The organism is Acidovorax sp. GW821-FHT10E04 (genome assembly GCF_059415185.1).
This window is the reverse complement of the sequence record NZ_JBWKMT010000003.1, coordinates 1-110,494: the sequence shown is the minus strand read 5'-3', so window position 1 is coordinate 110,494 and position 110,494 is coordinate 1. Positions and strand designations below refer to the sequence as shown.

General features: G+C 69.0%; 105 protein-coding genes (1 of these 105 cut by a window edge). 71 read left to right on the top strand and 34 right to left on the bottom strand.

Annotated elements, in window-relative coordinates; genetic code table 11:
* The 4 genes from AC07OC_RS09865 to AC07OC_RS09850 all read left to right on the top strand — a co-directional run.
* Positions 1–363: the 3' portion of a DUF1579 domain-containing protein gene (locus AC07OC_RS09865; protein WP_218341742.1), read on the top strand. The gene continues 123 nt to the left of window position 1, outside the view; the window shows 363 of its 486 coding nt (coding positions 124–486); the start codon falls outside the window, past its left edge; the stop codon is at positions 361–363.
* 72 nt (positions 364–435) lie between these two features.
* A complete protein-coding gene (locus AC07OC_RS09860) occupies positions 436–1,875 on the top strand; it encodes an MFS transporter (RefSeq protein ID WP_218341743.1) in 1,440 nt (479 codons plus the stop codon).
* Between the two features lie 234 nt (positions 1,876–2,109).
* Positions 2,110–3,192, top strand: a complete 1,083-nt coding sequence (locus AC07OC_RS09855; protein ID WP_218298066.1) for a pirin family protein — start codon at positions 2,110–2,112, stop codon at positions 3,190–3,192.
* A gap of 161 nt (positions 3,193–3,353) precedes the next feature.
* On the top strand, positions 3,354–3,830 hold the full coding sequence (locus AC07OC_RS09850; RefSeq protein WP_369643676.1) for an FKBP-type peptidyl-prolyl cis-trans isomerase: 477 nt from the start codon (positions 3,354–3,356) through the stop codon (positions 3,828–3,830).
* 81 nt (positions 3,831–3,911) lie between these two features.
* Here AC07OC_RS09850 and AC07OC_RS09845 read toward each other — a convergent pair whose 3' ends face one another.
* Positions 3,912–5,045: a thiolase family protein gene (locus AC07OC_RS09845; RefSeq protein ID WP_494601073.1), complete on the bottom strand. Its 1,134-nt coding sequence runs from the start codon at positions 5,043–5,045 to the stop codon at positions 3,912–3,914.
* Positions 5,046–5,280: 235 nt separating this feature from the next.
* On the opposite strand from AC07OC_RS09845, the gene AC07OC_RS09840 reads away from it, so the two are divergent.
* Positions 5,281–5,874, top strand: coding sequence for a TetR/AcrR family transcriptional regulator (locus AC07OC_RS09840; RefSeq protein ID WP_218341747.1), 594 nt, complete (start codon positions 5,281–5,283; stop codon positions 5,872–5,874).
* Positions 5,875–5,963: 89 nt separating this feature from the next.
* Here the strand turns inward: AC07OC_RS09840 and AC07OC_RS09835 are convergent, their stop codons facing one another.
* Entirely contained in the window at positions 5,964–6,893 is a 930-nt protein-coding gene (locus tag AC07OC_RS09835) for a LysR family transcriptional regulator (protein ID WP_494601071.1), read from the bottom strand.
* Positions 6,894–7,000: 107 nt separating this feature from the next.
* On the opposite strand from AC07OC_RS09835, the gene AC07OC_RS09830 reads away from it, so the two are divergent.
* A complete protein-coding gene (locus AC07OC_RS09830) occupies positions 7,001–7,645 on the top strand; it encodes a glutathione S-transferase family protein (protein WP_218298061.1) in 645 nt (214 codons plus the stop codon).
* Entirely contained in the window at positions 7,642–8,613 is a 972-nt protein-coding gene (locus tag AC07OC_RS09825; protein WP_218341748.1) for a pyridoxamine 5'-phosphate oxidase family protein, read from the top strand. Before AC07OC_RS09830 ends, AC07OC_RS09825 begins: the two co-directional genes overlap by 4 nt.
* Here AC07OC_RS09825 and AC07OC_RS09820 read toward each other — a convergent pair.
* Together AC07OC_RS09820 and AC07OC_RS09815 are read right to left on the bottom strand one after the other, a co-directional pair.
* Complete coding sequence (locus tag AC07OC_RS09820; protein WP_218341749.1) at positions 8,582–9,451, bottom strand: TIGR03915 family putative DNA repair protein; 870 nt, start codon at positions 9,449–9,451, stop codon at positions 8,582–8,584. The genes AC07OC_RS09825 and AC07OC_RS09820 overlap by 32 nt on opposite strands.
* Positions 9,452–9,462: 11 nt before the next feature.
* The gene (locus AC07OC_RS09815; RefSeq protein WP_218341750.1) at positions 9,463–10,749 is read right to left on the bottom strand and encodes a putative DNA modification/repair radical SAM protein; all 1,287 of its coding nucleotides are present in this window, start codon (positions 10,747–10,749) and stop codon (positions 9,463–9,465) included.
* A gap of 254 nt (positions 10,750–11,003) precedes the next feature.
* On the opposite strand from AC07OC_RS09815, the gene AC07OC_RS09810 reads away from it, so the two are divergent.
* Positions 11,004–11,861, top strand: coding sequence for a helix-turn-helix domain-containing protein (locus tag AC07OC_RS09810; protein WP_255591883.1), 858 nt, complete (start codon positions 11,004–11,006; stop codon positions 11,859–11,861).
* A gap of 127 nt (positions 11,862–11,988) precedes the next feature.
* The gene (locus AC07OC_RS09805) at positions 11,989–12,333 is read left to right on the top strand and encodes a VOC family protein (protein ID WP_218298057.1); all 345 of its coding nucleotides are present in this window, start codon (positions 11,989–11,991) and stop codon (positions 12,331–12,333) included.
* A 137-nt stretch (positions 12,334–12,470) separates the two neighbouring features.
* On the opposite strand, the gene AC07OC_RS09800 is transcribed toward AC07OC_RS09805, so the two are convergent.
* Together AC07OC_RS09800 and AC07OC_RS09795 are read right to left on the bottom strand one after the other, a co-directional pair.
* Positions 12,471–13,316, bottom strand: a complete 846-nt coding sequence (locus AC07OC_RS09800; RefSeq protein WP_218341751.1) for a class III extradiol dioxygenase family protein — start codon at positions 13,314–13,316, stop codon at positions 12,471–12,473.
* A gap of 11 nt (positions 13,317–13,327) precedes the next feature.
* A complete protein-coding gene (locus AC07OC_RS09795; protein WP_370628539.1) occupies positions 13,328–13,687 on the bottom strand; it encodes a protocatechuate 4,5-dioxygenase subunit alpha in 360 nt (119 codons plus the stop codon).
* A gap of 72 nt (positions 13,688–13,759) precedes the next feature.
* Here AC07OC_RS09795 and AC07OC_RS09790 point away from each other — a divergent pair, with 72 nt between their 5' ends.
* Positions 13,760–14,728, top strand: a complete 969-nt coding sequence (locus AC07OC_RS09790; RefSeq protein WP_370627886.1) for a LysR family transcriptional regulator — start codon at positions 13,760–13,762, stop codon at positions 14,726–14,728.
* A gap of 27 nt (positions 14,729–14,755) precedes the next feature.
* Here AC07OC_RS09790 and AC07OC_RS09785 read toward each other — a convergent pair whose 3' ends face one another.
* On the bottom strand, positions 14,756–15,628 hold the full coding sequence (locus tag AC07OC_RS09785) for a gamma-glutamyl-gamma-aminobutyrate hydrolase family protein (protein WP_218298053.1): 873 nt from the start codon (positions 15,626–15,628) through the stop codon (positions 14,756–14,758).
* Between the two features lie 297 nt (positions 15,629–15,925).
* Here AC07OC_RS09785 and AC07OC_RS09780 point away from each other — a divergent pair, with 297 nt between their 5' ends.
* The 3 genes from AC07OC_RS09780 (at position 15,926) to AC07OC_RS09770 (ending at position 22,074) form a co-directional block, all read left to right on the top strand.
* The gene (locus tag AC07OC_RS09780; protein ID WP_494601067.1) at positions 15,926–19,498 is read left to right on the top strand and encodes a TonB-dependent receptor domain-containing protein; all 3,573 of its coding nucleotides are present in this window, start codon (positions 15,926–15,928) and stop codon (positions 19,496–19,498) included.
* Positions 19,470–21,479 (top strand): CHASE2 domain-containing protein, encoded by a 2,010-nt coding sequence (locus AC07OC_RS09775; RefSeq protein WP_218341755.1) that lies wholly within the window; start codon positions 19,470–19,472, stop codon positions 21,477–21,479. Before AC07OC_RS09780 ends, AC07OC_RS09775 begins: the two co-directional genes overlap by 29 nt.
* A gap of 244 nt (positions 21,480–21,723) precedes the next feature.
* Positions 21,724–22,074: an HPF/RaiA family ribosome-associated protein gene (locus AC07OC_RS09770; protein WP_218297921.1), complete on the top strand. Its 351-nt coding sequence runs from the start codon at positions 21,724–21,726 to the stop codon at positions 22,072–22,074.
* A 212-nt stretch (positions 22,075–22,286) separates the two neighbouring features.
* Here AC07OC_RS09770 and AC07OC_RS09765 read toward each other — a convergent pair whose 3' ends face one another.
* Positions 22,287–23,252, bottom strand: coding sequence for a PDR/VanB family oxidoreductase (locus AC07OC_RS09765; RefSeq protein ID WP_218341756.1), 966 nt, complete (start codon positions 23,250–23,252; stop codon positions 22,287–22,289).
* Positions 23,249–24,295 carry an aromatic ring-hydroxylating dioxygenase subunit alpha gene (locus tag AC07OC_RS09760; RefSeq protein ID WP_218297919.1) on the bottom strand — a complete coding sequence of 349 codons (1,047 nt, stop codon included), beginning with the start codon at positions 24,293–24,295 and terminating at the stop codon, positions 23,249–23,251. The genes AC07OC_RS09765 and AC07OC_RS09760 overlap by 4 nt, the downstream gene beginning before the upstream one ends.
* 287 nt (positions 24,296–24,582) lie before the next feature.
* Between AC07OC_RS09760 and AC07OC_RS09755 the strand changes: the two genes are divergently transcribed.
* The 8 genes from AC07OC_RS09755 to AC07OC_RS09720 all read left to right on the top strand — a co-directional run bounded on the left by AC07OC_RS09755 (position 24,583) and on the right by AC07OC_RS09720 (position 32,546).
* Positions 24,583–25,362 carry a GntR family transcriptional regulator gene (locus AC07OC_RS09755; RefSeq protein WP_255591887.1) on the top strand — a complete coding sequence of 260 codons (780 nt, stop codon included), beginning with the start codon at positions 24,583–24,585 and terminating at the stop codon, positions 25,360–25,362.
* A 331-nt stretch (positions 25,363–25,693) separates the two neighbouring features.
* Positions 25,694–26,881: an ABC transporter substrate-binding protein gene (locus AC07OC_RS09750; protein WP_218297918.1), complete on the top strand. Its 1,188-nt coding sequence runs from the start codon at positions 25,694–25,696 to the stop codon at positions 26,879–26,881.
* Between the two features lie 334 nt (positions 26,882–27,215).
* The gene (locus AC07OC_RS09745; protein ID WP_218341758.1) at positions 27,216–28,088 is read left to right on the top strand and encodes a branched-chain amino acid ABC transporter permease; all 873 of its coding nucleotides are present in this window, start codon (positions 27,216–27,218) and stop codon (positions 28,086–28,088) included.
* A 1-nt stretch (position 28,089) separates the two neighbouring features.
* Positions 28,090–29,085: a branched-chain amino acid ABC transporter permease gene (locus AC07OC_RS09740; RefSeq protein ID WP_494601064.1), complete on the top strand. Its 996-nt coding sequence runs from the start codon at positions 28,090–28,092 to the stop codon at positions 29,083–29,085.
* 1 nt (position 29,086) lies between these two features.
* Positions 29,087–29,860, top strand: a complete 774-nt coding sequence (locus AC07OC_RS09735) for an ABC transporter ATP-binding protein (RefSeq protein ID WP_218297915.1) — start codon at positions 29,087–29,089, stop codon at positions 29,858–29,860.
* The gene (locus AC07OC_RS09730) at positions 29,853–30,578 is read left to right on the top strand and encodes an ABC transporter ATP-binding protein (RefSeq protein ID WP_218297914.1); all 726 of its coding nucleotides are present in this window, start codon (positions 29,853–29,855) and stop codon (positions 30,576–30,578) included. The genes AC07OC_RS09735 and AC07OC_RS09730 overlap by 8 nt, the downstream gene beginning before the upstream one ends.
* A 7-nt stretch (positions 30,579–30,585) precedes the next feature.
* Entirely contained in the window at positions 30,586–31,566 is a 981-nt protein-coding gene (locus tag AC07OC_RS09725; protein WP_218341760.1) for a Bug family tripartite tricarboxylate transporter substrate binding protein, read from the top strand.
* A 62-nt stretch (positions 31,567–31,628) separates the two neighbouring features.
* Positions 31,629–32,546, top strand: a complete 918-nt coding sequence (locus tag AC07OC_RS09720) for an NAD(P)-dependent oxidoreductase (RefSeq protein WP_218341803.1) — start codon at positions 31,629–31,631, stop codon at positions 32,544–32,546.
* Here AC07OC_RS09720 and AC07OC_RS09715 read toward each other — a convergent pair.
* A complete protein-coding gene (locus AC07OC_RS09715) occupies positions 32,539–33,459 on the bottom strand; it encodes a LysR substrate-binding domain-containing protein (RefSeq protein ID WP_218297912.1) in 921 nt (306 codons plus the stop codon). The two genes, AC07OC_RS09720 and AC07OC_RS09715, sit on opposite strands and share 8 nt — an antisense overlap.
* A 190-nt stretch (positions 33,460–33,649) precedes the next feature.
* On the opposite strand from AC07OC_RS09715, the gene AC07OC_RS09710 reads away from it, so the two are divergent.
* The 8 genes from AC07OC_RS09710 (at position 33,650) to AC07OC_RS09675 (ending at position 40,544) form a co-directional block, all read left to right on the top strand.
* A complete protein-coding gene (locus AC07OC_RS09710) occupies positions 33,650–34,309 on the top strand; it encodes a substrate-binding domain-containing protein (protein ID WP_218341804.1) in 660 nt (219 codons plus the stop codon).
* A 195-nt stretch (positions 34,310–34,504) separates the two neighbouring features.
* Entirely contained in the window at positions 34,505–35,539 is a 1,035-nt protein-coding gene (locus tag AC07OC_RS09705) for an amidohydrolase family protein (protein ID WP_218341761.1), read from the top strand.
* A gap of 1 nt (position 35,540) precedes the next feature.
* Positions 35,541–36,224, top strand: a complete 684-nt coding sequence (gene ligK / locus AC07OC_RS09700) for a 4-carboxy-4-hydroxy-2-oxoadipate aldolase/oxaloacetate decarboxylase (protein ID WP_494601061.1) — start codon at positions 35,541–35,543, stop codon at positions 36,222–36,224.
* A 92-nt stretch (positions 36,225–36,316) separates the two neighbouring features.
* Positions 36,317–37,318, top strand: coding sequence for a Bug family tripartite tricarboxylate transporter substrate binding protein (locus AC07OC_RS09695; protein WP_494601059.1), 1,002 nt, complete (start codon positions 36,317–36,319; stop codon positions 37,316–37,318).
* A gap of 27 nt (positions 37,319–37,345) precedes the next feature.
* On the top strand, positions 37,346–38,269 hold the full coding sequence (locus AC07OC_RS09690; RefSeq protein ID WP_218297907.1) for an amidohydrolase family protein: 924 nt from the start codon (positions 37,346–37,348) through the stop codon (positions 38,267–38,269).
* Positions 38,270–38,273: 4 nt separating this feature from the next.
* Positions 38,274–38,714: a protocatechuate 4,5-dioxygenase subunit alpha gene (gene ligA / locus AC07OC_RS09685; RefSeq protein WP_218297906.1), complete on the top strand. Its 441-nt coding sequence runs from the start codon at positions 38,274–38,276 to the stop codon at positions 38,712–38,714.
* A gap of 2 nt (positions 38,715–38,716) precedes the next feature.
* A complete protein-coding gene (locus AC07OC_RS09680) occupies positions 38,717–39,583 on the top strand; it encodes a class III extradiol dioxygenase subunit beta (RefSeq protein ID WP_369643659.1) in 867 nt (288 codons plus the stop codon).
* Between the two features lies 1 nt (position 39,584).
* On the top strand, positions 39,585–40,544 hold the full coding sequence (locus AC07OC_RS09675; RefSeq protein ID WP_494601056.1) for a Gfo/Idh/MocA family oxidoreductase: 960 nt from the start codon (positions 39,585–39,587) through the stop codon (positions 40,542–40,544).
* A 129-nt stretch (positions 40,545–40,673) separates the two neighbouring features.
* Here the strand turns inward: AC07OC_RS09675 and map are convergent, their stop codons facing one another.
* Complete coding sequence (map, locus tag AC07OC_RS09670) at positions 40,674–41,465, bottom strand: type I methionyl aminopeptidase (RefSeq protein ID WP_494601054.1); 792 nt, start codon at positions 41,463–41,465, stop codon at positions 40,674–40,676.
* Complete coding sequence (locus tag AC07OC_RS09665; RefSeq protein ID WP_218382245.1) at positions 41,465–41,719, bottom strand: ParD-like family protein; 255 nt, start codon at positions 41,717–41,719, stop codon at positions 41,465–41,467. The genes map and AC07OC_RS09665 overlap by 1 nt, the downstream gene beginning before the upstream one ends.
* 143 nt (positions 41,720–41,862) lie before the next feature.
* Here AC07OC_RS09665 and AC07OC_RS09660 point away from each other — a divergent pair, with 143 nt between their 5' ends.
* The gene (locus tag AC07OC_RS09660; protein ID WP_494601051.1) at positions 41,863–42,867 is read left to right on the top strand and encodes a GNAT family N-acetyltransferase; all 1,005 of its coding nucleotides are present in this window, start codon (positions 41,863–41,865) and stop codon (positions 42,865–42,867) included.
* Positions 42,868–42,903: 36 nt separating this feature from the next.
* Here AC07OC_RS09660 and AC07OC_RS09655 read toward each other — a convergent pair whose 3' ends face one another.
* The gene (locus AC07OC_RS09655; protein ID WP_218297901.1) at positions 42,904–43,332 is read right to left on the bottom strand and encodes a hypothetical protein; all 429 of its coding nucleotides are present in this window, start codon (positions 43,330–43,332) and stop codon (positions 42,904–42,906) included.
* A gap of 153 nt (positions 43,333–43,485) precedes the next feature.
* On the opposite strand from AC07OC_RS09655, the gene AC07OC_RS09650 reads away from it, so the two are divergent.
* From AC07OC_RS09650 to AC07OC_RS09635, 4 genes are all read left to right on the top strand, one after another.
* Positions 43,486–44,097 (top strand): YdeI/OmpD-associated family protein, encoded by a 612-nt coding sequence (locus AC07OC_RS09650; protein WP_494601049.1) that lies wholly within the window; start codon positions 43,486–43,488, stop codon positions 44,095–44,097.
* A 16-nt stretch (positions 44,098–44,113) separates the two neighbouring features.
* The gene (locus AC07OC_RS09645) at positions 44,114–44,500 is read left to right on the top strand and encodes an iron chaperone (protein WP_494601047.1); all 387 of its coding nucleotides are present in this window, start codon (positions 44,114–44,116) and stop codon (positions 44,498–44,500) included.
* 56 nt (positions 44,501–44,556) lie between these two features.
* A complete protein-coding gene (locus AC07OC_RS09640; RefSeq protein WP_494601045.1) occupies positions 44,557–45,576 on the top strand; it encodes an aldo/keto reductase in 1,020 nt (339 codons plus the stop codon).
* Positions 45,577–45,727: 151 nt separating this feature from the next.
* Positions 45,728–46,429: an immunity protein Imm33 domain-containing protein gene (locus AC07OC_RS09635; protein WP_370628119.1), complete on the top strand. Its 702-nt coding sequence runs from the start codon at positions 45,728–45,730 to the stop codon at positions 46,427–46,429.
* A 234-nt stretch (positions 46,430–46,663) separates the two neighbouring features.
* Here AC07OC_RS09635 and AC07OC_RS09630 read toward each other — a convergent pair whose 3' ends face one another.
* From AC07OC_RS09630 to AC07OC_RS09620, 3 genes are all read right to left on the bottom strand, one after another.
* Positions 46,664–47,584, bottom strand: a complete 921-nt coding sequence (locus tag AC07OC_RS09630; protein WP_494601043.1) for an OmpA family protein — start codon at positions 47,582–47,584, stop codon at positions 46,664–46,666.
* Positions 47,585–47,652: 68 nt separating this feature from the next.
* Positions 47,653–48,030 (bottom strand): DUF4398 domain-containing protein, encoded by a 378-nt coding sequence (locus AC07OC_RS09625; RefSeq protein ID WP_218341771.1) that lies wholly within the window; start codon positions 48,028–48,030, stop codon positions 47,653–47,655.
* 321 nt (positions 48,031–48,351) lie between these two features.
* Positions 48,352–48,483 (bottom strand): hypothetical protein, encoded by a 132-nt coding sequence (locus tag AC07OC_RS09620; RefSeq protein ID WP_255591892.1) that lies wholly within the window; start codon positions 48,481–48,483, stop codon positions 48,352–48,354.
* On the opposite strand from AC07OC_RS09620, the gene AC07OC_RS09615 reads away from it, so the two are divergent.
* Positions 48,482–49,633 carry a mechanosensitive ion channel family protein gene (locus AC07OC_RS09615; protein WP_494596788.1) on the top strand — a complete coding sequence of 384 codons (1,152 nt, stop codon included), beginning with the start codon at positions 48,482–48,484 and terminating at the stop codon, positions 49,631–49,633. The two genes, AC07OC_RS09620 and AC07OC_RS09615, sit on opposite strands and share 2 nt — an antisense overlap.
* 122 nt (positions 49,634–49,755) lie before the next feature.
* Here AC07OC_RS09615 and gap read toward each other — a convergent pair whose 3' ends face one another.
* From gap to AC07OC_RS09600, 3 genes are all read right to left on the bottom strand, one after another.
* Positions 49,756–50,754, bottom strand: coding sequence for a type I glyceraldehyde-3-phosphate dehydrogenase (gene gap / locus AC07OC_RS09610; RefSeq protein WP_218297892.1), 999 nt, complete (start codon positions 50,752–50,754; stop codon positions 49,756–49,758).
* Between the two features lie 92 nt (positions 50,755–50,846).
* Positions 50,847–52,934, bottom strand: coding sequence for a transketolase (gene tkt, locus AC07OC_RS09605; RefSeq protein WP_218297891.1), 2,088 nt, complete (start codon positions 52,932–52,934; stop codon positions 50,847–50,849).
* 282 nt (positions 52,935–53,216) lie between these two features.
* On the bottom strand, positions 53,217–53,846 hold the full coding sequence (locus tag AC07OC_RS09600) for a response regulator transcription factor (RefSeq protein WP_218341773.1): 630 nt from the start codon (positions 53,844–53,846) through the stop codon (positions 53,217–53,219).
* A gap of 320 nt (positions 53,847–54,166) precedes the next feature.
* Between AC07OC_RS09600 and AC07OC_RS09595 the strand changes: the two genes are divergently transcribed.
* The 4 genes from AC07OC_RS09595 to AC07OC_RS09580 are packed head-to-tail and all read left to right on the top strand — an operon-like array spanning position 54,167 to position 57,558.
* Complete coding sequence (locus AC07OC_RS09595; protein WP_218297889.1) at positions 54,167–54,556, top strand: S-adenosylmethionine decarboxylase family protein; 390 nt, start codon at positions 54,167–54,169, stop codon at positions 54,554–54,556.
* 50 nt (positions 54,557–54,606) lie between these two features.
* Entirely contained in the window at positions 54,607–55,353 is a 747-nt protein-coding gene (locus AC07OC_RS09590) for a nucleotidyltransferase family protein (RefSeq protein WP_218341806.1), read from the top strand.
* Positions 55,350–56,747, top strand: coding sequence for an aminopeptidase P N-terminal domain-containing protein (locus AC07OC_RS09585; RefSeq protein ID WP_218297888.1), 1,398 nt, complete (start codon positions 55,350–55,352; stop codon positions 56,745–56,747). Before AC07OC_RS09590 ends, AC07OC_RS09585 begins: the two co-directional genes overlap by 4 nt.
* Before the next feature lie 22 nt (positions 56,748–56,769).
* Positions 56,770–57,558 (top strand): CPBP family glutamic-type intramembrane protease, encoded by a 789-nt coding sequence (locus tag AC07OC_RS09580; RefSeq protein WP_255591901.1) that lies wholly within the window; start codon positions 56,770–56,772, stop codon positions 57,556–57,558.
* A gap of 30 nt (positions 57,559–57,588) precedes the next feature.
* Here the strand turns inward: AC07OC_RS09580 and AC07OC_RS09575 are convergent, their stop codons facing one another.
* Positions 57,589–58,485 carry a LysR family transcriptional regulator gene (locus AC07OC_RS09575; RefSeq protein ID WP_218341775.1) on the bottom strand — a complete coding sequence of 299 codons (897 nt, stop codon included), beginning with the start codon at positions 58,483–58,485 and terminating at the stop codon, positions 57,589–57,591.
* A 168-nt stretch (positions 58,486–58,653) separates the two neighbouring features.
* On the opposite strand from AC07OC_RS09575, the gene AC07OC_RS09570 reads away from it, so the two are divergent.
* Positions 58,654–60,141 carry an MFS transporter gene (locus tag AC07OC_RS09570; protein WP_494601040.1) on the top strand — a complete coding sequence of 496 codons (1,488 nt, stop codon included), beginning with the start codon at positions 58,654–58,656 and terminating at the stop codon, positions 60,139–60,141.
* A gap of 79 nt (positions 60,142–60,220) precedes the next feature.
* Positions 60,221–61,657, top strand: a complete 1,437-nt coding sequence (pyk, locus tag AC07OC_RS09565; protein WP_218297886.1) for a pyruvate kinase — start codon at positions 60,221–60,223, stop codon at positions 61,655–61,657.
* Between the two features lie 45 nt (positions 61,658–61,702).
* Here pyk and AC07OC_RS09560 read toward each other — a convergent pair whose 3' ends face one another.
* Positions 61,703–62,455 carry a phosphatase PAP2 family protein gene (locus AC07OC_RS09560; RefSeq protein WP_218341776.1) on the bottom strand — a complete coding sequence of 251 codons (753 nt, stop codon included), beginning with the start codon at positions 62,453–62,455 and terminating at the stop codon, positions 61,703–61,705.
* Positions 62,456–62,543: 88 nt separating this feature from the next.
* Between AC07OC_RS09560 and AC07OC_RS09555 the strand changes: the two genes are divergently transcribed.
* The 8 genes from AC07OC_RS09555 to AC07OC_RS09520 all read left to right on the top strand — a co-directional run bounded on the left by AC07OC_RS09555 (position 62,544) and on the right by AC07OC_RS09520 (position 72,608).
* On the top strand, positions 62,544–63,251 hold the full coding sequence (locus tag AC07OC_RS09555) for a response regulator transcription factor (RefSeq protein WP_218297884.1): 708 nt from the start codon (positions 62,544–62,546) through the stop codon (positions 63,249–63,251).
* Positions 63,248–64,639, top strand: a complete 1,392-nt coding sequence (locus AC07OC_RS09550) for a histidine kinase dimerization/phospho-acceptor domain-containing protein (protein WP_494601037.1) — start codon at positions 63,248–63,250, stop codon at positions 64,637–64,639. Before AC07OC_RS09555 ends, AC07OC_RS09550 begins: the two co-directional genes overlap by 4 nt.
* 80 nt (positions 64,640–64,719) lie before the next feature.
* Positions 64,720–65,784, top strand: a complete 1,065-nt coding sequence (gene fba / locus AC07OC_RS09545; RefSeq protein WP_218341778.1) for a class II fructose-bisphosphate aldolase — start codon at positions 64,720–64,722, stop codon at positions 65,782–65,784.
* Positions 65,785–66,275: 491 nt separating this feature from the next.
* Positions 66,276–66,827 carry a hypothetical protein gene (locus AC07OC_RS09540; RefSeq protein ID WP_255591903.1) on the top strand — a complete coding sequence of 184 codons (552 nt, stop codon included), beginning with the start codon at positions 66,276–66,278 and terminating at the stop codon, positions 66,825–66,827.
* 63 nt (positions 66,828–66,890) lie between these two features.
* Entirely contained in the window at positions 66,891–68,492 is a 1,602-nt protein-coding gene (locus AC07OC_RS09535; RefSeq protein ID WP_218341780.1) for a Re/Si-specific NAD(P)(+) transhydrogenase subunit alpha, read from the top strand.
* A gap of 34 nt (positions 68,493–68,526) precedes the next feature.
* Complete coding sequence (gene pntB / locus AC07OC_RS09530; RefSeq protein WP_218297879.1) at positions 68,527–69,939, top strand: Re/Si-specific NAD(P)(+) transhydrogenase subunit beta; 1,413 nt, start codon at positions 68,527–68,529, stop codon at positions 69,937–69,939.
* A 91-nt stretch (positions 69,940–70,030) separates the two neighbouring features.
* Complete coding sequence (locus tag AC07OC_RS09525; protein ID WP_218297878.1) at positions 70,031–71,710, top strand: long-chain-fatty-acid--CoA ligase; 1,680 nt, start codon at positions 70,031–70,033, stop codon at positions 71,708–71,710.
* Between the two features lie 130 nt (positions 71,711–71,840).
* Entirely contained in the window at positions 71,841–72,608 is a 768-nt protein-coding gene (locus AC07OC_RS09520; protein ID WP_218341781.1) for a 5'-methylthioadenosine/adenosylhomocysteine nucleosidase, read from the top strand.
* A 293-nt stretch (positions 72,609–72,901) separates the two neighbouring features.
* On the opposite strand, the gene corA is transcribed toward AC07OC_RS09520, so the two are convergent.
* From corA to AC07OC_RS09495, 5 genes are all read right to left on the bottom strand, one after another.
* Positions 72,902–73,888 (bottom strand): magnesium/cobalt transporter CorA, encoded by a 987-nt coding sequence (corA, locus tag AC07OC_RS09515; protein WP_218297876.1) that lies wholly within the window; start codon positions 73,886–73,888, stop codon positions 72,902–72,904.
* A 198-nt stretch (positions 73,889–74,086) separates the two neighbouring features.
* Positions 74,087–74,893, bottom strand: a complete 807-nt coding sequence (locus tag AC07OC_RS09510; protein ID WP_218341782.1) for a uracil-DNA glycosylase family protein — start codon at positions 74,891–74,893, stop codon at positions 74,087–74,089.
* Between the two features lie 27 nt (positions 74,894–74,920).
* The gene (gene rimI, locus AC07OC_RS09505) at positions 74,921–75,400 is read right to left on the bottom strand and encodes a ribosomal protein S18-alanine N-acetyltransferase (RefSeq protein ID WP_218341783.1); all 480 of its coding nucleotides are present in this window, start codon (positions 75,398–75,400) and stop codon (positions 74,921–74,923) included.
* A gap of 22 nt (positions 75,401–75,422) precedes the next feature.
* Entirely contained in the window at positions 75,423–76,163 is a 741-nt protein-coding gene (gene tsaB, locus AC07OC_RS09500) for a tRNA (adenosine(37)-N6)-threonylcarbamoyltransferase complex dimerization subunit type 1 TsaB (protein ID WP_218297873.1), read from the bottom strand.
* 31 nt (positions 76,164–76,194) lie between these two features.
* A complete protein-coding gene (locus AC07OC_RS09495; protein WP_218297872.1) occupies positions 76,195–77,193 on the bottom strand; it encodes a DMT family transporter in 999 nt (332 codons plus the stop codon).
* A gap of 100 nt (positions 77,194–77,293) precedes the next feature.
* On the opposite strand from AC07OC_RS09495, the gene dacB reads away from it, so the two are divergent.
* The 3 genes from dacB (at position 77,294) to AC07OC_RS09480 (ending at position 80,538) form a co-directional block, all read left to right on the top strand.
* The gene (gene dacB, locus AC07OC_RS09490; RefSeq protein WP_218297871.1) at positions 77,294–78,766 is read left to right on the top strand and encodes a D-alanyl-D-alanine carboxypeptidase/D-alanyl-D-alanine endopeptidase; all 1,473 of its coding nucleotides are present in this window, start codon (positions 77,294–77,296) and stop codon (positions 78,764–78,766) included.
* A 71-nt stretch (positions 78,767–78,837) separates the two neighbouring features.
* Complete coding sequence (locus AC07OC_RS09485) at positions 78,838–79,107, top strand: SemiSWEET transporter (protein WP_218297870.1); 270 nt, start codon at positions 78,838–78,840, stop codon at positions 79,105–79,107.
* Positions 79,108–79,239: 132 nt separating this feature from the next.
* Entirely contained in the window at positions 79,240–80,538 is a 1,299-nt protein-coding gene (locus AC07OC_RS09480) for a lipase family protein (protein WP_218341784.1), read from the top strand.
* 119 nt (positions 80,539–80,657) lie between these two features.
* Here the strand turns inward: AC07OC_RS09480 and AC07OC_RS09475 are convergent, their stop codons facing one another.
* From AC07OC_RS09475 to purE, 4 genes are all read right to left on the bottom strand, one after another.
* The gene (locus tag AC07OC_RS09475; protein ID WP_218297868.1) at positions 80,658–81,611 is read right to left on the bottom strand and encodes an SGNH/GDSL hydrolase family protein; all 954 of its coding nucleotides are present in this window, start codon (positions 81,609–81,611) and stop codon (positions 80,658–80,660) included.
* 76 nt (positions 81,612–81,687) lie between these two features.
* Positions 81,688–82,704, bottom strand: coding sequence for an L-threonylcarbamoyladenylate synthase (locus AC07OC_RS09470; protein ID WP_218341785.1), 1,017 nt, complete (start codon positions 82,702–82,704; stop codon positions 81,688–81,690).
* A 2-nt stretch (positions 82,705–82,706) separates the two neighbouring features.
* A complete protein-coding gene (locus tag AC07OC_RS09465) occupies positions 82,707–83,879 on the bottom strand; it encodes a 5-(carboxyamino)imidazole ribonucleotide synthase (RefSeq protein ID WP_494601030.1) in 1,173 nt (390 codons plus the stop codon).
* Positions 83,880–83,958: 79 nt separating this feature from the next.
* Positions 83,959–84,450, bottom strand: coding sequence for a 5-(carboxyamino)imidazole ribonucleotide mutase (purE, locus tag AC07OC_RS09460; RefSeq protein WP_494601028.1), 492 nt, complete (start codon positions 84,448–84,450; stop codon positions 83,959–83,961).
* 159 nt (positions 84,451–84,609) lie between these two features.
* Here purE and trxA point away from each other — a divergent pair, with 159 nt between their 5' ends.
* On the top strand, positions 84,610–85,518 hold the full coding sequence (gene trxA / locus AC07OC_RS09455) for a thioredoxin (RefSeq protein ID WP_218297865.1): 909 nt from the start codon (positions 84,610–84,612) through the stop codon (positions 85,516–85,518).
* Positions 85,519–85,709: 191 nt separating this feature from the next.
* On the opposite strand, the gene AC07OC_RS09450 is transcribed toward trxA, so the two are convergent.
* On the bottom strand, positions 85,710–86,630 hold the full coding sequence (locus tag AC07OC_RS09450; RefSeq protein ID WP_218297864.1) for a phosphoribosylaminoimidazolesuccinocarboxamide synthase: 921 nt from the start codon (positions 86,628–86,630) through the stop codon (positions 85,710–85,712).
* A 259-nt stretch (positions 86,631–86,889) separates the two neighbouring features.
* Here AC07OC_RS09450 and AC07OC_RS09445 point away from each other — a divergent pair, with 259 nt between their 5' ends.
* From AC07OC_RS09445 to hprK, 4 genes are all read left to right on the top strand, one after another.
* A complete protein-coding gene (locus AC07OC_RS09445; RefSeq protein WP_218297863.1) occupies positions 86,890–88,116 on the top strand; it encodes an MFS transporter in 1,227 nt (408 codons plus the stop codon).
* A 247-nt stretch (positions 88,117–88,363) separates the two neighbouring features.
* Positions 88,364–88,699: a ribosome hibernation-promoting factor, HPF/YfiA family gene (gene hpf / locus AC07OC_RS09440; protein ID WP_218297862.1), complete on the top strand. Its 336-nt coding sequence runs from the start codon at positions 88,364–88,366 to the stop codon at positions 88,697–88,699.
* A 111-nt stretch (positions 88,700–88,810) separates the two neighbouring features.
* Positions 88,811–89,278 (top strand): PTS sugar transporter subunit IIA, encoded by a 468-nt coding sequence (locus tag AC07OC_RS09435; RefSeq protein ID WP_218297861.1) that lies wholly within the window; start codon positions 88,811–88,813, stop codon positions 89,276–89,278.
* A 53-nt stretch (positions 89,279–89,331) separates the two neighbouring features.
* Positions 89,332–90,288, top strand: a complete 957-nt coding sequence (gene hprK / locus AC07OC_RS09430) for an HPr(Ser) kinase/phosphatase (RefSeq protein WP_218297860.1) — start codon at positions 89,332–89,334, stop codon at positions 90,286–90,288.
* A gap of 119 nt (positions 90,289–90,407) precedes the next feature.
* Here the strand turns inward: hprK and fur are convergent, their stop codons facing one another.
* Positions 90,408–90,824: a ferric iron uptake transcriptional regulator gene (gene fur / locus AC07OC_RS09425; RefSeq protein WP_218297859.1), complete on the bottom strand. Its 417-nt coding sequence runs from the start codon at positions 90,822–90,824 to the stop codon at positions 90,408–90,410.
* An 87-nt stretch (positions 90,825–90,911) separates the two neighbouring features.
* Here fur and AC07OC_RS09420 point away from each other — a divergent pair, with 87 nt between their 5' ends.
* From AC07OC_RS09420 to AC07OC_RS09395, 6 genes are all read left to right on the top strand, one after another.
* The gene (locus AC07OC_RS09420; RefSeq protein WP_218341786.1) at positions 90,912–91,472 is read left to right on the top strand and encodes an outer membrane protein assembly factor BamE; all 561 of its coding nucleotides are present in this window, start codon (positions 90,912–90,914) and stop codon (positions 91,470–91,472) included.
* Between the two features lie 66 nt (positions 91,473–91,538).
* Positions 91,539–92,399 (top strand): 4-hydroxy-tetrahydrodipicolinate reductase, encoded by an 861-nt coding sequence (dapB, locus tag AC07OC_RS09415; protein ID WP_218341787.1) that lies wholly within the window; start codon positions 91,539–91,541, stop codon positions 92,397–92,399.
* A gap of 14 nt (positions 92,400–92,413) precedes the next feature.
* On the top strand, positions 92,414–93,097 hold the full coding sequence (locus tag AC07OC_RS09410; protein ID WP_218341788.1) for a MotA/TolQ/ExbB proton channel family protein: 684 nt from the start codon (positions 92,414–92,416) through the stop codon (positions 93,095–93,097).
* 22 nt (positions 93,098–93,119) lie between these two features.
* Positions 93,120–93,569 carry an ExbD/TolR family protein gene (locus AC07OC_RS09405; RefSeq protein WP_218341789.1) on the top strand — a complete coding sequence of 150 codons (450 nt, stop codon included), beginning with the start codon at positions 93,120–93,122 and terminating at the stop codon, positions 93,567–93,569.
* A gap of 135 nt (positions 93,570–93,704) precedes the next feature.
* Positions 93,705–96,398, top strand: a complete 2,694-nt coding sequence (gene leuS / locus AC07OC_RS09400) for a leucine--tRNA ligase (RefSeq protein WP_218341790.1) — start codon at positions 93,705–93,707, stop codon at positions 96,396–96,398.
* Positions 96,399–96,517: 119 nt separating this feature from the next.
* Positions 96,518–97,015 carry an LPS-assembly lipoprotein LptE gene (locus AC07OC_RS09395; protein ID WP_218297853.1) on the top strand — a complete coding sequence of 166 codons (498 nt, stop codon included), beginning with the start codon at positions 96,518–96,520 and terminating at the stop codon, positions 97,013–97,015.
* Between the two features lie 71 nt (positions 97,016–97,086).
* Here the strand turns inward: AC07OC_RS09395 and rocF are convergent, their stop codons facing one another.
* Positions 97,087–98,076 (bottom strand): arginase, encoded by a 990-nt coding sequence (gene rocF, locus AC07OC_RS09390; RefSeq protein ID WP_218341791.1) that lies wholly within the window; start codon positions 98,074–98,076, stop codon positions 97,087–97,089.
* 235 nt (positions 98,077–98,311) lie between these two features.
* On the opposite strand from rocF, the gene holA reads away from it, so the two are divergent.
* Positions 98,312–99,367: a DNA polymerase III subunit delta gene (gene holA, locus AC07OC_RS09385; protein WP_218341792.1), complete on the top strand. Its 1,056-nt coding sequence runs from the start codon at positions 98,312–98,314 to the stop codon at positions 99,365–99,367.
* 84 nt (positions 99,368–99,451) lie between these two features.
* Here the strand turns inward: holA and AC07OC_RS09380 are convergent, their stop codons facing one another.
* The gene (locus AC07OC_RS09380; protein ID WP_218341793.1) at positions 99,452–99,730 is read right to left on the bottom strand and encodes a hypothetical protein; all 279 of its coding nucleotides are present in this window, start codon (positions 99,728–99,730) and stop codon (positions 99,452–99,454) included.
* A 93-nt stretch (positions 99,731–99,823) separates the two neighbouring features.
* Between AC07OC_RS09380 and AC07OC_RS09375 the strand changes: the two genes are divergently transcribed.
* From AC07OC_RS09375 to gshB, 7 genes are all read left to right on the top strand, one after another.
* Entirely contained in the window at positions 99,824–101,104 is a 1,281-nt protein-coding gene (locus AC07OC_RS09375) for a glutamate-5-semialdehyde dehydrogenase (RefSeq protein ID WP_218341794.1), read from the top strand.
* A 60-nt stretch (positions 101,105–101,164) separates the two neighbouring features.
* Positions 101,165–102,619, top strand: a complete 1,455-nt coding sequence (gene trkA / locus AC07OC_RS09370) for a Trk system potassium transporter TrkA (RefSeq protein ID WP_218297848.1) — start codon at positions 101,165–101,167, stop codon at positions 102,617–102,619.
* 274 nt (positions 102,620–102,893) lie between these two features.
* Positions 102,894–104,360, top strand: a complete 1,467-nt coding sequence (locus AC07OC_RS09365; protein WP_494601023.1) for a TrkH family potassium uptake protein — start codon at positions 102,894–102,896, stop codon at positions 104,358–104,360.
* Between the two features lie 98 nt (positions 104,361–104,458).
* Positions 104,459–105,754, top strand: coding sequence for a glutamate--cysteine ligase (gshA, locus tag AC07OC_RS09360; protein WP_218297846.1), 1,296 nt, complete (start codon positions 104,459–104,461; stop codon positions 105,752–105,754).
* Between the two features lie 272 nt (positions 105,755–106,026).
* Positions 106,027–107,895 carry a potassium transporter Kup gene (locus AC07OC_RS09355; protein WP_494601021.1) on the top strand — a complete coding sequence of 623 codons (1,869 nt, stop codon included), beginning with the start codon at positions 106,027–106,029 and terminating at the stop codon, positions 107,893–107,895.
* Between the two features lie 136 nt (positions 107,896–108,031).
* Positions 108,032–109,219, top strand: coding sequence for a benzoate/H(+) symporter BenE family transporter (locus AC07OC_RS09350; RefSeq protein WP_218297844.1), 1,188 nt, complete (start codon positions 108,032–108,034; stop codon positions 109,217–109,219).
* A gap of 135 nt (positions 109,220–109,354) precedes the next feature.
* Positions 109,355–110,311: a glutathione synthase gene (gene gshB, locus AC07OC_RS09345; protein WP_494601019.1), complete on the top strand. Its 957-nt coding sequence runs from the start codon at positions 109,355–109,357 to the stop codon at positions 110,309–110,311.
* Positions 110,312–110,494 lie beyond the last annotated feature (183 nt).

Sequence of the window (110,494 nt, the reverse complement as noted above, 5' to 3'; positions counted from 1 at the left end):
CATGGCCGCGCCCTGGGCGACCTGTGGGTGATCCTCGAAGGCACCGGCACCATGCCCGGTGGCGGCGAGGCGCGCATGCAGATGACGCTGGGCTACGACCCCGAGAAGAACGTGTTCCTGGGCACCTGGGTGGGCTCGATGATGACCCACATGTGGGTCTATCGCGGCACGCTCGATGCCGACCGGAAGGTGCTCACGCTGGAGACCGAAGGCCCCAGCTTCAAGGGCGACGGCAAGACCGCCTGCTACCGTGACGTGATCACGCTGGTGAGCGCCACCGAGCGCACGCTGACGTCGTTCAGCCAGCAGCCGGACGGCAGCTGGAACCAGATCATGCAAGCAAAATACACGAGAACCCCCTGAGCCGCCGCGGTGCGCCCCCCCTGGAGGGGCGCGCGCCGCGCTGCGAATCCTTTTTTTCACTCCCGCCGCTCCATGACCCTCCGCATCGAAGGCCGCGCACGCTGGCCCGCCCTCATCCTGCTGTGCCTGGGCGAGCTCATGATCGTGCTCGACACCACCATCGTGAACGTCGCACTGCCCAGCATCAAGGCCGACCTGGGCTTCACCGAAACGTCCCTGGTGTGGGTGGTCAACGCCTACATGCTCACCTTTGGCGGCTGCCTGCTGCTGGGCGGGCGGCTCGGGGACTTGTATGGCCACCGGCGGCTGTTCCTGGCGGGCATCACGCTGTTCACCCTCGCGTCGCTGGCCTGCGGGCTGGCCCATACGCAGGGGCTGCTGGTGGCGGCGCGCGCGGTGCAGGGCGTGGGCGGGGCCGTGGTGTCGGCCGTGGCGCTGTCGCTCATCATGAACCTGTTCACCGAGCCCGGCGAGCGCGCGCGGGCCATGGGGGTCTATGGCTTTGTCTGCGCGGGAGGCGGCAGCATTGGCGTGCTGCTGGGCGGCGTGCTCACCAGTGCGTTGAGCTGGCACTGGATCTTTCTGGTCAACATCCCCGTGGGCGCGGCCATCTACGCGGCCTGCCTGGTGCTGCTGCCGGGCGGCAAGGGGCATGCCCACGGCCAGCGGCTGGACGTGGCGGGCGCCGTCACCATCACCGCGTCGCTGATGCTGGCGGTGTATGCCATCGTCAACGGCAACGAGGCGGGCTGGGCCTCGCTGCAGTCGGTGGGGCTGCTGGGCACCTCGGCCGCGCTGCTGGCGTTGTTCCTGTACATCGAATCGCACGTGGCCGCGCCCCTGGTGCCGCTGCCCTTGCTGCGCCAGCGCAACCTGGCCATCTCCAACGTGGTGGGCGTGCTGTGGGCCGCCGGGATGTTCGCGTGGTTCTTCTTGTCGGCGCTGTACATGCAGCTGGTGCTGGGCTACGACGCCATGCAGGTGGGCCTGGCCTTCCTGCCGTCCAATCTCATCATGGCGGGCTGTTCGCTTGGGCTGTCGGCCTGGGTGGTGATGCGCTACGGCATCCGCGGCACGCTGGGCTGGGGCCTGCTGCTGGCCGCCGTGGGCCTGGTGCTGTTCGCGCTGGCACCCGTGGACGGCCGCTTCGTGCCGCATGTGTTGCCCGGCATGCTGCTGCTGGGCGTGGGGGCGGGCATCGCGCTCAATCCGCTGCTGCTGGCCGCCATGGGCGACGTGAAGCCCGAGGATTCGGGCCTGGCCTCGGGTGTGGTCAACACCGCGTTCATGATGGGCGGCGCGCTGGGCCTGGCGGTGCTGGCCAGCCTGGCCGATGCGCGCACCGGCGCGCTGCGCGAAGCGGGGGCATCGGCCCCGATGGCCCTGAACGGCGGCTACCAGCTGGCGTTCTGGGTGGCGGCCGCGGGCTCGCTGGCGGCGGCGCTGCTGGGTGGCCTGGTGCTGCGGCCCGCGCGGCCCCCGGCCGTGGGCGCGCAGGTGGCGGCTCACTAGGGGACAAAAAACGAAATGCTATTGAATACATAGCTGTTGGCGCAATATCCATAAGCGCTAGCGCCCCATTTCATTCAAATTGGGAGCAAGGTGGGCCCGCCGGGATGGCCCCCACTGTCCTGCCTGGCGCACCGCACTGTTCCACCGGGCGCACTTCTGCTCAGGCACCATTGGCGCCATATTCCACTGGCATGCCGCCCGATCGTGGTGGTGCACAACACGAGGAGCCTTCGTATGTCGTCGTCCACACCTGCTGCAACCACCGCCCTGGTGCCCATCGTGCGCGCCCAGTTGCTGGGACCGCAGTGGCCCACGCTCGACCCGTTTCTTTTCTGCGCCCACCACGACGATGCCTATCCCGCGGGCAATGCCGCGTTCGGCCCGGCCGTGCCCATCGAAGACCGCCAGATCGGCAGCGACTTCAGCCGCAAGGACGGCTGGAGCATGTACCACGGCGACACCGTGCCCGGCTTTCCGGGCCACCCGCACCGGGGCTTCGAGACCGTGACGCTGGTGCGCAAGGGCCTGATCGACCATTCCGACTCGCTGGGCGCGGCCGCGCGGTTTGGCGGCGGCGACGTGCAGTGGGTCACGGCCGGCAAGGGCATCGTGCATTCCGAGATGTTCCCGCTGCTCAACGCCACCGAGCCCAACCCGCTGGAGCTGTTCCAGATCTGGCTGAACCTGCCGGCGCGCAACAAGATGGTGGAGCCGCACTTCACCATGCTGTGGAACGAGCGCATCCCGCGCCTGGTGCACCACGACGCCGCCGGCCGCGCCACCACGGTGACGGTGGTGGCGGGTGCCCTGCCCGGCGCGCCCGCGCCCCTGCCGCCGCCCCCGGAATCCTGGGCCTCGCAGCCCGAGGGCGACGTGGCCATCTGGACGCTGCGCCTGGAGCCGGGGGCCGAGTGGACCCTGCCTGCCGCCCAGGGCGAAGGCACGCAGCGCATGCTGTACTTCTTCGTGGGCGACAGCCTGCGCGTGGGCCCGCAGGACGTGGACCGCCACGCCGCGCTGCAGGTGCGCCCGCAAGAGGACTGGCTGCTGGCCAACACCGGCGCCACCACCGTGGAATGCCTGGTGCTGCAGGGCCGGCCGATTGGCGAACCCGTGGCGCAGTACGGCCCCTTCGTGATGAACACGCAGGCCGAGATCATGCAGGCCATGAACGACTACCGCCGCACCCAGTTCGGCGGCTGGCCCTGGGCCGAGCAGGACCCGGTGCACGGCACCGAGGCGCGGCGGTTTGCGCGCTACCCCGGCCAGGCCGAGGAAGAGCGCCCCGGCGAGGACGCCGCGGCGGCGCAGGCCTGAACACCTTCGCCCGGTGGGGTCGCGGGCGCGGCCGGGCGGGGTGCCGGGCCGCTCGTGGACAATCCAGGTTTTCGATGCGCGCAGCGCGGCCCGGGCGCCAGCCGGCGGGCAAGGCGCCGCGCCGCACCCCCTGACCCAAAGATGAAAGCGCAAGCCCAGCCATGAGCACCCCCATCACCAAAGACTCCGCCGTCACCCTCACCTACAAGGTCACCACGCCCCAGGGCAAGCCGCTGGATGCCGGCAACCTGTCGTACCTGCACGGCGGCTACGAAAACATCTTCCCCAAGGTCGAGTCCGCCCTCGAAGGCCAGTCCGTGGGCTTTGCCACCACGCTGGACCTCGCCGTGGAAGACGCCTTCGGCGCGCGCGACGAAAGCCTGGTGCGCACCATCCCCAAGACCGAGTTTCCGCCCGGCGTGAAGGTCGGCGGCCAGCTGCAGGGCGTGGGCAGCGACGGCCAGCCCGCCGTGTTCAACGTGGTCAAGATCAAGGGCCCCGAAGTGCACCTGGACGGCAACCACCCGCTGGCGGGCCAGGCCCTGAAGTTCAGCTGCAAGGTGACCGATGTGCGCGCCGCCAGCGCCGAAGAAATTGCGCACCGCCATGTGCATGGCGCGCACGGGCACCAGCACTGACATGGAGGGTGGCGGCCGCCCACGCTGGCTGCGGCCTCGTGGGCCGGCCCCCGGGCAGGCCGAGGCCCGGCGTGGAGAGGGCTACAGCGCCTCCAGCACCGTCGCAATCCCCTGTCCGCCGCCAATGCACTGCGTGGCCAGTGCGTAGCGGCCCTTCTGGCGCTGCAGCAGCGCGGCCGCCTTGCCGGTGATGCGCGCGCCCGTGGCGCCCAGCGGGTGGCCGATGGCCAGGCCGCCGCCGTCGAGGTTGATCGTGTCCTCGCGCAGCCCGAGTTCGCGGATGCAGGCCAGCGCCTGCGAGCCGAAGGCTTCGTTGATCTCCACCACATCCATGTCGCTGGCCGAGAGCCCCGCGCGCGCCAGCGCCTTGCGCGTGGCGGGCACGGGGCCCATGCCCATGTAGGCCGGGTCCACGCCCGCCGTGGCCAGGGCGCGGATGCGCGCCAGGGGTGACAGTCCGTGCCGGGCGGCGTAGGCCTCGGTGGCCACGAGCACGGCCACGGCGCCGTCGGTCAGCGGCGACGAGGTGCCCGCCGTCACCACGCCGTCCTCGCGGAACGCGGGGCGCAGCGCGGCCAGCGCCCCGGGCGTGGTGCCGGGGCGGATGCAGCCGTCCTGCGCCACCACCTCGCCCGCGTCCAGCGCGATGGGCACGATCTCCGCCTGCAGCCGGCCGGCCTCGCGCGCGGCGGCGGCCTTGCGGTGCGATGACACGGCCATCGCCTCCTGGTCGGCGCGGGACACCGCGTACCGGCGCGCCACGTTCTCGGCCGTCTCGCCCATGCTGATGTAGGCGTCGCTGTGCTCATACAGCGCGGGTTGGGCCGAGAAGTTGAAGCCACCCTGCGGCACCATGCTCATCGACTCCACGCCGATGCACAGGTACGCCTCGCCCAGGCCCGCCTCGATCTGCGCGGCGGCGATGTGGATGGCCGACATGGACGAGCCGCAGAAACGGTTCACCGTCATGCCGCCCAGCGCGTGCGGCAGCCCCGCCAGCAGCGACACGATGCGCGCGATGTTGTTGCCTTGCGCGGCCTCGGGGTAGGCGCAGCCGGCGATCACGTCCTCGAGCGTGGCCGGGTCGATGCCGGTGCGCTGCAGCAGGCCCGTGACGACCTGCGCGGCCAGGGTGTCGGGCCGCACCCCCGCCAGCGCGCCCTTGCGCGCGAAGTGAAAGGGGGAACGGGCATAGGCGGAAATCAGTGCTTGCATGGCGGTGCCTTCCCTATTCCTGCGGATGGCGTGGCCGTGGGCGGAATCAGGCCGTGGCGGCGGCGGCGTGGCGCCGCGCCCGGCAAGGGGCGCGGGGAAGGGGACGTGGGGGTGGTCATGGGGGCTCCTGGAAGCGTGTTTTAGATGACGGTCATCACGTTTAAATTATATGACAACCATCATTTAAAATGTCAAGCTGGCGTTTTCGGGGCATCCGGCACAAAGGGGATCGGCGATGAAGGTGAGCAAGGAACAGATGGCGGAAAACCGCGAGCGCATCCTCGATGCGGCGGCGCGGTTGTTCCGCGAACGCGGGTTTGACGGCATCGGCGTGGCGGACCTCATGAAGAGCGCGGGGCTTACGCACGGCGGCTTCTACGGGCACTTCGCGTCCAAGGACGAGCTGATGGCGCAGGCCACGGCACGCGCGCTGGACGGGCTGCAATCGGCGTGGGCCGCGCTCGCGCGCGGCGCCGCGGCGCAGGGGCGGGATCCGCTCGCCGCGATCGAGTCGGCCTACCTGTCGCCGGGCCACCGCGATGCGCCGGGCCAGGGCTGCCTGCTCGCCGCGCTGGGCGGCGATGCGTCGCGCCAGGGGCCGGCCGTGCGCCGGGCCGTGACCGAAGGCATGCAGGCCCAGGTGGCGGGCCTGGCCACGCTGGTGCCCGGGCGCAGCAAGGCCGCCAGGCGCCAGCGCGCGCTGGCCGACTATGCCAGCCTCGTGGGCGCCCTGGTGCTGGCGCGGGCTGCGGACGACCCGCAGTTCTCCGACGAGATCCTGCAGGCCACGGCGGCGGCGCTGCGGCTGCCGGGGCATGCTGCGGACTGAGGGATCGGAATGCTATTTATTTAATAGCTATTTTCGCCGGATGGACGGGCGTTGGCGGCCAAAATCATCGAGGTTGCCATGGTGGCCCGTCACCCCCGCCCGCCGCTGCGCCGCGCCAGGCCCCGCCCCTGCAGCACCGGCTCGGCCGCGAGCCGCCCGCGCGCGAATTCGACAAAGGCCCGCACCTTGGCGGGCGCGCGCCGTCCCGCGGGGTAGACGATGTGCACGGGCACCGGGTCGGGCTCGTGCTCGGCCAGCACCACGCGCAGGCGCCCGGCGCGCAGGCTGGCGGCGGCCTGGTAGGCCAGGCACCGGGTGAGCCCGAGGCCTGCCTCGGCGGCGGCGATGTCCACCTCGTTGCTGTTGCTGATCCAGGCCTGCTGCGGCATGCCCGTGGCGCCCCCCCGGAACTTCCAGGACGCGGGTGCGCGCGCATCGAACGAAAAGGCAATCGCCCGGTGCTGCCCCAGTTCCTGCGGGTGGCGCGGCTCCCCATGCCGCGCGAGGTAGCCGGGCGACGCCACCACCATGCGCCGCAGCGCGCCCACCCGCAGCGCGGTCAGGCCCGAGTCCGGCAGGTGGGCGATGCGCACGGCCACGTCCATGTCCTCCTCCAGCAGGTGCACCAGCCGGTTCACGAACAGCGTGCGCGCCTGCACGCGGGGCTGGGCCTGCAGGAAGTCCAGCACGATGGGCGCCACGTGCTGGATGCCGAACATCTGCGGCGCGGTGATGGACAGCAGACCCTGCGCCTCGGCCTGCGCGCCGCTGGCGGCCTGCTCGGCCTCCTGCAGGTCGTTCAGGATCGGGCGGCAGTCGGCCAGGAAGCGTTCGCCCGCCTCGGTCAGCCGCACCATGCGCGTGCTGCGCTGGAACAGCAGCACCGACAGGCGGGCCTCCAGCGCCGCGATGGCGCGGGTCACGGCCGTGGCCGAGCAGCCCAGGCGCCGCGCTGCCACGGCGAAGCCGCCCGCATCGGCCACGGCCACGAAGCAGCGCAGGGTGTCGAGATGGTCCATTGTTGCGGAAGATGCAATTTTGAAAGGCTAACTATGGCTATTCACGGCGAGATGCGCAATAGCTAACGTGGAGGCTTGTTTGTTGACCCTCTCCAGGACCCACCGCCATGGCACCCACCTCCCCTTTGACGCTGTACCGCATGTCCATCTCGGGCCACTGCCACCGTGCCGAGCTGATGCTCTCGATGCTGGGCCTGCCCCACGCGCTGATCGACGTGAACTTGCTCGCCGGTGAACACCGGCAGGCCGCCCACCTGGCGCGCAACCCGCTGGGCCAGGTGCCCGTGCTGGTGGATGGCGACGTGGTGCTGTCCGACAGCAACGCCATCCTCGTGTACCTGGTGCAGCGTTATGCGCCCGGCAGCCACTGGCTGCCGCAGGACCCGGTGGGCCAGGCCGGCCTGCAGCGCTGGTTCAGCCTGGCGGCCGGCATGCTGGCCCCCGGGGCATCGAGCGCACGTTTTGCCGCCCTCACGGGCCGCGAGCCCAGCGAGGCGGCGCTCGCCATCGGCCGCAGGCTCTTTGACTTCATGGAGCCCGCGCTTGACGGCCGCGACTGGCTGCTGGGCGGTGCCGCCCCCACGCTGGCCGACATCGCCATGGTGAGCTACACCTCGCAGGCGCCGATCGGCGGTTTGTCGCTCGCCACCTATCCGCGCATCGCGGCCTGGGTGGCGCGCATGGAAGCCCTGCCGGGCTATGTGCCGCTGGCGGACCGCCTGCCCGCCCCTGGCGCCATGGTGCCGGCATGAACGCCACGCCCGCAGCCGCCTTCCACGCGGGCGAGCAGGCCCTGCAGGAGCGCGTGGGCGTGCGCGAGCGCATGGCCGCCGTGGGGCCCCTGGTGCTGCGCGACCACATGCCCGACCAGCACCGCGAGCTGTTCGAAAAGCTGCCCACGCTGCTGCTGGGTGCGCTCGACGACCAGGGCCAGCCCTGGGCCACCATGGTGGCCGGGCCGCCGGGCTTCGTGCACACGCCCGATGCCCGTGCCATGCACATGGCGGTGGTGCCCGATGCGGCCGACCCGGTGCTGGCCCAGTTGGTGCCCGGTGCGCCGGTGGGCGTGCTGGGCCTGGAGCCGCACACGCGCCGGCGCAACCGCATGAACGGGCGGGTGGCGTCGTTCGGCGCCCGCGGGCTGGAGGTGGACGTGGTGCAGAGCTTCGGCAACTGTCCCAAGTACATCCAGGCGCGTGCGCCCGGCCTGCGCGCGGAGGTGACGCCGCCGGCACCGGCCCAGGTGCTGGGTGCGGGGCTCGACGCCGCCGCGCGGGGCCTGATCGCGCGCAGCGACACGATGTTCATCGCGAGTGCCTCGGCGGCGCACCCGGGCGCAGGGCGCGATGAAGGCGTGGACGTGTCGCACCGTGGCGGCGAGCCGGGCTTCGTGCATGCCGAGCAAACGGCCGAGGGCCTGGTGCTCAGCCTTCCCGACTACCCTGGCAACCTGTTCTTCAACACCCTGGGCAATCTCGCGCTGCACCCGCAGGCCGGGCTGCTGTGGGTGGACTATGACGGTGGCGGCCTGCTGCACGTGGCCGCCCGCGCCGAGCTGCTCTGGGACGAGGCCCCGCGTGCGCGCTGGCCCGGCGCGCAGCGCGTGCTGCGGCTGCAGGTGCTGGGCGGCGTGTGGCGCGCACATGCGCTGCCCTGGCGCTGGACGGCGGCCGAGCCCGCGCCGCAGTTCAGCGCGATGCGCGCGCGTGCGACGGAATGAGCGGCGCGATGGCCTTGCGCGGCGCGGTGGCCTCGGCCTGCACCATGCGCGCGCTGCGTTCGTGGGCGCCGCGCGCCAGCTCGGTGATCAGGGAGGCCTCGGGCAGGTTGTGCCAGTAGCGCTGCGGCATCTCCTTGCGCATCATGTCGGTCTTCAGGCGCGCGGGGTTGAAGATGTGGCGGTAGTAGGTGAGCCACAGCGCCTCGCCGGCGTCGGGCGGCGGCGCATCGCTGCGCTGGCCGCCCGGGCCGGTGTGCAGCGCCGTGCCGTCCCAGCGCACGCTGGCATCGGGCGTGAGGATGGCCCAGCGCATCTGCGTGAAGCGCCGCACGAAGAAGCCTGCATTGGCCTCGGTGATGAAGTGGTCGGGCTCGAACCAGGCCACCTGCACGGTATGGCCCTCGGTGTCGGTCATGGGGCGAAAGCGCACGAAGGCGTGCATCTTGTGCATGTCGCGCGCCACGGCACGCACCATGTGGTGGGCCTGCAGGCGGTCGGCATCCAAGGGGTCGTGGCGCAGCCCGCGCTCGCGCACCAGGCGCCACAGCAGGCGGTACATGAGCGCGAAGCGCACCGGGTTGCGGTGCAGCACCAGGCGCTCGCACAGGCGCAGGAAATCCTCGGGCACCCGGGGCGCTGCGCCGCCCGCCGGGGACGGCAGCGGATCCACGGAGGAGCCCGGTGGCGCGGGGCTGGCGAACAGGTCCTGCGCGGCCCCTTGCGCGGTGAACCATTGCACCTCCTGCGGCGGCACGCCGGCCTGCACCAGCGCGCGCGCGGCCCGGCGAAAGCCCGGCCAGTCGGTGGCATGTGCGAGGGTGATGGTGTGCAGGGCCATGGTGGCTTGCCTCAATCGAAAAGCTTGCGCTGCGCCGGCGGCGGGGCCATGCGGGCGGCCAGGTCGGTCGCATCCAGCGTGCGGCCGGGCCGGTAGTCGGCGGCTTCCACGAAAGGCAGCACCTTCTGGAGCGGCACGTGCAGCCGCGCCAGGTCGGCGTGGCGCAGGCGGCGCACGCGGCGCGCGGCCAGCAGGCGGTCCACCGTCAACACGCCGAAGCCGGGCACGCGCAGCAGCAGCTCGCGCGGGGCGGTGTTCAGGTTCACGGGAAAACGCTCGCGGTGCGCGATGGCCCAGGCGAGCTTGGGGTCCATGTCCAGCGCCAGCATGCCGCCCTGGCCGGCGGGCACGATCTCGCCGTGCGCGAAGCCATAAAAGCGCATCAGCCAGTCGGCCTGGTACAGGCGGTGCTCGCGCACGGTGGGTGGCGCGACGAGCGGCAGCGCGCGCGCCGCGTCGGGGATGGGGCTGAAGGCCGAGTAGTACACGCGCCGCAGCCGGTGCACGCCGTACAGCCCGGCGCTGGTGGCCAGGATGGTGCGGTCGTCGGTGGCGTCGGCGCCGACGATCATCTGCGTGCTCTGCCCGCCGGGCGCGAAGTGTGGTGCCGCCGCGCGCCGCGTGAGCGTGCGCCGGGTGGCGGGCATCGACACCACCTGGGCGGCGGCCTGCTGTTCCTTGCGCGCCTGCCGCGCGTCCTCGATGTGCACCGCCATGCGCGCCATGGAGCGCGCGATGGCCGCGCCGTCCTTCTGCGGCGCCAGGGCCGTGAGCCCTTCGGGCGTGGGCAGCTCCACGTTGATGCTCAGCCGGTCGGCATGGCGGCCCGCGCGCTCCATCAGCTCGGGCGAGGCATCGGGGATGGTCTTGAGGTGGATGTAGCCGCGAAAGTCGTGCTCCTCGCGCAGCACGCGCGCCACCTCCACCACCTGCTCCATGGTGTAGTCGGGGCTCTGGATGATGCCGCTGGACAGGAACAGCCCCTCGATGCAGTTGCGCCGGTAGAAGTCCAGCGTGAGCTGCACCACCTCCTGCACCGTGAAACGGGCGCGCGGCACGTTGCTGCTGACCCGGTTCACGCAGTACAGGCAGTCGTACTGGCAGAAGTTGGTGAGCAGGATCTTGAGCAGCGAGATGCAGCGGCCGTCCGGCGCGTAGCTGTGGCAGATGCCCATGCCCTCGGTGGAGCCCATGCCGCGCCCGCCCACCGAATCGCGCGGCGCCGCGCCGCTGGATGCGCACGAGGCGTCGTACTTGGCGGCGTCGGCCAGGATGGCGAGTTTGGACTGTATATTCACTGTATGAATTTACAGTATTTTCCAATGCCCGACCAGCCTGCAGGGTGTCTTTGCTATTAAAAAAGTAGCTGTTCGCGCAGATGGATCAAGCGCTGGGCGCCAAAAAGGCTTGAAGCCTGTGGCTGCGCGGCCTCCCGTGCCAGCACCGCCGGGGTTCGCGGGCGGCGCGGGGTCCGCGAACCCCGGCGACCTGGGGAGCCGCTGGGCGGTGTAAGGTGGCCCACCGGCGCACTTCGGCCCGGCAGGAGGAACCCATGCCATCGCTCATCGCCTCAAGCCGGGCCATCCCCGGCCCCGGCTTGCCGGGGCTGCCCGCCGCCGCCTGCGCGATGTGGGGGTTCGAGGAATACCTGCCGCACACGGTGCGCCGCCTGGAGGTCGCGCACGCGGGCATCAAGCTGATCATCGGCTGGCACGCGGCTTACGGCGTCGGGCAGCCCGGCGGCGCCATGCAGCGGTACCAATCCCTGGTGGCGGGGCTCGGTGGCGGGCCGATGGTGACCGAGCACCTGGGAGCGCAGTCCTGCGTGGAAGTGACGCTGGCACCCTGGCTGGGCTTTCAGCTGTTCCATGGCAGTCCGGATGTGCTCTCGTGCCCGGTGGCCGCGCTGGCCGATGTGTGGGGCGGCACGGCCACGCGGCTGTCCGAGCAGTTGCACCACGCGCCGGATTGGCCCGCGCGGTTTGCCCTGGTGCAGCGGTGTCTACAGGGGGTGCTGGGCCGGTCGCGCCACACGGCGCAGGCCCCGGTGCGGCAGGCCTGGGCATTGCTCAGCGCGCAGCGCGGCAACCTGTCCATGTCTGCCCTGTGCCGCGCCGTGGGCTGGAGCGAGCGGCATCTGGCGCTGCAGTCCCGCAACCAGCTGGGGGATACACCCAAGCGCCTGGCGCGGCGGCTGCGCTTTGGCGCGGCCCAGCAGGCCCTGGGAGAGGTCACCGGGCCCGCGGGGATGGCGGACCTGGCGGATCTGGCCGCCCGCTGCGGATATGCCGACCAGAGCCACCTGAGCCGGGAGTTCCGGCACTTTGCCGGTTGCTCGCCAGCGGCCTATCAGCGCGCAGGCTGGGCCGATGTCCCGGGCAAGCCTGCCAGCCTGGTGGAGACGGCGTAGCCGGGGGGAGAGGACGGGGCCGCGGTCCGAGGCACCGGAACCCCCCAGGTCATTTTTCTTCAAGACGGACAGGCGCAAGCAGCCCAGACTGGCGAACCTGACCTGTTTTTTTCAGATGGAGCTTCCGATGCACGCCAACGTCTCATTCCTTGAAATTGGAGCCGAAAACGCCCTGGTTTCGCAGCAGTTTTTCAGCCACCTCTTTCAATGGGCCTTCGAGCCCACGGAGAAGGAGGGCGAGGGCTGGTTTCGCAATGGGAACATGAACGTCGGCCTGCATGGCGCGGACCCTGCGCGGGCCATCACCCCCTTCTTTGAAGTGGCCGATGCGACGCAGGCGGCCCAGCGTGTGCTGGCGCTGGGAGGGACCGTGCAGCCTCCGGGGCCGCAGGAGCCCGGCTTTGGCGTGTTTCTCATGTGCACGGACCCCGGCGGGGTCCGCTTTGGCCTGCACCAGCCGGCAGGGCGTTGAAGGCGGCGGCCGGCGTTCCTTGGAACCCGTTCGAGGCCTTGGTGGCGCCGCGCGCCTTCCTTGCGGTGGCCGGCCGCTAGCCCGCGCATCCAGAACCCCTGGGCAGGTTCTGGGCGCCTGGGCTGCCGTCCACCGTGCTACGCCGCCTCCAGCGCCATGACAGCGGTGGCGGTGTTCGAGATCGGGATGTGGTAGTTGCTGTGCACGCGGCGCACCCCCGGCGCGGCGGCGCTGAGCGCGCCGCGCATCGCCAGCCACATCAGCAGCTCCACGCCCTGGGTGCCCGTCTTCTCCACCAGCTCGTGCACGCTGAACTGCGTGGCCCATTCAGGGTTGGTGGTCAGGCTCTCGATGAACTGCAGGTCGAACGCCTTGTTGATGAAGCCCGCGCGCTCGCCGTCGAGCTGGTGGCTCAGGCCGCCGGAGGCCATCACCGCCACCTTCTTGTCGCTGTCCCAGCTCTGGATGGCCTGGCCCACGGCCTTGCCCAGCGCATAGCAGCGCTTGGCCGACGGCAGCGGGAACTGCACGGTGTTGATGCACACCGGCACCACCGTCACGGGGCAGTCGCCCTCGGGCCAGAAGAGCTTGAGCGGCAGCGTGCAGGCGTGGTCCACCAGCATCTCCTGGCAGGTGGTCACGTCGAACTCCTGGTCGATCAGCGTGTTGATGAGATGCCACGACAGGTCCACCTCGCTCGCGAACGGCGGCAGCGTGGGAATGCCCCAGCCCTCGTCGGCGTTGTGGTATTCGGCGGCGGCGCCCACGGCGAAGGTGGGCATCTTGTCCAGGAAGAAGTTCAGGCCGTGGTCGTTGTAGAACATCACGACCACATCGGGCTTGCGGGCCTGCAGCCACTGGCGGATGGGCGGAAAGCCGTCGAAGAAGGGTTTCCAGTAGGGCTCGTTCTGCAGGCCCTTGTGGATGGCGCCGCCAATGGCGGGGATGTGCGAGGTGCCGAGGCCACCGATGAGTTGTGCCATGTGATGTCTCCTTATTGGCCTGCGGCCACGAGCATGGCCTTGAATTCGTCCTTGGTCATGCCCGTCTGCTGCGCGCCGATGTCCTGCATGTCGAGCTTGAAGATGCCCGCGAACTTGGCCAGGTAGTAGGCGTTGCCGCCCGCCGCGATGAGCTGCAGCACGTTCCTGGCGCGGATGGCTGCGGCCTGCTGCGCGTTCAGGCCGTACTGCTGCATGTAGGCCTCCTCGTCCTCGGCGAAGGCCTTGCGGTTGGCCTCGTCGTTGAACGAGAAGCACATCTTGTTGAGCGCATAGCCCTTGCGGGCCTGGGCGCCGTCGAACGGCGTGGTGCCCGGGATGGGGCGCGGCGGGGTGGGTTTCGTGGTCACGATGTCTCCGTGGCTTGATGTAGGTCAGGCCGCAGTGTCGGGCGTGCATTGCCAAAGATGAAGGGGGCAAAGATCATCGAACGCATGAGCAGAATCGATGATTGGTCGGGCCTGGACGCCCACCTGCTGCAACTGCTGGTGGCGGTGCTGGAAACCGGCAGCATCACCGCCGCCGCCGCCCGTCTGGGCGTCACGCAGTCGGCGGTGAGCCACCTGCTGGGCAAGCTGCGCGCCATCACGGGCGACCCGCTGTTCGTCAAGCGGGGGCGGGGCATCGTACCCACCGCGCGGGCCGAAAGCCTGGCGGCGCCGGCGCGCGAGCTGCTGCGCCAGATGCAGCAGTTCGCGCAGGGCTGCGCGTTCGACCCTGCCCGCTGGCGGGCCGACCTGACCCTGGCCGCCAACGATTTCCAGCGCGACCTGCTGCTGCCGCCCCTGGCCGCCCGCCTGCGCGAGGCCGCGCCCGATGTCACGCTGCGCATCGTGCCCAGCGGCGCGCCCGGCGCGGACCTGCTGCGCTCGGATGCATGCCAGCTGGCCATCACCCCGCGCCCGCCGGACGGCACCGACATCCTGCAAAAGCGCCTGTTCGAGGACCAGTACCGGGTGTTCTACGACCCTGCCGTGCGCGAGGCGCCGCGCGACGCGCAGGACTATCTCGCGGCGGCGCATGTGACGGTGGCCTATGAGGCGCACCGCGGCCTGGCGCTGGACCGCCAGCTCGCGGCCCGGGGCCTGCACCGCCGCTTCGCGGTGCGCGTGCCGGGCTTCGGGGCGCTGCCCGCGTTCGTGCGCGGCACGCCGCTGCTCACCACCGCCCCCTCGCTGCTGGACCGCACGGCGCTCTCGGCGCTGGCCAGCGCGCCCGTGCCGGTGCCTTGCCCGCGCCTGCCGATGTACCTGGTCTGGCACGCGCGCTACCAGCAGGATGCGGCGCACCGCTGGCTGCGGGCGCAGATGGAGGATGTGGTGGGGACGGCCCTGGCCGGCGGCCTGGGCGCCGAGGTCAAGGCCGGGCAAGCCGTGCGGGCGCAGCCCGCCTGAGGCGCCGCGCCCGGGCGCGGCGTGCGCTCACTCCCGGGTCCTGTGCAGCGCCTGCCGCAGCATCCGCGTCGCCCGGTCGCGGATGCGCAGGGGGCCGCGGTGCGGCGGGGGGTTGGCCTTGGCCAGCGCACAGGCGGACAGGAAGTCGTCGAGGATGGCGGTGTCGTCCAAGGTGTCCGCGCCCACCTTGTGAAATTCCGGATGCCACTGCGTGGCGGCGATGTAGCCGCGCCCTGGCGCGGGCTTCAGGCGGATCGCTTCGGGCACGCCGTCGGGTTCGCTCAGGGCCTCGACGACAAAATCCGGCGCCACCCGCTTGATGCCCTGGTGGTGGATGCTGTTGACGCGGGCGCGGGGCGTGTCGGGATACAGCTTGGCCAGGTGCGAGTCCGGCACGATATGGATGTCGTGGAAATGCTGGTCGTACGTGGTCGCGTTGCGGTGCTCCAGCGCCCCGGGGTGCTGGGTCTGCAGGTCCTGGTAGAGCGCACCGCCAAACGCCACGTTGATCAGCTGCAGGCCCCGGCAGACGCCGAAGATGGGCTTGCGCACCTCGGCGAACGCTTTCACCACGGCCAGGTCGTACAGGTCGCGCACCCGGTCGCCCAGCCACTCCTCGCGCAGCGGCTCCTCGCCGTAGTTGCCCGGCCAGACGTCGGCGCCGCCGTGCATGACCACGCCGTCGAGCCAGTCGGCGTAGTGCGCGAGCGTCACGTCGCCGCGCGCCGTCTCGCCCGTGGGACAGGGCACCATCACGACCATCGCGCCGGCGGACATGAGCCAGTGCGCGATGGACTGCTCGACATACTGCAGCGTCTTGCCGGTGAAAAGCGGGCGGGTGGGGTCGGCATGCTGGAAACAGGCGGACAGACCAATCTTGAGGCGGCGGGAAGCGGGCATGGTGGAGGGCTCCGGGCAGTACGCAAATGGTGTGCACCCGGTGCGATGCAAGGGGTATGCCAATTTGTAGCACCGACCCCGCACGGCGTCTGTAGGAAGGGGCCGTGCGGGGTGGTGCGCGATCCCCGGGCCGTGACTTGATGCTGCGAAATGTGGCTTTCTTCATGAAAATGCAAGCGCATGCAGCGTGAAGGCGGGGGGCTGCGGGGCCGGGGCTCGTGATAATTTCTGCACGCCGGGCGCCAGGGAGGTTGCGCCCGGCGGGTGCCATTCCAGCCTTCCCCGAAAGTCCACGACATGCCCCACAAGAAGAATTGCCTGCCCGCCCTCACGGCGCTGGCCGCGTTGACCGCCCTGGCCTGGCCGCTCTCCGGCCACGCCGCCGTGCCCGCGGGCGCGGCCGCGGAGATCGTCAGCCTGCAGGGTACGGGCGACCAGCGCGCCGCGGCCGCCGCCGACTGGCAGCCCGCCCGCCCCGCCCAGGCCCTGGCCACGGGCGACTTCGTGCGCACGCGCCAGGCCGCCAAGATGGCCCTGCTGTTCGCCGACGACACGCAGCTGCGCCTGCACCAGAACACCGTGCTGCAGGTCAAGGGCGTGGCCACGCCGGCCCAGCCCGTGACCACCCTGCTGCTCAACGCCGGGCGCGCGTGGACGCAGACGCGCCGGGCCGATGGCAGCCGGCTGAACCTGGAGACGCCGGCCGCCACTGCCGCGATCCGCGGCACGGACTGGGACCTCGCCGTGGAGGACGATGGCCGCACGCTGCTCACCGTGCTGTCGGGCACGGTGGAGTTCTCCAATGCGCAGGGCCAGGTCTCGGTAGGCGCCAACGAGGCCGCCATCGCCGAGGTGGGCAAGGCCCCCGTCAAGCTCGTGCTGAGCCAGCCGCGCGACCGCATCCAGTGGGTGAACGCCCTGCGCGCCGACCCCGTGCCGCACCTCGCCGCCGAGCCCGTGCCGCCGCCGCTCGCGCCGGTGCGCGCCGCGCTGGCCGCCCGGGATCTGGCCACCGCCCGCGCCGCGCTGGCGCAGGCGCGGGGCCAGGCGCCCGCACCGTGGGCGGCGGTGATGGACGCCGCCATCGCGCTGCAGTCCGGCGAGGTGCTGGCCGCCCGCGAACTGCTGGCGCGCCAGCTCGCCGCCGCCGCGCCGGCCGCCGCCCCGCTGCCCGCGTGGCTGATGCAGTCGGACCTGCAGCTCATGGACGGCGATGGTGCCGCCGCCGCGCAGACCCTGCGCACGGCGTTGCAGCACTGGCCCGCGCACCCCGCGCTGGTGGCCCAGCTGGCCCGGGCGCAGATGCTGAGCGACCGCGTGGAGGACGCCACGGCCACGCTGGCCCCGGCGCAGGGCACCGTGCACGCGGAGATCGCCCTGGTGCGCGCCGAGCTGGCCCGCCGCCGGGGCGATGCGCCCGCCACGCTGGCGGCCTACACCGAGGCCACGCGGCTGGCCGGGGGCGACGCGCGCGGCTGGCAGGGCCTGGGCAGCGCGCACACGGAGCGCGAGGACTCCGGCCCGGCCCGCGCCAGCCTGAAGCAGGCCCTGGCGCTCGCGCCGCAGAGCCCGGGCGCCTGGGGCGAACTGGGCACGCTGGAGACCTTCGCCAACCAGTTCACGGAGGCGGGCCAGGCATTCAACACGGCGCTCGGCGAGAACCCGGCGGACTATGTGGCGCTCACGGGGCAGGGGCTGCTGCACCTCAAGCAGGGCCAGCCGCAGGCCGCGCTCGACGTGTTCCTGCGCGCCGGGGTGATGGAGCCCCGCTACGCGCGCGCCAAGACCTGGACGGCCGTGGCGTACTACCAGCTCGGCCGCCACCAGGATGCCCTGGCCACGCTGCACCAGGCCAGCGCCCTGGACGACAAGGACCCCGTCCCGTACATGCTGCTCGCGCAGATCCACACCGACCTGTTCCAGCCTGGCGAGGCCGTGGAGGCGGCCCGCGCCGCCGTCGAACGCATGCCCTATCTCAAGTCCCTCAAACAGGTGGCCAATGACCAGAAGGGCAGCGCCAACCTGGGCGCCTCGCTCGCGTTCTTCGGCATGGAGGACTGGGCGCTGGAGCTGGCGCAGCAGAGCTTCTACCCGTACTGGGGCGGCAGCCACCTGTTCCTGGCGGACCGCTACCCGGGCGAGTTCAACAAGAACTCGGCGCTGTTCCAGGGCTTCCTCACGGACCCGATGGCGTTTGGCGCGAGCCAGCGGTATTCGTCGCTGCTGCAGCAGCCGGGCGCGCACGGGGCCGTGGGGGTGACGCTGGACAAGGACCTGTACCGCATGCGGGCGCCCGCGGTCACCCTCAACGGCATGGACAACACCCACGTGCCCGTGTCGTGGTTCTTCAAGGCGCAGTCGGCCAATGCCAGCGAGTTTCCGTTCGATCTGCAGGTCAACGATGCCCCGGCCGTGCGGGGCGGCTATGGCGACGTGCGCGCACGCGCGGTCACGGTGGGCGCAGGCATGCAGCCCACCGAGCGCATCAACCTGTTTGCCTATGTGAACCAGTTCGACATGCGCCTGCGCAGCCAGAACCTGTTCGAGACCTCCATGGACAACAAGAGCACCCAGGGCGCCCTGGGCATGTCCTACCGCTGGGGGCCGACCGAGCAGACCTGGATCAAGCTGGGGCGCAGCGTGGAGGACATCCTGCTGCTGCGCTACCCCACGCTGTATCTGCAGCCGCCCTTCGTGAGCCTGATGGGCGTGAGCAGCGAACCCAAGAAACAGTTCACCGACCTGCAACTGCGCCATACGGTGGACACCGCGCCCGGCAGCCGCTGGAGCGTGGCGCTGGAGCATGTGCGCGAACGCCAGAACAACCTGATCGCGGGCGAGGCGGCCGTGGGCGCCAACATCCCGGGCGTGGGCGAGTACCGCGACTACCTGCTGGTGGACGGGTACAACCGCGTGGACCGGCGCTACACCGCCCTGACCCTGGCCACGACCCAGCGCCTGGACCCCGCGCTGAACCTGGATGCGGCGCTGGGCCTGCAGCAGATACGCCACCGCGTCGATGGCCTGACGCAGAGCTACCTGGTGAATCTGGACCACTTCAGCGAGGAGGAGGCGCGCCGCGCCGAGATGGAACGCGTGGTCACGCCGCGCGTCGGCCTCGTCTGGCAGCCAGCGCAGGGCACCACGGTGCGCATGGCCTACCAGGATTGGCTGCGCCCGCTCAGCGTATCGACGCTCACCAGCGTGGAAACGGCGGGAATTCCCGTCGAGGACCGTCTGGTCGAGGCCGGCGGCCGCCACAAGCGCACCGTGGCGCAGGTGGGCCTGGAGCTGGGTGCGAGCACCTTCCTGAGCCTGCGCGCGGACCACCTGCGCGTGCGCAACCCCGGCACCGTGGGCGTGGACCTGCGCACGCCCAGCCTGCCGTTCCTCGAAGAAATGCGCAACGCGCAGCTCGTCAACCTCTCGACCACCGACCTGCTGGAAGACACGCCCAGCTTCGACTCCGGCACGCTCAAGACCCTGGGCGCGGGCCTCAACCACATGTTCAGCCGGCGCTGGTCGGGCTATGCCAAGTACCTCTACCAGGGCAGCGAAAGCCGCAGCTACGACGCGGACGTGCCCGTGGGCCGCATCCCCTACATCCCGCGCCACACGCTGGCGGTGGGCGCCACCTGGGCCAGCCCGCAGCGGCTGTACCTGAGCGGCCGCGCGGTGTACCGGTCGGAGCGCTTCGAGGACAAGGAGAACCTCACGCGCATCGCGCCGGGCTGGGGCGTGGACCTCATGGGATTCTGGGAATCGCAGGACAAGCACTGGGTCGTGGGTGTGGCCGCCATGAACCTGTGGGCGCCGAAGTCGGACCGCAGGAAGACCCGCTATGTCCTGGACGCGCGCTACCGCTTCTGAGCCTGCCGCGTCCACCGCGCGGCGCCGACAGCGGCTGCTGTCGCTGGGGGCCTGCGCGCTGGCGCTGCTGCTGGTGGGCGCCGCCACGCTCAGCCGCCCGTGGCACGCGCTGGAGTTCAAGACCTTCGACGTGCTCACGGCCCTGGCCGCGCCGCAGCGTCCGGGCCTGCCCGTGGTGATCCTGGCGATCGACGAACCCACCTTCCAGGAACTGCAGCAGACCTGGCCGTTCCCGCGCGGCATGCATGCGGCCCTGCTGCGGCGCCTGCACGCGGAGGGCGCCGCCGCCGTGGGCCTGGACATCGTGTTCGCCGACCCGTCCACCGAGGCGCAAGACGCCGCCCTGGCGCGCAGCATCGCCGAGACCGGCCCCGTGGTCCTGGCCGCCACCCGCGAGAAGATCGACAGTGCCAACGCCGCGCTGTGGATGGACGTTCTGCCGCTGCAGCGTTTTCTGGACGCCGGTGCCGATGCGGGCGATGCCGGCGTGGAGCCGGACGACGACTTCGTGGTGCGCCGCGCCCCGGTGGCGCGCGAGAGTTTTGCGCTGCGCCTGGCGCAGCGCGCGGCCGAGGCGCGCGGCCAGATGCCGGTGCTGCGCCACTTCGACTGGATTGGCTACCGGGGTCCGCGTGGCACCTTTGACACGCGCTCGTACTACCAGGCGCTGGAGCCGGGCCTGCTGCCCGCGGGCTTCTTCAAAGGCAAGATCGTGCTGGTGGGGCGCTCGGCGCGCACGGCCACCGAGCTCACGCGCTCGCAGGCCGATCTCTTCAATTCGCCGTTTGGCACGGCGGGGGGCGAGCGGCTGTTCCCGGGGGTGGAGCTGCAGGCCACGCTGGTGGACAACTTCCTGTCCGGCGGCGGGCTGCGCAGCGTTTCGGAGGGCTGGACGCTCGCGCTCACCGCCTTGCTGGTGCCCGTGCTGCTGTGGGGCAGCCGCCGCCTGCACCCGGCGGGCGCGGCGGCGCTCACGGGGGCGCTGGTGGTGGCGATGGGGGCGGCGTCGTGGTGGCTGTTCGCCGGTTTTCGCCTCTGGTGGCCGCCGCTGCTGCCCGCCGCGGCCGCGGTGGCCGTCTACGGCGCGGCCGCGCTCGTGGGCTTTGCCATCGTGCGCCAGCGGGCCCGCCAGACGCGGGCGATGTTCGCGCAGTACGTGCCCCCCGCCGTGGTCTCGCGCCTCATCGCGCAGCCCGGGCTGATGCGCCTGGGCGGCGAGGCGCGCGAGGTGACGCTGATGTTCACCGACCTGGCCAACTTCACCACCTTGTCCGAGCAGCTGAGCGCGGAGCAGACCGTGGAGGTCCTCACCGGCTATTTCAACGCGATGACGCCCATCGTGCATGCCAGCGGCGGCACGGTGGACAAGTTCATCGGCGATGCCGTGATGGCGTTCTGGGGCGCGCCGCTGGACGATCCGCAGCATGCCGCGCATGCGGTGCAGGCGGCCATCGCCATGCAGCAGGCGATGCAGGCGCTGGTGGCCGACCTCGTGGCGCGGGGGCTGCCGCCCATCCACATGCGCATCGGCCTGCACACGGGGCGGGTGGTCGTGGGCAACGTCGGGTCGGAACAGCGCTTTTCGTACACCGCGATCGGCGACGCGGTGAACCTCGCGGCCCGGCTGGAGGGCGCCAACAAGGCGTTTGGCACGGGCATCCTGCTGTCGGCCGCCACGGCCGCGCAGTTGCCCGCCTCGGTGGCGCTGCGCGCGCTGGACGATGTGATCGTCAAGGGCAAGACCGAGCCGGTGCGCGTGTTCACGCCCTGCGACGATGCCGTGGTGCGCGATGCCAGCCTGGCGGCGCTGGACGCCTTCCATGCGCGCGACTGGGAGCGCGCCAATGGCCATCTGGCGCAGGTGCTGGCGCGCGTGCCCGGCGATGCGGCGGCGCTGCGCCTGCAGGAGCGCGTGGCCCTGGCGCGCGCCTTGCCCGCTGGCGGCGACTGGTCGCCCGCCGTGGCGCTGGACAAGTTGTGAGGATGTTTTGACATGTATTCACCGGGGACATGGCCCGCGGTGCCATCATGGGGTCAGGAGCCTGTCTGACCTGGAGCGTCGAAGCGAAGATTGGCCCAGCGAGGATGGTTTTGCTGGATTTGCAGCCCCATGGCCGAGCCATGGGGCCAAAGACGGTAAAAAAATGGACCGCTGCGGCCAATCCGCAGCCGACGACTCCCAGTCAGACAGGTTTCTCAAGCAACGTCATCTGAAAGGAACCCCGATGCAAGTACACGTCAACACAGACGACCACATCCACGGCGGCGAGTCGCTCGCGCAGTGGATCACGGATGAATCCAGAAGCCGCCTGTCGCGCTTTCAGGATCACGTCACGCGGCTGGAGGTGTTTCTGTCGGACCTGGATGCGGGCAAGTCCGGCGCCAACGACAAGCGCTGCCGCATCGAAGCGCGCGTGACGGGTCGCCAGCCCATCACCGTGACCGACGAAGCCGACAAGATGGCCAACGCCTTCATCGGTGCCGCCGACAAGCTGGGCCGCGCCCTCGATACCGACCTGGGCCGGGCCAAGGACCGCCACGGCCGCGACACCATCCGGACGGCGGTGGAAGAGTAGTTTTGAATGAAATTGGCTGCCAGCGCTTGATGGATAAGCGCTGGCAGCTATAAATTCAGGAGCTTTTCCAGGAGCCTGGTGTTTGTCCTGGAGCGGGTGCATGAGCTGGGCGTGCCCCCCGCGAGGCCCGCCAAGCAACAACCGCCCCGCTTCGGGGGCTCCGTCCCCCTTCAGGAGGACGGCGCCACGGGCGACTCAGGGGGAGGTCAATTTCACAGATCCAGCACCAGCAGCTTGCTGCGCGCGCGCGAGCAACAGGGCATGAACTGCTCGTTGCCCGCTTTTTCTTCGTCGGTGAGGTACATGTCCCGGTGGTCCACCTCGCCCTCCAGCACGCGCGTGAGGCAGGTGCCGCACACGCCCTGCTCGCACGAGGTCAGGATGTCGATGCCTTCGCTGCGCAGGGCCTCCACCACCGACACATCGCAGGCAATGCGGTAGACCTTGCCGGTGCTGGCAATGCGCACGTCGAAGTCCTGATCGCCCGAGGTGTCCTGCGCGGGGGCGCCAAAGTATTCGAGGTGGATATGGTCCTGCGGCCAGCCCAGGGCCTTGGCGGTGCTCACCACGTGGTCGATGAAGCCCGGGGGGCCGCACACATACAGGCGCTTGTCGGGCCCGGGTCCGGCCAGCGCCGCGGGCAGGTCGAGCTTCTGGCCGGGAGCGCCCGCATCGAAGTGGAACTGCGTGTGCGGCGCCATGGCCGAGGCGGCGATCTCGCCGGCGAACGCCGTGCGTTCGGCCGAGCGGGTGCAGTAGTGCAGCGTGAAGTCGGCGCCCGTGTGCGCCAGCCGGTCGGCCATGCACAGCAGCGGCGTCACGCCGATGCCGCCCGCCAGGAGCAGCGTGCGCTGCGCCGGGTGCAGCGCGAAGTGGTTGCGCGGCGTGCTGATGGTGATCACGTCGCCCTCGTGCACGCTGTCGTGCATGGCAACCGAGCCGCCGCGCGAAGCGGGGTCGCGCAGCACCGCGATGCGGTAGCGGTGCGATTCGTGCGAGGCGTTGCACAGCGAGTACTGCCGGGTCAGCCCCCCGGGCAGGTGCACGTCGATGTGCGAGCCCGCGCTGAAAGGGGGCAGTGCCGCGCCGTCCACGCGCGCCAGCTCGAAGCTGGCGATGCCTTCGGCCTCGGCCCGCTTGCTGGCCACGCGGACCTGCAGGGTCTCCTGCGCGGTCATGCCGGCTGCTCCGCGGGCGCGCGTTCGGCCGCCAGGGCGCGGTCCAGCACCTTGCGCGATTGCACGCCGCCCGCGTCGATGTTGAGCATGAGCAGCTTGCGCTCGGGGTAGCGCAGCAGGTTCTGCTGCTGCAGCTCCAGCATTTCCTGGTCTTCGGCAAAGATCTTGCCCTGGCCCTCGCGGATCTGCGTGGTGAGCGACGGGTCTTGCGGCTTGAAGTTGCGCGCCATGCCCCAGAAGTAGTGGATGGAGGTCTCGGTCTCGGGCGTGATGAAGTCCACCACGATGCTCGACGCCTTCTTGTCGGCCGGCGCGTCGTAGCCACCGTGGCCTGCCAGCGCCACGCCCACCTCGATCAGCACGTGGCTCGGTGGCGTGAAGTGGCAGATCTGCCAGCGGTCCACGGGCTGGTCGTCGGGCAGGCCGTTCATGCGCAGCGCCATCTTCCAGAACGGCGGGGCTTCGATGCCTTCCATGAAGCGGCTGGTGATGACCTCGTCGCCCTCCACGCGGGTCTTGCAGGGCACCTCGTCGATTTCCTTTTGCCCGATGCTGGTGGCATGCACGTAGGTCTCGTGCGTGAGGTCCATCAGGTTGTCGATCATTAGGCGGTAGTCGCAGGCGATGTGGTACAGCCCGCCGCCATAGGCCCATTCGGGGTTGTCGGCCCAGGGCAGGTGGTGGATGGTGGCCGGGTCCGCCTGGGCCGCGTCGCCGGGCCACACCCAGATGAAGCCGTAGCGCTCCACCACCGGAAAGCTGCGCGCCTTGGGAAACCCCTGCACGCGCTGGCCGGGCATGGACACCGACTTGCCCGTGCATTCCACCCGCAGGCCGTGGTAGCCGCATTGCAGGTGGCCGTCGCACACGGTGCCCAGCGACAGCGGTGCGCCCCGGTGGGGGCAGAAGTCGTCGAGCGCGGCGACCTGGTCGGGCGCGGGGCGGTAGAACACGATCTTCTCGCCGCAGATGGTGCGGCCCAGGGGCTTGTCCGCGATTTCGTCGGGTGTGCAGGCGACGTACCAGGCGTTCTTGGGATACATGGCGGTTTGTCTCTTTCTGTGGGGGTCGTGGGGCCCGGGGCGGCACGGCCGCAAAGCCTGGGCGCTGGTCCGAATTGTGCGAAATGCCGGCGGCGCTGTATACATAAAAATCAGCGAAATCAGCTATCGCACATTGGCATGGCCTATAAGTTGTTGTTTTGATTGATTTTGCTGGGCGTGTTGTGAATCCAGGGGGAAATTTCTGTATACATTGAGGGGCGCCACATGGCGCCTCTGCCTGTGTATTTCTTCGCCGGCCTGCGCAAGGCCGGGCGTGGAGTTCCCCCATGAATCTGAACGACGACCCCTTGACCGCTTCCGGTCCTTCCCCCGTGGCTGACGCGGGCGCCTCCCAGGCCGTGAAGGCGCAGTTGCGGCTGCGCGAGATGATCCTGGCGGGCGAGCTGCCGGGCGGTGCGCGCATCGCCGAACTGACGCTCGTGGAAAAACTGGGGGTGTCGCGCACGCCCATCCGCGCGGCGCTGATGCGGCTGGAGCAGGAAGGGCTTTTGCACCGGCTGCCCGGGGGCGGGTATGCGGTGCGCACCTTCTCCGAGACGGATGTCGCCGATGCCATCGAATTGCGCGGCACCATGGAAGGGCTGGCCGCGCGCCTGGCCGCCGAGCGCGGCGTGGAGGCCGCCGTGCTGGCCCAGGCCCACGCCTGTCTGGACGACATCGATGCCGCCCTGGTTCCGCGCACGCTGGACGACGAGGGCTTCGCGCGCTACGTGGAGCTCAACGCGCGTTTTCACCTGCTGCTCAGCCGCATGGTGGGCAGCGATGTCATTGCGCGCGAGCTGGACCGCGTCAAGGGCCTGCCCTTCGCGTCGCCCTCGGCCTTCGTGGTGGTCCAGACGCATTCGCACGCGGCGCGCGACATGCTGGTGGTGGCGCAGGACCAGCACCGCCAGGCCCTGGATGCCATCGAACGCCGCGAGGGCGCGCGGGCGGAGGCCATCATGCGCGAACACTCGCGCATCACCCGGCGCAACCTGCTGGCGGCCGTGCAGGCGGCGCAGGTGCAGGGGCTGCCGGGTGTGGGGCTCATCCGCGAGCGCGGGTGATTCTTGGGCGGAAAAATGGGGTTTGGGGCATATGTGGAAAGCGCCAGCAGCTATCTTTTTGATACTGCGGCGATGTGGACTTCTGCCGGCACTCCAGGGTGCCGCGCATGAAGCAGGCGGGCGCGGCCCCGGCGAGTCCGGGTGGGCCCAGCCCGTGGCTGCCCTCTGCGCCAGAAGCACAGGGGTGCCGCCCCAGGGCACCTGGCGGAAGGCTTAGTTATCCCATTTGGCGATATCTAAAAGTCGGAAATCCCACTTGTGAAATGACGCCCCACGCTCCAAACTCCGGCCAGCAGTTGCTGTATACAACGACATTCCACAGGAGACAACGATGCAAAAACGCCACCTTCTTCGCGCCTCGGCCGCTGCCGCCCTGGCTTTGTCCGCAGGCCTCCTGGCCGCCGTGCCCGCGTCGGCGCAGGACAACGTCTTCAAGATCGGCCTCATCCTGCCCATGACCGGCCAGCAGGCCACCACGGGGCGCCAGATCGAGGCCGCCGCCAAGCTCTACATGGCGCAGAACGGCGACACCGTGGCCGGCAAGAAGGTGCAGCTCATCATCAAGGACGACACCAGCCTGCCCGACGTGACGCGCCGCCTGGCCCAGGAACTGGTGGTGAACGAGAAGGTGAACGTGCTCGCCGGCATGGGCATCACGCCGTCGGCCATGGCCACGGCGCCGCTGGCCACGCAGTCCAAGACCCCGCTGGTGGTGATGGCGGCCGCCACGTCGAGCATCACCGAGGCATCGCCCTACGTGGTGCGCAGCAGCTTCACGCTGCCCCAGGTGTCGGTGGCCCTGGCCGACTGGGCGCCCAAGAACGGCATCAAGAAGGTGGTGACGCTGGTGAGCGACTACGGCCCCGGCATCGACGCCGAGAAGTACTTCAACCAGCGCCTCACGTTCAACGGCGGCCAGGTGACCGAGGCCCTGCGCGTGCCGCTGCGCAACCCCGACTTCGCGCCCTTCCTGCAAAAGGTGCGCGACGCCAAGCCCGACGCGCTGTTCGTGTTCGTGCCCTCGGGCGCGGGCGCCGCGGTGATGAAGCAGTTCCTGGAACGCGGCATGGACAAGGCCGGCATCAAGCTCATCGCCACTGGCGACGTGACCGATGACGACCAGCTCAACGACATGGGCGACGGCGCCCTGGGCGTGGTCACCTCGCACCACTACTCGGCCGCGCACCCCTCGCCGCTGAACAAGAAGTTCGTGGATGCCTTCGAGAAGGCCAACAAGGGCCTGCGCCCCAACTTCATGGCCGTGGGCGGCTACGACGGCATGCGCGTGATCTACGAAGCGCTGCGCACCACCAAGGGCGCGGGCGGCGGCGACGCGCTGCTGGCCGCGATGAAGGGCCAGGTCTTCGAGAGCCCGCGCGGCCCGGTGTTCATCGACGCGCAGACCCGCGACATCGTGCAGAACGTGTACCTGCGCAAGGTGGAGCGGGTCAACGGCCAGCTCTACAACGTGGAGTTCGATGTGATCAAGGATGTGAAGGACCCCGGAAAAACCAAGTAACCCCGGGATAGGAAGCCCCCCTGAGTCGCTTCGCGCCTTCCCCCGGAGGGGGACGCCACCCTTGGCCTGGCGAAGCCAGTTCCACGGTGGCACTGGCCTGGGGCGCGCCGGTTGTTGCGGGTGGGGGCGGTTTTCCATCCGGTGTGGGGCGTGCCAGTTTTTGGGGTCGGTGGCCCTCTTTCCTCCACCCGTTCGGGCTGAGCATGTCGAAGCCAGGGCGTCACCGTTCAGGCTGAGCTTGTGGAGAGGCGCCACCCGTTCAGGCTGAGCCTGCCGAAGCCAGGGCGCCGTGCACGAGCCCATGACTCTTGTTCGTCTTCATTGAAGTGATTTCATGCTGACCATTCTTTTCGACGGCGTGGCCTACGGGATGCTGCTGTTCATCCTGGCGGTGGGCCTGGCCGTGACCATGGGGTTGATGAACTTCATCAACCTGGCGCACGGGGCCTTTGCCATGGCGGGCGGGTATATCACGGTGCTGCTGATGCAGCGGCTGGGCGTGCCGTTTCTGGTGTGCCTGCCTCTGGCCTTTGTCGGCACGGCGTTGCTGGGGGCGGTGCTGGAGCGCACGCTGTACCGGCCGCTCTACAACAAGGCGCATCTGGACCAGGTGCTGTTCTCCATCGGGCTGGTCTTCATGGCCGTGGCCAGCGTGGACTACTTCGTGGGCTCCACCCAGCAGATCATGCAGCTGCCCGAATGGCTCAAGGGCCGCACCGAGATCGGCAGCGGCGCCTTCATGCTGGGCATGGGGCACTACCGGCTGTTCATCATCGCGGTGTGCGCGGCGCTCACGGTAGGGCTGCAGTACGTGCTGACCAGGACCCGCTTCGGCAGCCGCCTGCGCGCCAGCGTGGACGACCAGCGCGTGGCCGCCGGCATGGGCATCAACGTGAACATCGTGTTTTTGTCCACCTTCGCGTTTGGCTCGGGCCTGGCGGGGCTGGGCGGCGCGCTGGGCGCCGAAGTGCTGGGACTGGACCCGAGCTTCCCGCTCAAGTTCATGATCTATTTCCTGATCGTCGTCGCGGTGGGCGGCACCTCGTCCATCACCGGCCCGCTGCTGGCCGCGCTGCTGCTGGGCATCGCCGACGTGGCGGGCAAGTACTACATCCCCAAGCTGGGTGCCTTCATCGTGTACAGCCTCATGATCGTGATTTTGATCTGGCGGCCCCAGGGCCTGTTTGTCCGCAAGGGAGGGAAATGAGATGAACGCTCAGACCTCCATCCTCTTGAAGGCCCGGCGCTTTCGCTGGTGGGAACCCATCTTCTGGATCCTGGCCTTCGTGGCGCCGCTGGCGCTGCCCAGCCATGCGCTCATCATCAACGAGATCGCCATCGTGGCGCTGTTCGCCCTGTCGCTGGACCTGATCCTGGGCTACACCGGCATCGTGTCGTTGGGCCATGCGGCCTTCTTCGGCCTGGGCGGCTATGCGGCGGCGCTGTTCGCCAAGCACGTGATGCCCGACCCGCTGGTGGGCCTGGCGGTGGGCATGGCGGCGGCCACGGTGCTGGGGGCGGTGGCCTCGCTCACCGTCATGCGCGGCACCGACCTCACGCGGCTCATGGTCACGCTGGGCTTGGGCCTCATCATGCTGGAGCTGGCCAACAAGCTCGACTGGCTGACCGGCGGCGCCGACGGCCTGCAGGGCGTGGTGATGGGCCCGGTGCTGGGCCAGTTCGAGTTCGACCTGTATGGCCGCACGGCGGCGTGGTATTCGCTCACGGTGCTGCTGGTGTTCTTCCTCATAGCGCGGTGCATCGTGCAGTCGCCGTTCGGCGCCACGCTCAAGGCCATCCGCGACAACCGGCTGCGCGCCATGGCCATCGGCATCCCCGTCACGGCCAAGCTGGCGCAGGTGTACACGCTGGCCGCCGCACTGGCGGGCGCCGCGGGCGCGCTGCTCACGCAGACCACGGGCTTTGCGTCGCTGGACCTGTTCGAGTTCCACCGCTCGGCCGACGTGATGCTGATCCTCGTGATCGGCGGCGTGGGCTGGCTCTACGGCGGCATCCTGGGCGCTGTGGGCTTCAAGCTGCTGCAGGACGTGATCTCCTCCGTCACGCCGCAGTACTGGACGTTCTGGATCGGCCTGTTCCTCGTGGTGCTGGTGCTGGTCGGGCGCGACCGCCTGTTCCGCCCCTGGACATGGTTCCGCGCCGGGCGCAAGCCCGGTGCCAGCTCCAGCGCGGGAGGCCATTGATATGAACACGACAACCTCCACCACCGTGCTGTCGGCGCAGGGCCTGGTCAAGCGCTTCGGCGGCATCACGGCCACGAACAACGTCACGCTCGATCTGAAAAAGGGCGCACGCCATGCGCTCATCGGCCCCAACGGCGCGGGCAAGACCACGCTGATCAACCTGCTGACCGGCGTGCTGGAGCCCACCGAAGGCTCCATCGTGCTCGAAGGGCAGGACATCACGCGCCTGGCGCCGCACCAGCGCGTGGCGCGCGGCATGGTGCGCACCTTCCAGATCAACCAGCTGTTCGACAGCCTCACGCCGCTGGAAACCCTGGCGCTCACCGTGTCGCAGCACCAGGGCCTGGGCGGCAAATGGTGGCAGCCGCTGGGCGCGCGCCGTGCGGTCACCGAGCGCTGCGAGCAACTGCTCGAGCAGTTCCACCTGACCTCCGTGATGGCCGAGGAAACGCGCGTGCTGGCCTACGGCAAGCGCCGCCTGCTGGAGATCGCGATCGCCCTGGCCTGCGAACCGCGCGTGCTGCTGCTGGATGAACCCGTGGCCGGCGTGCCTGCGGGCGAACGCGAAGAACTGCTGCAGACCGTGGCGGCACTGCCCGCCGATGTCTCGGTACTGTTGATCGAACACGATATGGACCTGGTTTTCAGCTTTGCCAACCGCATGACGGTGCTGGTCAACGGCACGGTGCTCACCGAGGGCGACCCGGACACGATTGCCAACGACCCGCAGGTGAAGGCCGTGTACCTGGGGCATGGGGAGGATGCGCATGCCTGAGCTGTTGAAGATCGAAGGCCTCAGCGCGGGCTACGGCGAGGCCGTGGTGCTGCAAGGCATCTCCCTCTCGCTGGCCGAGGGCGACACCCTGGCGCTGCTGGGCCGCAACGGCACCGGCAAGACCACGCTCATCAACACCCTGGCGGGGGCCACGCGCCAGCATGGCGGCAGCGTGTCGCTGGGCGGTGCCGTGCTGCACAGGCTGCCCTCGCACGAGCGCGCGGCGGCGGGCATCGGCTGGGTGCCGCAAGAGCGCAACATCTTCAAGTCGCTCACGGTGCACGAGAACCTCACGGCCGTGGCGCGCCCCGGCCGCAAGGGTTCCAGTGCCCGGCCCTGGACCCCAGAGCGCGTGTACGAAATGTTTCCGCGCCTGGCCGAACGCAAGACCAACCTGGGCACGCAACTGTCGGGCGGCGAGCAGCAGATGCTGGCCGTGGGCCGCGCGCTGGTGCTCAACCCGCGCCTGCTGCTGCTCGACGAGCCGCTCGAAGGCCTGGCGCCCATCATCGTGGAAGAGCTGTTGCGCGCCATCCGCCGCATCACGCGCGAAGAAGGCCTGTCGGCCATCATCGTGGAGCAACACCCGCAGGCCATCCTGGCGATCTCCGACCAGGCCGCCGTGCTGGACCGGGGGACCGTGGTGCACACCGGCACGGCCGCCGAGCTGCAGGCGCAGCCCGAGCTGCTCGGCCGCCTGCTGGGCGTGGCGCGGTAGATCCGCCATGGCCTTCCTGCACCGCAGAACCCTGCTGGCGTTGTGCGCCGTGCCTTTCGCGGCCGGGAGCCAGGCGCAGCAGCCGGCGTTCCCTTCGCGCCCCCTCCGCATCGTGGTGCCCAACGCCGCGGGCGGCGCGGCCGACATCACGGCGCGCACGGTGGGCCAGAAAATCGCGGGCCCCCTGGGGCAGAGCGTGGTGATCGAGAACAAGTCCAGCGCCGGCGGCGTGGTGGCGGGCGAACTGGTGGCGCGTGCCGAGCCCGACGGCCACACGCTGCTGCTCATCAGCAGCGGCACGGCGGTGAGCGCCGCGCTGTTCCATTCGCTGCCTTTCGACACCCTCAAGGACTTCGCGCCGGTGTCCCTGCTGGCCACCTTCGACCTCGCGATCGTCGTGCGCGAAGGCGGGCGCTTTTCCACCCTGGCGGACCTGCTGGCCTACGGCCGCGCCCACCCGGGCAAGCTCAACATCGGCACGCCGCAGATCGGCACCACGCAGAACCTGGCGGCCGAACTCTTCAAGGTGACTGCCGGCATCGACGCCCAGGTGGTGCCCTTCAACGGCACGCCGCCGGTCATCACGGCCGTGCGCGGCGGCGAGGTGGACGCCATGGTGGACATCCTCGGCGCTCTGATGCCGCAGGTCGCCGCCAAGGCCCTGCGCCCGCTGGCCGTGCTGGGCGCCCGGCGCGCGCCGCAGCTGCCCGGTGTGCCCACGGTGCGCGAAAGCGGCGGCCCGCTGGAGGGCTTCAACGTCACGTCCTGGAACGGCCTGGCCGTGCCCGCGCGCACACCGCCCGCCGTGGTGGAGCGGCTCTCGCGCGAAGTGCAGGCGGCCCTGGCCCAGCCCGACGTGAAAAAACGCCTGCTGGAGCTGAACCTGCAGGCCCAGGGCAGCACGCCCGCGCAGGCCAGCGAACACCTGGCGGCCGACGCGCGGCGCTGGGCCGATGTGATCGCCCGGGCCAAGATCGCGCGGCAGTAGGGCGCTCCGCAAGGCGCATGGTGCGCCCGGGGGCTGCGTCGACACGGAGGCAAAAGATGAACCTGCAGATTGAACACATCGGCCTCATTGGCTACGGCGAGGTGGGCAAGATTTTCGGCACGGACCTCAAGGGCCGGCCGGGCGTGGCGAGCATCGCTGCCTGGGACCTGACGTTCGGGGACGATTGCACCGCGTCCGCAGAGCGCGCGCACGCAGACCGGGCGGGCGTCGTGGCCACGGCCTCGGTGCGCGAGCTGTGCGGGCGCTCGGACCTTGTCATCTCGGCCGTCACTGCCTCCAGCACGCTGGCCGTGGCCGCAGCGGCCGCACCGCACCTGCGCGCGGGCACGGTGTTCCTCGACCTGAATTCCGCATCGCCCGGCACCAAGCAACAGGCGGCCGCGCTGGTGGATGCGCGCGGCGCGCACTACGTGGAGGCGGGCGTGATGACCTCGGTGCCGCCCTATGGCATCCGCGTTCCCATGCTGCTGGGCGGCGCACAGGCCGCCGCGCTGGCGGAGGTGCTGGGCCGCTGGGGCATGGATGCCAAGCCGGTGAGCGCGCAACTGGGCATCGCCAGCGCCATCAAGATGTGCCGCAGCATCATGATCAAGGGCCTGGAGGCGCTGGTGGCCGAGAGCTACGCCACGGCCCGCCACTACGGTGTGGAAGACCAGGTGCTGCCCACGCTGCAGGAGACCTTTCCCGGCATCGACTGGAGCGCGCAGGGCGCGTACTTCCTGAGCCGCGTGGCGCAGCACGGCCAACGCCGCGCGGAGGAAATGCGCGAGTCCGCCCACACCGTGCGCGAAGCGGGCATGGAGCCCGTGATGGCATCGGCCATTGCCGCCAAGCAGCAGTGGGTGGCCGACCTGGCCGCCACGGGCGCGTTTGCGGACGTGGCCCAAGGCGCGCGCTGGCAGGACTACGCGGATGCCTTGCTTGCGGCCCGAACCCCCTCGGGGGACCGTTCTAGGTAGGCTCGAAAACCAGCGGCACGGTGCGCTGGATCAGGTCCAGCGCCGCCTTTTGCACCTGCGTGGCCGGCCGCTGCAGGCTGGTGGCCAGCGACAGCGCGATGCGCAGCGGTGGCTTGCCGGGCGTGCCGATGACCTGGGCGGTGTAGGCCGAAGGCCGGGGCGAGTTGAGCAGCGCATTGCGCGACAGCACCGCGCAGCCCGCGCCGTCGGCCACCAGGTCCAGGATGGCGGAGACGCCGTCGATCTCCAGCGCCACCTCGGGGCGGCAGCCGATGCTGGCCATTTCCGATTCCACATGCATGCGGATGGCGTTCGGGCGCGATGGGATGATCAGCGGCAGCCGCGCCACCTCGGCCAGCGGGATGGGGCCGGGCGGCGGGTCTTCGGCCAGGCCGGGCGGGCGCACGCGCACCAGCACCAGGTCTTCGTCGATGAGGTGCGACACGTCGATGTCGCGCGAGGGCTGGGCGTTGTAGAGCACCACGATGTCCAGGCGCCCGCTGACCAGCCCCTCCAGGATGGCGCCCGAGAGCCCCTCGCTGATGGACAGGCGCGCCTCGGGCAGCTCCTGGCGGAACGCGCGGGTCAGCGGCACCGTCATCACCCGCGCCACGCTGTTGGGCAGGCCGATGGCCACGCGGCCCGACAGCCCGCCGCGCATGCGGTCCATGTCTTCGCGCGCCCGCGCCATCTGGTGCAGGATGCCGCGCCCGTGCTCCACCAGCAGCTTGCCCGCCTCGGTGGGCGTGGCGCCCCGGCCGTTGCGCACCAGCAGGTTCTGGCGCAGCTCCACCTCCAGCAGGCGGATCTGGCGGCTCAGCGCCGACTGCGCCACGTCCAGCGCGGCGGCCGCGCGGGTGAAGCTGCCCAGCTCGGCCACGCGCACAAAGTATTCCAGCTGCTTGAGGTCCATGGGGGTCGACAGAGGGGAGTGTTTCCTATCGGTAAATGATATACCTGATAGATGGTGTGCCTACTTTTTGTATAGCTTGCCTTCACCCAGAATCGGCCTACACAGCGGCACCGCCGCCTGTGCCGCAGCCTTGTTGTCCCCTTTCCAATCGACGCCCGTCATGCCCCAACACCTTCGCGGAATCTCGTCCATGGCCACCCGCCAGGTGCTGGCCGAGCTGACCTCCGGCTATGAGCAGGCGACCGGTCACCGCGCCAGCATCGAGGCCGTGGGCGGCGTGGACGCCGCCCAGCGCGTGCTGGCCGGCGAGGCCTTCGATGTGGTGGTGCTCGCGGCCGACGCCATCGCCAGGCTGCTGGCGGCCGGCTGCATCGTGCCCGGCAGCGTGGTGGACCTGGTGCAGTCGGGCGTGGCGGTGGCCGTGCCCACCGGCGCGCCGCTGCCGGACATCGGCTCCGAAGACGCCGTGCGCCAGGCCGTGCTGGCGGCGCGCAGCATCAGCTATTCCACCGGCCCGAGCGGCGTGGCGCTGGCAAAACTGTTCAAGCGCTGGGGCATCGCTGATGAGATCGCCGGCCGCATGGTGCAGGCCCCGCCCGGCGTGCCCGTGGGCTCGCTGGTGGCCAAGGGCGAGGTGGAACTCGGTTTTCAGCAATTGAGCGAGCTGCTGCACGTGCAGGGCATCACCATCGTCGGGCCGCTGCCGCCCGCCATCCAGGTCACGACCACGTTTTCCGCCGGGATCGGCGCGAAGTCGCAGCAGGCCGACGCGGCCCGCGAACTGCTGGCCTACATGGCGTCGCCACAGGCTGCAGATGCCAAGCGCAAGCAGGGCATGGAGCCTGTATGAGGAACAACCCCCTGAGGCGCTTCGCGCCTTCCCCCTTCTCTCGCACCGCTGCGCGCTGCGGGAAGGGGGACGACGCCCTCGCTGCGGGGCGGCCCTTGCTTGGCGTCCCTCGCGATGGCGTCGTGCCAGCGGCAAGGCTTGCGGGCTTTGCGGGCCGGTGCGAAGAACTGACATAGACATAAGGAGAACCGAGACATGAGCCTCATCATCGACTGCCACGGCCACTACACCACGGCCCCCAAGGCGCTGGAGAACTGGCGCAATGCGCAGATCGCCGGCATCAAGGACCCCGCCCAGATGCCCAAGGTGGCGGACCTGAAGATCAGCGACGACGAGCTGCGCGAATCCATCGAGACCAACCAGCTCAGGCTGATGAAGGAGCGCGGCAGCGACATCACGCTGTTCAGCCCGCGCGCCAGCTTCATGGCCCACCACATCGGCGACTTCAACGTGTCGAGCACCTGGGCCGCCATCTGCAACGAGCTGTGCTACCGCGTCTCCACGCTGTTCCCCGACCACTTCGTGCCCGTGGCCATGCTGCCGCAAAGCCCCGGTGTCGATCCCGCCACCTGCATCCCCGAGCTGGAAAAGTGCGTCAAGGAATACGGCGCCGTCGGCATCAACCTGAACCCCGACCCCTCGGGCGGCCATTGGACCAGCCCGCCGCTGACCGACAAGCACTGGTACCCCATCTACGAAAAGATGGTGGAGTACGACCTGCCCGCCATGATCCACGTGAGCACCAGCTGCAACGCGTGTTTTCACACCACGGGCGCGCACTACCTGAACGCCGACACCACGGCCTTCATGCAGCTGATCCAGGGCGACCTGTTCAAGGACTTCCCCACGCTCAAGTTCCTGATCCCGCACGGCGGCGGCGCGGTGCCCTACCACTGGGGCCGTTTCCGGGGCCTGGCGCAGGAGATGAAGAAGCCGCTGCTCGACGAGCACCTGATGAACAACGTGTACTTCGACACCTGCGTGTACCACCAGCCCGGCATCGACCTGCTGAACACGGTGATCCCGGTGAAGAACGTGCTGTTTGCCAGCGAAATGATCGGCGCGGTGCGCGGCATCGACCCGACCACCGGCAACTACTACGACGACACCAAGCGCTACATCGAGGCGTCCACGATCCTCAGTGCCGAAGACAAGCACCAGATCTACGAAGCCAACACGCGCCGCGTGTTCTCCCGACTCGATGCACGCCTGAAGGCAAAGGGGCTCTGACATGTACGAACTAGGCGTTGTCTACCGCAACATCACCCGCGCCGACCGCGCGGCCGCCGACGGCCTGGCCGCCCTGGGCTCGGCCACCGTGCACGAGGCCATGGGCCGCGTGGGCCTGCTCAAGCCGTACATGCGGCCCATCTACGGCGGCCAGCAGGTCAGCGGCACGGCCGTGACCGTGCTGCTGCAGCCCGGCGACAACTGGATGATGCATGTGGCGGCCGAGCAGATCCAGCCCGGCGACATCGTGGTGGCGGCCGTCACCTCCGAATGCACCGATGGCTACTTCGGCGACCTGCTGGCCACGTCCTTCCAGGCCCGTGGCGCCCGCGCGCTCATCATCGACGCCGGCGTGCGCGACGTGAAGACGCTGCAGGAGATGAACTTCCCCGTGTGGAGCCGCGCCATCAGCAGCAAGGGCACGATCAAGGCCACGCTGGGCTCGGTGAACATCCCCGTGGTGTGCGCCGGTGCGCTCGTCACGCCGGGCGACGTGATCGTGGCCGATGACGACGGCGTGGTCTGCGTGCCCGCCGCACGTGCCGTCGCCACGCTGGAAGCCGCGCAAAAGCGCGAGAGTTTCGAAGGCGAAAAGCGCGCCAAGCTCGCTTCGGGCGTGCTGGGCCTGGATATGTACAACATGCGCCCCGGCCTGGAGAAGGCGGGCCTCAGGTACATCGACTGACACGCCAGTTTTGAATCTTTCAGGCCTCTAGCGCTTTACTGGAAAGCGCTGGAAGCTATTGAATTTATAGCATTCTATTTTTTCTGCATCCCATGACCTTTCGCACCTTGTCCCCCCTGCGTCGCAGTCTTGCCTTGGCCCTGGGCCTGGCCACCACCCTGGGCCTCGCATCCCACGGCGCACACGCCCAGGCCTTCCCCACCAAGCCCGTGCGCATCATCACGCCCTTCCCCGTGGGCGGTGGTCCCGACGGCGTGGCGCGCATCGTGGCCGAGAAGCTGGGCCGCATCTGGAACCAGCCCGTGGTGGTCGAGAACCGCCCCGGCGGCAACGGCTTCATCGCCATCGATGCCTTCAAGCGCGGCGCCAAGGACGGCCACGACCTGATCGTGCTGGACAACGTGCACCTGGCCGCCTACCCCAGCCTGTTCAAGAAGCTGCCCTACGACGTGGCCAAGGACTTCGACACGCTGCTGCCGCTGTTCAAGACCCATTTCTTCTTCACCGTGGGCACGGGCAGCAAGTACAAGACCGTGGGCGACATCGTGGCCGACGCCAAGGCCCGCCCGGGCAAGCTCAACTACGGCTCCTGGTCGGTGGGCAACCCCGTGCACCTGGGCTCCGAGCTGTTCGAGAGCGCCACCGGCACGCAGATGGAGCACGTGATCTTCAAGGAGACCACGCAGCTGTACACCTCGGTCGCCACCGGCGACATCGACTTCGCCTTGGGCAGCGCCGCCACCGCCGGGCCGCTGTACCGCGCGGGCAAGCTGCGCCTGCTGGCGTTCGCCGGCCCCCAGCGGTCGGCCGAGTTCCCCGACGTGCCCACCGTGGCCGAAGCCGGTGGCCCCAAGGACTTCGCCGTCACCGGCTGGAACGCCATCGCCGTGCCGCCCGGCCTGCCCGCGGCCGTCACCGACAAGATCAAGCGCGACATCGAGCAGGCCCTGACCGGCCCCGATGTGGCCGAGAAGTTCAAGACCTTCGGCTACGAGCAGTTCCCCACCACGCGTGCGCAGTTCGCCCAGTTCGTGAAGGACGAGAGCCAGCGCTTTGGCGATGTGATCAGGAAGGCCAATGTGTCGCTGGATTGATCGGAGCGAAACGCAAGGAGCACGCACATGAGTGAATTCACCAAGACCCCTGGCTGGCTCGACTGGTACGCCGGCCCGAGCAAGCCGCGCTTCCAGGTGCCCGCGGGCGCCGTGGACGCGCACTGCCACGTGTTCGGCCCCGGCGCCGAATTTCCCTACGCGCCCGAGCGCAAGTACACGCCCTGCGACGCCAGCAAGCAGCAGCTCTATGCGCTGCGCGACCATCTGGGCTTCGCGCGCAACGTGGTGGTGCAGGCCACCTGCCATGGCGCGGACAACCGCGCCATGGTCGATGCGCTCGTGCACTCGGGCGGCAAGGCGCGTGGCGTGGCCACGGTGCGCCGCTCGGTGAGCGACGAGGAGCTGCAGGCCATGCACGACGCCGGCGTGCGCGGCGTGCGCTTCAATTTCGTCAAGCGCCTGGTGGACTTCACGCCCAAGGACGAGCTCATGGAGATCGCGGCGCGCATCGCCAAGCTCGGCTGGCACGTGGTGATCTACTTCGAGGCGGTGGACCTGCCCGAGCTGTGGGATTTCTTCACCGCACTGCCCACCACGGTGGTGGTGGACCACATGGGCCGCCCTGACGTGACCAAGCCCGTGGACGGGCCCGAGTTCGAGCTGTTCCTGAAATTCATGCGCCAGCACCCCAATGTGTGGAGCAAGGTCAGCTGCCCCGAGCGCCTGAGCGTGGCCGGGCCCAAGGCGCTCGATGGCGAGCAGGCCGCCTACCGCGACGTGGTGCCATTCGCGCGCCGCGTGGTCGAGGAGTTCCCGGACCGCGTGCTCTGGGGCACCGACTGGCCGCACCCCAACCTCAAGGACCACATGCCCGACGACGGCCTGCTGGTGGACTTCATCCCGCACATCGCCACCACGGCCGGGCTGCAGCAAAAACTGCTGGTGGACAATCCCATGCGGCTGTACTGGCCGGAAGAAGAAAAGGGCTGACGCCATGTCCCTCGACAAACCCTACCTGGACGTGCCCGGCACGACCATCTTCGATGCAGAGCAAAGCCGCAAGGGCTACTGGCTCAACCAGTTCTGCATGAGCCTCATGAAGGCCGACAACCGCGCCCGCTTCAAGGCCGACGAGCGCGCCTACCTCGACGAGTGGGCGATGACCGAGGAACAGAAGCAGGCCGTGCTCGCGCGCGACCTCAACTGGTGCATCCGCCTGGGCGGCAACATCTACTTCCTGGCCAAGATCGGTGCCACCGATGGCAAGAGCTTCCAGCAGATGGCCGGTTCCATGACCGGAATGACCGAGGACGAGTACCGCGCCATGATGGTCGGTGGCGGCCGGTCGGCGCAGGGCAACCGCGTCATCGGCGAAGACGGCGATGCCCAGGCGCACCGCCAGCCGCAGGGTGCTGCGGGAAAGAAAGGAAACTGAACATGGCGCGTATCACCGCCTCCGTCTTCACCTCGCACGTGCCCGCCATCGGCGCCGCGCTCGATCTGGGCAAGACGCAAGAGGACTACTGGAAGCCGCTGTTCGCGGGCTATGACTTCTCCAAGCAGTGGATGAAGGACAACAAGCCCGACGTCATCTTCCTCGTCTACAACGACCATGCCACGGCCTTCAGCCTGGAGATGATCCCCACCTTCGCCATCGGCACCGCCGCCGAGTACCAGCCCGCCGACGAGGGCTGGGGCCCGCGCCCCGTGCCCAAGGTCATCGGCCACCCGGACCTGGCCTCGCACATCGCGCAGTCGGTCATCCAGCAGGATTTCGACCTCACCATCGTCAACCGCATGGACGTGGACCACGGCCTCACGGTGCCGCTGTCGCTCATGTGCGGCCCGCAGGATCCGGTGGAAGGAGCCTGGCCCTGCCCGGTGATCCCGTTCGCGGTCAACGTGGTGCAGTACCCCGTGCCCAGCGGGCGGCGCTGCTACAACCTGGGCCAGGCGATCCGCAAGGCCGTGGAGAGCTACGACGAAGACCTCAACGTGCACATCTGGGGCACGGGCGGCATGAGCCACCAGCTGCAGGGTCCGCGCGCGGGCCTGATCAACAAGGACTTCGACAACGCCTTCCTCGACAAGCTCATCAGCGACCCCGAGGCCGCCGCCAGCATCCCGCACATCGACTACGTGCGCGAGGCGGGCAGCGAGGGCATCGAACTCGTGATGTGGCTCATCGCGCGCGGCGCCATGGCCGACGTGGCCGGCGGCAAGCCCCCGAAGCTGGTGCACCGCTTCTACCATGTGCCCGCATCCAACACGGCCGTGGGCCACCTGATCCTGGAGAACACCTGACATGACCAAGACCATCAAAGTAGCGCTTGCGGGCGCGGGTGCCTTCGGCATCAAGCACCTGGACGGCATTCAGAACATCGACGGCGTGGAAGTCGTTTCGCTGATCAGCCGCGACCTCGACAAGACGAAGGAAGTCGCCGCCAAGTACGGCATCGGCCATGTCACCACCGACCTGGCCGACAGCCTGGCCCTGCCCGAGGTGGACGCGGTGATCCTGTGCACGCCCACGCAGATGCACGCCGAGCAGAGCATCGCATGCCTGAAGGCCGGCAAGCACGTGCAGGTGGAGATCCCGCTGGCCGACAGCCTGAAGGGGGCGCAGCAGGTCGTCGCCGCGCAAAAGGAAAAGGGCCTGGTGGCCATGTGCGGCCACACGCGCCGCTTCAACCCCAGCCACCAGTACGTGCACCGGAAGATCCAGGCCGGCGAGTTCAACATCCAGCAGATGGATGTGCAGACCTACTTCTTTCGCCGCACCAACACCAACGCGCTGGGCCAGGCGCGCAGCTGGACGGACCACCTGCTGTGGCACCACGCCGCCCACACCGTGGACCTGTTCGCGTACCAGGCGGGCAGCCCCATCGTGAAGGCCAACGCCATCCAGGGCCCGATCCACCCGGTGCTGGGCATTGCGATGGACATGAGCATCCAGCTCAAGGCCGAGAACGGCGCCATCTGCACGCTGTCGCTCTCGTTCAACAACGACGGCCCGCTGGGCACGTACTTCCGCTACATCGGCGACACGGCAACGTACCTGGCGCGCTACGACGACCTGTACAACGGCAAGGACGAGAAGATCGACGTGAGCCATGTCGACGTGTCGATGAACGGCATCGAGCTGCAGGACCGCGAGTTCTTCGCCGCCATCCGCGAAGGCCGCGAGCCCAACTCCAGCGTGGGCCGCGTGCTCGCCTGCTACGAGGTGCTGCACGACCTGGAGCAGCAGCTCAACGCGGGCTGAAGTTGGGTTTATGGGGCTGGATAGGCCCCCTGCGCTCATCAGGAGCGCGCGGGCAGCTATCGAATCGATAGCTGCTTTTTTCTTGCCCGGGCGTCCTGCACACGCAGTGCCCCTGGCTGAAGCCGGCGGTCAGATCGGCGCGTAGCTGCCCGTGCCGCCCGGCCAGGCCGTGAGCACCTCGTACCCGTCGGGCGTCACCGCCACCATGTGCTCCCACTGCGCGGACAGCGAGCGGTCCTTGGTCACCACGGTCCATCCGTCCGCCAGCTCCCTGGTCTCGCGGCCGCCCGCGTTGAGCATGGGCTCGATGGTGAAGACCATGCCGGCCTCCAGCGTGAGCCCGGTGCCGCGCTGGCCGTAGTGCAGCACGTTGGGCACGTCGTGGTAGGCCTGCCCGATGCCGTGCCCGCAGTACTCGCGCACCACGCTGAAGCGCTCGCGCTGTGCCACCGTCTGGATCGCGTGGCCGACGTCGCCCAGCGTGGCGCCGGGACGCACCTGCCGGATGCCCGCGCACAGGGCTTCGTACGTCGTCTCCACCAGGCGCCGGGCGAGCAGGCTGGGCGGCCCGACGAAGTACATGCGGCTGGTGTCGCCATACCAGCCGTCCTTGATCACCGCCACGTCGATGTTGACGATGTCGCCCTTCTTCAGGATCTTGTCGTGCGACGGAATGCCGTGGCAGACCACCTGGTTGACCGAGGTGAGGATGGTCTTGGGGTACCCCAGGTAGCCCACGTTGGCCGGCACCGCGCCCTGCACGTTCACGATGTGGTCGTGGCAGATGCGGTCCAGTTCCTCGGTGCTCACGCCGGGCACCACGTGGGGCTCGATCATGTGCAGCACCTCGGCGGCCAGTTGCGCGGCGCGCCGCGACAGGGCCAGCTCGTCCGCCGACTTGATGGGAACGCCGCGCGCCATCAGTGCTTCCCGTTGGCCACGGCGCGGGGTTTGGCCGGCAGGCCGTCCACCGCCATGGCGATGTCCAGGCCGCCCGCCATTTCGGCCCGCACCAGCAGCTGGCAGATCTCGCGGTGGTCGAGCTCGGGGTGCATCTCGGTCAGCATGCCCACCCGCATCCAGTGCTCGGCCTGCGCGTTGATGGAGCGGCTCAGCGCGGTGCCTGCGACACGCAGATTTTCGTGCATCTGGTCTGAAATCTTGACGATACCCATGGATGATCTCTATACAAAACGTATATGAATTATATATAAAACGTGTGGCGGCGTCTTAAGGTGGCGCACAGGGTGCGCTGGCCACAATGCCAGGCTTGCCATGCCCTCACACCCCGGACACACCGCCCCAGGAGCCCATCCCGATGCAACCACCGCAGCACGTGACATTCCGCGCTTTTGCCGGGGCCTCGGATTTTCCGGCCATGGTCGCCTGTGCGAACGCCAGCTTTGCCGCCGACCAGACCCGGTTCTTTCGCACCGTGGAGGACGTGGCGCGGGACTACGCCGCGTTCACCCAGTGCGTGCCGCAGCAGGACGTGTGGATCGCGCAGGCGGGCGATGAGATCGCTGGCTATGTGCGTGCCTGGCATTGGGCACAGGCCGATGGGCTGCAGCTCCACGGGCAGTTTGCGGTCGTTGCGCCGCGGTGGCGCCGGCAGGGCATCGGCGCACGGCTGCACGCGTGGCTGGAGGCGCGCCAGCGCGAGATGGCAGCGGCCCTGGGCCAGGCCGGCCCGCATGCGCACCACGCCTTCGTCACAGAGGGCGAAACCGCACGTGCGGCGCTGCTGGAAAAAGCAGGCTACCGGCCCGAGCGCTATTTCTTCACCATGGGCCGCCCCACGCTGCAGGCCATTGCCGACTTTGCGCTGCCTGCCGGCCTGGAAGTGCGTGCGGTGCAGCCCGGCCACTACCGCGCCATCTGGGATGCGCATGCCCGTGCTTTCCATGCGCACTGGGGCTATGCACCGCCCGACGAGGCGGACTACCAGCGCTGGCTGGCCAGCCCGGTCTTCCAGCCGCACCTGTGGCAGGTGGCCTGGGACGTGCGGATGAACGAGGTGGCGGGCCAGGTGCGCACCTACATCGACACCACATGGAACGCGGGCAATGGCCGCCAGCGCGGATGGACGGAATTCATCAGCGTGGGCGAGCGCTGGCGGCGCCGCGGCCTGGCGCGGGCCCTGATTGCGCGCAGCCTGCGCGCCCAGGCCGATGCAGGCATGCAGGAGTCCGGGCTGGGGGTGGACAGTGAGAATGCGAGCGGCGCGCTGCGCGTCTATACGGACTGCGGCTTCGTTGTGGAACAGCGCAACTGCGTGTTCCGCAAGCCGCTGGTGCTGGGCACCCCCGGCCGCGGGGCCTGACGCCACCGGCACCACGCGGCCGGCAGGCGCGGGCTGTCACAGGGACCGGGACAGCGCGATGAGCCCCCAGACAAGCACCACCAGCTGGGCAAGATTGACGAGCAGCGCGGTGGCATGCACCCGGCGGAACCGCTGCACCGCCCCGCCGTTCCTGGCTTCTATCTGGCTGCCCAGTTGCTGCATGGCGGGCACCAGGCGCTTGCGCAAGGCCGTGGAAACCGCTGCCATGGCCGCCGCGCCAGCGGCATAGGCCCACTGTCCCCACAGCGCGTAGCTGGCCGACGCGCACAGGGCCACCCAAAATGCAGCCTTGTAGTAGACATTGAAGAAACCGCGCACGAACCGGGCGTCGAGCGGCTCGTCGTGCTGGAGGATCAGCAGCGGCAGGCCGCCCAGCAGGAAGTAGGCGGTGGTGACGAGCATGGCGACAGTGAAGAAGAAGGCTGCGTAGATGGCGGAAGGCATGGCGCTTCTCCTGGGCGGGATGGGCCGCTGCGGTGCGCGCGGCTTCGCGTAATGTATCGCGCCGACCCGGCGCAGCAAACCACCGCGGCCTCCGTGGCCGGCGCGCCATGGCCGGCTATCCGTGCGCGCGGATGTTGGCAACAATGGCACCCCATGACCACGCCTGCCTTCTTTGCCACCTCCGCTGCCTTCCGCCAGTGGCTGCAAGCCCATGCGGCACACGCGCCCGAACTGCTCGTGGGCTTCCACAAGGTCGGCTCGGGCCGCCCGTGCATGACCTGGTCCGAGTCGGTGGACGAGGCGCTGTGTTTTGGCTGGATCGACGGCGTGCGCCGGCGCATCGACGAGCACACCTATTCCATCCGCTTCACGCCGCGCAAGCCATCGTCCGTCTGGAGCGCGGTGAACATCGCCAAGATGGAGCAGCTGAAGGCCGCCGGCCGCATGACGCCCGCGGGCCTGGCGGCCTTCAGCCACCGCAAGGCCGACAAGTCCGCGATCTACTCGCACGAACAGGCCGCAGTGGCCGAGCTGCCCGCCGCGCAGTTGCGCGAGTTCAAACGCCACAAGAAGGCATGGCAGTTCTTCGAGGCCGCCCCCGCGGGCTACCGCAAGTCCATGCTGCACTGGGTGACGTCGGCCAAGCGGCCTGAAACCCGCGCGGCGCGGTTTGCGCAGCTGCTGGCGGCCTCGGTGGCCGGCGAGCGGATCGACCTGTGGACCCGGCGCCCCCGCGCGGGCGATGCTGCTACACCTTCGGCCTGAAAGGACCTCGCCCACCATGGCCCCGCCCGCGTCCTCCCAACCCACCACCATCGCGGACTACATCGCGGCCGCCCCCAAGGCGGGCCAGCCGCTGCTGCATGCGCTGTACGCCATCCTGAAGCGCGCCGCGCCGCAGGCCGAGGAAGCCATCAAGTGGAACACGCCGTTCTTCATCGAGCCGCGCTTCGTGTACGCCTTTTCGGCGCACAAGGCGCATGCGAGCTTTGCGCCGCCCGCTGCGGCGCTCGCGCATTTCGGGCAGGCGCTGCAGGCCGTCAGGACGACCAAGGGCACCATCGTGCTGCCCTACGACCAGCCGCTGCCGGCAGAGCTGATCGAACAGATCGCGCGGTACAGCGTGCAGCGCGTGCGCGCGCGCACCACGGACAGCTTCTGGGAGTGAGCACGCCGCGTAGCGGCCGTGCGGCGCGGGGTGCATGCATGCCGTAAGCTTGCGCCATGCAACAAAGAAACCTTGGACCTTTCTCCGTCTCGGCCATCGGCCTGGGCTGCATGAACCTTTCGCACGCCTACGGCGCGCCCGTGTCGGCCGAGCAGGGCGAGCGCGTGCTGCTGGCCGCGCTCGATGCGGGCGTGACGCTGTTCGACACCGCCACGCTGTACGGCTTCGGCGCCAACGAAACGCTGGTGGGCCGCGTGATGAAAAGCCACCGCAGCCGCTTCACCCTGGCCAGCAAATGCGGCATGCAGGGCGTGGACGTGAACGGCGACGGCAAGCTGGTGCGCGTGATCGACGGCCGCCCCGCCACGCTGCGCCAGACCTGCGAGGACAGCCTGCACCGCCTGCAGACCGACGTGATCGACCTGTACTACCTGCACCGCTGGGACAAGAAGGTGCCCATCGAGGACAGCGTGGGCGCATTGGCCGACCTGGTGCGCGCGGGCAAGATCCGCAGCATCGGCCTGTCCGAAGTGTCGGCCGCCACCCTGCGCCGCGCGCACGCGGTGCACCCCGTCGCGGCGGTGCAGACCGAGTATTCGCTGTGGACACGCAACCCCGAGATCGCCGTGCTCGACGCCTGCCGCGACCTGGGCGCGGCCTTCGTGGCCTTCAGCCCCGTGGCGCGGGGCTTTCTGTGCGGCGAACTCAGGGACGTCTCCGCCCTCGACCCCAAGGACATCCGCCGCGCCATGCCCCGCTTCGCCCCCGATGCCTACGCCGCCAACCTGCAGCTGCTGGACGGCTACCAGGCCATCGCGCGCGAAGTGGGCTGCACGCCGGCGCAGCTGGCGCTGGCCTGGCTGCTGCACCAGGGCGGGCACATCATTCCCATCCCCGGGACGACCAGCGTGGAGCACCTGCGGGACGATGTGGGCGCGGCCGGTGTGCGGCTCGATGCCACGGTGCTCGCGCGGCTGGATGCACTGATCAACGAGCGCACCGTGGTGGGCCCGCGCTACAGCGCGCAGAGCGCGAGCGAGGTGGACACCGAGACGTTCGAAAGCCACGCGGTGTAAGTCGTCCTGCGGCCCCGGACTGCCTGGCGGGCGCCACGGACGACGCCCGGCCGCTCTGGGCCGCCCAGCCGCACCTGAAAAAATGTCTCTGCGCTCCATCCTCTCGACATTCGGCCGCAAGCCTGCACCGGCGCGGCCGGACACGCCATCCGTGCACGCCACTTCCCGGTGCAAGCTGTACGGCCACCCCGAGTTCCAGATCCGGGTGTCGAACAGCGCGGTGCCGGTGGAGGACATCTCCTTCCTGCTGCAGTTCTTCGAGCAACGGGTCGCCCGGGGCGAGAAGTTCCGCGGTGGCGAGAGCCTGCAGGTCGGCTGGATGTTCACGATGCTGGAAGAGGGGCCCGCAGGATTCCTGCGGGTGCTGGAGCCCGACATGCAGGTGGTGCCCGTGAGGTTCGTCGATTCGGTCGACAACACGCTCATGCAGCTGCGCAACCAGAAAGACGTTGTGGAGAGCCTCTCCCCGTCCATCGCGCCGGACTTTCCGTCGCTTCGCCAAAGCGCCGTCGTGCACGTGAACTACCAGGAAGCCCGTCGAATCCTGCTGACCCGAAACGACCCCGTCAACGCGGCGGATTCCGGCTGGTGGCTCTCGGACCTGGACGACGAGGCACGCCTTGAGGATCCGGCACGCTTCATGAAGACCTCCCTGTACCAGCTGGGCGTGCACCGCCCGGACCTGATCCAGTTCCTTGCGGTGCCGGCGGGATTGCAGGTGGCCGTGGACGGCGCGCGCATCAGCGTGCTCGGACCCGTGCAGGAGGTGCAGCAGATTCCGGGCTCGTACCTGAGCGAATTGAACAAGGCGCGGCAGAGCGCCGTCTCGGCCGGTCGGTCCTCGGCAGGCTAAGCCAGGCACAGGCACGAGGGCTCTCGCCCATCTCACCAGGCGGGCTGCGGCATTCGGCAGTCACAAACACCTCGCAGACCTCCGCTCGCGCCCACGTTCAAAGGCTGCGCTTTCTGAAAGGAAAAAGCCCTGGAGCATCACTGCTCCAGGGCTTGTTCGTTCGGCACGCTGGCGGGATCTGGTGACCTTGCCGTCCCCCGGCCTGTCCGCCGAGGGATCGGGCGCCCCAGGGGCTCAACGGCCGCGCAGGGTGCCCTTGTCGTCGGCGATCACGATCTCCACGCGGCGGTTCATGGCGCGGCCTTCCGGCGATGCGTTGTTGGCCACGGGGTGGGCCTTGCCGTAGCCGCGCGCGGTGATGCGGCTGCTGTCCACGCCGCGCTGCACCAGTGCGTCGCGCACGGACTGGGCGCGGCGGTCCGACAGGTCCTGGTTGTAGCCGTCGGAGCCCACGCTGTCGGTGTAGCCCTCGATGAGCAGCTTGCGGTCCGGGAACTGCTTGAGGAAGCTGGCCAGCTTGTCCAGGCGGGGGCCGGCCTGGGCCGACAGCTCCGCCTTGTTGAAGGCAAACAGCACGTCGCCCAGCGTCACGAGCAGCCCGCGCTCGGTCTGCTGGGCTTCCATGTCGCGCAGCTGGGCTTCCAGTGCGCGCACGCGGTCCTGTGCGGCGCTGGCCTGGGCCATCGCGACGCTGGCATTGGCCTGCTGCTGGGCGGCGCGCTGCTCGGCGTTCAGGGCCTGGGCCTGGGCCTGCTGGGCGCGCAGGCGGGCCTGGTCGGCCTCCTGGGTGCGCGCCTGCAGGCGGATGCGGTCGGCGTCGCCGCTGGCTTGCTGGATGCTGGCGTCCAGCTGGCGCGAGCGTGCCGCGTTCGTGGCGATCTCGGCGCGCTGGCGTGCGATGTAGGCCAGGTGGTTGGTTTCCGATTCGTCGTGGTCGTCGGCCCATTCGCGGTCGGCGCGGGCCAGAGCGTCGGTCGCTTCCTTCAGTTCCACGGGGGCGTACTGGTTCACGATGGGGTCGCCGGCGACGGCGCTCACGGCGGAGCGGGCCTGCTCCAGGGCCGGGAACGGCGCGGTGCTGGCACAGGCCGCGAGCAGCCCCACGGCGACGAGGCTGGTGCACAGGGCGGTGGTACGTTGGATCAATCGGTGCATGGTGTGGTGTCCTTCAAAGGTCAGGAGCGGCCCGCGGTGCGGGCGGCGTGGTCAGGAGCGTTCGGCCCTCAGCGGGGGGACCGGCGGTTGATTTCTTCCTGCAGCGCGCGGATGCTGTCCTGGACCTGGGCAAGGTTGGTCGCATTGCGTGCCGCGTCGGCACGGGTCTCGGCCACGCGGGCGTCGACCTCGGCCTCGGCCGCCAGGCGCCGGGCGTTCTTGTAGTCCTGCTGGGCCATGGCCTTCTCGGCGAGGATGAGTTTTTCCTGCGCACGCTGCAGGTCCACGGGGGCGCTGGTGGCCGTCGCCGGCGCCGCCGCCACGCGGTTCACCGTGGTGCGGGTGACGGCCATCTGTTCGGTGGGCGGGGGCGTGGACGAGCATGCTGCCAGGGCGCCCAGCGCGAGGGCTGCGGCCGTGAGACGGAGGGGGGTGGATGGGTGCATGGTGTGGAGACCTCCTGAGCGGGTGGATTGTTGGTGGGCATGCCCCGGCGCGTTGCGCGCCTCACTGGGCAGGGGGCGCGGCGCCAGGCAATGCATGCCAGCTTTTTGATGAATGCATTGTTCGCCGCGCGGCCCGCCGCCCGCGTAGGCACTGCCTCTGTATTCCTGTGGGCCATGTCTTACGAACGCTTGCAATTTGCGTGGGGCGTGGCCGGGCCTGTGCCGGGCGTCGTCCACCGCTTCACCCGTCCCTCACTCAGGTGCTGGCGGCCGTGCCGTGCAAGGGTGCGGGAACTCTGCGCGGCGCTGGCTGTCGATCAATCAGTCCACCGCGCGCCACTGCCATCGGCCATCGGCGGCCGCACCCGCGCCCACGCAGGCCTGCAAGCGGGCCACGCGCCGCAGCCCGGCGCGCGTGCTGCGCGCGCCGCCCCACCAAGGAGAAACAACCATGCCGCCATCGACCTTCTCAACCTGGATCCGCGAGACGACCTTCGTGGGCGTTCCGCTGTGGAGCCTGATGGTGGCGCTGGCCGCCGCCGCCACGACCTATGTGGGCATCCTGCTGGTGCTGCATCTGCTCACGGGCCGTGCCAGGGTGTGGGCCACGCAGTCCGGCAGCGCGGCGGCGCACACCGTGGTGGAGGTGCTGGAGGGCACGAGCCGCCTGCTCATGGTGGTCGTGGCCCTGCTGGTGGGCGCGAGCCTGCTGGAGCTGCCGGGCCGCTGGGAAAGCCGGCTCAGCCAACTGTGGTTTGTCGCCCTTGCGCTGCAGATGGGCCTGTGGGGCATGCGGGCCATCGGCATGGGCGTGCGGCGGTATGTGGAACGCCATTCGTCCACGGGCATGACCCAGGTCAGCGCCTCCGCCACGCTGTTGTCCTGGGGGCTGCGCACGCTGCTGTGGAGCGTGGTGCTGCTGGCCATCCTGTCCAACGTGGGCGTTAACATCACGGCCTTCATCGCCAGCCTGGGGGTGGGGGGCATCGCCGTGGCGCTGGCGGTGCAGAACATCCTGGGCGACCTGTTCGCCTCGCTCGCGATCGCGGTGGACAAGCCCTTCGAGGTGGGCGATTTCATCGTGGTCGGCAGCGTCTCGGGCACGGTGCAGGTGATCGGGCTGAAGACCACGCGCATCCGCAGCCTGCAGGGCGAGCAGATCGTGATGTCCAACACCGACCTGCTCAAGCAGACCATCAGCAACTACCGCATGCTGGAGAAGCGGCGCATCGTGTTCGGCTTCGGTGTGTCGTACAACACCACGCCCGAGCAGGCCGAGGCGATCCCGGGCGTGGTGCGCAAGCTCATCGACGCCCATCCGGAGCTGCGCTTCGACCGCGCGCACTTCAAGGCGTTTGGCGCGAGTTCGCTGGACTACGAGGTGGTCTACATCGTCCAGGACCCGGCGTTCAACCTCTACATGGACCTGCAGCAGTCCATCAACCTGGGTCTCATGCGCGAGTTCAAGGCCATGGGGGTGGAGTTTGCCTTTCCCACCAGCACGGTGCACATCGCCAGCGCGCCTGCGCAGTCCCAGGGCCCGGCGCCGCTGGCTGGTGCTGCTGCTGCGGCGGCGGCCGCCGCGTCCGTGGCCGCGCGTTGAGGCGGCGGCCTGCCGCGCACCGCGGGGCGGGCGGGGGGCAAAAAAAAGCCGGCAGCCTTTGCAGGCGGCCGGCTTGAACAGGGTAGTTGCTTCTAATGCTTCTTCATTCTCAAGGGTAACGCTTACTTGGAAACAACGCGCACCATTTCCAGGCACTTGTTCGAGTAGCCCCATTCGTTGTCGTACCAGCTCACGACCTTCACGAAGGTGCCGTCCAGCGCGATGCCGGCGTCGGCGTCGAAGATGGACGTGCGGGTGTCGCCACGGAAGTCGGTGGCCACCACCTTGTCCTCGGTGTAGCCCAGCACGCCCTTGAGCGCGCCTTCGGACTGGGCCTTCATCTCGGCCTTGATTTCCTCATAGGTGGCAGCCTTGTCCAGCTCCACCGTCAGGTCGACCACCGACACGTCGCTGGTGGGCACGCGGAAGGACATGCCGGTCAGCTTCTTGTTCAGCGCCGGGATCACCACGCCCACGGCCTTGGCGGCGCCGGTGCTCGAGGGGATGATGTTTTCCAGGATGCCGCGGCCGCCGCGCCAGTCCTTGTTGGACGGGCCGTCCACGGTCTTTTGCGTGGCGGTGGCGGCGTGCACCGTGGTCATCAGGCCGCGCTTGATGCCCCACTTGTCGTTGAGCACCTTGGCCACGGGGGCCAGGCAGTTGGTGGTGCACGAGGCGTTGGACACGATGGCCTGGCCGGCGTAGGTGTCGTGGTTCACGCCGAACACGAACATGGGCGTGTCGTCCTTGGAGGGGGCCGACAGGATGACCTTCCTGGCGCCCGCATCGATGTGCTTTTGCGCGGTGACCTTGTCCAGGAACAGGCCGGTGGATTCGATCACCACGTCGGCGCCGACTTCGTTCCACTTGAGGTTGGCGGGGTCGCGCTCTTGCGTCAGGCGGATCTTCTTGCCATTGACGACCAGGGTGTTGCCGTCCACCGAGACTTCGCCCTTGAAGCGACCGTGCACCGAGTCGTACTGCAGCATGTACGCGAGGTACTCCGGCTCCAGCAGGTCGTTGATGCCCACGACTTCGATGTCGCTGAAGTTCTGGATGGCCGAGCGCAGCACGTTGCGGCCGATGCGGCCAAAGCCGTTGATACCAATCTTGATCGTCATAGGGTGTCTCTCCAAGGTTGCAAAGTCGAAATCAGGAATCTGCCGGGGCGCGCCCGCTGCAGCAGTGGGCACGCAGCGGGCGGGGAGGCGTCTCAGCGGGCCTTGACCTTCTTGGCGGGCTTGAGCCGTGCGGCGCCGATGGCGACCAGCACCGCGTCGGCCACGTTCTCTTCGGTGAAGCCGAAGTGCTTGAACAGCACGGGCGCCGGGGCCGATTCGCCGTAGGTGTCGATGCCCACCACGGCGGCGCAGCCGTACTTCCACCAGCCGTCGGTCACGCCCATCTCCACGGCCACGCGGGGCACGCCGGCGGGCAGCACGCTGCCCTTGTACTTGGCGTCTTCGCGGTCGAACGTGGTCGTGCTGGGCATGGAGACCACGCGCACGGCGATCTTCTTGTCGGCCAGCAGGCGCTGGGCCTTGAGCGCCAGCTGCACTTCGGAGCCGGTGGCGATGATCACGGCCACTGCCTTCTTCTTGATGCCGACATCCGCGGGTTCGGAGAGCACGTAGGCGCCGCGCGAGATGTCGCCCAGGTCGCGCTTGGGCGCGTAGGGCAGGTTCTGGCGCGACAGCAGCAGGGCGGTGGGCTTGTTGCGGTTGGACAGGGCCACGCTCCAGGCCACGGCGGTTTCGGCCGTGTCACCGGGGCGCCACACATCCAGGTTGGGGATCAAACGCAGGCTGGCGGCGTGCTCGATGGACTGGTGGGTGGGGCCGTCTTCGCCCAGGCCGATGGAGTCGTGCGTGAACACGTGGATCACGCGCTGCTTCATCAGCGCGGCCATGCGGATGGCGTTGCGGCTGTAGTCGCTGAACGTGAGGAAGGTGCCGCCGTACGGGATGAAGCCGCCGTGCAGCGCGATGCCGTTCATGATCGCGGCCATGCCGAACTCGCGCACGCCGTAGTTGATGTGGCGCCCGCCGATCTTCTGGCCGTTTTCCAGCGTGGTCTGTACCACGTGGCCCTGCATGTCAAAACGCAGGTTGGGGGTGCTCTTGGTGTTGGTGAGGTTGGAGCCCGTCAGGTCGGCGCTGCCACCCAGCAGTTCGGGCAGCGCGGCGGTGAAGGCTTCCAGCGCCAGCTGGCTGGCCTTGCGGCTGGCCACGGTCTCGCCCTTGGTGTGGGCCGCCACCACGGCGTCCACGGCCACTTGCGCGAAGTTGGCGGGCAGGTTGCCCTCCATGCGGCGCGTGAGTTCGGCGGCCAGCTCGGGGAAGGCGGCGCTGTAGGCGGCAAAGCGCTCGTTCCACGCGGCCTCTGCAGCCTGGCCGTTGGCCTTGGCATCCCAGCCGGCGTACACGTCGTCCGGGACCACGAAGGGCTCGCTGGTCCAGCCCAGGGCTTCGCGCGTGAGCTTGATTTCTTCCGCGCCCAGCGGCTCGCCGTGGGCCTTGGCGGTGTTGGCGCGGTTCGGGCTGCCCTTGCCGATGTGCGTCTTGCACACGATGAGGGTGGGGCGCTCGGTCTGCTTCTTGGCTTCCACGATGGCGGCGGCCACCTTGTCGGCGTCGTGGCCGTCGATGGGGCCGATCACGTTCCAGCCGCTGGCCACGAAGCGCAGGGGGGTGTTGTCGGCGAACCAGGGGGCGACCTGGCCGTCGATGCTGATGCCGTTGTCGTCATACAGCGCGATCAGCTTGTTGAGCTTCCAGGCGCCAGCCAGCGACACGGCCTCGTGGCTGATGCCTTCCATCAGGCAGCCGTCGCCCAGGAACACGTAGGTGTTGTGGTCCACCACCGCGTGGCCTTCGCGGTTGAACTCGGAGGCCAGCAGCTTTTCGGCCAGCGCGAAGCCCACGGCATTGGTGATGCCCTGGCCCAGCGGGCCGGTGGTGGTTTCCACGCCAGCGGTGTAGCCCACTTCGGGGTGTCCTGGCGTCTTGCTGTGCAGCTGGCGGAAGTTCTTGAGTTCGCCAATGGGCAGGTCGTAGCCGGTGAGGTGCAGCAGCGCGTACAGCAGCATCGAGCCGTGGCCGTTGGAGAGCACGAAGCGGTCGCGGTCGAACCACTGGGGATTCGTGGGGTTGTGCTTGAGGTGGCGGCTCCACAGCGCCACGGCCATGTCGGCCATGCCCATCGGGGCGCCGGGGTGGCCGGAGTTGGCTTGTTGAACGGCGTCCATGGCCAATGCGCGGATCGCATTTGCCATCTGTTGGGATTGCTGGGTGTTGGCCATGGGGGAGGGTTCAGGGTGGGAGGTTCAGGGGAAACCCGGCATTTTACCGGGGCGGCGCCCCCGCCCCTCCACCGGCGGCCTGGAGCCCGGAGCGCGGTCCCCCGCGCTGGCGGCTTTTGCCCCGGCGGAAGGCGCACGGCCCGCGCGCAGCCCGCGGCACATCTGCGCTCCGTGATCGGCCGCCGCACCGCGGCCTTCCAGACCTTCAATTTTGAATCAAATAGGGCGCCAGCGCTTGTCTATAAAGCGCTGGAAGCTATCAAATCAGGATCTGTCTTGGGCTCAGTCGGGCGCCAGCAGGCCCAGCCGCCGGGCCATGCGCACGGCCTGCACGCGGTTGCTGACCTCCAGGCTGCGGAAGATGGCACCCGTGTGCGCCTTCACGGTCGCCTCGCTCATGCCGAGCTGGCGCGCGATCACCTTGTTGGCATGCCCGTTCGCCAGGCCGTGCAACACCTCGACCTGCCGGGGGGTCAGGGCGGCGCAGGCGGACGCTCGGGCCGCCGTGCTCAGGAGCATGGGCGGCAGGTAGATGCCGCCGGCCAGCACCAGATGCAGGGCGTTGAGCATCACGGCGGCGCGTTCGCGCTTGGAGATGAACCCCATGGCGCCCGCGTCCAGCACGTCGCGGACCACGGCGGGGTCTTCGCGGGCGGAGAGCACCACCACCGGCACGCCGGGCGCCAGCGCCAGCAGGCGTTCCAGGCCGCCGCCACCCGGCGCGCTGGCGTCGCGGCCCGGCATGTCCAGGTCCACCAGGGCGAGGGCGGCATCGGGATGCTCCACCACCAGCGACGCCGCGCTGGCGTAGTCGTTCGCCTCCAGCACCTGGGCCTGAGGGTCCAGTGCCGACAGCAGGTGCTGCAGTCCTTCGCGGAACAGCGTGTGGTCGTCGGCAAGGATGATCTTCATGGTGGCGACACTATGGGGGGTGTCGGTGCCCGCGAAACGGCGGCCCACGATCGCGCGCAGGCGTGATCCGGTAATAGTTGGCACAAGCGGCTTCGGGTGGCCGGGCCGGGGTTGCGGGGCAGGGGCTGTCATGGGCCGCGCAGGCTACCCGAGCGCCCGGCGCATCGCCCTACCCCGGCGGGATAGTCCGTGGCGCCGCGCGCGCGACCACCGTCTGGGCGCTGGACCGCCGGGACCGGCCGGGGTGGCGCCAGCCCGGCCGCGATGCGGGCCCGAAAGCCCGGCGCCGCCCGCCCCCGTGATGCACTACAGTGCGGGCCATGCAAGGACTGCACCTCACCGCCGATCTCCATGGCTGCCGCTGCGCCCCCGTGTGGCTGCTCGATGCCGCCGCCCTGGGCCAGGCCTGCGGCGACGCCGTGCGCGCCGCCGGGCTGCAGCCCGTGGGCCAGCTGTTCCACGGATTTCCCGCCACCGCCCACGGACCTGGCGGGGTGACCGCCACCGTGCTGCTGGCCGAGTCGCACCTGTGCGTGCACACCTGGCCCGAACAGCAGGCCGTCACGCTCGACGTCTATGTGTGCAACTTCGGTGCGGACCATTCGGGCAAGGCGCGCGCGCTCCTGGAGGCGCTCGTGGCCCTGTTCGCACCCACGGCCGTGCAGCGCCACGCGCTGCAGCGGGGCGCCCTGCAGGAGGCCGTGGCGTGAGCGCGGGTGCCGCGGCGCCGGCCGCCGCCACCGGGGGGCAGGTCCCCGCCATGCTGCTGGCCGCAGGCCGTGGCGAGCGCATGCGTCCGCTGACCGACACCATCCCCAAACCCCTGCTGCAGGTGCAGGGCCAGCCGCTGCTGCAGTGGCACCTGGCGGCGCTGCAGGAAGCGGGTGTGGAGCAGGTGGTGATCAACACCGCATGGCTGGGTGGACAGATCAGCCACCACTTTTCCGATGTTTTTGGCCTCCAGCGCCGGGTGGACAAGCGCAAGCAGCTATCCATTTCATACTCGCACGAAGGCGTGGACTTTGGCGGCGCACTGGAAACCGCCGGCGGCATCGCCCGCGCCCTGCCCCGGTTGGGCCCCGTGTTCTGGCTGGCGGCGGGCGATGTGTTTGCGCCCGACTTCGTGTTCGGCAGCGCCGCCGTGTCGGCCTTCGAGGCCAGCGGCCACCTGGCCCACCTGTGGCTGGTGCCCAACCCGGCCCACAACCTGCGCGGCGACTTCGGGCTGTCGGCGGACGGGTTGGCACTGAACCTGCCCGCCGACGACCCCGCGCCGCGCTACACCTACAGCACCATCGCCCTGCTGCGCGCCGGGCTGTTCGCGGCGCCCTGGTGCGACATTCCGGCCGGCAACCCGGATGGCATCAAAGCCCCGCTGGCGCCGCTGCTTCGCCGCGCGATGGACAATGGCCGGGTCAGCGCACAGCTCTACACCGGACGCTGGACCGATGTGGGGACCCCCGAGCGCCTGGCTGAACTCAATTCTCTCTCTGCTGCCCGTCCATGAACACCACCGTGCCTGCCTCCATCTACGCCCAACGCCGCGCGCGGCTTGCTGCCCAGCTGGGCGCGGGGGGCATCGCCATCATTCCCACGGCGCCGGAGCGCCCGCGCAACCGGGACACCGACTTCCTGTTCCGCCACGACAGCTACTTCTACTACCTGACCGGCTTCATCGAGCCGGGGGCATGCCTTGTGGTCGCGCAGGACGGGTGCAGCACCCTGTTCTGCCAGCCCAAGGACCTGGAGCGCGAGATCTGGGACGGCTACCGGCTGGGCCCTGCTGCGGCGCCCGGGGCGCTGGGCGTGCAAGCCGCCCATTCCATCGCCGAGCTGGACGCCAAGCTGCCCCGCCTGCTGGAGAACCGCCACCGCGTGTGGTACCCGTTTGCCATCCACAGCGGCCTGGCGGCGCGGGTGGAAGGGTGGCTGAACGCGGTGCGCGCGCGCGTGCGCTACGGCGCGCTGTGCCCGGCGGAGCAGAACGATGTGTGCACGCTGCTCGACGAGATGCGGCTCATCAAGGACGCGCACGAGCAGGACATCATGCGCCGCGCCAGCGACATCAGCGCCAGGGCGCACATCCGCGCCATGCAGCGCTCGGCCCGCATGCTGCGCGCCGGCCAGGACGTGCGCGAGTACCACCTGGATGCCGAGCTGCTGCACGCGTTTCGCGACGAGGGCTCGCAGTACCCGGCCTACAGCTCCATCGTGGCGGCCGGGGCCAACGCCTGCGTGCTGCACTACCGCGCGGACGCCGCCCCGGTGCGCGACGGCGAGCTGGTGCTCATCGACGCCGGCTGCGAGCTTGACGGCTACGCCAGCGACATCACCCGCACCTTCCCGGCCAACGGCCGCTTCACCGGGCCGCAGCGCGCGCTGTACGACCTGGTGCTGGCCAGCCAGGACGCGGCGGTGGCGGCCACCAAGGCCGGCGCGCGCTTCAACGACCCGCACGACGCCACCGTGGCCGTGCTGGCGCAGGGCATGCTGGACCTGGGCCTGCTCGACAGGAACAAGGTGGGCACCGCGCAGGACGTGATCGACACGCGCGCCTACTTCCAGTTCTACATGCACCGCACGGGCCACTGGCTGGGCATGGACGTGCATGACTGCGGCAGCTACGTGGAACCCGATGAGGTCGGGGCGGTGAGCGAGCGCAAGGACCCGCTGTCGGGCGAGACCATCACCAACCGCCCCAGCCGCGTGCTGCGCCCGGGCATGGTGCTCACCATCGAGCCCGGCATCTACGTGCGGCCGGCCGACGGGGTGCCCGAGCAGTTCCACCACATCGGCATCCGCATCGAGGACGACGCCATCGTCACCGAGACGGGCTGCGAGCTGATCACGCGCGGCGTGCCGGTGAAGGCCGACGAGATCGAAGCGCTGATGCGCGGCTGAGGCCGAGGGATGGCCAGGGTCCATGATGGCTTCTGATACCGCCGTGCCCGCGCACCTTGCCACGCGCTCCCCCCGCGCGCAGAAGTGGCGCCTGGGGGCCGCGCTGTGGCTGCTGGGCCTGCCGGGCGTCGTGGCCGTGGTGTGGGCGCTGGTCCCGCCCCTGGCCGCCCACCAGGCCTTGCTGCCGCTGCCGCTGTGGGCCATGGTGCTGCTCAGCGGCCTGCAGACCGCGGTCCTGCTGGCCCTGTGCGTGGCACTGGGTGTGGCGCTGGCGCCCCGCGTGGGGCTGGCGGCGCCTGCCGTGTCGGCCTGGCTGCAGGGCGAGCCGGTGGCCGGGCCCTTCGGGCGCCAGTGGGCGCCGGGGCTTGTGGGCGGGCTCGCGGGCGCACTGTGGCTGTGGGGCCTCTCGCTGGTGGCGCCGCAGGCGCTCAGGCCCTCCGACCCGGCCGGTGCCGCATCCCTGGGGGTCAAGCTGCTCTATGGCGGGATTTCCGAGGAACTGCTGGTGCGCTGGGGCGTGATGAGCCTGCTGCTGTGGCTGGGCTGGCGCTTCGTGCAGCGCGGCCAGGGCACGCCGGGCCGTGGCATCGTGGCGGCCGCCGTGGTGGCCAGCGCCCTGCTGTTTGCGCTGGGGCATCTGCCGGCCGCGCAGGCCATGGCCGGGGTGCTCACCCCCTCCGTGGTGGCGTTCGTGCTGGTGGGCAACACCGCCTTCGGGCTGGTGGCGGGATGGCTCTATGCCCGGCATGGGCTGGAGGCCGCCATCCTGGCCCATGTGCTGGCGCACGCCCTGTCGCATCCCTTCGTCTGACCGCTGCGTGCGGCCGTGCGGGGGCGCGCGTCAGCGAAGCTCGGCGCACACCTCCCGGACCAGCCCGCGCAGCCACTGGTGCGCGGGATCGGCTTGCAGCCGGGGGTGCCACAGCAGCGACACCGTGATCTGCGGCACCGGGACGGGCAGTGCAAAGCTGGACATGCCGGCGCGCAGGTTGCCGGTGTGGTGTTCGGGAACCGTGGCAACCAGGTCGGAGCCGCGCGCCAGCGCTAGCGCGGTGGAAAAGCCCCCCACCACGGTGGCGATCTGCCGCGCCAGGCCCAGGGGCGCGAGGGCATCGTCCACGGGCCCCCGGTCCCGCCCCTTCCGCGACACGAGCACATGCCTGCCGGCCGCATAGCGGGCCGGCGTGATCTCGCCCGCGCACAGCGGGTGCCCCGCGCGCACGACCCCCACGAAGCGGTCGCGGAACAGGGCCTGCGCCCGCACCTCGGGGCCCATGGCGTCGCCCACCACGCCGGTCTCCAGGTCGACGGTTCCATCGCGCAGCGGGGCGCTGTGCCTGTCGGTCTTCTGCACGAAGCGCAGCTGCACCCCGGGGGCGGCCTCGCCCACGCGGGCGAGGAGGCCGGGGCCAAAGTTCTCCGCAAAGCCGTCGCTGCAGCGCAGCGTGAAAGACCGGGCCCATTGGGCGGGGTCGGACGCCGATGCGGGGCGCAGGACGGCCTCGGTGTCCTGCACGAGCTGGCTGACCTTGTCGCGCAGCTCCAGTGCGCGTGGCGTCGGCACCAGTCCGCGCCCGGCCCTGACGAGCAGCGGGTCGCCGGTGGTGTCGCGCAGCCGGGCGAGCGCCCGGCTCATCGCGGAAGGACTCAGGTGCAGGCGCTCGGCGGCCCGCGCCACGTTGCCCTCCGCAAGCAACACATCCAGGGTGACCAGCAGGTTGAGATCAGGCCGCAGCATGGCGGGACCATAGCACGCCGGTCCGTGGCATGGCGTCTGATGCATGTATGGAATGCAAATGCTGCGCCTTCCGCCGGGCCACGTGCCTGGCTACGCTGGAGTGGCTGGTTTTCCAGGGGCGCCGACCGGGCACCCGCGAACCATCGCCTCCCGAGGAGACCCTCCGCCATGACACCCCCCACCCGCACCGCCATTCCCCCGCAAGCGACTTTTTCCCTGCCGCCCCAGCCTGCCGCGGGCGGGCCGCAGGCCACCGGCCCCTCGGACAGCCGGTGGGCGCTGGCGAGCCTTGCGCTGTCCATGCTGCTGTCCTCGCTGGGCACCAGCATCGTCAACGTCGGCTTGCCCACGCTGGCGCAGGCGCTGGACGTGCCCTTTCAGGAAGTGCAATGGGTGGTGCTGGCCTACCTGCTGGCCATCACCACGGCCGTGGTCGGCGTGGGCCGGCTGGGCGACGTGGTGGGCCGCCGGCGGTTGCTGCTGGCGGGGCTGGCCCTGTTCACGGGGGCCTCGGCCCTGTGCGCCGCGGCCCCCACGCTGGGGCTCCTGGTCGCCGCCCGGGCGCTGCAGGGGCTGGGCGCGGCCGCGATGATGGCGCTCACGATGGCCTTCGTGGGCGAGACCGTCTCCAAGGACCGGGCGGGCAGCGCCATGGGCCTGCTGGGCACCATGTCCGCCGTGGGCACGGCCCTGGGGCCGACGCTGGGCGGTGTGCTGATCGCCCAGGCCGGCTGGCCGATGATCTTTCTCATCAACCTGCCGCTGGGCGCCCTGGGCCTGCTGCTGGTGCGCCGCCACCTGCCGGCGGACCGCCTGGCCGCAGGGGACAGGCCCGGGTTCGACCCCCTGGGCACGGTGCTGCTGGCCCTCGCGCTGGGGGCCTACGCGCTGGCCATGACGATGGGGCGTGGCGGCTGGGGCCTGCTGAACGGGGCGCTGCTGTGCCTTGCGGCGCTGGGGGCATGCCTGTTCGTGTGGGCCCAGGCGCGCGTGGCCGCGCCCCTGGTCCGGTTGTCGGTGTTGCGCCTCCCCGGCTTGGGCGCGGGCCTGGCCACCACCACCCTCGTGACCACGGTGGTGATGGCGACGCTGGTGGTGGGGCCGTTCTATCTGTCGGGGGCGCTGGGGCTCGGTGCCGCGCAGGTCGGGCTCGCCATGTCGTGTGGCCCGCTGGTGTCCGCGCTGGTGGGCCTTCCCGCGGGCAGGGCCGTGGACAGGCTGGGCGCGCATTCCATGGGGCTGGCCGGGCTCGCCGCCATGCTCGCCGGGTGCGCCGGCCTGGCGCTGGCGCCGCTCGCGTGGGGCGTGCCGGGCTATGTCGTCCCGCTGGCGGTCTTGACGGCGGGCTATGCCCTGTTCCAGGCGGCCAACAACACCGCGGTCATGGCCCACGCAGAACCCGGCACGCGGGGTGTCGTGGCGGGGTTGCTCAACCTGTCGCGCAACCTGGGGCTCATCACGGGAGCTTCCACCATGGGGGCCGTGTTCGCGATGGGCGCGGCGCTGGCGCATGCCGTGGGGGCTTCAGGGATGCCCATGGTGGCGGGCATGCGGGCCACGTTCATGGCCGCCGCGCTGCTGATGGTGGGGGCCATGGCCCTCATGCTGGGCAGCCGTGCGCGCAGGCGCCAAGGATGCCCTCCGGGCATCGGCTGAGGGCGGCTGGTAATCGGCATGTAACCGCTTCGTGTGAGAATTGAAATTCGATTACATACCCACAGAAAGAGACAAGCCCATGCCTACCCGCCGCGCCACCAAGATTGTTGCCACCCTGGGCCCCGCATCGAGCGACCCGGCACTGCTGGAGGCCATGATCCGCGCGGGGGTGAACGTGGTGCGGCTGAACTTCAGCCACGGCAAGGCGCAGGACCACATCGACCGCGCCGCCACGGTGCGCGCCGCGGCCCAGCGCGCGGGCCGCGAAGTGGCCATCATGGCCGACCTGCAGGGCCCCAAGATCCGCGTGGGCAAGTTCGCCGAGGGCAAGGTGCAACTGGAATCGGGCGCCAAGTTCGTGCTCGACGCCTCGCGCACGGAGCTGGGCGACATCGACGGCGTGGGGCTGGACTACAAGGAGCTGCCGCGCGACGTGAAGGCGGGCGACCTGCTGCTGCTCAACGACGGGCTGATCGTGCTCACCGTGGATGCGGTGCGCGGCGAAGAGGTGCACACCACCGTCAAGGTGGGCGGCGAGCTGTCCAACAACAAGGGCATCAACAAGAAGGGCGGGGGCCTCACGGCACCGGCCCTCACCGCCAAGGACATGGAAGACATCCGCACGGCCATGAGCTTCCAGGCCGACTATGTGGCGGTGAGCTTTCCGAAGAACGCGACCGACATGGAAATGGCGCGCCAGTTGTGCAACGTGGCCGCGTCCGAGTACCGCCACAAGCCGGGCCTGATCGCCAAGATCGAACGCGCCGAGGCCATCCCGCACCTGGAAGCCATCCTGCGCGTGAGCGACGGCATCATGGTGGCGCGCGGCGACCTGGCCGTGGAAGTGGGCAACGCGGCCGTGCCCGCCTTGCAAAAGAAGATGATCCGCATGGCGCGCGAACAGGACAAGGTCGTGATCACCGCCACGCAGATGATGGAAAGCATGATCACCAACCCCGTGCCCACGCGCGCCGAGGTGAGCGACGTGGCCAACGCCGTGCTGGACGGCACCGACGCCGTGATGCTGAGCGCCGAGACAGCCGCCGGCCGCTACCCGCTCGAGACGGTGGAAGAAATGGCCACCATCTGCGCGGCGGCCGAGGCGGCCGAAGACCACCAGCTCGACGCCGACTTCACCGGCCAGACCTTCGGCCGGATCGACCAGTCCATCGCCATGGGCGCGCTGTTCACGGCCCACCACCTGGGCGCCAAGGCCATTGTGGCCATGACCGACAGCGGCGCGACGGCACTGTGGATGAGCCGGCACAGCATCGACATTCCGATCTATGCGCTCACGCCCAAGGTCGCCACGCAGCGCAAGATGGCCATGTACCGCAACGTGCGCCCCTTGCTCATGGACACCAGCGCAGACCGCGACACGGCGCTGGAGCAGGCCGAGCGCCACCTCAAGAGCCGCAACATCGTGCAAAAGGGCGATGTCTACGCCATCACCTGCGGCGAGCCCATGGGCGCCCCCGGCGGCACCAACATGCTGAAGATCTGCGTGGCCAGTTGAGCGCGGCCGCCGGAGCGGCGACGCCGTCTCACCCCGCACCCGGCTTCACTGGGACGGGGCGCCGTGCCCTGGCAGGTCCTGCTCCCCGGTATCGGCGGGGCGGGGCCGCGCCAGTTTCTGAAACCCCAGGTCGCACAGCCAGCCCGACACCCAGCACAGCCAGCCCGTCCAGAGCGTGTGGCTCATGAAGTGCGCGCCGCGCACCTGCTGGGCGCCGCCCAGGACCAGGCCCGCCGCCACGGCCGCGGCCAGCCACCAGCGCGCCGCCGCGGGTTCCTTGCGGCGCAGCGCAAAGTAGCCGCCGATGAAGGCGAACCCGGCCGAGGCATGGCCCGCCGGAAAGCAGCGCCCGCCGCCGCCGTCGGCCACGCCCAGCGCCCAGTGGGACGCATAGCGCGCCACGCCGCCGAACTCCGCGAGGTCCCAGGGGCAGCTCGTGTCGCTCAGGTTCTTGGCGATGCTCACCACCGCGAGCGCCAGCAGCGCGCTCAGGGCCATCTGCAGGCGCTCGCCGGTATCGATGCGCCGCAGCACCCCGCGCGGCGGCCACCACACGCCCACCACGAGCAGCAGCACCAGCAGCCACGCCAGGCGGCGTGCGCCTTCATGGAGCACGTGCACGAAGAACCACTGCTCCCGCAGGGGGAATCCCGTGGCCGAGCCAAATGCACGGGCGAGCGGAATGTCTTGCCCCCCCGCGTCCCAGGCCACCACGGCGGCCAGCAGGCCGAGTGTCCACAGGAGCAGGAATCGATGGCGGGCCGGGAAGGGATGGGGATGGGAAGGCGAAGATGGCATGCCCGGACCATAGAAGGCCGCACTTAACACCGCCTTAATGGCGGGCAGCGGCTGGTCCGGGGGCGCCGGGCCCGGCGACAATCGCCGCATGCGAATACTCGTTGTCGAAGACGATGCCGGCATCGCCAGCGGGCTGCGTGCCAACCTGCACCAGCGCGGCTACGCGGTGGACGTGTGCGATGGCGTGGCCAGTGCGTGGAGCGCGCTGCGCGCCGAGCGCTTTGATGCCGTGCTGCTGGACCTGGGGCTGGCCGACGGAGACGGCGGCGAATTGCTCCGGCGGCTGCGGCTGAGCCCGGCCCCGGGCGCTGCCGCCGCGGCTCCGGGGCTGCCCGATCCGTCCACCCCCGTGCTCATCGTCACCGCCCGTGACCAGGTGCACCAGCGCATCGCGGGGCTGGACCAGGGCGCCGACGACTACCTGGCCAAGCCCTTCGATATCGATGAGCTGGACGCGCGCCTGCGGGCCCTGCTGCGCCGGGCCGCCGGCCGGGCGTCCCCCACCATCCGCTACGCAGACATCGAAATGGACCCCGCTGCGCGGACTGTCCACCAGGGCGGCAAGGCGGTGGAGATGTCGCCGCGGGAGTTTTCGGTGCTGCTGGTGCTGCTGGAAGCGCGGGGGCGCGTGCTCTCGCGCCAGCAGATCGAAGAGCGCCTGTACAGCTGGGACGCGGCCATCGAGAGCAACGCGGTGGAGGTCCACATCCACCACCTGCGCCGCAAGCTGGGCAGCGCGTGCATCCAGACCATGCGCGGCGTGGGCTATTTCATGCCCCAGGAGCCCGCGGAATGAGTGATTCTCCTGCGGCCTCTGCGGCCCGTGTTCGCCGGCCGTCCCTGACGCGCCAGCTGCTGCTGTGGTGCCTTGGAGCGCTGGCGCTGGTGTGGGGCAGCTTCGTGTTCATCGGCTACCAGACGGGGGTGCACGAGGCGGACGAACTGACCGACGGGCACCTGGCCAGCGTGGCCGCCCTGCTGCTGAACCTGCGTGCGACCGAGGCCGCCGAGGGGCCGCAGGTCACCCAGCGCGCCCCCACGCCCTGGCTCAAGTCGCACGACTACCAGCAGTCCCTCAGCGTCGTGCAGTGGGACGCGCAGGGCCGCATGCTCCATCACAGCGGCACCGCGCCGGCGCCGGCCTTTGGCGAGGTCGAGGGATTCGCCAACATGGCGCTCGGGCCGGACGGGACGGTGTGGCGCAGCTTCTCGCAATGGGACGCCGCGCGGATGCGCAAGATCATGGTGCTGCTGGAGCTGCGCGAGCGCGATGAACTCGCGCAGGACATCGCCGAGCAGATGATCGAGCCCGGCCTCTGGCTGCTTCCCGTGGTGTCGCTCGCGCTGGGCCTGGCCCTGTGGCGGGGTTTGCGGCCGCTGTATGCCCTGTCGGCCGACGTGGCCGCCCTCGACCCCGCCAGCGCGCCGCGCCTGGCCTCGCGCCATGCGTGGAGCGAATTCGAGTCGGTGGTCGCCTCCATCAACACCTTGCTGGACCGCCAGCAGGCGGCGCTGGTGCGCGAGCGGCGGCTGGCCAACGAAGTCGCCCACGAGCTGCGCACGCCGCTGTCCTCCATCGCGCTGCAGGCCAGCGCCCTGGCCGGAGACCTGGAGGCCGGTGCCAGGGCGCAGGCCATCGCGCGCATCGGCCAGGATGCCCTGCGGGCCGGCCATGTGCTCAACCAGCTGCTGGCCCTGGCCCGCGCGAGCCGGGCTGAGCTGCACGAGGCCAAGGCGCCGGTGGACCTGTGCGCCGTGGCCCGCCAGGTCTGCGCCGACTACGCGCAGGCGGCATGGCAGCGGGGCGACGACATGGTGCTGTCGGCCCCGCCGGAGCTCTGGGTGTCCGGGCATGTGCTGCTGCTGGACATCGCCGCGCGCAATCTGGTGGAAAACGCGCTCAAGCACACGCCGCAAGGCACGCACATCGCGGTGCAGGTGGGGGCGTCTGACGGGGCGGGTGCATGGCTGCAGGTGTGCGACGACGGCGCCCGGCGCCCTGGCGATGCTCCCGCCTCCGGGGGAGCGAGGGGCACCTCCGACAGCCTGCATCTGGGCCACGAGATCCTGCGGCGGGTGGCGGACATCCACGGCGGCCAGTTCGGCGCGGCACCGGCCTCCGCGCCCTTTACCACCTGTTTCCGGTTGGATTTGCCCCTGCCGCCGTCCGCGCCCCCCGGTTAAAATCACGGGTTACCAAGCGGTTACCACCGCACTGCCAGGCTGACAGCGCCTTCCTCCAACCTTCAACGGACCCTACGACCATGCCCCTCGTTTCGATGCGCGAACTGCTCGACCATGCCGCCGCCCACAGCTACGGCATCCCTGCCTTCAACGTCAACAACCTGGAACAGGTCCAGGCCGTGATGGCCGCCGCCGACGAAGTGGGCGCGCCGGTCATCCTGCAGGCCAGCGCTGGCGCGCGCAAGTACGCGGGCGAGCCTTTCATCAAGCACCTGATCCAGGCCGCCGTCGAGGCCTTCCCGCACATCCCCCTGGTGATGCACCAGGACCACGGAACCTCGCCCAAGGTGTGCGCCGGCGCCATCGACCTGGGCTTCGGCTCGGTCATGATGGACGGCTCCCTGATGGAAGACGGCAAGACGCCGGCATCGTTCGAGTACAACGTCGACGTGACGCGCAAGGTCGTGGAGATGGCCCACAAGGTGGGTGTCACGGTCGAAGGCGAGCTGGGCTGCCTGGGCAACCTGGAAACCGGCGAGGCTGGCGAGGAAGACGGCATCGGCGCCGAAGGCAAGCTGGACCACAGCCAGATGCTGACCGACCCCGAGGAAGCCGCCGTGTTCGTCAAGGCCACCCAGCTCGACGCGCTGGCCATCGCCATCGGCACCAGCCATGGCGCGTACAAGTTCAGCCGCAAGCCCACCGGCGACATTCTGGCCATCAGCCGGGTCAAGGAAATCCACAAGCGCATTCCCAACACCCACCTGGTGATGCATGGCTCCTCGTCGGTGCCCGCCGAACTGCTGGCCATCATCAACCAGTACGGCGGCAAGATGAAGGAAACCTACGGGGTGCCGGTCGAGGAGATCCAGGAAGCCATCAAGTTCGGCGTGCGCAAGATCAACATCGACACCGACATCCGCCTGGCCATGACCGGCGCGGTGCGCAAGTTCCTGGCCGAGAACCCCGACAAGTTCGATGCCCGCGAATGGCTCAAGCCCGCCCGCGAGGCCGCCAAGCAGGTGTGCAAGCAGCGTTACCTGGAGTTCGGCTGCGAAGGCCAGGGCAGCAAGATCAAGGGCCTGAGCCTGCAGGCCGTGGCGGCCCAGTACGCCGCGGGTACGCTGGCGCAAGTGGTGAACTGATCGTTGGCACGAGGCCCTGCGGGGCCGCTGCCCAGCCTGGTTGCGTTGTGCTGCCAGGCTTTTTTTTGCCTGTCTGCATGCAGAGACTGGGGAGTTCCCTCTACAGCAGACAAAGGTGACAGCGACAAGATCTTCTTCATGTAAGCTCGCGGTCAGCTTGCCCACCGGCAGCGCCGCAAGAAGTGTCCGATACCAGGGCGCGTTCAACACATTTCTCACCAGCTACACCGAGCTGGTTGTTGCATGGCAGAAGCCGTCGATGGACGGACTCGGGTGCCGTGGGATGATTGAAGGCGAATTCGTATGAACCTTTCTCTATGACTCTGACAATTTCAAAGTTCCGGCGGCTGTTGCCTGTGTTGGCTGTGACGGTGTTCACGGTGGCGTGCGCGCCCCTGACCGTTCCCCCCAAGTCCGAATATCCCGTCGGCCGGGCCCGTCTGGTGTTGCCGCCGGGGGCGTGGCAAGACCTGGGCACTTCCGAAGAAGCCATGTCCGGTCCCGCAGGCCGTACCCCGCTCCAGACCCGTGCGGTGGGGCTGCGGGGTGCGCAAGGTGAATGGCTGGCCGCGCTGCGGGTGCAGACCAACCGCACGGGCGACCTGCGTGGGTCTCCGCAAGGGGTGGGGTACTGCCCGCCGCAACAGGACGTCGTGGTCAAGGATCCCGCGGACGGCAGCCCCGTGCGCGCCGATTGCCTGCGCTTCAAGCTTTGGGCCAGCAGCCCCAGGTGGCTCGAAAAGAACCGGCCCGACCTGGTCCAGTGGATGGCCAGCCGCCAGATCGCGCTGAGCACTCCCTACGCGCATGTGGGCTACCGCTACGTCACCGAAGCGGGTGTCTGGGTGGCGGTGGATGCCCTGGTGGACCAGCGGCTGCTCAGCGTCCGGCCGCGCAGCAACGAAGAATTCCTGACCGCGGGCCTGCCCCTCCAGCAGTGGGCCCATGACCTGGCCCAGGCCGTGCGCCTGAGCGCCGGCATGATGGATGGCCACCTGGCCATTCCGCCGTTCCCATTTCCCGCGCCCCCTTCCAGACGCTAGCGCGCCGGCCCTCCCCTGCCTGGCGGCCTTGCATAACGATTACGAAACTCGAGGAGACCTCTGATGCAGACAAGCCCAGTCCCGCAGCCGCAGCGCATTGGCGTGCCAAGGGAAACTTTCCCTGGCGAAAAGCGCGTGGCCACCGTGCCCGATGTGGTGGAGAAGCTGGTCAAGCTGGGCTTCGCGGTTGCCGTGGAGTCGGGGGCAGGGGAGGCCGCCAACTTCAGCGATGACGCCTACCGTGCCGCCGGGGCCCAGGTCGTTGGCGACGCTGCCGCGCTGTGGGCTGCATCGGACATCGTCTTCAAGGTGCGCCCGCCCAGCAGCGAGGAAGTGGCGCTGATGCGCGAGGGCACGACGCTCATCGACTTCATCTGGCCCGCCCAGCACCCCGAGCTCATGCAGCAGCTGGCGGCCCGCAAGGCCACGGTGCTGGCCATCGACTGCCTGCCGCGCACGCTGTCGCGCGCCCAGAAGATGGATGCGCTGACCTCCACCGCAGGCGTCAGCGGCTACCGCGCCGTCATCGAGGCGGCCAATGCCTTCGGCCGCTTTTTCAACGGCCAGATCACGGCCGCGGGCAAGGTGCCGCCGGCCAAGGTGTTCATCGCGGGCGCGGGCGTGGCGGGGCTTGCCGCCATCGGCACGGCGGCCAACCTGGGCGCCATCGTGCGCGCCAATGACACGCGCGCCGAGGTGGCGGACCAGGTCAAGTCGCTGGGTGGCGAGTTCGTCAAGGTGGACTACGAGGAAGAAGGCTCGGGCGGCGGCGGCTATGCCAAGGTCATGAGCGAGGGTTTCCAGGCCGCACAGCGCAAGATGTACGCCGAGCAGGCCAAGGATGCGGACATCATCATCACCACCGCGCTGATCCCCGGCAAGCCCGCGCCCAAGCTCATCACGGCCGAGATGGTGCAGAGCATGAAGCCCGGCAGCGTGATCGTGGACATGGCCGCCGAGCAGGGCGGCAACTGCGAACTGACCGTGCCCGGCCAGGCAGTGGTGCGCCATGGCGTGACCATCGTCGGCTACACCGACCTGGCCTCGCGCCTGGCCAAGCAGTCGTCCACGCTGTACGCCACCAACCTGCTGCGCCTGACGGAAGAGCTGTGCAAGGCCAAGGACGGCGTGGCCGTGGTCAACATGGAGGACGACGCGATCCGCGGCCTCACCGTGGTCAAGGATGGGGCGATCACCTGGCCTGCGCCACCGCTCAAACAGGCCCCTGTGCCGGCACCCAAGGCCGCAGCGGCTCCTGTGGCCGCCAAGAAATCCAGCCATGGCCCGGGCGCACCGATGTCCGCCAAGACGCTGACCATCGTTTTTGCCGTGCTGGCCGTGCTGTTCTGGGCCATCGGCGCCTATGCGCCCGTGGCCTTCCTGGGGCACTTCACGGTGTTCGTGCTGGCCTGCTTCATCGGCTACATGGTGGTGTGGAATGTCACGCCCGCGCTGCACACGCCACTGATGAGCGTGACCAACGCCATCTCCAGCATCATCGCCATCGGCGCGCTGGTGCAGATCGCGCCGCCCGATGCGGGTGTCAACGGGCGCCCGGACGGGCTCATCCTGTGGCTGGCGTTTGCCGCGCTGGTGCTCACGGCCGTCAACATGTTCGGCGGCTTTGCGGTGACGCGCCGCATGCTGGCCATGTTCCGCAAGTAACTCCATCACAACAAGAACACGAGGAGCACAGAACATGTCCCCAAGTCTCGCCACCGTCGCCTACCTGGGCGCGGCCATTTTGTTCATCCTGAGCCTGGGCGGGCTCTCCAACCCCGAAACCTCGCGCCGGGGCAACCTGTTCGGCATGGTCGGCATGGCGCTGGCCGTGCTGGCCACGGTGTTCGGCCCGCGCGTCAGCCCCGCAGGGGTGGCCTGGATCGTCGGCGCTCTGGTCATTGGCGGCGGCATCGGCCTGTATGCGGCCAAGGTCGTCAAGATGACCCAGATGCCCGAGCTCGTCGCGCTCATGCACAGCCTGGTGGGCCTGGCGGCCTGCCTGGTGGGGTTTGCGAGCTATGTCGATACCTCGATCCAGCTGCAGGGCGCGGAGAAGATCATTCATGAGGTGGAGATCTATGTCGGCATCCTGATCGGCGCGGTCACGTTCAGCGGATCGCTGATCGCCTTTGGCAAGCTCAACGGCAAGATCGGTGGCAAGCCGCTGCTGCTGCCCGGCCGCCACTGGATGAACCTGGCCGCGCTGCTGGTCGTGATCTGGTTTGGCCGCGAGTTCCTGCGCGCCGAGACCATCGAACAGGGCATGGTGCCGCTGATGGTGATGACGGCGATCGCGCTGCTGTTCGGCATCCACATGGTGATGGCCATCGGTGGCGCGGACATGCCGGTGGTGGTGTCCATGCTCAACAGCTACTCGGGCTGGGCGGCGGCGGCCACGGGCTTCATGCTGTCCAACGACCTGCTCATCGTCACGGGCGCGCTGGTGGGCTCCTCGGGTGCCATCCTGAGTTACATCATGTGCAACGCGATGAACCGCAACTTCATCAGCGTGATCGCGGGCGGCTTCGGGTCGGGCGCTGGCACACCGGCCAAGAAGGGCGAGGCTGCCGAGCCGCAAGGCGAGGCCGTGCCCGTCAGCTCCGCCGAGACGGCCGAGCTGCTGCGCGATGCCAAGAGCGTCATCATCGTGCCCGGCTACGGCATGGCCGTGGCCCAGGCCCAGCACACCGTGTACGAGATCACCAAGACCCTGCGCGAAAAAGGCGTGGATGTGCGCTTTGCCATCCACCCGGTGGCGGGCCGCATGCCCGGCCACATGAACGTGCTGCTGGCCGAGGCCAAGGTGCCCTACGACATCGTGATGGAGATGGACGAGATCAACGAGGACTTCCCCAATGCCGACGTGGCCATGGTCATCGGCGCCAACGACATCGTGAATCCCAGCGCTCTGGACGACCCGACCAGCCCCATCGCAGGCATGCCAGTGCTCGAAGTGTGGAAGGCCAAGACCTCGATCGTGATGAAACGCTCCATGGCCTCGGGCTATGCGGGCGTGGACAACCCCCTGTTCTACAAGGACAACAACCGCATGCTGTTTGGCGACGCCAAGAAAATGCTCGACGAAGTTCTTTCCGCGCTCAAGGGGTGACGGGCATAATTCCACCGCGAAAAAAGCACGACCGTGCTGAAAAAATCAGCATGGTCTCACGGCCTCAATAAAACTTATCAGGAGACAAAAAATGACGAATCGCCCCTGGCTGGCTGCCTATCCGCAAGGCGTCCCCGCAGACATCGACACCGCGCAATACCCGTCGCTGGTGGCCCTCATGGACGAGGCGTTCACCAAGTACGCGGGCCGCGTGGCCTACAGCTTCATGGGCAAGGAAGTGACCTATGCCCAGACAGACTCGCTCTCCAGTGCGTTTGCGGCCTACCTGCAGGGCCTGGGCCTGGTCAAGGGCGACCGCGTGGCCATCATGATGCCCAACGTGCCGCAGTACCCCGTCACGGTGGCGGCCATCCTGCGCGCGGGCTTCGTGGTGGTCAACGTGAACCCGCTGTACACCCCGCGCGAGCTGGAGCACCAGCTCAAGGATTCGGGCGCCAAGGCCATTGTCATCATCGAGAACTTCGCCACCACGCTGCAAAGCTGCATTGCCAACACGCCCGTCAAGCACGTGGTGCTGTGCGCCATGGGCGACCAGCTGGGCCTGCTCAAGGGCGCGCTCGTCAACTACGTGGTGCGCAACGTCAAGAAGATGGTGCCCGCCTACAACCTGCCGGGCGCCGTGCGCTTCAATGACGCGGTGGCCCAGGGCACGCGCGGCACCCTCAAGAAGCCCGACATCCGGCCCGACGACATCGCGCTGCTGCAATACACCGGCGGCACCACCGGCGTGAGCAAGGGCGCGGTGCTGCTGCACCGCAATGTGATCGCCAACGTGCTGCAGTCCGAGGCATGGAACGACCCGGTGATGAAGAAGGTGCCCGCGGGCGAGCAGCAGACCAGCATCTGCGCGCTGCCGCTGTACCACATCTTCGCGTTCACCGTGAACATGATGCTGAGCATGCGCACGGGCGGCAAGACCATCCTGATCCCCAATCCGCGCGACCTGCCTGCCGTGCTCAAGGAACTGTCCAAGCACACCTTCCACAGCTTCCCGGCCGTGAACACGCTGTTCAACGGCCTGGCCAACCATCCCGACTTCAACACCGTCAACTGGAAGAACCTCAAGGTCTCGGTGGGCGGCGGCATGGCCGTGCAGGGCGCCGTGGCCAAGCTGTGGCTGGAGAAGACCGGCTGCCCCATCTGCGAGGGCTATGGCCTGTCGGAGACCAGCCCCTCGGTCAGCTGCAACCCCGTGACCGCCAAGGAGTTCACCGGCACCATTGGCGTGCCGCTCCCCGGCACCCTGATGAAGCTGCTCGACGACGACGGCCGCGAGGTGACCACCCTCGGCCAGCCCGGCGAAATCGCGATCAAGGGCCCGCAGGTGATGGCCGGCTACTGGCAGCGCCCCGATGAAACCGCCAAGGTCATGACCGACGACGGCTTCTTCAAGTCCGGCGACATCGGCGTCATGGACGAGCGCGGCTTCTTCAAGATCGTGGACCGCAAGAAGGACATGGTGCTGGTCAGCGGCTTCAACGTCTACCCCAACGAGGTGGAAGAAGTCGTGGCCAACTGCCCCGGCGTGCTCGAATGCGCCGTGGTGGGCGTGCCCGACGAGAAGACCGGCGAGGCCGTCAAGCTCGTGATCGTCAAGAAGGACCCCGCGCTCACCGAAGCGCAGGTCAAGGAGTTCTGCCGCGCCGAACTCACCGGCTACAAGCAGCCCAAGGTCATCGAGTTCCGCACCGAGCTGCCCAAGACGCCCGTGGGCAAGATCCTGCGCCGCGAGCTGCGCGACAAGAAATGACCATCCCCCTGAGCCGCTTCGCGGCTTCCCCCTTCTCTCGGCTCGCGCCGGGAAGGGGGACGACGCCAGCGGCCTGGCGAAGCCAGTTCCACGGCGTCCGCTGGTATGGGACGTGTCGGTTTCGTAGGCCATGACCACCGCCATCCTCAGCGCCTTGCCCGAAGAGCAAAGCTCGCTGGTCCCGCACCTGTCGCACCCCCAGCGCCTGGTGCATGCCGGCCGTTTCTTCTGGCGCGGCGACCTGTGCGGCCGGCCAGTGGTGCTGGCGCTCTCGGGCATCGGCAAGGTGGCGGCGGCCACCACGGCCACGGCGCTCATCGAGTGCTTCGGCGTGGCGCGCATCGTCTTCACCGGCGTGGCGGGCGGTGTGGGCGATGGCGTGAACGTGGGCGACGTGGTGGTGGCGCAGGACTACCTCCAGCACGACATGGACGCCTCGCCCCTGTTCCCCCGCTGGGAGATCCCGGGTTACACGCGCAGCCGCCTGGCATGCGACACTGTATTGTCTGCTCTGCTTCTGGAAGCGGCCAGCGCTTGTGTATCAAGGGCCAGCGGCCAATTTGGCTTGAAAACTGACGCAACAGATGCGTTGGAGGGTGTCTTGCACCGCGCGCACCACGGCCTGGTGGCCAGCGGGGACCGCTTTGTTTCCGCAGCCGATGAAGCCCACCGTCTGCGCACCACGTTGCGCGACGCCGGCCACGACGTGCTGGCCGTGGAAATGGAAGGCGCCGCCGTCGCCCAGGTGTGCCACGACTACGGCATCCCCTTCGCCGCCGTGCGCACCATCTCCGACCGTGCCGACGACACCGCCCACGCGGACTTCCCCCTCTTCGTCACGACCGTGGCCAGCCGCTACGCCGAACACATGGTGCTGGCGTTTTTGCAGAAACTATGAAATTGATAGCTGCTAGCGCTTGGTGAATAAGCGCTAGAGGCCAATTTAAATCATATTCTGCGCTGAAGTGACCGCCAGTCCCATCATCTGCCTGGCCCAGGTGTCGACAAGCTCAGCCCGAATGGGCAGGGGCTCGGATTCATGGGATCTGCTGCAGCGCCAGCAGCTACAAGTTCGACAGCTGCGCCGTGAAACCGGCGCACCCCAAATACCAGCGCCACCGTGGATCCGGCTTCGCCGGTCCACCGGAGGCGTCCCCCCTCGGGGGGGAAGGCGCGCAGCGCCACAGGGGGCTACTTCAACCAGCCCCGCTTGCGGAAGTACCACATCGGCCCCACCGCGCTGGCGATCATCAGCAGGATGCCGTAGGCATACCCGTAGCTCCACTCCAGCTCGGGCATGAACTTGAAGTTCATGCCGTACACGCTGGCGATCAGCGTGGGTGGCAGCAGCGCCACGCTGGCCACCGAGAAGATCTTGATGATCTTGTTCTGGTTGATGTTGATGAAACCGACCGTGGCGTCCATCAGGAAGTTGATCTTGTCGAACAAAAACGCCGTGTGGTTGTCCAGCGACTCGATGTCGCGCAGGATCTGGCGGGCTTCCTCGAACTGCTCGGAGTTGAGCATCTTGCTGCGCATCATGAAGCTCACGGCGCGGCGGGTGTCCATCACGTTGCGGCGGATGCGTCCGTTCAAGTCTTCCTGGCGCGCGATGGCGGCCAGCACCTCGCCCGCGCGGGCGTCGGTCACGTCGCCAGCCAGCACCTGGGTGCTCACCTTTTCCAGCTCGTCGTAGATGCCTTCGAGCGTGTCGGCCGAGTATTCGGCGTCGGCGTCGAACAGCTTGAGCAGCACTTCCTTGGCGTCCTCGATGAGGCCAGGGGCCCGGCGCGCGCGCATGCGCAGCAGGCGGAACACCGGCACGTCCTCGTCGTGGATGGAGAACAGCACGCCCCGGCTCTTGAGGTTGGCGTTGTGCTGGTTCAGGATGAAGGCCACCCGCACCGAGCGCGGGTCTTCGTCGTCGTCGATCAGAAAGTCGCTGCGGATGTGCAGCTCGCCGTTGTCTTCTTCGTAGAAGCGGGCGGATTCCTCGATGTCCTCGTCCATCGCATCCTCGGGGATGGACAGGCCGTAATGCTGCTTGATCCAGCGCTTTTCTTCGAGGGTGGGGGCTTCCAGGTCCACCCAGATCGGCTGGAAGCGGGTCAGCTCTTCCAGGGACTCGATTTCTTCCTGGAACAGCCGGCCATTGGCGAGCGTGAAGATGTTGAGCATGGGCTCACTCCCTTGTTGTGTGGCATCTGCGGTGTGGGGGATCGGGTGCTTTCAACCCCACAGCAGGCAGGCCGGGGAGCTGAAAGCTACCAACTCGGGTAGGTTTCCAAGGAGCTTTCTCCGTAAAAAATGGACAGGCGGCGGATTATGGCACTGCCGCCGCGGCGGGCCCGTGGCAAAAGCCCGCGCCCGCCGTGGTCAGGTGGATGAAGCCTGGCGCACGATGGCCAGTGCCCGGCACAGGTCGGCCCAGGCGGCGGCCTTGGTCTCCTGCGAGCGCAGCAGGAAGGCGGGGTCGTAGGTCACCACGGCGGGGCACCCGCCCAGCGCGTGTGGCCCCGCGCGCAGGCGGCCCAGCGGTTCGGTGCGGCCCAGCGCCACGCGCGCCGCGACATGGCCCAGCACCAGCACCAGGGCGGGCTGCAGCGATGCCACGGTCTCGGCCAGCGTGGCCTGGATGTCCGCGCTCGCCTGCGTGCCGGGGGCGGGGCGCTCCAGCGCGGCCAGGAACACGCGGGGATGCCGGTGCAGTTGCATGGCGCGCAGCATGTTGTCGAGCAGGCGGCCTGCGTCGCCGCCCAGCGGGTCGTCGGGGGTGAGGCATTCGGCCACGATCAGCCAGCCCGGGCCCAGCCCGGCGGGCGCCTGCGCCGGATCGGCCAGGGGGTACAGCGGCTGGGGCGCGTGCAGCCTCAGGGCCGGGGCGACGGGGGCCGTCGCGGTGGAGAGGGTGGAGGGCGGCGTGTCCTGCGCTGGCGCCGGTGCAGCGCGCGCGGGCACCCGGGGCGGGGTGGGGGGCGCCGCGCGGTCGGGGGCGGCGGCCAGGGCTGTCGTGGCGGCCACCAGGGCGGGCCGCGCCGGTGGGCGATCGGTGCCGGGGGCTGCTGTGGCGCCCACTGCTTGCGCGGCTGGCGCCGCCACCGCCACGGCCTGTGGCGGGCCCCACACGGTGACGCCCATTTCTTGCAGCATGGCGCGCTGTCGCGCATCGAGGTGGAGGCTCATACGGGCGGGGTGGGTGGTTCTTGCGGGTTACAGGGGCAGGCTCATGACCACGGCGTCTTCGCGCTGGCCCTCGGCCGCGGGGTAGTAGCGCTTGCGTTCGCCCACGCGGCGAAATCCGTGCGCCTGGTAGATGCGCTGAGCGCGCACGTTGCTCACGCGCACCTCCAGCCACAGCCACTGCGCACCCCGTCCGCGTGCCCACAGGGCCAGCGCATCAAGCAGCACCCGCGCCCAGCCCTGGCGCTGGAATTCGGGCGTGACGGTGATGTTGAGCAGGTGCACTTCGTCCACGCCCAGCATCGCCACGAAGTAGCCCAGCAGATGGTCGCCGGCCATGAGCAGCTGGGCCTGGTAGCCCGAGGCCAGCGCATCGGTGAAGTTGCCGCGCGTCCAGGGGTGCGAATAGGCGCGTTGCTCCACCGCCAGCACGGCGTCGAGCCGCGCGAGCGTGAGGGTTTCAAAGCGCGCTTCCAGGGCGCGGGCGGGCGGGGTGGGCAGGGCGCTCATGCGGTTGTGGCCAGGACAAGGTTCACTGGGACGCGCCAACCCCGGGTTCCTGCGGGTTGGCTGCCGCCTGGGCGGCGCGCAGGGCGGCACGTTCGGCGGTGGTTTGCGCCACTTTATCGCGGATATAGCGCGGCAGCGCATCGCGGGCTGGCACGCCGTGGCCGGCGGCCAGCAGCGCAGGGGCCAGGCGCAGCAGCGCACCGGCCGTGGGCAGCGCGGCCACATGGGGGGCATCGGGCGCGAGCCGGTCGCCGTAGGGGGCCTGCGCATTGCCCGCCACCGTCCAGCCCGGGGGCGGCAGCACGGATTCCGGCGCGCCCAGTCCAAAGTCGGCGTCGGCCTGCCAGCGTGCCTCGGGGGCCCGCCATTCGCAGCGCGCGTGGTAGACCTCGTCCATGCGCGCGTCCAGCACCGCCACCACGCGCGTGCAGCCCTGCGCGTGGCGCGCCTCCTCGGCCACCGCGAGCAGGGTGTCCACGGGCAGCACCGGCACGCCGTGGCCCCCGCGCGCGCCAAACGCCAGCCCCTGGGCCACGGCGCAGGCGGTGCGCAGGCCGGTGAAGGAACCCGGCCCCCGGCCAAACACGATGGCCTCGAGCGTGTCGAACGACACGCCGGCCTGCGCCATCAGGCTGCGCACCGCCGGGATCAGGGTGGCCGATGCCTGCGCGCCCCCGGGGCCCGTGTGATGCCACACGGCATCGCCCTGCTGTACCGCGATGGAGAGGGTGTCGGTGCTGGTGTCGAAGGCAAGCAGATTCATGGGGCCTGGGGGTTTGCGCGGCAAAAAGAGGTCAGGAGGCGGTGTGGCCAGGGGCGGGCGTGGCGGTGGCGGCCGGGCCCGCCGGGCTCCTGCGCAGCACGCCCAGCAGGATACCGGCAGTCACCAGCAGCAGGCCGGCGACGAGGTTCCAGTACATCGGCTCGTCCAGGAACACCACGGCACCGATGGCCGAGAGGCCAGGCACCAGCGCCGTGATCATGGTGGAGCGCACGGGCCCATAGTGCTGGATCATGCGCGTGAAGCCGATGCCCGAGATCACCACCGAGCCGCCGCCCTGGAACACCATGTGAAAGACGATCTCGCTCCAGGGCGCCAGCGCCAGGTGGCTGGTGACGGCGCCCAGCGTGGTCAGCAGGGCATAGCCGGGCACATAGACCAGGCAGGCAAACGCCGTGATCGCGATGGTGGCCTGCACGGCGTCCACCGCGTGGCGCCGGGCCAGCACGCTGTAGGTGGCCCAGCTCGCGGCCGCCATCATGAAGAGCAGGTCGCCCTTCCACACGTCGCCCCCCGAGAAGGCCGCCAGCAGGCTGCGGCCGCCCACCAGCAGGTCGCCCGCCACGATGAAGGCCAGGCCCGCGGCACGCAGCGGGGTGATGTGGTCGCGCAGCAGCGCGGCGGCCAGCAGCGCCGTCCACAGCGGCAGGCTGCCCGGCATCAGCACGGCCGCGTGGGTGGCGGGCGCATGGAAGAACCCCGCGTAGGCCAGCATGGCGTACAGCAGCCCGCCGAAGATGCCCAGCAGGGCCGTGGTGCGCAGCGGGAGGGGCGAGACGCCCGCCAGGCTGGAGGGCGGGGCGGACGCGCCCTGCGCCGCCGTGCGCCGCCGCACCATCCACCAGCCCCAGGGCAGCAGCACCAGGCTGGCGCCGGTGATGCGCAGCAGCGCGATGTCGAACGGGGTGAGCGTGCGCTGGGCCGAGGCGCGGGCAATGACGATGAAGCCTGTCCAGATGGTGACGGTCACGACCGCCGCCAGCAGGCCCATGGCACGAGGAGAAAAGCGCATCGGGGGATTATCGGTGCCTGCCGCCGCCAGCGCTGGCGCGCGGCTTGCCGGCGGGGCCGGGGCAGAGGCCGCCCCTGGCGCCGGGCGATAGACTTCCGCCATGTTTTCTCTTCCTGTTGCCTGGCGCTGGAATGCGCTGCGGGATGCCGTGCGCTGCTGCGCGGCATCGCTTGTCCTGGCGGGGGGCGCCGGCGCCGCCGGGGCGCAGTCCACCACCCCCGCACCCGTTTCGTTGCCTCCGGAAGTCGAGGCGGCCCTGCAGCGCGCCAGGCTGCCGCGCGAGGCGCTGTCGGTGGTGGTCGTGGATGCCCAGGGCGGGCGCGCTGCGGCGCGCCTTTCGCACCGCGCGCAGGCCCAGGTCAACCCGGCGTCGGTGATGAAGCTGGTGACCACTTACGCGGCGCTGGAGCAGCTGGGCCCCGCCTATGTGTGGAACACCCCGGTCTACGTGCAGGGCACGGTGCAGGAGGGCAGCTTGCGCGGCAATGTCTACATCCAGGGCCAGGGCGACCCCAAGCTCGTCATGGAGCGCCTGTGGCTGCTGATGCGGCGCCTGCAGGGCCAGGGCATCCAGGTCATCGTGGGCGACATCGTGCTCGACCGCACCGCCTTCGATGTGCCCGACCACGACCCGGCGCGCTTTGACGGCGAGCCCCTGCGCCCGTACAACGCCGCGCCCGACGCGCTGCTGCTCAACTACAAGTCCTCGGTGATGACCTTCGTGCCCGACGCCGCCGGCGGGCTGGCCCGCATCCAGTACGACCCGCCCCTGGCGGGCGTGTCGCGCCAGCCCACCGTGGCGCTGGCGGCGCCGGGCACCGAGTGCGGAGACTGGCGTGGCGCCCTGCGCGCGGAGCTGGCCGACCCCGCCAAGGTGGTCTTCCAGGGGGTGTACCCGGCCGCCTGCGGCGAACGCGTGTGGCCCGTGGCGGCGGCCGACCCGCGCGGCTTTGCGGCGCGCGCGGTGGAAGGCATGTGGCGCGAACTGGGCGGCAAGCTCACGGGCAGCGTGCGCGAGGGCAAGGTGCCGGCCGGCCTGAAGCCCGCCTTCGTGGCCACCTCGCCCCCCCTGGCCGAGGTGGTGCGCGATGTGAACAAATACAGCAACAACGTGATGGCGCAGCATGTCTTCCTCACGCTGGCATTGCAAAGGAACGGTGTGGCCACCTTCGACGGTGCCCGCGAGGCCCTGCGCCAGTGGTGGCTCGCGCGCATGGGCGATGCGGAACTGCCCCTGGCCGACAACGGCGCGGGCCTGAGCCGGGACGCCCGCCTGACCGCGCAGGCGCTGGCGCGCATGCTGCAGGTGGCCTGGGCCTCGCCCGTGATGCCGGAGCTCGTGGCCTCGCTGCCCATCTCCGGCGTGGACGGCACGCTGCGCCGCAGCCAGAGCCGCGCGGGCGTGGCCCACCTCAAGACGGGCAGCCTGCGCGACGTGATGGCCGTGGCGGGCTACGTGCACGCGGCCAGCGGCCGGCGCTATGTGCTGGTGGCGGTCGTCAACCATGCCAATGCCGGCGCAGCGCGGCCCGTGCTGGACAGCCTGGTCGACTGGGCGGCGCGTGACCAGTGAATAATCCGGCGTTGCCCCGGCCCCGCGCGCCCGGGCCTTCGCTTCGAACAGGTTTCCGGAACCACCGCCCCATGCCCACGACCGAGCTCATCGGCTACCTTGCCGCCGCCATGACCACCTGCAGCTTCGTGCCGCAGGCGCTGCACACCTTCCGCACGCGGGATGTCCGCGGCATTTCGCTGGGCATGTACAGCGTGTTCACGGCGGGCGTGGCGCTGTGGCTGGTCTATGGGCTGACCCTGGCGGCCTGGCCCATCGTGGTGGCCAATGCCATCACGCTCGCGCTGGCGGGGACGATCCTGGGAATGAAGGTGGCCTACGGGGCAGGCGGCGGGCACTGACCGCCGGCCCGTGGCGGCACGCTGTCGCCTAGGCGTCTGCGCGCCCGGTGCGGTCCGCGTTATCCCCTATGGATGGTGCAGTGCAGGTGCGCGCACGATGCGTCGTTCCTTCCAGACCTGAGGTATCCATTCATGACGTATTTCCGCCTTACCTGTGTCGCCGCCGCCGCGGTCCTGCTTGTTGCCTGCGGTGGCTCCGACGATCCCGCCCGCGGCGCGCTGATCGATCCCCCGGCGGTGCTCACCACGCTGACGGCCGCGCAGATCGACGCAGGCACTTCCAGCAGCGGCCTGCAGGCCATCACCGGCAAGGCGAAATGCGACGTGAAGGTGGTTGCGCTCAATTACGCCACCGCGGGCGCCAAGGGGGGCGAGAGCACCAACGCCTCCGGCGTGATGCTCGTGCCCGCGGGCAGCTGCAGCACCGCCGCGCCGCTGGTCGCCTATGCCAAGGGCACCGACGTGCAAAAGCCCCGCACCCTGGCCAATCCGCAGGACAGCGAAACCTTCCTGCTCGCCGCCATGTACGCCGCCCAGGGCTATGCCGTGGTGGCCACCGACTACCTGGGGTTTGCCAAGTCGGGCTACAGCTACCACCCCTACCTGCACGCCGACTCGGAAGCCACCTCCGTCATCGACTCGGTGCGCGCCGCCCGCAACGCGGCGGGCACCGTGGGCGCCAATCTGTCGGGCAAGGTCATGTTCACGGGCTACTCGCAGGGCGGGCACTCGTCGATGGCGGCGCACCGCTCCGCGGAGCGCGACTACGGCAATGAATTCAACGTGGTGGCCGGCGCCCACCTGGCGGGCCCCTACAACCTGTCGGGTTCGCTGCGCATCCCGGACGCCATCGCGGGCGTGCAGTTCTTCGTTCCGTACCTGGTGACGGCCTGGCAGAAGGTCTATGGCGATGTCTACACGGACGTCAAGCAGGTCTTCAAGGCGCCGTACTCGGGCTACATCGAGACCCTGCTGCCCCACCCCACGCTGACCTACACCACGCTGGTCACCTCGGGCACCCTGCCCGCGGGCACGCCCAACCAGGCGCGTGATGCGCTGTTCCAGCCCGCCTTCATCACGGGCTCGCAGACCAGCACCACCCACCCCCTGTACCTGGCGGCCAAGAAGAACGACCTGCTGGGCTGGAACCCCAAGGCCCGCGTGCTGCTGTGCGGCGGCGCTGGCGACCCCACGGTGCCGCCCGCCATCCACCAGCGGATCATGAAGGCCGACTTCGACAGCCGGGGCCTGACCAACGTGGCGTCGGTGGACGTCGATGCCGCGATCCAGGCCACCTTCGGCCCGGGCGGCCAGGCCCCCACCGATCCGGCATCGGCCGCATTCGCGACCTACTACGCCGCCTACCACGGCACGTATGAGCCACCCTTCTGCCATGCACAGGCCCGTGCAGTGTTTGACACCGTCAAGTAGGCAAAGGCATCCGCCCTGCCCGCCCAGGGCAGGGCGCACAGCAAAAAGCCGACCCTGGGGTCGGCTTTTTTGTGCCTCCCGGTGGCGCGCTCCACGAGCGCCGCCACCCCGCAGGCGGGTTACCAGCGCGCCTTCAGCCGGTCATGGGCGTAGGTGCCGAACTGGCGTTGTGCCGAAGGGGTGAGGTACACCGGGTCGGCGAACACGTAGGAGGCCTGGTTGGCGCCCGCCAGCAGCGTCGAGGGGGTGCACAGGGCCGAGTTGACCTGGCCCGCGCCGATGCCGATGCCGTTGGCGGCGTCCACGGAGGTGCACACGGGCGTCGTGGCGTTGTTGAAACCGTAGTTGGCGGGCACGCTCGTGTACAGGTTCACGTAGTAGGCGGAATCGACGTACAGCACGTTGGCGCCGAGGTCCACGATGCCCACGAGCAGGCCGTCGTTGAAGCGGCTGCTGGCGTCGGTCAGCAGCGCCTCGCGGCGGATGGCCTTGGCCCAGGGGGTCTTGCTCAGGTCATAGGTGCCGGTCACCACCACGTACTTGGCGCCCGCGGCGACGAGGCGGCGCACCTGCGCGGCCATGTCCTCACCGGCCTGGCGGGCTGCGGCCACCATGGCGGCTTCCGTCTGGGTGCCTGCCTGCACGGCGGCCATGCCGGCGATCACGTCGCTGATGCCGCCGCTCAGGATCACCACGTCGTTGGCCGCGAAGCTGCCGCTGGCCAGGAAAGTATCGATCTGCTCGGTGATGGTGGGGGTGCTGGCGTTGCCCGCGGCGTCGGGCTTGGCCTTGACGCGGGCGTTGCCCACCGCGTAGCTCTTGCCGCCCGCCGAGGCGGCCGTGAGGGGCTTGCCGTAGCTGGCGGCCACCTGCAGGGTCCAGTTGTTCACGCTGCCGTCATTGACGGTGTAGCGCGTTCCCTTTTGCCCCACGTCGCTGTTGGCATCGCCGAACGCGATGAAGCGCTCGGGCGTGATGGCCGATTCGGTGGTGCTTGAACCGCAGGCCGCAAGCAACGCGGCCGACGCACATGCGGCGACCAGAACGGTGCGGCGCATCCAATTTGCTGCCATGTATTTCTCCAGAAAAGTGGGGGGTAGTTTAGCGGTGCAACGTCAACCCATGTAAAGCCGCCTTGTGCGGCTGGAATCATGCGGCAGATGCCCGTTGCAGGCGGTCACGAACGCCTTCCCACTCGGGCTCGGCGGGCGGGGTCTCGATCCAGATCAGTTTCACGCCGTCGTCGTCGAAGCCGCGCAGCACGGCGAACAGCTGCTGGGCCGTGGCGGCCGCGTCGTCGGGCATACGCCGCATGACGAGCCTGGAGGACTGGGTGCGCAGCGCGGCACGGGCATAGACCGCGATGTGGGCGGCCTCGGCGCCCAGCAGGTCCAGGCCGGTCTGCAGGGCCTTGGCGTCCATCAGGCGCACCTTGGCGGCGGGGGCGTAGTGGGCTTCGAGCGTGCCGGAGGCGCGCGGCGTGAGCGCGGGCAGGTCGTCCCTGGACAGCGGCGCGGTGCCGCAGGCGGCCTCAATCTGCTCGCGCGTGACGGCGCCCGGGCGCAGCAGCACTGGCACGCCGCGCGTGCAGTCCACGATGGTGCTTTCGATGCCCACTTCGCACGGGCCACCGTCGAGTACCAGCAGCCCGGCGCCCAGCTCGTCCTGCACGTGCCGGGCGGTGGTGGGGCTCACGCGGCCAAAGCGGTTGGCGCTGGGGGCCGCCACGCCCCACACGGGCGGGCCGCCCAGGGCATCGCCATCGCCGGGCGTGGCGCAGGCCAGCAGCAGCGCGTGCGCCACGGGGTGGGCGGGGCAGCGCAGCCCCACGCTGTCCTGGCCGCCCGTGGCGGCCGTGGCCACGCCGGACAGGCGCGGCAGGATGAGCGTGAGCGGTCCGGGCCAGAAGGCATCGACGAGCTTCTGTGCAAAACCCGGTACCTCACTGGCGAAGTGGGCAATGCCTTCGGCATTGGCCACGTGCACGATCAGCGGGTGATCGCTGGGGCGCCCCTTGGCGGCGAAGATCTGCGCCACGGCGGTATCGCTGCTGGCGTCGGCGGCCAGGCCATACACGGTTTCGGTGGGCAGGCCCAGCAGCGCGCCGCTGCGCACGGCCCGCGCTGCGGCGGCGATGGATGCGGGCTGGGTGCCGTCAAGAATCATGGTCAGAACGGCGCGATGCCCAGGAGGGCCGCAGCCCGCAGGGCGGTGGCCCGCGCAGCGTCGGGGGTGGCGGCGGTGATGTTGAGGTGGCCCATCTTGCGGCCGCGCTTGGCGTCGCGCTTGCCATACAGGTGCAGGTGCGTGCCGGGCAGGGCCAGCACCTCGGCCCAGGGGGGCGTCTGCTCCGTGCCGCCCTGCGCAAACCACAGATCGCCCAGCAGGTTGAGCATCACGGCGGGGCTGTGCTGGCGCGGCTGCGTGAGCGGCAGGCGGGCCATGGTGCGCACCTGCAGCTCGAACTGCGACACGTCGCAGGCGTTCTGGCTGTAGTGGCCGCTGTTGTGCGGGCGCGGGGCGATCTCGTTGACCACCAGGCCGCCGTCCTGCAGCACGAAGAACTCCACGCAGAGCACGCCGACGTACTGCAGGCCGTTTGCTATCGAAATTGCAGCTGCTACCGCTTGCTGAATAAGCGCTGGAGGCAGATTTTGTTCAAAAACCTCCGTCACGGCCAGGATGCCGTCGCGGTGCAGGTTGCGCTGCACGGGCAGGTGCACGGTGGCCCCGTCGGCGCCGCGCGCCACGATCACCGAGCATTCCAGTGCCAGCGGCAGCATCTTCTCCAGCACGCAGGGCACCTTGCCGACAGAGTCCCAGGCAGCGGCCAGCTCGGCGGGCGTCTTCACGCGCACCTGGCCCTTGCCGTCGTAGCCCATGCGGGCCGTCTTCAGGATGCCTGGTAATAGATCAGAAGAAACTGCAGCCAGTTGCTCCGCCGTTTCGATCAGCGCATACGGCGCACAGAGCACGCCGCAGGCCACAAAGTGGGCCTTTTCGCGGGCCCTGTCCTGCGCCACCGACACAGCGCTGGCGGCAGGCGACACGGGGCGTTGCGCAGCCAGTGCAGCCAGCGCGGCAGCGGGTACGTTTTCGAACTCGGTGGTCACCGCATCCGACAGGCGGGCCAGCTCGGCCAGGCCCTGCGGGTCTTCATAGCCGGTCTGGATGTGGTGGTGGCTCACCAGCCCGGCGGGGCTGGTCGGGTCGGCATCGAGCACGGCGGTGAAGTAGCCCATGGCCTGCGCCTGGTGCACGAACATGCGGCCCAGCTGGCCGCCGCCGAGCACGCCCAGTGTGCTACCGGGCAGAAGGGGGTGATGGGTGGATTTTTTCATCGCCGGGCCGCCCCAAGATGAAAAAGCGGCCCCCTCGGGGGGCAGCGACCCGCGCAGCGGTGGAGCGTGGGGGTCGTGTTCATGCGGGCGGCAAGGTCATGTTGCGGGCCACTTCCGTCTGCTCGGCGCGAAAGGCTTCGAGGCGCTGGCGCAGTTCGGGGCTTTCGTTGGCCAGCAGGGCCACGGCGAACAGGGCGGCATTGGCAGCGCCCGCCGTGCCGATGGCGAACGTGGCCACGGGGATGCCCTTGGGCATCTGCACGATGCTGTGCAGCGAATCCACACCCTGCAGGTGGCGACTGGCCACGGGCACGCCCAGCACGGGCACGGTGGTCTTGGCGGCAATCATGCCGGGCAGATGGGCGGCGCCACCGGCGCCCGCGATGATGGCCTTCAGGCCCCGGCCGGCGGCCGCCTCGGCGTAGGCGAACATGTCGTCGGGCATGCGGTGGGCCGAGACCACGCGGGCCTCGTGCGGGATGCCGAATTGCTCAAGAATCTGCACTGCATGCTGCATGGTGTCCCAGTCGCTGCTGGAACCCATGACCACGCCGATCTGGATGGGTTTCATGGTGTGGAAGGTGCCTTGGCCGCGGGCTGCGCCCGCGGCACGGCTGTAGGTGGAACCCGCGATTTTACTTTTTGCGCTTCCCTTCGCCGCACCCGGGCATGTCGATGGGCCAAAATAGCGCGAACCAACCAGCTTGACCGGCCCCGCCCGTACACCACCATGATTGACGTCACCGTAGAGAACTTTGAAGCCGAGGTCGTTGCCGCCTCGATGACCGTGCCCGTGCTGGTGGACTTCTGGGCGCCCTGGTGCGGCCCCTGCAAGTCGCTGGGGCCGGTGCTGGAAAAGCTCGAGACCGAATACGCCGGCCGCTTCAAGCTCGTCAAGATCGACTCGGACCAGGAGCAGCAGCTGGCGGGCATGTTCGGCATCCGCAGCATCCCCACCTGTGTGCTGCTCATGAACGGCCAGCCCGTGGACGGCTTCATGGGGGCCCTGCCCGAGGGCCAGGTGCGCGCCTTCCTCGACAAGCACGTGCCCACCGCCGAGGAAATGGTGGCCGAAATGGAGGAGGAAGAAGCCCAGGACGCCCTGGCCGAGGGTGACACCAGCACCGCGCTGGAGAAGCTGCAGCATGCGGTGGTGACCGATCCCTCCAACGACGATGCGCGCTTCGACTACGTCAAGCTCCTGCTGCAGCTGCACCGCGAGGACGATGCCAAGGTCGCGTTCGCCCCCGTGATCGCCAAGGCCGCGGGCTCGCGCAAGCTCGGCGCGCTGAAAGTCTGGATGGATGCTATTGATTTCGTAGCTTCTGGCGCATATGGAGAAAGCGCTGAGGCCGATTTCGATGCCAAGATTGCCGCCAACAAGCGCGATTTCGATACCCGCTACGCCCGCGCCCGCTGGCTCTTGGCCGGCCAGCGCTGGACGGACGCGATGGACGAACTGCTCGAAATCCTCATGCGCGACAAGGCCTGGGGCGAAGAGATCGCCCGCAAGACCTACGTGGCCATCCTCGAGATCATCGAACCCCCCAAGGCGAAAGTGGCCGACGGCCAGATCCCGCCCGACGACCCGGTGGTGGCGACCTACCGGCGCCGGCTGTCGAGCGTGGTGCTGAGCTAGAACAGGCTACCCCCTGAGGCGCCTTGCGCCTTCCCCCTGGAAGGGGGACGCCGCCAGTGCGGCGGGGCGGCCCTTGCACGGCGGCCGCTGGCCTGTACCGTGCCCGTTGCGACGGCATCGTGCGATGGGTAGAAAAGAAAAGAAAAGGCTCCCGGTTGGGAGCCTTTTGTGTTTTTTAGGCAGGTCGCCGTTTAACCGACCAAACGCTCCAGCGCCTCGCGGTACTTGGCGGCGGTTTTTTCGATCACTTCGCGCGGCAGGCGGGGGGCGGGCGCGGTCTTGTCCCAGGGCTTGCCGTTCACCTGGGCCTGCTCCAGCCAGTCGCGCACGAACTGCTTGTCGTAGCTTGGCGGGTTCTGGCCGGCGGCCAGGGCGGCTTCGTAGCCTTCCACGGGCCAGTAGCGCGAGCTGTCGGGCGTGAGCACCTCGTCCATCAGCACCAGCGTGCCATCGGGCGCCAGGCCAAACTCGAACTTGGTGTCGGCGATGATCATGCCTTTGGTCAGCGCGATCTCGGCGGCGGCCTGGTAGATCGCAATGCTGAGGTCGCGGATGCGGGTCGCCAGGTCCAGGCCGATCATCTCCACCGTGCGCTCGAAGGTGATGTTCTCGTCGTGCTCGCCCATGGCGGCCTTGGCGGCGGGGGTGTAGATGGGCGCGGGCAGCTTGGCGGCATTGGTCAGCCCTTCGGGCAGCGGCACGCCGCAGACCGAGCGCGATTCCTGGTACTCCTTCCAGCCGCTGCCGGCCAGGTAGCCGCGCACCACGGCTTCGACGGGGATGGGCTGCAGCCGCTGCACGAGCATGGACCGTCCACGGATCTGCGCGGCCTCCTGCGCGGACACCACGCTTTCCGGCGCGTCGCCCGTCAGGTGGTTGGGGCAGATGTATCCGAGCTTGTCGAACCAGAACAGCGCCATCTGCGTGAGCAGCTCGCCCTTGCCGGGGATGGGTTCGCCCATGATCACGTCGAAGGCCGACAGGCGGTCGCTGGCCACCATCAGGATGCGGTCGTCGCCCACGGCGTAGTTGTCGCGCACCTTGCCACGGGCCAGCAGGGGCAGCGAGGTCAAGGCGGAAGTGTGCAGGGCGTTGGAGCTGGGCTGGGTCATGGTGTCGGGGTGGGCGGTCAATGTCCGCTGCAGGCAGGCCGAAGAACGTGGGGAATGGAGCGCGGGGGCATGGGAAATGCCTGCTGGCGCGCAACCGGTGGATTTTACGCGCGGGGCCCGAAGCGTGCGCGTGGCATGGGTTCGCGAGGGCGCGCGGGAGCGCACCGGAACGCGCCTTCGGCGAACGGGCCAGCGCGCTTCGTGCCGTTGCGGCACACTGGCGGCCCTGAGTCCGACCTGGCCGCCCTGGCCGCTTCCTGTGCCCTCCCATTCCACCCTGACCCCCCGCCGAGAACTGTGGCTGCTGCTCACGCTGGCCGGCATCCAGTTCACCCACATCCTCGACTTCATGATCATGATGCCGCTGGGGCCCCAGTTCACGCGGCTGTTTGCCATCAGCGATGCGCAGTTCGGCCTGCTGGTCTCGGCCTACACGCTCTCGGCGGGCGCATCCGGGCTGCTGGCCTCGACCTACATCGACCGTTTCGGCCGCAAGCGGCTGCTGCTGACGCTGTACGTCTTGTTCGGGCTGGCCACGCTGGCCTGCGGCGTGGCACCCACCTACGGCACGCTCATGGCCGCGCGCATCCTGGCGGGGGCCTTCGGGGGCGTGCTGTCGGCGCTGTCGCAAACCATCGTGGCCGACGTGATCCCCTTCGAGCGGCGCGGGCGCGCGATGGGCATCGTGATGACGTCGTTTTCCCTGTCCACCGTGGCCGGTGTGCCCCTGGGGCTGATCCTGGCCGAATACGGGGGCTGGAACCTGCCATTCCTGGCCATTGCGCTGATGGTGGGCGTGCTGGCCGTTCTGGCGGCACGCACCATGCCCGTGATGACGGGGCATCTGCGGGCCGCGGATGGCCGCACCGCGCTGGGCGGTATCGCCCAGGTGCTGGCCGACGCCAACCACCGCTGGGCCTTCCTGTTCTCGGCGCTCATCATGTTCGCCGGCTTCACGGTGATTCCCTACATCACCATCTACATGCAGGCCAACGCCGGGGTGCGGCCCGACCAGATTCCCCTGGTGTACCTGTGCGGCGGCGTGGTGACGCTGTTCACCGCGCGCCTGTTCGGCGTGCTCACGGACCGCTGGGGCAAGGTGGTGATGTTCCGCTGCCTGGCGCTGGCCGGCGCGTTGCCCCTGCTGGGCATCACGCTGGTGCGCGGGGTGCCGCTGGTGGCCGTGCTGGTGGTGTCGACGCTGATGTTCGCGCTGATGAGCGGCCGCATGATTCCGGGCATGGCCATCATTTCCTCGGCGGCCCGGGCGCCCTTGCGCGGCACCTTCATGACGCTGAATGCGTCGGTGCAGTCCGCGGCGATGGGCGTGGCGTCCTTTGTGGGCGGGGTGCTGATCAGCCGCGACGCGCAGGGGCTGGTGCAGAACTACTGGATGGCCGCCGTGGTGGGCATTGCGGCGAGCCTGCTGTCAATGGTGGTGGTGGGGCGGCTCACGCTGCACGGCGCGGCGCCCGCGGCACGGTGAGGAGCCGCATCTGCGGGACGGCGGTGTACGGGACGGCCCACCCGGCAACCTGCCCATTGTGCGCGCTTTTCGGAGGCTTGGCACCTTGGTTGGCATAACCCAGCGGACAGGGTCGGTATGGGATTGCTTTTCAGGGAGGGCGGGGGCATAGTGACTTCACGTCAACGGGATGCATCCAGGTTCGCCGAGCCGCTCCTCTGATCCAGGGCGGCGTTCTTCCACCGAGAGTGTTACAGGAGACTTATTTATGAACTTGACGATCAGCGGTCACCACCTCGAAGTTACCCCAGCCTTGCGCAACTACGTCACCACCAAGCTGGACCGGATCACCCGCCATTTTGACCAGGTTGTCGATGTCAAGGTACTGCTGACGGTAGAGAAGCAAAAGGAGAAGGAAAAGAGGCAGCGAGCGGAATGCAACATCCACGTCAAGGGCAACGACCTGTTTGCCGAAAGCTCCCACGCCGACCTGTATGCCGCCGTGGATGAACTGGTCGACAAGATGGACCGCCAGGTCGTGCGCCACAAGGATCGCCTGCAGGACCATCACCACGATGCCGCCAAGCGCGAACTGCACGCCTGATGCGGCAGCCCTGAGCCTGGCACAGCAGCCGCCCACTGGGCGGTTTTTTTGTTGCCCGATGCGTTGTGCTCAGGGTTTTCGCCAACGTGTGCATAATTGTTACCCTTGACCATGAACCGACTCGCCTCCATCCTGCCTTCCGCTCAAGTGCTCGTGTGCGTGGACGCCACCAGCAAGAAGCGTGCTTTTGAAGAAGCGGGTCTCCTTTTCGAGAGCCAGCACGGCCTGTCGCGCGCGCTGATCACCGACAGTTTGTTCGCGCGCGAGCGCCTGGGCTCCACCGGCCTGGGCCATGGCGTGGCCATTCCCCATGGTCGCATCAAGGGCCTGAAGGCGCCCATGGCCGCCGTGTTCCAGCTGCTCAATCCCATCGGGTTCGATGCGCCGGACGAATTGCCCGTCGGGCTGCTCATTTTCCTGCTGGTGCCCGAAGCGGCCACCCAAAAGCACCTGGAAATCCTGTCCGAGATCGCCGAGCTGCTGAGCGATTCGGCGCTGCGTGAACGGCTCAAGGGCTGCACCGACGCCACCGAGCTGCACGGCATGATCGCGGGCTGGCAGTCCACGCAGACGGCCTGAGCCGCCTGGCGCCGCGCACGAACGCACGCTCGCACCACCGTCGCCGATCCACCGTGAAGCCCAATGTCGTCAGCGCCGATGTCCTTTTCGAGGAATTCCGGGGCCTCCTGAAATGGGAGTGGGTGGCGGGGCTGGGCGCCTCCGAACGCCGCTTTGACGAAGTGGCGGTGCGCTCGGCACGTTCCGGGGCCGATCTGGTCGGCTATCTCAACTACATCCATCCGTACCGCGTCCAGATCCTGGGCGAGCGGGAGATCGCGTATCTCGGCAGCGCTTCGCCCGATGATTGCAAGCGCCGCATCGCGCGCATCGTGACGCTGGAGCCGCCCGTGCTGGTGCTGGCCGACAACCAGACCGCCCCCGACGCCCTGGTGTCGATGTGCGAGCGGGCGCAGATCCCGATGTTCTCCACGCACGAGTCGTCGGCGTTTGTCATCGACGTGCTGCGCGCCTACCTGTCCAAGCACTTCGCCGACCGTACCACCATGCACGGCGTGTTCATGGACATCCTGGGCCTGGGGGTGATGATCACCGGCGAATCGGGCCTGGGCAAGAGCGAACTCGGCCTGGAGTTGATCTCGCGCGGCAACGGCCTGGTGGCCGACGATGCGGTGGACCTGTTCCGCATCAACCAGACCACCATCGAGGGCAAGTGCCCCGAACTGCTGCAGAACCTGCTGGAAGTGCGCGGCATCGGCCTGCTCGATATCCGCGCCATCTTTGGCGAGACCGCCGTGCGCCGCAAGATGCGGCTGAAGCTCATCGTGCACCTGGTGCGCAAGGAAACCCTGGAGCGCGACTACGAACGCCTTCCCTACGAGCCTCTCACCCAGGACGTGCTGGGCGTGCCCGTGCTCAAGGTCGTGATCCAGGTGGTCGCCGGCCGCAACATCGCCGTGCTGGTCGAGGCCGCCGTGCGCAACACCATCCTGCAACTGCGCGGCATCGACACTTACCAAGAGTTTGTCGAACGCCATCGCCGCGCCATGGAGCGCGATACGGGCGGCTAGCGGCGCTCAGGCCACCGAAACTGGCGCGGCCCATACCAGGGCTCCCGCGCAAGGGCCGCCCCGCCGCGCCGGGAGCGTCCCCCTTAGGGGGAAGACGCCGAAGGTGGCTCAGGGGGGAGTCATTTCTTAGCGCAGTCGGCGCACTGCCCGTACAGCGCCATGGTGTGGTCCTGCACCAGCCAGCCCTTGGCCTTGGCCACGGCCTGCTGGCGTTTTTCGATCTCGGGGTCGTAGAACTCCTCCACCTTGCCGCACGAGGTGCACACGAAGTGGTCGTGGTGCTGGCCTTCGTTGAGCTCGTACACCGCCTTGCCGCTCTCGAAATTGCTGCGGATCAGGATGCTGGCCTGCTCGAACTGCGTGAGCACGCGGTAGACCGTGGCCAGGCCGATGTCCGAGCGCTCCTCCAGCAGCACGCGAAACACGTCCTCGGCCGTCATGTGGCGCTGCGCGCCCTTCTGGAAGATTTCCAGAATCTTCAGGCGGGGCAGCGTGGCCTTGAGTCCCGTGCTTTTGAGTTCGTCGATGTTGGTCATGGCATGGTCTTTCGGGATGCGGCCCCGCCTGGGGGTCGGAGGGCCTGCCGCTACAATGGGGCGATCATATCCTCAGCCCTTTTACCCATGCCCGTCAAAGCCCGTTGCAGCGCCCGCCTGGGCCTGGTCCTGTTGATCGGTGCCAGCGTGGCCGCCCTGGCCGGCTGCAGCAGCCTGGATGGCGCCAGTACCCGCATTGCCAACATTGTCACCCCCTACAAGATAGATGTGGTGCAGGGCAATTTTGTCTCGCGCGAGCAGGTCGAGGCGCTCCAGCCTGGCATGAGCCGCCAGCAGGTTCGAGAGATTCTGGGAACCCCGCTGGTCACCAGCCTGTTCCATGCCGACCGCTGGGAATATGTGTTCACGCTCAAGCGCCCCGGCGAAGATGCCCAGACCCGCAAGCTGACCGTGTACTTCAAGGGGGACGCGCTCGAGCGCTCCGAGGGCGACGAGATGCCGACCGAGACGGAGTTCGTGGCGACCCTGGGGTCGCGCGGCTCCAAGGGCAAGGTGCCCGTGCTCGAGGCCACGCCGGAGCAGCTGGCCCGGTATCCCGCTTCCCAGCGGCCCCCCGCGTCGCCCACCGCGGCGCCGCTGGAGCCCGCTTCCATCAGCTATCCACCGCTTGAAGCGCCCGCACGGTAACGCCGGCGGGCTGGCGGTGGGCCGTGCCTGGCCCGCCGTGCTTCAACCACAACGTACAGGACACCCATGACAGGGACTTCTTCGCCTGCCGCCCCTTCCACCGCTTCCACGGGCTCCGGCCCCTGCCGTGTCGCCATCGCCGGCGCATCGGGCCGCATGGGCCGCATGCTCATCGAGGCCCTTCGCGCCAGTGACGACTGCGTGCTGGCCGGTGCGCTGGACGTGCCGTCCAGCCCGGGCATCGGCTCGGATGCCACCGCGTTCCTCGGCCATGCCAGCGGCGTCGCCATCACGGCCGACATTGCCACGGGCCTGAAAAACGCCGACGTCCTGATCGATTTCACGCGCCCCGAAGGCACCCTGGCCCACCTGGCCGTGTGCAGCCAGCTCGGGGTGAAGGCCGTCGTCGGCACCACCGGCTTCACCGATGCGCAGAAGGCCGAGATCGCGGCGTTGGCCCAGCGCACGGCCATCGTCATGGCGCCCAACATGAGCGTGGGCGTCAACGTCACGCTCAAGCTGCTGGAGATGGCCGCCAAGGCCATGGCCACCGGCTACGACATCGAGATCATCGAGGCCCACCACCGCCACAAGGTGGATGCGCCCTCGGGCACCGCGCTCAAGATGGGCGAGGTGATCGCCGGCGCCATGGGCCGCGACCTCAAGGAGTGCGGCGTGTTTGCGCGCGAGGGCGTCACGGGCGAGCGCGACCCGTCGAGCATCGGCTTTGCCACCATCCGGGGCGGCGACATCGTGGGCGACCACACCGTGCTGTTCGCGGGCATCGGCGAGCGCATCGAGATCACGCACAAGTCCTCCAGCCGCGCCACCTACGCGCAGGGCAGCCTGCGCGCGGTGCGCTTTCTCGCCGGGCACAAGACGGGCATGTTCGACATGTTCGATGTGCTGGGCCTTAACAACAACTAGCCATCGGGCCAGCCATGGACGCTCTCCACTGGTGGCGCCAGGGCGACGCCGTCACGCAGGGTGCCGCGCTGGTGCTCCTGGCCATGTCCGTGGCAAGCTGGGTGGTCATCGTCTGGAAGCTGCGGCTCATGCGCCAGGCCAGCGCCGACGTGGCCCGCTGCACGGCGGCGTTCTGGCAGGCGCCGTCCATGGACGTTGCTGCACAGCGCCTGCAATCTTTTGACCGCGCTGCGCTTGTCCTGCCTTTGGTTGTTGCTGCGAATTCAATAGCAAATCATGCCGGTCCCACCGGCCAGCCCACGCTGGCGGCGGCAGGCAGCCTGTCGCAGCGGCTCACCCGCGTGCTGCGCGACGCCTTGCACGGCGTGCTCGGGCGCCTGCAGTTTGGCCAGGTGCTGCTGGCCACGGTGGGCTCCACGGCACCGTTCGTGGGGCTGCTGGGCACCGTCTGGGGCATCTACCATGCGCTCACGGCCATGGCGGGCGCGGGGCAGATCACCATCGACCGCGTGTCCGGCCCCGTGGGCGAGGCGCTGGTCATGACGGCGGCCGGGCTGGCGGTGGCGATCCCGGCCGTGCTGGCCTACAACGTGTTCGGCCGCCTGATCGGCCGCATCGAGGCCGACCTGGAAGGCTTCGCGCGCGACCTGCGCGAACTGCTGATCGACACGGCGCCGCCCGCCGGTGCGCGGCCCTGAATCCCGGAGGTCCGTTTTCACCATGGCCTTCGGACGACTTGAACGCACCGCCGGGCCCCAGCCCATGAGCGACATCAACATGACGCCGCTGGTGGATGTGATGCTGGTGCTCGTGGTCATCTTCATCCTCACGGCGCCGCTCATGGCTAGCGCGATCCGGCTCGACCTGCCGCGCACCGAAGGCGCCACGCCCGGCACGGTGCCGCAGTTCGTCACCCTGGTGGTCGATGCCTCGGGCCAGGCCTTTCTTCAGGACGAGCCCCTGTCGCAGCCCGCGCTGGCCGAGCGCCTGCGCCGCATCGGCGCCGAACGGCCCGACACCGAAATCCAGCTGCGCGCCGATGCGGCCGTGCCCTATGGGCGGGTGGTCGAGGTCATGGGCGCGGCGCACCTGGCCGGGCTGCAGCGCATCGGCTTCGTGGCCGAGCCGCCGGCCGCTGGCGCGCCAACGGCCCCTGCCAGGGCACCTTGAAGCCGCCATGCGCCGGGGTCCCAGGGGGGCCGCGCAGGCCGCTGGCGGCGGCGGGCGCGGAACGCAGGGCCTGACAGCCTAAAATCTGCGCAGCGCGGCCTCGCAGCCGCACACCTCTCTCATCCCCGAGCCCTCATGCAAGACAAATACTCTCCCCAAGACGTCGAGCGCGCCGCGCACGACCACTGGACCGCCACCGACGCCTACCGCGTGACGGAGGACACCAGCAAGAAGAAGTTCTACGCCTGCTCGATGCTGCCCTACCCCAGCGGCAAGCTGCACATGGGCCATGTGCGCAACTACACCATCAACGACATGCTCACGCGCCAGCTGCGCATGAACGGCCACAACGTGCTCATGCCCATGGGCTGGGACGCCTTCGGCCTGCCGGCCGAGAACGCCGCGCTCAAGAACGGCGTGCCCCCCGCCAAGTGGACGTACGAGAACATCGCGTACATGAAGAAGCAGATGCAGGCCATGGGCCTGGCCATCGACTGGAGCCGCGAAGTGGCCACCTGTGACCCCACGTACTACAAGTGGAACCAGTGGCTGTTCCTCAAGATGCTGGAAAAAGGCATTGCCTACCGCAAGACCCAGGTCGTGAACTGGGACCCGGTGGACCAGACCGTGCTGGCCAACGAGCAGGTCATCGACGGCAAGGGCTGGCGCACCGGCGCCACGGTGGAAAAGCGCGAGATCCCGGGCTACTACCTGAAGATCACCGACTACGCCGAAGAGCTGCTGGACTTCGTGACCGGCGACAAGCTGCCCGGCTGGCCCGAACGCGTGAAGCTCATGCAGGAGAACTGGATCGGCAAGAGCGAAGGCGTGCGCTTCGCCTTCCCGCACGATATCCGGGGCGATGACGGCACGCTGATCGGCGACGGCCGCATGTACGTCTTCACCACGCGCGCCGACACCATCATGGGCGTGACCTTCTGCGCCGTGGCGCCCGAGCACCCGCTGGCCGCCCACGCCGCCAGGACGAACCCGGAGCTCGCCGCCTTCATCGAGGAATGCAAGAGCGGCGGCACCACCGAGGCCGAGCTGGCCACGCAGGAAAAGAAGGGCCAACCCACGGGCCTGTTCGTCACGCACCCGCTGACGGAGGAAAAGGTCGAGGTCTGGGTCGGCAACTACGTGCTCATGGGCTATGGCGACGGCGCCGTGATGGGCGTGCCCGCGCACGACGAGCGCGATTTCGCCTTCGCCCTCAAGTACAACCTGGAGATCAAGCAGGTGGTGCTGGTCGATGGCGAGCACTTCGACTACCACCAGTGGAACGACTGGTACGGCGACAAGCAGCGCGGCGTCACCATCAACTCCGACAGCTTCAGCGGCCTGGGCTACAAGGAAGCCGTCACCGCCGTGGCCCACGCGCTGCAGGCCAAGGGCCTGGGCGAGACCAAGACCACCTGGCGCCTGCGCGACTGGGGCGTGAGCCGCCAGCGCTACTGGGGCACGCCCATTCCCATCATCCATTGCGATGAACACGGTGCCGTGCCCGTGCCCGAGAAGGACCTGCCGGTGGTGCTGCCCACCGACTGCGTGCCCGATGGTTCGGGCAACCCGCTGCACAAGCACGAAGGTTTCCATGCTGGCGTGGTCTGCCCCGTGTGCGGCAAGGCCGCGCGGCGCGAGACGGACACCATGGACACGTTCGTGGACTCGTCCTGGTATTTCATGCGGTATTGCGACCCTAAGAATGCCGACGCCATGGTCGCTGGCGGCGCCGACTACTGGATGCCGATGGACCAGTACATCGGTGGTATCGAACACGCCATCCTGCACCTCTTGTACGCGCGCTTCTGGACCAAGGTCATGCGCGACCTGGGGCTGGTCAAGGTGGACGAGCCCTTCACCAAGCTGCTCACGCAAGGCATGGTGCTCAACCACATCTACAGCCGCCGCACCGCCAAGGGCGGAAAGGACTACTTCTGGCCACACGATGTGGAGCATGTGCTGGACGAAGGCGGCAAGATCGTTGGCGCCAGGCTCAAGAACGAAGCCGCCAGCGGTGACGGCCTGTTGCCGGCGGGCACGCCCATCGACTACGAGGGCGTGGGCACCATGTCCAAGTCCAAGAACAACGGCGTGGACCCGCAGGACCTCATCGAGAAGTACGGCGCCGACACCGCGCGCCTGTACACCATGTTCACCGCCCCGCCCGAGGCCACGCTGGAGTGGAACGACGCGGCCGTGGAAGGCAGCTACCGTTTCCTGCGCCGCGTGTGGAATTTCGGCTTCAAGCTCTCCGCCATGGACATGCAAGCCGCCAGCGCCAGCGTGGCAAGCGCCAGCAGCCTGAAGGAGGTGGAATTCGGCAAGGAAGCCAAGGCCCTGCGGCTGGAGATCCACACCGTGCTCAAGCAGGTGGACTACGACTACCAGCGCATGCAGTACAACACCGTGGTGTCGGGCGCGATGAAGATGATCAACGCGCTCGAGGACTTCAAGGCCACGGAGTCGGCCGGCGCCCAGGTGGCGCTGATCGAAGGCTTTGGTATCCTGCTGCGCGTGCTGTACCCGGCCACGCCCCACATCGCGCACAGCCTGTGGAGCAGCCTGGGCTACGCGGGCCACCTGGGCGATCTGCTGGATGCGCCCTGGCCCCAGGTGGATGCGAACGCGCTGGTGCAGGACGAGATCGAGCTCATGCTGCAGGTCAATGGCAAGCTGCGCGGCTCCATCCACGTGCCGGCGCAGGCCGACAAGGCAGCGATCGAGCGCATCGCCCTGGCCAGCGAGGCGTTCACGGCACATGCCGCGGGCGCGGCGCCCAAGCGGGTGATCGTGGTGCCTGGCCGCCTCGTGAACGTGGTGGTGTGAAATGAAGCGACACCCCCCTGAGGCGCTGCGCGCCGGGGCGGCCCTGGTGCGGCGTCTGCTGGCCTGGGCCGCGCCAGTGCCACGGGTTGTGGGTGGCGCGAACGCAATGGATAACTGAAATGCAAAGACGCACACTGCTCTTCATCGCGCCCGCGGCCCTGCTGTCGGCCTGCGGTTTTCGCTTGCGGGGCGTGCCGGAGTTCGGGTTCGACTCGCTCTACATCGCGGCCCCCGCGGGCTCGCCGCTGGCGCGGGAGCTGCAGCGCACGCTGGACGGGTCGGGCAGCAAGCTGCAGGTGCTGCGCGACCCGGCGGCCCTGCCCACCGCCGAGGCCATCCTGGACCTGCTGCAGGAGCAGCAGGAGCGCGTGGTGGTGGGGCTCAACGCCTCGGGCCAGGTGCGCGAGCTGCAATTGCGGCTGCGCATCCGCTTCAGGCTCCGGACCCCGGCGGGCACCGAGCTGATCCCTGACACCGAACTGCTGCAGCAGCGCGACATCAGCTACAACGAAACCATCGCCCTGGCCAAGGAGGCCGAAGAGGCGCTGCTGTACCGCAACATGCGGACCGACCTGGTGCAGCAGCTGATGCGCCGGCTGGCCGCCGTGAAGCGGTAGCCGGGGGCGGCGACGCCAGCGGCCGGGCCAGGCCCGCTCCACGGCGTCCCGCGCGGGGGCGCGCGCCCGTTTCAGGAAGCGCTACGGAGCGCCGCCTGCGGGGCGCGCAGGCCCGATGGCACGCGCATCAGCGTGCTCTTGCCGAACAGCGACTCCACCAGGTCCACGGCCAGCACGGCGGTGCGGTTGCGCACGTCCAGCGCGGGGTTGAGCTCCACGATGTCCAGCGACGCCAGGCGGCCGCTGTCGGCGATCATCTCCATGCACAGCTGGGCCTCGCGGTAGGTGGGGCCGCCGGGCACCGTGGTGCCCACGCCGGGCGCGATGTCCGGGTCCAGGAAATCCACGTCGAAGCTCACGTGCAGGTGGGTGTCGGCATCCAGCCCGGCCAGCGCCTGCTGCATGGTCTGGCGCATGCCCACCTCGTCGATGTAGCGCATGTCGAAGACTTCCAGGCCCTGCTCGTGCACGAAGCGTTTTTCGCCTTCGTCCACGCTGCGGATGCCGATCTGGCGGATCTGGCCGGGGTGCAGCGCGGGGCCTCCGCCGGGCATCCGGGCCAGCTCTGTCAGCTCCTTCGGCCCAAAGCCGCACAGGCAGGCCACGGGCATGCCGTGCACATTGCCGCTGGGCGTGAGGGCGCTGGTGTTGAAGTCGGCATGCGCATCAAGCCACAGCACGCGCAGCTTCCTGCCGGTCTCCGCGCAATGCCGCGCCACGGCGCTGATGCTGCCCAGGCCCAGGCAGTGGTCGCCGCCCATCAGGATGGGCAGGTGGCCGCGCCGCAATTCGGCATACACCGCATCGAACACGCGCTGGTTCCACTCCACGACTTCGGGCAGGTGGCGGTAGCCTTGCTGCGGGGGCTGCCAGGGATTGGCCGGCCCGCTCAGGTTGCCCCGGTCGAACACCCGCAGGCCGTGGCTTTCCAGCGCCGGCTGCAGCCCGGCCACGCGCAGGGCCTCGGGGCCCATGGAGGCGCCGCGCGCGCCCGCTCCCACGTCGGTGGGGGCGCCCAGGAGGCTGATGGATGGTGCGGGGAGGGGCGGGGTGGAGGTCATGGTGCGAGGCCTTTGTGGGGAACGGACGGTGCCGGGCGCGCCCGGGGTGCTGGGTGCCCGTGTGGTGGCGGGGTGATTGTCGGGGCGGGGAGCGCCAATGAAAAGCAGGACAGCTGCGCAATCGGGTGCGTGTACCGTGCAATCTGCAGGCCTGTGCTGGCGATCTGCGGGGTTTTCTGTGCCCCTGGCCTCCTGGTGCGCCAGGGTGCCAGGGCAAGGGGATAAACTTTGCCGCATGCAAGTCGCCCTGGCCCAACTCTCCACGCATCTCCAACGGGGCCTGTCGCCGCTCTACGTGCTGCATGGCGACGAGCCCCTGCTGCAGCAGGAGGCGGCCGACGCCATCCGCGCCACGGCCCGTGCGCAGGGCTATACCGAGCGCAGTTCCTACACGGTGGCGGGCGCGCACTTCGACTGGAGCGCGGTGCTGGCGGCGGGCGGCTCGCTCAGCCTGTTCGCCGACAAGCAGATCGTGGAGATCCGCATTCCCTCGGGCAAGCCCGGCAAGGACGGCAGCGTGGCGCTGCAGCAGGTGGCCGAGTCCGCCCGGGGCAACGACAGCACGCTCACGCTCGTGATGCTCCCGCGCCTGGACAAGGCCACACGCACCGGCGCGTGGTTCGCGGCGCTCGAATCGAGCGGCACCTCGCTCCAGATCGACCCCATCGAGCGCGGCATGCTGCCGCAGTGGATCGCACAGCGCCTGGCCGCCCAGGGGCAGCGCGTGGTGGCGGGCGAGGAGGGGCAGCGCACGCTGCAGTTCTTTGCCGACCGCGTGGAAGGCAACCTGCTGGCCGCGCACCAGGAGATCCAGAAACTGGCCCTGCTGCACCCGGCGGGCGAGCTGACGCAGGCCCAGGTCGAGGCCGCCGTGCTCAACGTGGCGCGCTACGACGTGTTCAAGCTGTCCGAGTCCGTGCTGTCCGGCCAGACCGCGCGCGTGCAGCGCATGCTCGACGGCCTGCAGGCCGAGGGCGAGGCCGAGGTGCTGGTGCACTGGGCGCTGGCCGAGGACATCCGCGCCCTCAAGCGCGTGAAGGACGCGATGAACGCCGGCCGCCCCCTGCCCATGGCCCTGCGCGAGAACCGCATCTGGGGCCCCAAGGAGCGCCTGTTCGAGCGCATCCTGCCCAAGGCCAGCGACGCCGCCCTGGCGCGCCTGCTGCAGTCCGCGCACACAGTGGACGGCATCGTCAAAGGCCTGAAGGCGCCCGACTGGCCGACCGACGGCTGGCAGGCGCTGCAGCGCCTGGCGTTCCAGCTGTGCCGGCTGACGCAGGCGGCGCGGTGAGCCGCGCTGCGCCTGGTTCCAGATAAAAATAGCCGCTACCGCTTGTCCATCAAGCGCTGGAAGCTATCAAAATGGTAGTAATGATCAGGCGGCGTCCAGCACGCCGCGTGCCTTGTCCACCCACATCTCCAGGTTGGCGACAAGATCCTTCTGGCTGAACGAGCAGCTTTCTTCCGAGAACAGCGCGCTGGATTCGAGCCGGTCCAGCAGGCCGTGCAGCACCTCGGCGTAGCGCGGGGGCAGGGCGGCCAGCAGGTCGGTCTGGGCGCGGGCGGTGGTGCTCAGGGCGGACGCCGACAGCGTGCCCTGGCTGAAGGCCTGCAGGGCGTCGTGGACAGGTTGGAGCAGGTGGGCGCGGGTCATGGGCGGCTCTGGAAGCGGGGGATGGCGGCGGGGTGGCAAGGGTAACAGGCGCTCGGTGGGCCGCACAGAGGGTATCTGCGGCAAAATCGCCGGATGAACGCCCTCAACGTCGCTGAATACACGCACACCCTCGGCCAGCAGGCCAAAACGGCCTCTGCGCTGATGGCCAAAGCGCCAGCAGCTATCAAAAACAAAGCACTCAAGGCCCTGGCCCGCCTGCTGCGCGAGAACGTGGAGGCGCTGCAGATCGACAACGCCCGCGACCTCGAACGCGCCCGCGCCGCCGGCCTGGCCGAGCCGATGGTGGACCGCCTGAAGCTCGGCCCCAAGGTGCTGGAGACCTGCGCCGAGGGCTGCGAGCAGCTGGCCGCCATGCCCGACATCATCGGCGAGATCCTGGGCATGAAGCAGCAGGGGAGCGGCATCCGCGTGGGCCAGATGCGTGTGCCGATCGGCGTGTTCGGCATGATCTACGAGAGCCGGCCCAACGTGACCATCGAGGCCGCGTCGCTGTCCATCAAGAGCGGCAATGCCTGCATCCTGCGCGGCGGTTCCGAGGCCATCGATTCCAACAAGGCTCTGGCCAAGCTGGTGCAGCAGGCGCTGGCCGAGGCCGGCCTGCCGCAGGACGCGGTGCAGCTGGTGCAGACCACCGACCGCGAGGCCGTGGGCCAGCTCATCGCCATGCCGCAGTTCGTGGACGTGATCATTCCGCGTGGCGGCAAGGGCCTGATCGAGCGCATCAGCCGCGACGCCAAGGTGCCCGTCATCAAGCACCTGGACGGCAACTGCCACACCTATGTGGACGACCCCTGCGACATCGCCATGGCGGTGAAGGTGGCCGACAACGCCAAGACGAACAAGTACAGCCCCTGCAACGCGAGCGAAGGCCTGCTGGTGGCGCGGGGCGTGGCGGCCGACTTCCTGCCGAAGATCGGCGCCGTGTACGCCGCCAAGGGCGTGGAGATGCGGGGCTGCCCGCAGGCGCTGGCCATCCTGCAATCGGTACAAGGCGCCCAGCTGGTGCCCGCCACCGAGCAGGACTGGAGCGAGGAGTACCTGGCCCCGATCATCAGCGTGAAGGTGGTGGATGGCGTGGACGAGGCCATCGCCCACATCAACCGGTATTCGAGCCACCACACGGATGCCATCCTCACCACCAACCATATGCACGCCCAGCGCTTCCTGCGCGAGGTGGATTCGGCCAGCGTGATGGTGAACACCAGCACGCGGTTCGCCGATGGCTTTGAGTACGGGCTGGGCGCCGAGATCGGCATCAGCACCGACAAATTCCATGCGCGCGGGCCCGTGGGGCTCGAAGGCCTGACCTCGCTCAAGTACGTGGTGCTGGGCGAGGGCGAGGTGCGGACCTGATTTGCTCCATTTTTCATAGCTGGTGGCGCTTGCCAGTAGTGCGCTGACGGCCCATGCCACATGAAAATCATCATCCTCGGGGCGGGCCGCGTGGGCCAGAGCGTGGCCGACAGCCTGGTGTCGGAGCGCAACGACATCACCGTGATCGACACGGACGCCGCGCGCCTGCGCGACCTGGAGTCGCGCTTCGACCTGCGCGGCGTGGTGGGCAACGGCATCGAGCCCGCCGTGCTGGCCGAGGCGGGCGCGCAGGACACCGACCTGCTGATCGCCTGCGCCGCGCAGGACGAGACCAACCTGGTGTGCTGCAAGATCGCGCAGCTGGTGTTCAACATCCCCAAGCGCATCGCGCGGGTGCGCTCCACCGGCTTTGACCTGGACACGCGGCTGACCGGACCCGAGGGCTTTGCGGTGGACCGCATCATCTGCCCCGAAGAATCCCTCACGCGCTACATCGGCAAGCTCATCGAATACCCCGAGGCCATGCAGGTGCGCGAGTTCGCGGGGGGGCGTGCCTGCCTGGTATCGGTGCGCGCGCGTGCGGGTGCCCCCATGGCGGGCCACACCATCGGCCAGCTGCGCGAGAGCGACCCCGAGATGGCCATGCGCATGGTGGCCATCTACCGGCGGTTTCCGGACGAGCCGGACCGTTTCGTCGCGTGCGACGGGCGCACCCGCATCGAGCCGGGCGACGAGGTCTTCGTGCTGGCCGCGCAGGAGCACATCGCGAAGGTGCTGGCGGCCCTGCACCGGCCGCAGTCGCAGCCTTCCCAGCCCGTGCGCCGCATCATGATCGCCGGCGGCGGCCGGGTGGGGCTGCGCCTGGCCCGCCAGCTGGCGCAGGCGCCGGGGCGCTTCAACATCAAGATCATCGAGGACCACGCCGACCGCTGCGTCGAGCTGGCGTCGGCCCTGCCTTCCGAGGTGCTGGTGCTGCAGGGCGACACCACCGACGAGGACCTGCTGGGCGACGAGGGCATCGAGGAGGTGGACCTGTTCCTGGCGCTCACCGACGACGACGAGGACAACATCATGTCCTGCCTGCTGGCCAAGCGCATGGGCGCCAGGCGGGTGCTCGCCCTCATCAACCGCCGCAGCTACGCCGACCTGATGCACGGCACGCAGATCGACATCGCGCTGTCGCCCGCGCAGGCCATGCTGGGCGAGCTGCTCGCCTACGTGCGCCAGGGGGATGTGCAGGCCGTGCACAGCCTGCGCCGGGGCGTGGCGGAGGCGCTGGAGATCGTGGCGCGCGGCGACCGGAAAAGCTCGCGCGTGGTGGGCCGCAAGGTCAGCGAACTGGCGCTGCCGCGCGATGTGCACATGGGCCTGATCGTGCGCGGCCTGCCGGATTCGCCCGATGCGCCGCCCGGGGATCTGCGCGAGCCGCAGGTCATCATCCCGCGCAGTTCCACGGTGATCGAGGGCAACGACCACGTGGTGTTCTTCCTGCCGAACAAGCGGCTCGTGCGCGACGTGGAAAAGCTCTTCCGCGTGAGCGCGACGTTTTTTTGATGTCCTCCCCTGAGTTGATTCGCGCCTCCGTGCAGTTGCCAGAGGCACCAGCTCTTCGGGGCCGTCCCAGCCTGCGCAGGCACGCTGGGAGCCCCGGCCCCCAGCCCCCGCTCTCGCAGCGCTTCGCGCTGCGGGCAGGGGGACGCCGCCAGCGCACGCCAGCGAAGCGCCGCCTCTGCGGCGCGGCGGCCCTTGCGCGGCGGCCCTCGCCTGGGCTGCGCCAGTATCGGCAGCTGCATGCGATGCCGGCTGCCATGGACCAAGGACGCCCGTCATGACAGACATGTTTCCCGTCCTGCGCGTGCTGGGCATCCTGGTCATGATCTTTTCGCTGGCCATGGGGCTGCCGCTGGTGGTGTCGCTGTGGACGCGCGATGGCGTGTGGCACGTGTACCCGATCGCCATGGGCGCCACGATGGCGGTGGGGGCGTGGCTCTGGTGGCGCCTGCGCCTTTTCCGCCAGGAATTGCAGCCGCGCCACGGCGTGATGCTGGTGTCGCTGGTGTGGATGCTGCTGCCGCTGTCCGCCGCGGTGCCCCTGATGCTGGCGGGCCACCACATCGGGCGGCCGATGTCTTTCACGCATGCGTACTTCGAGGCGGTGTCGGGCCTGACCACGACCGGCTCCACGGTGCTCAGCGGCCTGGACGCGCTGCCCGTGTCGGTCAATGTATGGCGCACCTTTCTGCAGTGGATGGGCGGGATGGGCATCCTCATCCTGGCGGTGGCCGTCCTGCCGCTGCTGGGGGTCGGGGGCAGCCAGCTGTTCAAGGCCGAAGCGGCCGGGCCGCTCAAGGACGCCAAGCTCACGCCGCGCATGACGGGCACCGCCAAGGGCCTGTGGGGCGTGTATGCACTGTTTTCCGTCACCTGCGGCCTGGCCTACTGGGCGGCCGGCATGGGGCCGCTGGATGCGCTGATGCACATGTTCACCACGGTGAGCCTGGGCGGGCTGTCTTCCCATGACACCAGCTTCGGGTATTTCCAGTCGCCGCTGCTGGAGGCGATCTGCGTCTTCTTCATGCTGGTGGCCAGCTGCAATTTCGCGCTGTACTTCGTGGCCTTCCGCAAGGGCCACTGGGGTGGCTTCTGGCGCGACCCGGAGTTGCGCGCGACGCTTTTCTCGCTGGTGGGCGGGGGGCTGGTGGTGGCGCTGCTGCTGTGGGCCAAGGGGGTCTATGCCCCGCTGAATGCGCTGCGCCACGCGATGTTCAATGTGATCTCGCTCGCCACCACCACGGGCTATGCCACCGTGGACTACCTGGCCTGGCCCGTGTTTGCGCCCGTGTTCATGCTGCTGCTGTCGGGCGTGGCCACCAGCGCGGGGTCGACCGGCGGGGGGATCAAGATGGTGCGCATGCTTATCCTGGCCAAGCAGGCGCGCCGGGAGATGAACCGCCTGGTGCACCCGCGCGCCGTGCAGCCCGTGTGCCTGGGAGGGGCCGTGGTGGACAACCGCGTGATCTTCTCGGTGCTCGCGTTCATGCTGGTGTATGGCGGCACGGTCTTCGGGCTCAGCATGGTCATGCTGCTGACCGACCTGGACCCGGTCACGGCGTTCTCGGTGGTGCTGGCCAGCGTGAACTGCGCGGGCCCGGGGCTGGGCAGCGTGGGCCCTGCGTCCACCTATGCCGTGCTGACCGATTTCCAGATCTGGGTGTGTTCGCTGGCGATGCTGCTGGGGCGGCTGGAGATCCTGAGCTTCATGGCCTTGCTCACCCCCGCCTTCTGGCGCCGGTAGCCAGCGCCCGCCACGGCTCGTGCCGCAGGCGGCTTGCGAATTTCCGGCCCGACCCCAACTCCCTACAATTCATCGCAATCGCTTCCCGAGGGCTTTCCATGGTTCCGCATCTCATCACGGCCCTCACCGGGCCGATCAACGAACTCGAACAGCGCATTCTCGACTCGATGCCCGCCATCGAGCGCTGGTTCCGGCTGGAGTGGATGGAGCACACGCCGCCGTTCTATACCTCGGTGGACATCCGCAATGCGGGCTTCAAGCTCGCGCCCGTGGACACCAACCTGTTTCCCGGGGGCTGGAACAACCTCACCAAGGAGATGCTGCCCCTGGCCGTGCAGGCCGCCATGGCCGCCATCGAGAAGATCTGCCCCGAGGCGCGCAACCTGCTGATCATTCCGGAAAACCACACGCGCAACACCTTCTACCTGGCCAATGTGGTGCAGTTGCAGCGCATCTTCAACATGGCGGGCCTGAACGTGCGCGTGGGCTCCATCAGTCCCGAGATCAAGAAGCCCACGCTCATCGAGCTGCCCAATGGCGACACGGTGACGCTGGAGCCCGTGGTGCGCACCAAGCGCCGCCTGGGCCTCAAGGACTTCGACCCCTGCACCATTCTGCTGAACAATGATCTCTCCGCCGGGCCGCCCGGCATTCTGGAAGACATCCACGAGCAGTACCTGCTGCCCCCGCTGCATGCGGGCTGGAGCGTGCGCCGCAAGAGCACCCACTTCAAGAACTACGAAGAGGTGGCCAAGCGCTTCGGCAAGATGCTGGGCATCGACCCCTGGCTCGTCAACCCCATGTACAGCCAGTGCGACGGCGTGGACTTTGCCGAGGACAAAGGCATGGACAAGCTGCAGACCACGGTGGATGCGCTGCTGACCAAGGTGCGCCGCAAGTACAAGGAATACGGCATCAACGAGAAGCCGTTCGTCATCGTCAAGGCCAACAACGGCACCTACGGCATGGGCATCATGACCGTGCGCGACGCCAAGGAGCTGGACGCGGTCAACCGCAAGACCAAGAACAAGATGGCCATCATCAAGGACGGCCAGCCGGTCAGCGACCTCATCATCCAGGAAGGCGTGCTCACGCAGGAGCGCGTGCACGAGGCCGTGGCCGAACCGGTGGTCTACATGATGGACCGCTACGTGGTGGGCGGCTTCTACCGCATGCATGCCGAGCGCGGCGTGGACGAGAACCTCAACGCCCCGGGCGCGAGCTTCGTGCCGCTCGCGTTCGAGCACAGCACGCACATGCCCCAGCCCGGCGTGCGCCCCGGCGTGAGCGCGCCCAACCGCTTTTACATGTACGGCGTGGTCGCGCGCCTGGCCATGCTGGCGGCCAGCTACGAGCTGGAAGCCACCAACCCGGACGCCGAGGTGTACGACTGAAACGGCGCCCCCGGGAAGCGGCGTGCCTTCTCCGTCTTCTCCCGGAGGGGGCAGGGCCGCGGCCCTTGGGGCGGGGCCGCCCCTGCGATCAGGCAGCGCCAGTATCGCCGGGGGATTCCGCGCGGCCTGCCATGTCTGCGCCGGGCTGCCAAGGGCAAGTTGTTGCGTCGCAACATGGGGAGCTCCCCCCAGGCACTTGATCTGCCTCAGGCGCACAATAGCGTTCCCAAAAGTAACGGAACCCGGCAGCCCCTGTGTGCCGGGTGCGGTCAGTGCAAAGCTCCAAATCATCGCTCGCAGCGCTTACGCTGGGCGCCATCGGTGTTGTGTATGGCGATATCGGCACCAGCGTGCTGTATGCCGTCAAGGAGGTCTTCGGGTCCGGCCATGTGCCGTTCTCCCCAGCCAATATCTACGGCATCCTCTCGATCTTCTTCTGGACGCTCACCGTCATTGTTTCGCTGAAGTACGTGGTGCTGGTGCTGCGCGCCGACAACCACGGCGAGGGCGGGCTCATCGCCATGCTGGCGCTGGCCTCCCAGGCCGTCAAGGACAAGCCCCGGCTGCGTGGCGTGCTGCTGGCCGTGGGCATCTTCGGCACCTCGCTCTTCTATGGCGACGGCGTCATCACGCCCGCCATCTCGGTCCTGTCGGCCGTCGAAGGGCTGGAAGTCGTCTCGCCGCATTTCAAGCAGTACGTGATTCCGATCACCCTGGTCGTGCTCTTTTGCCTGTTTGCCGTGCAAAAGCGCGGCACCAGCGGCATCGGCAAGTTTTTCGGGCCCATCACCCTGGTGTGGTTCATCACCATTGCGCTGCTGGGCGTCTCGCACATCGTGGGGCATCCCGAGATCCTCTGGGCGCTGAGCCCGCACCACGCGCTGGGCTTCATGTGGGCCCATCCCGGCACCAGCTTCGTCATCCTGGGGGCCGTGGTGCTGTGCGTGACGGGGGCCGAGGCCCTGTACGCCGACCTGGGCCACTTTGGCAAGCGCCCCATCCGCATGGCCTGGTTCGGCGTGGCCATGCCCGCGCTCACGCTCAACTACTTCGGCCAGGGCGCGCTGCTGCTGGCCGAGCCCGAGGCAGTGAAGAACCCGTTCTACATGATGGCGCCCGACTGGGCGCTGGTCCCGCTGGTGATACTGGCCACCATGGCCACCGTGATCGCATCGCAGGCGCTGATCACCGGCGCCTTCAGCGTGACCAAGCAGGTCATCCAGCTCGGGTACCTGCCGCGCCTGAACATCCAGCACACCAGCGTGCGGGACACCGGGCAGATCTACATGCCGCTGGTCAACTGGGGGCTGTTCGCCGCCATCGTGCTGGCCGTGGTGATGTTCCGCTCCTCCAGCAACCTGGCGGCCGCCTACGGCATCGCCGTGACGCTGGACATGCTGATCACCACCACGCTGACCTTCTTCGTGATCCGGTACGGCTGGGGCTACCCGCTGGCGCTGTGCATCGCGGCCACGGGCTGCTTCTTCGTGGTGGACCTGGCGTTCTTTGCCTCCAACCTGCTCAAGCTGTTCCAGGGCGGCTGGTTCCCGCTGATGATCGGCGGCGTCGTGTTCTCCCTCATGATGACGTGGAAGGAGGGGCGACGGCTGCTCAACGACAAGCTGCGTGCGGACGCCATCGACCTCAAGGACTTCCTGGAGTCGGTGTTCATCAGCCCGCCCACGCGGGTCGAGGGCACCGCCGTGTTTCTCACGGCCGAGACCGGTGCGGTGCCCAATGCGCTGTTGCACAACCTCAAGCACAACAAGGTGCTGCACCAGCAGAACCTGTTCGTGACCGTGCACAACCACGAGACGCCCTGGATCGGGCTGGACAAGCGCCTGCAGGTGGAGCCCCTGGGCCACGACTGCTGGCAGGTGGTGATCCACTACGGCTTCAAGAACGACCCGGACGTGCCGCGTGCGCTGGAGCTGCTGCGCGGGCGGGGCTGCGAGCTGGAGTCGATGACCACCAGCTACTTCCTCTCGCGCGATACCGTCATCCCCACCATTGGCAGCGGCATGGCGCCCTGGCGCGAGAAGCTGTTCGCGCAGATGCACCACAACGCCAGTGGTGCGGCGGACTTCCTGCACCTGCCCAACAACGCGGTCGTCGAACTCGGATCCAAGATCGAGATTTGAGCGGGTTGGGGTCTTTTTGGCCTCAAGCGCTTGTTCATCAAGCGCCAATAGCTATAAAAATAATAGCATTCGTGTCCCCCGCCTTTCTGCGGTGGCGCGGCCGCCGGCGGGGATGCGGGGTGCCAGAATCCAGCCCATGCAATTTTTCAAAGACCTGAGCCTGTCGGCATTCACTGCCGGGTTCGTGGCCGTGCTGGTGGGCTTCACCAGTTCGGTGGCCATCGTGTTCCAGGCCGCGCAGGCGTTTGGCGCCACGCCGGCCCAGGTCACGTCCTGGATGTGGGCGCTGGGCCTGGGCATGGGCCTGTGTTCCCTGGTGCCCTCGCTCATCCTGCGCAAGCCCGTGATGGTGGCCTGGTCCACCCCTGGCGCGGCCGTGCTGGCCACGGCCGGCCTGGCCGGGGGCTTCACCATGGGCGAGGCGGTGGGCGCCTTCATGGTCAGCGCCGTCCTCATCACGCTGGCCGGCGTGACGCGCTGGTTCGAGCGGGCCATGGGGCGGATCCCCATGGAGATCGCCGCCGCCCTGCTGGCGGGCGTGCTGGCGCGTTTCGGCCTGCAGGCGTTTGCCGCCGCCCAGACGGCATTGCCGCTGGTGCTGACCATGCTGGTCGTGTACCTGTTTTCCCGCAAGTTCGCGGCGCGGTACGCCGTGGTCGTCACCCTGGCGGTGGCCGTGGTCTTCGTGGCCCTGCAGGGGAAGATGGCATGGTCGGGGGTGCGGCTGGAACTGGCAATGCCCGTCTTCACGGCCCCGCAGTTCAGCCTTGCCGCGACCATCAGCCTGGCGATCCCCTTGTTCGTCGTCACCATGGCGTCGCAAAACCTTCCCGGCGTTGCGGTGATCCGGGCCTCGGGCTATGACCTGCCCATCTCCCGCCTCATCACGCTGACGGGGCTCGCCACGCTCGCGCTCGCGCCCTTTGGCGCCTTCGCGCTGAACTTCAGCGCCATCACGGCCGCGATGTGCATGGGCCCCGAGGCCCATGAGGACCGCCATCGGCGCTACACGGCAGCGGTGTGCTGCGGCGCACTGTATGTGGCGATCGGTCTCTTTGGTGCGGTCATCACCGGCCTGCTGACCGCATTTCCCTCCGAACTGGTGGTGGCGATCGCAGGCCTGGCCCTGCTGGGCACCATCGGCAACGGCCTGGCGGTCGCCTTGCGCGAGGAGTCGCACCGCGAAGCGGCGCTCGTCACGTTCCTCGTCACCCTGAGCGGCGTGGTCATTGCCGGGGTGGGGTCGGCCTTCTGGGGCGTGGTCGCCGGCAGCTTTGCGCTATTTGTGCAACAGTACAGGCGTTCGCCGGCCCGGGGTGCGTGAGGCGAGCCCGGGTGAACCGCTGGCGCGGCGGCCGGGCCAACCGGGCGTTGCGGCCATCGTCTTTGCCCATATCTATATAGAGGAGCTAGCTGGCCAGCCTGGCAGCGCCTCTCCTGCTACTTTCGATCCGACACCATGAAACTGCTCTTCATCGCCGATCCCCTGGAAAGCTTCAAGATCTACAAGGACACCACCTTCGCCATGATGCGCGAAGCCCATCGGCGCGGGCATACGCTGGCGGTGTGCGAGCCACGGCACATCACATGGCAGCGCGCAAGCAAGGTGAGTGCGCGGGTGCGCGACATCCGACTGACGGGGAATGCCAGCCCGTGGTTCGAGGCGCAGCCCGAACGCGTCGCCGCGTTGGTGGACTTCGACGCCGTGCTGATGCGCAAGGACCCGCCCTTCGACAGCGAGTATTTCTACGCCACCCATCTGCTGGAGCAGGCCGAGCGAGATGGCGCCCGCGTGTTCAACAAGCCCCGGGCACTGCGCGACCATCCGGAAAAGCTGGCGATCATGGAGTTTCCCCAGTTCATCGGGCCAACCCTGGTCACGCGCAGCGCATCGGACATCCAGCGTTTTCACGCAGAGCACCGGGACATCATCCTCAAGCCGCTGGACGGCATGGGGGGCATGGGCATCTTCCGCGTGGGACCGGATGGCCTGAACCTGGGCAGCATCACCGAAACGCTCAATCGCGACGGCGCGCAGAGCGTGATGGTGCAGAAGTTTCTGCCCGAGATCGTGGACGGCGACAAGCGCGTGCTGGTGATTGGCGGCAAGCCCGTTCCTTATTGCCTGGCGCGCATTCCGCAAGGCACGGAGGTGCGTGGCAACCTTGCGGCGGGGGGCAAGGGCGTGGCACGGCCCCTGACGGCACGCGACCTGGAGATCGGCGAAACCCTGGGGCCCCTACTGCAAGAGCGCGGCCTGTTGCTGGCGGGCGTGGATGTCATCGGGGACTGCGTCACGGAAATCAATGTGACCAGCCCGACGTGCTTCCAGGAAATCTTCGATCAGACAGGGTGTGATGTCGCCGCCCTGTTCATCGACGCACTGGAGTCCGCCATGGCGGCGTCCCCCCGGTAGAGGGCGATTTTTTGGCTGGGGTCTTTCCTTGCCCTCCGAACTCATGCTATAGTCGAGGGCTTCGCTACTGAGGCGGTGCTGCAGAGATGCGGGGCGCTGGAGGTTTGGGTGATGATGGGGTCTAGGCCCTGTGGTTGCCGGGGCTGAGAAGGTGGAAGAAGAAAGTTTGGTTTTGGGTTGTAG

Bases quoted from the DNA above. Each gene is read 5' to 3' on its own strand.
- corA (WP_218297876.1), bottom strand. From the start codon at position 73,888: ATGCTCAACATCTTCACGCTCGCCAATGGCCGGCTGTTCCAGGAAGAA.
- AC07OC_RS09570 (WP_494601040.1), top strand. From the start codon at position 58,654: ATGACACCCCCCACCCGCACCGCCATTCCCCCGCAAGCGACTTTTTCC.
- pntB (WP_218297879.1), top strand. From the start codon at position 68,527: ATGTCCCCAAGTCTCGCCACCGTCGCCTACCTGGGCGCGGCCATTTTG.
- AC07OC_RS09485 (WP_218297870.1), top strand. From the start codon at position 78,838: ATGCCCACGACCGAGCTCATCGGCTACCTTGCCGCCGCCATGACCACC.
- AC07OC_RS09725 (WP_218341760.1), top strand. From the start codon at position 30,586: ATGGCCTTCCTGCACCGCAGAACCCTGCTGGCGTTGTGCGCCGTGCCT.
- pyk (WP_218297886.1), top strand. From the start codon at position 60,221: ATGCCTACCCGCCGCGCCACCAAGATTGTTGCCACCCTGGGCCCCGCA.
- AC07OC_RS09375 (WP_218341794.1), top strand. From the start codon at position 99,824: ATGAACGCCCTCAACGTCGCTGAATACACGCACACCCTCGGCCAGCAG.
- AC07OC_RS09600 (WP_218341773.1), bottom strand. From the start codon at position 53,846: ATGAAGATCATCCTTGCCGACGACCACACGCTGTTCCGCGAAGGACTG.
- AC07OC_RS09510 (WP_218341782.1), bottom strand. From the start codon at position 74,893: ATGAGCCTCCACCTCGATGCGCGACAGCGCGCCATGCTGCAAGAAATG.
- AC07OC_RS09820 (WP_218341749.1), bottom strand. From the start codon at position 9,451: ATGGCCCTGCACACCATCACCCTCGCACATGCCACCGACTGGCCGGGC.
- AC07OC_RS09550 (WP_494601037.1), top strand. From the start codon at position 63,248: ATGAGTGATTCTCCTGCGGCCTCTGCGGCCCGTGTTCGCCGGCCGTCC.
- AC07OC_RS09405 (WP_218341789.1), top strand. From the start codon at position 93,120: ATGGCCTTCGGACGACTTGAACGCACCGCCGGGCCCCAGCCCATGAGC.
- AC07OC_RS09770 (WP_218297921.1), top strand. From the start codon at position 21,724: ATGCAAGTACACGTCAACACAGACGACCACATCCACGGCGGCGAGTCG.
- AC07OC_RS09495 (WP_218297872.1), bottom strand. From the start codon at position 77,193: ATGCGCTTTTCTCCTCGTGCCATGGGCCTGCTGGCGGCGGTCGTGACC.
- AC07OC_RS09805 (WP_218298057.1), top strand. From the start codon at position 11,989: ATGCACGCCAACGTCTCATTCCTTGAAATTGGAGCCGAAAACGCCCTG.
- AC07OC_RS09775 (WP_218341755.1), top strand. From the start codon at position 19,470: ATGTCCTGGACGCGCGCTACCGCTTCTGAGCCTGCCGCGTCCACCGCG.
- AC07OC_RS09630 (WP_494601043.1), bottom strand. From the start codon at position 47,584: ATGCACCGATTGATCCAACGTACCACCGCCCTGTGCACCAGCCTCGTC.
- AC07OC_RS09695 (WP_494601059.1), top strand. From the start codon at position 36,317: ATGACCTTTCGCACCTTGTCCCCCCTGCGTCGCAGTCTTGCCTTGGCC.
- AC07OC_RS09475 (WP_218297868.1), bottom strand. From the start codon at position 81,611: ATGGCAGCAAATTGGATGCGCCGCACCGTTCTGGTCGCCGCATGTGCG.
- fba (WP_218341778.1), top strand. From the start codon at position 64,720: ATGCCCCTCGTTTCGATGCGCGAACTGCTCGACCATGCCGCCGCCCAC.
- AC07OC_RS09410 (WP_218341788.1), top strand. From the start codon at position 92,414: ATGGACGCTCTCCACTGGTGGCGCCAGGGCGACGCCGTCACGCAGGGT.
- AC07OC_RS09625 (WP_218341771.1), bottom strand. From the start codon at position 48,030: ATGCACCCATCCACCCCCCTCCGTCTCACGGCCGCAGCCCTCGCGCTG.
- AC07OC_RS09450 (WP_218297864.1), bottom strand. From the start codon at position 86,630: ATGACCCAGCCCAGCTCCAACGCCCTGCACACTTCCGCCTTGACCTCG.
- AC07OC_RS09825 (WP_218341748.1), top strand. From the start codon at position 7,642: ATGAACGCCACGCCCGCAGCCGCCTTCCACGCGGGCGAGCAGGCCCTG.
- AC07OC_RS09735 (WP_218297915.1), top strand. From the start codon at position 29,087: ATGAACACGACAACCTCCACCACCGTGCTGTCGGCGCAGGGCCTGGTC.
- AC07OC_RS09835 (WP_494601071.1), bottom strand. From the start codon at position 6,893: ATGGACCATCTCGACACCCTGCGCTGCTTCGTGGCCGTGGCCGATGCG.
- map (WP_494601054.1), bottom strand. From the start codon at position 41,465: ATGGCGCGCGGCGTTCCCATCAAGTCGGCGGACGAGCTGGCCCTGTCG.
- AC07OC_RS09710 (WP_218341804.1), top strand. From the start codon at position 33,650: ATGGCCACCCGCCAGGTGCTGGCCGAGCTGACCTCCGGCTATGAGCAG.
- ligK (WP_494601061.1), top strand. From the start codon at position 35,541: ATGTACGAACTAGGCGTTGTCTACCGCAACATCACCCGCGCCGACCGC.
- AC07OC_RS09615 (WP_494596788.1), top strand. From the start codon at position 48,482: ATGCCGCCATCGACCTTCTCAACCTGGATCCGCGAGACGACCTTCGTG.
- AC07OC_RS09840 (WP_218341747.1), top strand. From the start codon at position 5,281: ATGAAGGTGAGCAAGGAACAGATGGCGGAAAACCGCGAGCGCATCCTC.
- dapB (WP_218341787.1), top strand. From the start codon at position 91,539: ATGACAGGGACTTCTTCGCCTGCCGCCCCTTCCACCGCTTCCACGGGC.
- AC07OC_RS09535 (WP_218341780.1), top strand. From the start codon at position 66,891: ATGCAGACAAGCCCAGTCCCGCAGCCGCAGCGCATTGGCGTGCCAAGG.
- AC07OC_RS09675 (WP_494601056.1), top strand. From the start codon at position 39,585: ATGACCAAGACCATCAAAGTAGCGCTTGCGGGCGCGGGTGCCTTCGGC.
- AC07OC_RS09435 (WP_218297861.1), top strand. From the start codon at position 88,811: ATGAACCGACTCGCCTCCATCCTGCCTTCCGCTCAAGTGCTCGTGTGC.
- AC07OC_RS09800 (WP_218341751.1), bottom strand. From the start codon at position 13,316: ATGGCACAACTCATCGGTGGCCTCGGCACCTCGCACATCCCCGCCATT.
- AC07OC_RS09785 (WP_218298053.1), bottom strand. From the start codon at position 15,628: ATGCCCGCTTCCCGCCGCCTCAAGATTGGTCTGTCCGCCTGTTTCCAG.
- rocF (WP_218341791.1), bottom strand. From the start codon at position 98,076: ATGACCTCCACCCCGCCCCTCCCCGCACCATCCATCAGCCTCCTGGGC.
- AC07OC_RS09740 (WP_494601064.1), top strand. From the start codon at position 28,090: ATGAACGCTCAGACCTCCATCCTCTTGAAGGCCCGGCGCTTTCGCTGG.
- AC07OC_RS09715 (WP_218297912.1), bottom strand. From the start codon at position 33,459: ATGGACCTCAAGCAGCTGGAATACTTTGTGCGCGTGGCCGAGCTGGGC.
- AC07OC_RS09860 (WP_218341743.1), top strand. From the start codon at position 436: ATGACCCTCCGCATCGAAGGCCGCGCACGCTGGCCCGCCCTCATCCTG.
- gshB (WP_494601019.1), top strand. From the start codon at position 109,355: ATGAAACTGCTCTTCATCGCCGATCCCCTGGAAAGCTTCAAGATCTAC.
- AC07OC_RS09755 (WP_255591887.1), top strand. From the start codon at position 24,583: ATGAATCTGAACGACGACCCCTTGACCGCTTCCGGTCCTTCCCCCGTG.
- AC07OC_RS09645 (WP_494601047.1), top strand. From the start codon at position 44,114: ATGGCCCCGCCCGCGTCCTCCCAACCCACCACCATCGCGGACTACATC.
- gap (WP_218297892.1), bottom strand. From the start codon at position 50,754: ATGACGATCAAGATTGGTATCAACGGCTTTGGCCGCATCGGCCGCAAC.
- AC07OC_RS09780 (WP_494601067.1), top strand. From the start codon at position 15,926: ATGCCCCACAAGAAGAATTGCCTGCCCGCCCTCACGGCGCTGGCCGCG.
- AC07OC_RS09525 (WP_218297878.1), top strand. From the start codon at position 70,031: ATGACGAATCGCCCCTGGCTGGCTGCCTATCCGCAAGGCGTCCCCGCA.
- AC07OC_RS09655 (WP_218297901.1), bottom strand. From the start codon at position 43,332: ATGCCTTCCGCCATCTACGCAGCCTTCTTCTTCACTGTCGCCATGCTC.
- ligA (WP_218297906.1), top strand. From the start codon at position 38,274: ATGTCCCTCGACAAACCCTACCTGGACGTGCCCGGCACGACCATCTTC.
- AC07OC_RS09395 (WP_218297853.1), top strand. From the start codon at position 96,518: ATGCAAAGACGCACACTGCTCTTCATCGCGCCCGCGGCCCTGCTGTCG.
- fur (WP_218297859.1), bottom strand. From the start codon at position 90,824: ATGACCAACATCGACGAACTCAAAAGCACGGGACTCAAGGCCACGCTG.
- AC07OC_RS09850 (WP_369643676.1), top strand. From the start codon at position 3,354: ATGAGCACCCCCATCACCAAAGACTCCGCCGTCACCCTCACCTACAAG.
- trxA (WP_218297865.1), top strand. From the start codon at position 84,610: ATGATTGACGTCACCGTAGAGAACTTTGAAGCCGAGGTCGTTGCCGCC.
- tsaB (WP_218297873.1), bottom strand. From the start codon at position 76,163: ATGAATCTGCTTGCCTTCGACACCAGCACCGACACCCTCTCCATCGCG.
- holA (WP_218341792.1), top strand. From the start codon at position 98,312: ATGCAAGTCGCCCTGGCCCAACTCTCCACGCATCTCCAACGGGGCCTG.
- AC07OC_RS09365 (WP_494601023.1), top strand. From the start codon at position 102,894: ATGACAGACATGTTTCCCGTCCTGCGCGTGCTGGGCATCCTGGTCATG.
- rimI (WP_218341783.1), bottom strand. From the start codon at position 75,400: ATGAGCGCCCTGCCCACCCCGCCCGCCCGCGCCCTGGAAGCGCGCTTT.
- AC07OC_RS09650 (WP_494601049.1), top strand. From the start codon at position 43,486: ATGACCACGCCTGCCTTCTTTGCCACCTCCGCTGCCTTCCGCCAGTGG.
- AC07OC_RS09745 (WP_218341758.1), top strand. From the start codon at position 27,216: ATGCTGACCATTCTTTTCGACGGCGTGGCCTACGGGATGCTGCTGTTC.
- tkt (WP_218297891.1), bottom strand. From the start codon at position 52,934: ATGGCCAACACCCAGCAATCCCAACAGATGGCAAATGCGATCCGCGCA.
- AC07OC_RS09480 (WP_218341784.1), top strand. From the start codon at position 79,240: ATGACGTATTTCCGCCTTACCTGTGTCGCCGCCGCCGCGGTCCTGCTT.
- AC07OC_RS09580 (WP_255591901.1), top strand. From the start codon at position 56,770: ATGATGGCTTCTGATACCGCCGTGCCCGCGCACCTTGCCACGCGCTCC.
- AC07OC_RS09810 (WP_255591883.1), top strand. From the start codon at position 11,004: ATGCCATCGCTCATCGCCTCAAGCCGGGCCATCCCCGGCCCCGGCTTG.
- AC07OC_RS09705 (WP_218341761.1), top strand. From the start codon at position 34,505: ATGAGCCTCATCATCGACTGCCACGGCCACTACACCACGGCCCCCAAG.
- AC07OC_RS09520 (WP_218341781.1), top strand. From the start codon at position 71,841: ATGACCACCGCCATCCTCAGCGCCTTGCCCGAAGAGCAAAGCTCGCTG.
- AC07OC_RS09660 (WP_494601051.1), top strand. From the start codon at position 41,863: ATGCAACCACCGCAGCACGTGACATTCCGCGCTTTTGCCGGGGCCTCG.
- hpf (WP_218297862.1), top strand. From the start codon at position 88,364: ATGAACTTGACGATCAGCGGTCACCACCTCGAAGTTACCCCAGCCTTG.
- AC07OC_RS09665 (WP_218382245.1), bottom strand. From the start codon at position 41,719: ATGGGTATCGTCAAGATTTCAGACCAGATGCACGAAAATCTGCGTGTC.
- leuS (WP_218341790.1), top strand. From the start codon at position 93,705: ATGCAAGACAAATACTCTCCCCAAGACGTCGAGCGCGCCGCGCACGAC.
- AC07OC_RS09680 (WP_369643659.1), top strand. From the start codon at position 38,717: ATGGCGCGTATCACCGCCTCCGTCTTCACCTCGCACGTGCCCGCCATC.
- AC07OC_RS09380 (WP_218341793.1), bottom strand. From the start codon at position 99,730: ATGACCCGCGCCCACCTGCTCCAACCTGTCCACGACGCCCTGCAGGCC.
- AC07OC_RS09470 (WP_218341785.1), bottom strand. From the start codon at position 82,704: ATGATTCTTGACGGCACCCAGCCCGCATCCATCGCCGCCGCAGCGCGG.
- AC07OC_RS09350 (WP_218297844.1), top strand. From the start codon at position 108,032: ATGCAATTTTTCAAAGACCTGAGCCTGTCGGCATTCACTGCCGGGTTC.
- AC07OC_RS09750 (WP_218297918.1), top strand. From the start codon at position 25,694: ATGCAAAAACGCCACCTTCTTCGCGCCTCGGCCGCTGCCGCCCTGGCT.
- AC07OC_RS09830 (WP_218298061.1), top strand. From the start codon at position 7,001: ATGGCACCCACCTCCCCTTTGACGCTGTACCGCATGTCCATCTCGGGC.
- AC07OC_RS09690 (WP_218297907.1), top strand. From the start codon at position 37,346: ATGAGTGAATTCACCAAGACCCCTGGCTGGCTCGACTGGTACGCCGGC.
- AC07OC_RS09595 (WP_218297889.1), top strand. From the start codon at position 54,167: ATGCAAGGACTGCACCTCACCGCCGATCTCCATGGCTGCCGCTGCGCC.
- trkA (WP_218297848.1), top strand. From the start codon at position 101,165: ATGAAAATCATCATCCTCGGGGCGGGCCGCGTGGGCCAGAGCGTGGCC.
- AC07OC_RS09730 (WP_218297914.1), top strand. From the start codon at position 29,853: ATGCCTGAGCTGTTGAAGATCGAAGGCCTCAGCGCGGGCTACGGCGAG.
- AC07OC_RS09540 (WP_255591903.1), top strand. From the start codon at position 66,276: ATGTCCGGTCCCGCAGGCCGTACCCCGCTCCAGACCCGTGCGGTGGGG.
- AC07OC_RS09765 (WP_218341756.1), bottom strand. From the start codon at position 23,252: ATGACCGCGCAGGAGACCCTGCAGGTCCGCGTGGCCAGCAAGCGGGCC.
- AC07OC_RS09420 (WP_218341786.1), top strand. From the start codon at position 90,912: ATGCCCGTCAAAGCCCGTTGCAGCGCCCGCCTGGGCCTGGTCCTGTTG.
- AC07OC_RS09560 (WP_218341776.1), bottom strand. From the start codon at position 62,455: ATGCCATCTTCGCCTTCCCATCCCCATCCCTTCCCGGCCCGCCATCGA.
- AC07OC_RS09590 (WP_218341806.1), top strand. From the start codon at position 54,607: ATGCTGCTGGCCGCAGGCCGTGGCGAGCGCATGCGTCCGCTGACCGAC.
- purE (WP_494601028.1), bottom strand. From the start codon at position 84,450: ATGAAACCCATCCAGATCGGCGTGGTCATGGGTTCCAGCAGCGACTGG.
- AC07OC_RS09465 (WP_494601030.1), bottom strand. From the start codon at position 83,879: ATGAAAAAATCCACCCATCACCCCCTTCTGCCCGGTAGCACACTGGGC.
- gshA (WP_218297846.1), top strand. From the start codon at position 104,459: ATGGTTCCGCATCTCATCACGGCCCTCACCGGGCCGATCAACGAACTC.
- AC07OC_RS09575 (WP_218341775.1), bottom strand. From the start codon at position 58,485: ATGCTGCGGCCTGATCTCAACCTGCTGGTCACCCTGGATGTGTTGCTT.
- AC07OC_RS09555 (WP_218297884.1), top strand. From the start codon at position 62,544: ATGCGAATACTCGTTGTCGAAGACGATGCCGGCATCGCCAGCGGGCTG.
- AC07OC_RS09585 (WP_218297888.1), top strand. From the start codon at position 55,350: ATGAACACCACCGTGCCTGCCTCCATCTACGCCCAACGCCGCGCGCGG.
- AC07OC_RS09855 (WP_218298066.1), top strand. From the start codon at position 2,110: ATGTCGTCGTCCACACCTGCTGCAACCACCGCCCTGGTGCCCATCGTG.
- AC07OC_RS09845 (WP_494601073.1), bottom strand. From the start codon at position 5,045: ATGCAAGCACTGATTTCCGCCTATGCCCGTTCCCCCTTTCACTTCGCG.
- AC07OC_RS09620 (WP_255591892.1), bottom strand. From the start codon at position 48,483: ATGGTTGTTTCTCCTTGGTGGGGCGGCGCGCGCAGCACGCGCGCCGGG.
- AC07OC_RS09640 (WP_494601045.1), top strand. From the start codon at position 44,557: ATGCAACAAAGAAACCTTGGACCTTTCTCCGTCTCGGCCATCGGCCTG.
- AC07OC_RS09760 (WP_218297919.1), bottom strand. From the start codon at position 24,295: ATGTATCCCAAGAACGCCTGGTACGTCGCCTGCACACCCGACGAAATC.
- dacB (WP_218297871.1), top strand. From the start codon at position 77,294: ATGTTTTCTCTTCCTGTTGCCTGGCGCTGGAATGCGCTGCGGGATGCC.